The organism is Pedobacter sp. AC163 (assembly GCF_979258665.1).
The window spans coordinates 2595217-2710559 of the sequence record NZ_OZ409872.1 but is presented as its reverse complement, the minus strand read 5'-3'; the positions used below and the strand labels follow the sequence as shown (position 1 = coordinate 2710559).

General features: G+C 38.2%; 93 protein-coding genes, 2 tRNA genes, 3 rRNA genes and 1 riboswitch (2 of these 99 only partly in view). Of the genes, 48 read left to right on the top strand and 50 right to left on the bottom strand.

The genetic code is table 11. The features are described from left to right. Positions 1–2956: the 3' portion of a right-handed parallel beta-helix repeat-containing protein gene (locus ACZZZK_RS11650; protein ID WP_463484274.1), read on the top strand. 1382 nt of this gene lie to the left of the window's left edge; the window shows 2956 of its 4338 coding nt (coding positions 1383–4338); the start codon falls outside the window, past its left edge; its stop codon occupies positions 2954–2956. Between the two features lie 80 nt (positions 2957–3036). Here ACZZZK_RS11650 and ACZZZK_RS11645 read toward each other — a convergent pair whose 3' ends face one another. From ACZZZK_RS11645 to ACZZZK_RS11610, 8 genes are all read right to left on the bottom strand, one after another. Next, the gene (locus ACZZZK_RS11645; RefSeq protein WP_463484273.1) at positions 3037–3921 is read right to left on the bottom strand and encodes an aldo-keto reductase family protein; all 885 of its coding nucleotides are present in this window, start codon (positions 3919–3921) and stop codon (positions 3037–3039) included. Between the two features lie 7 nt (positions 3922–3928). Then, on the bottom strand, positions 3929–4930 hold the full coding sequence (locus ACZZZK_RS11640; RefSeq protein WP_463484272.1) for a Gfo/Idh/MocA family protein: 1002 nt from the start codon (positions 4928–4930) through the stop codon (positions 3929–3931). 1 nt (position 4931) lies between these two features. Continuing rightward, positions 4932–5672: a WecB/TagA/CpsF family glycosyltransferase gene (locus ACZZZK_RS11635; RefSeq protein WP_463484271.1), complete on the bottom strand. Its 741-nt coding sequence runs from the start codon at positions 5670–5672 to the stop codon at positions 4932–4934. 183 nt (positions 5673–5855) lie between these two features. Next, complete coding sequence (locus tag ACZZZK_RS11630) at positions 5856–6845, bottom strand: UDP-glucuronic acid decarboxylase family protein (protein ID WP_463484270.1); 990 nt, start codon at positions 6843–6845, stop codon at positions 5856–5858. Position 6846: 1 nt separating this feature from the next. Beyond that, positions 6847–8157 (bottom strand): UDP-glucose dehydrogenase family protein, encoded by a 1311-nt coding sequence (locus tag ACZZZK_RS11625; RefSeq protein ID WP_463484269.1) that lies wholly within the window; start codon positions 8155–8157, stop codon positions 6847–6849. Between the two features lie 13 nt (positions 8158–8170). Continuing rightward, positions 8171–9100, bottom strand: coding sequence for a GDP-L-fucose synthase (gene fcl, locus ACZZZK_RS11620; RefSeq protein ID WP_463484268.1), 930 nt, complete (start codon positions 9098–9100; stop codon positions 8171–8173). A 16-nt stretch (positions 9101–9116) separates the two neighbouring features. After that, complete coding sequence (gene gmd / locus ACZZZK_RS11615) at positions 9117–10229, bottom strand: GDP-mannose 4,6-dehydratase (RefSeq protein WP_463484267.1); 1113 nt, start codon at positions 10227–10229, stop codon at positions 9117–9119. Between the two features lie 56 nt (positions 10230–10285). Continuing rightward, positions 10286–11368: a mannose-1-phosphate guanylyltransferase gene (locus ACZZZK_RS11610; RefSeq protein WP_463484266.1), complete on the bottom strand. Its 1083-nt coding sequence runs from the start codon at positions 11366–11368 to the stop codon at positions 10286–10288. Between the two features lie 355 nt (positions 11369–11723). On the opposite strand from ACZZZK_RS11610, the gene ACZZZK_RS11605 reads away from it, so the two are divergent. Genes ACZZZK_RS11605 through ACZZZK_RS11590 form a run of 4 tightly spaced genes read left to right on the top strand, consistent with a single transcriptional unit; the run spans position 11724 to position 14988 of the window. Then, on the top strand, positions 11724–13163 hold the full coding sequence (locus ACZZZK_RS11605) for a polysaccharide biosynthesis protein (RefSeq protein WP_463484265.1): 1440 nt from the start codon (positions 11724–11726) through the stop codon (positions 13161–13163). Positions 13164–13167: 4 nt separating this feature from the next. Next, entirely contained in the window at positions 13168–13554 is a 387-nt protein-coding gene (locus ACZZZK_RS11600) for a M67 family metallopeptidase (protein ID WP_463484264.1), read from the top strand. A 1-nt stretch (position 13555) separates the two neighbouring features. Next, positions 13556–13849, top strand: a complete 294-nt coding sequence (locus ACZZZK_RS11595) for a MoaD/ThiS family protein (RefSeq protein WP_463484263.1) — start codon at positions 13556–13558, stop codon at positions 13847–13849. Further along, on the top strand, positions 13846–14988 hold the full coding sequence (locus ACZZZK_RS11590) for a ThiF family adenylyltransferase (RefSeq protein ID WP_463484262.1): 1143 nt from the start codon (positions 13846–13848) through the stop codon (positions 14986–14988). The genes ACZZZK_RS11595 and ACZZZK_RS11590 overlap by 4 nt, the downstream gene beginning before the upstream one ends. An 83-nt stretch (positions 14989–15071) precedes the next feature. On the opposite strand, the gene dxs is transcribed toward ACZZZK_RS11590, so the two are convergent. Further along, positions 15072–17000 (bottom strand): 1-deoxy-D-xylulose-5-phosphate synthase, encoded by a 1929-nt coding sequence (gene dxs / locus ACZZZK_RS11585; RefSeq protein ID WP_463484261.1) that lies wholly within the window; start codon positions 16998–17000, stop codon positions 15072–15074. Between the two features lie 288 nt (positions 17001–17288). On the opposite strand from dxs, the gene ACZZZK_RS11580 reads away from it, so the two are divergent. The 3 genes from ACZZZK_RS11580 (at position 17289) to glyA (ending at position 19859) form a co-directional block, all read left to right on the top strand. After that, positions 17289–17480, top strand: a complete 192-nt coding sequence (locus tag ACZZZK_RS11580; protein ID WP_463484260.1) for a hypothetical protein — start codon at positions 17289–17291, stop codon at positions 17478–17480. Positions 17481–17554: 74 nt separating this feature from the next. Then, positions 17555–18298, top strand: a complete 744-nt coding sequence (locus tag ACZZZK_RS11575) for a segregation and condensation protein A (RefSeq protein WP_463484259.1) — start codon at positions 17555–17557, stop codon at positions 18296–18298. A 289-nt stretch (positions 18299–18587) separates the two neighbouring features. Further along, complete coding sequence (gene glyA / locus ACZZZK_RS11570; protein WP_056851165.1) at positions 18588–19859, top strand: serine hydroxymethyltransferase; 1272 nt, start codon at positions 18588–18590, stop codon at positions 19857–19859. 274 nt (positions 19860–20133) lie between these two features. On the opposite strand, the gene ACZZZK_RS11565 is transcribed toward glyA, so the two are convergent. After that, on the bottom strand, positions 20134–21507 hold the full coding sequence (locus tag ACZZZK_RS11565; RefSeq protein ID WP_463484258.1) for a hypothetical protein: 1374 nt from the start codon (positions 21505–21507) through the stop codon (positions 20134–20136). A 53-nt stretch (positions 21508–21560) separates the two neighbouring features. Then, positions 21561–22259 carry a ComF family protein gene (locus ACZZZK_RS11560; protein WP_463484257.1) on the bottom strand — a complete coding sequence of 233 codons (699 nt, stop codon included), beginning with the start codon at positions 22257–22259 and terminating at the stop codon, positions 21561–21563. 1212 nt (positions 22260–23471) lie between these two features. Between ACZZZK_RS11560 and ACZZZK_RS11555 the strand changes: the two genes are divergently transcribed. The 5 genes from ACZZZK_RS11555 (at position 23472) to rrf (ending at position 28937) form a co-directional block, all read left to right on the top strand. Continuing rightward, positions 23472–24991 (top strand): 16S ribosomal RNA (locus tag ACZZZK_RS11555). A 269-nt stretch (positions 24992–25260) separates the two neighbouring features. Then, positions 25261–25335, top strand: a tRNA-Ile gene (locus ACZZZK_RS11550). A gap of 13 nt (positions 25336–25348) precedes the next feature. After that, positions 25349–25422 (top strand) — tRNA-Ala (locus ACZZZK_RS11545). Between the two features lie 390 nt (positions 25423–25812). Further along, positions 25813–28689 (top strand): 23S ribosomal RNA (locus ACZZZK_RS11540). A gap of 136 nt (positions 28690–28825) precedes the next feature. Beyond that, positions 28826–28937: ribosomal RNA gene (rrf, locus tag ACZZZK_RS11535) — 5S ribosomal RNA — on the top strand. The 16S, 23S and 5S rRNA genes sit together here with 2 tRNA genes alongside, the layout of an rRNA operon. A 1-nt stretch (position 28938) precedes the next feature. Here the strand turns inward: rrf and ACZZZK_RS11530 are convergent. Next, entirely contained in the window at positions 28939–29097 is a 159-nt protein-coding gene (locus tag ACZZZK_RS11530; RefSeq protein ID WP_463484256.1) for a hypothetical protein, read from the bottom strand. Positions 29098–29400: 303 nt separating this feature from the next. Here ACZZZK_RS11530 and ACZZZK_RS11525 point away from each other — a divergent pair, with 303 nt between their 5' ends. After that, the gene (locus ACZZZK_RS11525) at positions 29401–30702 is read left to right on the top strand and encodes a leucine-rich repeat domain-containing protein (protein WP_463484255.1); all 1302 of its coding nucleotides are present in this window, start codon (positions 29401–29403) and stop codon (positions 30700–30702) included. Here the strand turns inward: ACZZZK_RS11525 and rlmN are convergent. The 3 genes from rlmN to ACZZZK_RS11510 all read right to left on the bottom strand — a co-directional run bounded on the left by rlmN (position 30699) and on the right by ACZZZK_RS11510 (position 33463). Continuing rightward, positions 30699–31754 (bottom strand): dual-specificity RNA methyltransferase RlmN, encoded by a 1056-nt coding sequence (gene rlmN / locus ACZZZK_RS11520; RefSeq protein ID WP_463484254.1) that lies wholly within the window; start codon positions 31752–31754, stop codon positions 30699–30701. The two genes, ACZZZK_RS11525 and rlmN, sit on opposite strands and share 4 nt — an antisense overlap. Before the next feature lie 87 nt (positions 31755–31841). Further along, positions 31842–32816, bottom strand: a complete 975-nt coding sequence (gene rluF / locus ACZZZK_RS11515; protein ID WP_463484253.1) for a 23S rRNA pseudouridine(2604) synthase RluF — start codon at positions 32814–32816, stop codon at positions 31842–31844. An 86-nt stretch (positions 32817–32902) separates the two neighbouring features. Next, on the bottom strand, positions 32903–33463 hold the full coding sequence (locus ACZZZK_RS11510) for a DinB family protein (RefSeq protein WP_463484252.1): 561 nt from the start codon (positions 33461–33463) through the stop codon (positions 32903–32905). A gap of 152 nt (positions 33464–33615) precedes the next feature. Here ACZZZK_RS11510 and ACZZZK_RS11505 point away from each other — a divergent pair, with 152 nt between their 5' ends. Beyond that, entirely contained in the window at positions 33616–34356 is a 741-nt protein-coding gene (locus ACZZZK_RS11505; protein WP_463484251.1) for an RDD family protein, read from the top strand. A gap of 191 nt (positions 34357–34547) precedes the next feature. Here the strand turns inward: ACZZZK_RS11505 and ACZZZK_RS11500 are convergent, their stop codons facing one another. The 5 genes from ACZZZK_RS11500 to ACZZZK_RS11480 form a co-directional block, all read right to left on the bottom strand. Further along, the gene (locus tag ACZZZK_RS11500; protein ID WP_463484250.1) at positions 34548–34943 is read right to left on the bottom strand and encodes a DUF2752 domain-containing protein; all 396 of its coding nucleotides are present in this window, start codon (positions 34941–34943) and stop codon (positions 34548–34550) included. Further along, complete coding sequence (locus ACZZZK_RS11495) at positions 34943–35308, bottom strand: CD225/dispanin family protein (protein ID WP_463484249.1); 366 nt, start codon at positions 35306–35308, stop codon at positions 34943–34945. The genes ACZZZK_RS11500 and ACZZZK_RS11495 overlap by 1 nt, the downstream gene beginning before the upstream one ends. A gap of 86 nt (positions 35309–35394) precedes the next feature. After that, positions 35395–36117: an SGNH/GDSL hydrolase family protein gene (locus ACZZZK_RS11490; RefSeq protein ID WP_463484248.1), complete on the bottom strand. Its 723-nt coding sequence runs from the start codon at positions 36115–36117 to the stop codon at positions 35395–35397. Positions 36118–36173: 56 nt separating this feature from the next. Continuing rightward, the gene (lipB, locus tag ACZZZK_RS11485) at positions 36174–36893 is read right to left on the bottom strand and encodes a lipoyl(octanoyl) transferase LipB (RefSeq protein WP_463484247.1); all 720 of its coding nucleotides are present in this window, start codon (positions 36891–36893) and stop codon (positions 36174–36176) included. Positions 36894–36912: 19 nt separating this feature from the next. Beyond that, positions 36913–37560 (bottom strand): 4'-phosphopantetheinyl transferase family protein, encoded by a 648-nt coding sequence (locus ACZZZK_RS11480; protein ID WP_463484246.1) that lies wholly within the window; start codon positions 37558–37560, stop codon positions 36913–36915. A gap of 71 nt (positions 37561–37631) precedes the next feature. Between ACZZZK_RS11480 and dcd the strand changes: the two genes are divergently transcribed. From dcd to purD, 5 genes are all read left to right on the top strand, one after another. Further along, a complete protein-coding gene (gene dcd, locus ACZZZK_RS11475) occupies positions 37632–38168 on the top strand; it encodes a dCTP deaminase (protein ID WP_265800772.1) in 537 nt (178 codons plus the stop codon). An 82-nt stretch (positions 38169–38250) separates the two neighbouring features. Continuing rightward, complete coding sequence (locus ACZZZK_RS11470) at positions 38251–40941, top strand: TonB-dependent receptor plug domain-containing protein (RefSeq protein ID WP_463484245.1); 2691 nt, start codon at positions 38251–38253, stop codon at positions 40939–40941. A gap of 85 nt (positions 40942–41026) precedes the next feature. Next, positions 41027–41788: an enoyl-CoA hydratase/isomerase family protein gene (locus ACZZZK_RS11465; protein ID WP_463484244.1), complete on the top strand. Its 762-nt coding sequence runs from the start codon at positions 41027–41029 to the stop codon at positions 41786–41788. 129 nt (positions 41789–41917) lie between these two features. Beyond that, a complete protein-coding gene (locus ACZZZK_RS11460; protein WP_056851149.1) occupies positions 41918–42799 on the top strand; it encodes an SDR family oxidoreductase in 882 nt (293 codons plus the stop codon). 134 nt (positions 42800–42933) lie between these two features. After that, complete coding sequence (purD, locus tag ACZZZK_RS11455; protein WP_463484243.1) at positions 42934–44205, top strand: phosphoribosylamine--glycine ligase; 1272 nt, start codon at positions 42934–42936, stop codon at positions 44203–44205. Between the two features lie 83 nt (positions 44206–44288). On the opposite strand, the gene ACZZZK_RS11450 is transcribed toward purD, so the two are convergent. Further along, the gene (locus tag ACZZZK_RS11450) at positions 44289–45434 is read right to left on the bottom strand and encodes a redoxin domain-containing protein (RefSeq protein WP_463484242.1); all 1146 of its coding nucleotides are present in this window, start codon (positions 45432–45434) and stop codon (positions 44289–44291) included. A 113-nt stretch (positions 45435–45547) separates the two neighbouring features. Next, entirely contained in the window at positions 45548–46729 is a 1182-nt protein-coding gene (locus tag ACZZZK_RS11445; RefSeq protein WP_463484241.1) for a formimidoylglutamase, read from the bottom strand. Positions 46730–46800: 71 nt separating this feature from the next. On the opposite strand from ACZZZK_RS11445, the gene ACZZZK_RS11440 reads away from it, so the two are divergent. Both ACZZZK_RS11440 and ACZZZK_RS11435 read left to right on the top strand, forming a co-directional pair. After that, entirely contained in the window at positions 46801–47763 is a 963-nt protein-coding gene (locus tag ACZZZK_RS11440) for an NAD-dependent epimerase/dehydratase family protein (RefSeq protein ID WP_463484240.1), read from the top strand. Beyond that, positions 47763–49064, top strand: coding sequence for an HAD-IB family phosphatase (locus ACZZZK_RS11435; RefSeq protein ID WP_463484239.1), 1302 nt, complete (start codon positions 47763–47765; stop codon positions 49062–49064). Before ACZZZK_RS11440 ends, ACZZZK_RS11435 begins: the two co-directional genes overlap by 1 nt. Positions 49065–49141: 77 nt before the next feature. Here ACZZZK_RS11435 and ACZZZK_RS11430 read toward each other — a convergent pair whose 3' ends face one another. Further along, entirely contained in the window at positions 49142–50431 is a 1290-nt protein-coding gene (locus ACZZZK_RS11430) for a voltage-gated chloride channel family protein (RefSeq protein WP_463484238.1), read from the bottom strand. A gap of 17 nt (positions 50432–50448) precedes the next feature. Beyond that, positions 50449–50510: riboswitch (Fluoride riboswitch) on the bottom strand. A 63-nt stretch (positions 50511–50573) separates the two neighbouring features. Between ACZZZK_RS11430 and ACZZZK_RS11425 the strand changes: the two genes are divergently transcribed. Continuing rightward, positions 50574–51539, top strand: a complete 966-nt coding sequence (locus tag ACZZZK_RS11425; RefSeq protein WP_463484237.1) for a tryptophan 2,3-dioxygenase family protein — start codon at positions 50574–50576, stop codon at positions 51537–51539. A 146-nt stretch (positions 51540–51685) separates the two neighbouring features. Beyond that, entirely contained in the window at positions 51686–52750 is a 1065-nt protein-coding gene (locus ACZZZK_RS11420) for a branched-chain amino acid aminotransferase (protein WP_463484236.1), read from the top strand. 94 nt (positions 52751–52844) lie between these two features. On the opposite strand, the gene ACZZZK_RS11415 is transcribed toward ACZZZK_RS11420, so the two are convergent. The 5 genes from ACZZZK_RS11415 to ACZZZK_RS11395 all read right to left on the bottom strand — a co-directional run bounded on the left by ACZZZK_RS11415 (position 52845) and on the right by ACZZZK_RS11395 (position 58166). Continuing rightward, positions 52845–53309: a DUF4920 domain-containing protein gene (locus ACZZZK_RS11415; RefSeq protein ID WP_056851141.1), complete on the bottom strand. Its 465-nt coding sequence runs from the start codon at positions 53307–53309 to the stop codon at positions 52845–52847. 341 nt (positions 53310–53650) lie between these two features. Beyond that, positions 53651–55027 carry a DNA repair protein RadA gene (gene radA / locus ACZZZK_RS11410; protein ID WP_463484235.1) on the bottom strand — a complete coding sequence of 459 codons (1377 nt, stop codon included), beginning with the start codon at positions 55025–55027 and terminating at the stop codon, positions 53651–53653. Between the two features lie 115 nt (positions 55028–55142). Next, the gene (locus ACZZZK_RS11405) at positions 55143–56693 is read right to left on the bottom strand and encodes an Rne/Rng family ribonuclease (RefSeq protein ID WP_056851139.1); all 1551 of its coding nucleotides are present in this window, start codon (positions 56691–56693) and stop codon (positions 55143–55145) included. 281 nt (positions 56694–56974) lie between these two features. After that, positions 56975–57853: a tetratricopeptide repeat protein gene (locus tag ACZZZK_RS11400; protein ID WP_463484234.1), complete on the bottom strand. Its 879-nt coding sequence runs from the start codon at positions 57851–57853 to the stop codon at positions 56975–56977. A 10-nt stretch (positions 57854–57863) separates the two neighbouring features. Further along, positions 57864–58166 (bottom strand): HU family DNA-binding protein, encoded by a 303-nt coding sequence (locus ACZZZK_RS11395; RefSeq protein ID WP_010601128.1) that lies wholly within the window; start codon positions 58164–58166, stop codon positions 57864–57866. Positions 58167–58333: 167 nt separating this feature from the next. Here ACZZZK_RS11395 and mutY point away from each other — a divergent pair, with 167 nt between their 5' ends. Further along, positions 58334–59386: an A/G-specific adenine glycosylase gene (mutY, locus tag ACZZZK_RS11390; RefSeq protein WP_463484233.1), complete on the top strand. Its 1053-nt coding sequence runs from the start codon at positions 58334–58336 to the stop codon at positions 59384–59386. A gap of 62 nt (positions 59387–59448) precedes the next feature. Continuing rightward, on the top strand, positions 59449–59886 hold the full coding sequence (locus ACZZZK_RS11385) for a single-stranded DNA-binding protein (RefSeq protein WP_056851136.1): 438 nt from the start codon (positions 59449–59451) through the stop codon (positions 59884–59886). 609 nt (positions 59887–60495) lie between these two features. On the opposite strand, the gene glmS is transcribed toward ACZZZK_RS11385, so the two are convergent. The 3 genes from glmS to ACZZZK_RS11370 form a co-directional block, all read right to left on the bottom strand. Continuing rightward, positions 60496–62334, bottom strand: coding sequence for a glutamine--fructose-6-phosphate transaminase (isomerizing) (gene glmS, locus ACZZZK_RS11380; RefSeq protein ID WP_463484232.1), 1839 nt, complete (start codon positions 62332–62334; stop codon positions 60496–60498). A 135-nt stretch (positions 62335–62469) separates the two neighbouring features. Continuing rightward, positions 62470–63870 (bottom strand): DUF4270 domain-containing protein, encoded by a 1401-nt coding sequence (locus ACZZZK_RS11375; protein WP_463484231.1) that lies wholly within the window; start codon positions 63868–63870, stop codon positions 62470–62472. A gap of 24 nt (positions 63871–63894) precedes the next feature. Further along, positions 63895–64719 carry a glycogen/starch synthase gene (locus tag ACZZZK_RS11370; RefSeq protein ID WP_463484230.1) on the bottom strand — a complete coding sequence of 275 codons (825 nt, stop codon included), beginning with the start codon at positions 64717–64719 and terminating at the stop codon, positions 63895–63897. A 149-nt stretch (positions 64720–64868) separates the two neighbouring features. On the opposite strand from ACZZZK_RS11370, the gene panC reads away from it, so the two are divergent. The 4 genes from panC to ACZZZK_RS11350 all read left to right on the top strand — a co-directional run bounded on the left by panC (position 64869) and on the right by ACZZZK_RS11350 (position 68518). Beyond that, positions 64869–65714, top strand: coding sequence for a pantoate--beta-alanine ligase (gene panC / locus ACZZZK_RS11365; protein WP_463484229.1), 846 nt, complete (start codon positions 64869–64871; stop codon positions 65712–65714). Between the two features lie 146 nt (positions 65715–65860). Then, positions 65861–66211 (top strand): aspartate 1-decarboxylase, encoded by a 351-nt coding sequence (gene panD, locus ACZZZK_RS11360; RefSeq protein ID WP_463484228.1) that lies wholly within the window; start codon positions 65861–65863, stop codon positions 66209–66211. Positions 66212–66215: 4 nt separating this feature from the next. After that, positions 66216–67199, top strand: a complete 984-nt coding sequence (locus tag ACZZZK_RS11355; RefSeq protein ID WP_463484227.1) for a lysylphosphatidylglycerol synthase transmembrane domain-containing protein — start codon at positions 66216–66218, stop codon at positions 67197–67199. A gap of 179 nt (positions 67200–67378) precedes the next feature. Continuing rightward, on the top strand, positions 67379–68518 hold the full coding sequence (locus ACZZZK_RS11350; RefSeq protein WP_463484226.1) for an acyl-CoA dehydrogenase: 1140 nt from the start codon (positions 67379–67381) through the stop codon (positions 68516–68518). Between the two features lie 66 nt (positions 68519–68584). Here the strand turns inward: ACZZZK_RS11350 and ACZZZK_RS11345 are convergent, their stop codons facing one another. Beyond that, positions 68585–68929 (bottom strand): phage holin family protein, encoded by a 345-nt coding sequence (locus ACZZZK_RS11345; RefSeq protein ID WP_463484225.1) that lies wholly within the window; start codon positions 68927–68929, stop codon positions 68585–68587. A gap of 17 nt (positions 68930–68946) precedes the next feature. Here ACZZZK_RS11345 and ACZZZK_RS11340 point away from each other — a divergent pair, with 17 nt between their 5' ends. The 4 genes from ACZZZK_RS11340 (at position 68947) to infB (ending at position 74359) form a co-directional block, all read left to right on the top strand. Next, complete coding sequence (locus ACZZZK_RS11340; protein ID WP_463484224.1) at positions 68947–69378, top strand: hypothetical protein; 432 nt, start codon at positions 68947–68949, stop codon at positions 69376–69378. A gap of 121 nt (positions 69379–69499) precedes the next feature. Then, positions 69500–69964 carry a ribosome assembly cofactor RimP gene (gene rimP / locus ACZZZK_RS11335; protein ID WP_463484223.1) on the top strand — a complete coding sequence of 155 codons (465 nt, stop codon included), beginning with the start codon at positions 69500–69502 and terminating at the stop codon, positions 69962–69964. Between the two features lie 2 nt (positions 69965–69966). After that, entirely contained in the window at positions 69967–71211 is a 1245-nt protein-coding gene (nusA, locus tag ACZZZK_RS11330) for a transcription termination factor NusA (RefSeq protein ID WP_056851125.1), read from the top strand. Positions 71212–71272: 61 nt separating this feature from the next. Further along, entirely contained in the window at positions 71273–74359 is a 3087-nt protein-coding gene (gene infB / locus ACZZZK_RS11325) for a translation initiation factor IF-2 (protein ID WP_463484222.1), read from the top strand. A 281-nt stretch (positions 74360–74640) separates the two neighbouring features. On the opposite strand, the gene ACZZZK_RS11320 is transcribed toward infB, so the two are convergent. From ACZZZK_RS11320 to ACZZZK_RS11290, 7 genes are read right to left on the bottom strand one after another with little or no spacing between them, the layout of a single operon-like run. After that, complete coding sequence (locus ACZZZK_RS11320; protein ID WP_463484221.1) at positions 74641–75714, bottom strand: acyltransferase family protein; 1074 nt, start codon at positions 75712–75714, stop codon at positions 74641–74643. After that, positions 75714–76727 (bottom strand): hypothetical protein, encoded by a 1014-nt coding sequence (locus tag ACZZZK_RS11315; protein ID WP_463484220.1) that lies wholly within the window; start codon positions 76725–76727, stop codon positions 75714–75716. Before ACZZZK_RS11315 ends, ACZZZK_RS11320 begins: the two co-directional genes overlap by 1 nt. After that, on the bottom strand, positions 76724–77458 hold the full coding sequence (locus ACZZZK_RS11310; RefSeq protein WP_463484219.1) for a glycosyltransferase family 2 protein: 735 nt from the start codon (positions 77456–77458) through the stop codon (positions 76724–76726). Before ACZZZK_RS11310 ends, ACZZZK_RS11315 begins: the two co-directional genes overlap by 4 nt. Before the next feature lie 37 nt (positions 77459–77495). After that, complete coding sequence (locus ACZZZK_RS11305; protein WP_463484218.1) at positions 77496–78419, bottom strand: glycosyltransferase family 2 protein; 924 nt, start codon at positions 78417–78419, stop codon at positions 77496–77498. Beyond that, positions 78416–79240, bottom strand: a complete 825-nt coding sequence (locus ACZZZK_RS11300) for a DUF5672 family protein (protein ID WP_463484217.1) — start codon at positions 79238–79240, stop codon at positions 78416–78418. The genes ACZZZK_RS11305 and ACZZZK_RS11300 overlap by 4 nt, the downstream gene beginning before the upstream one ends. Positions 79241–79245: 5 nt before the next feature. Next, positions 79246–79941, bottom strand: coding sequence for a glycosyltransferase family 2 protein (locus ACZZZK_RS11295; RefSeq protein WP_463484216.1), 696 nt, complete (start codon positions 79939–79941; stop codon positions 79246–79248). A gap of 4 nt (positions 79942–79945) precedes the next feature. Then, positions 79946–81763: an ABC transporter ATP-binding protein gene (locus tag ACZZZK_RS11290; protein WP_463484215.1), complete on the bottom strand. Its 1818-nt coding sequence runs from the start codon at positions 81761–81763 to the stop codon at positions 79946–79948. A 182-nt stretch (positions 81764–81945) separates the two neighbouring features. On the opposite strand from ACZZZK_RS11290, the gene ACZZZK_RS11285 reads away from it, so the two are divergent. Further along, positions 81946–83133 (top strand): glycosyltransferase family 87 protein, encoded by a 1188-nt coding sequence (locus ACZZZK_RS11285; protein ID WP_463484214.1) that lies wholly within the window; start codon positions 81946–81948, stop codon positions 83131–83133. Position 83134: 1 nt separating this feature from the next. Here the strand turns inward: ACZZZK_RS11285 and ACZZZK_RS11280 are convergent, their stop codons facing one another. Further along, positions 83135–84181, bottom strand: coding sequence for a glycosyltransferase family 4 protein (locus ACZZZK_RS11280; protein WP_463484213.1), 1047 nt, complete (start codon positions 84179–84181; stop codon positions 83135–83137). A 7-nt stretch (positions 84182–84188) separates the two neighbouring features. Further along, positions 84189–85097 (bottom strand): glycosyltransferase, encoded by a 909-nt coding sequence (locus ACZZZK_RS11275; RefSeq protein ID WP_463484212.1) that lies wholly within the window; start codon positions 85095–85097, stop codon positions 84189–84191. Positions 85098–85185: 88 nt separating this feature from the next. Here ACZZZK_RS11275 and meaB point away from each other — a divergent pair, with 88 nt between their 5' ends. Further along, positions 85186–86085, top strand: a complete 900-nt coding sequence (meaB, locus tag ACZZZK_RS11270) for a methylmalonyl Co-A mutase-associated GTPase MeaB (RefSeq protein ID WP_463484211.1) — start codon at positions 85186–85188, stop codon at positions 86083–86085. A gap of 52 nt (positions 86086–86137) precedes the next feature. On the opposite strand, the gene ACZZZK_RS11265 is transcribed toward meaB, so the two are convergent. After that, positions 86138–87427, bottom strand: coding sequence for an aminopeptidase P family protein (locus ACZZZK_RS11265; protein WP_463484210.1), 1290 nt, complete (start codon positions 87425–87427; stop codon positions 86138–86140). 171 nt (positions 87428–87598) lie between these two features. On the opposite strand from ACZZZK_RS11265, the gene ACZZZK_RS11260 reads away from it, so the two are divergent. The 6 genes from ACZZZK_RS11260 (at position 87599) to ACZZZK_RS11235 (ending at position 93984) form a co-directional block, all read left to right on the top strand. Then, a complete protein-coding gene (locus ACZZZK_RS11260; RefSeq protein ID WP_463484209.1) occupies positions 87599–88972 on the top strand; it encodes an OmpA family protein in 1374 nt (457 codons plus the stop codon). Between the two features lie 99 nt (positions 88973–89071). Next, positions 89072–89209: a DUF6728 family protein gene (locus ACZZZK_RS11255; RefSeq protein WP_463484208.1), complete on the top strand. Its 138-nt coding sequence runs from the start codon at positions 89072–89074 to the stop codon at positions 89207–89209. A 5-nt stretch (positions 89210–89214) separates the two neighbouring features. Continuing rightward, positions 89215–89595 carry a RidA family protein gene (locus ACZZZK_RS11250; protein WP_463484207.1) on the top strand — a complete coding sequence of 127 codons (381 nt, stop codon included), beginning with the start codon at positions 89215–89217 and terminating at the stop codon, positions 89593–89595. 2 nt (positions 89596–89597) lie between these two features. Then, the gene (locus tag ACZZZK_RS11245) at positions 89598–90500 is read left to right on the top strand and encodes an EamA family transporter (RefSeq protein ID WP_463484206.1); all 903 of its coding nucleotides are present in this window, start codon (positions 89598–89600) and stop codon (positions 90498–90500) included. 4 nt (positions 90501–90504) lie between these two features. After that, complete coding sequence (recG, locus tag ACZZZK_RS11240) at positions 90505–92610, top strand: ATP-dependent DNA helicase RecG (protein WP_463484205.1); 2106 nt, start codon at positions 90505–90507, stop codon at positions 92608–92610. 90 nt (positions 92611–92700) lie between these two features. Continuing rightward, positions 92701–93984: an MFS transporter gene (locus tag ACZZZK_RS11235; protein ID WP_463484204.1), complete on the top strand. Its 1284-nt coding sequence runs from the start codon at positions 92701–92703 to the stop codon at positions 93982–93984. Between the two features lie 404 nt (positions 93985–94388). Here the strand turns inward: ACZZZK_RS11235 and ACZZZK_RS11230 are convergent, their stop codons facing one another. The 6 genes from ACZZZK_RS11230 to ACZZZK_RS11205 all read right to left on the bottom strand — a co-directional run bounded on the left by ACZZZK_RS11230 (position 94389) and on the right by ACZZZK_RS11205 (position 105605). Continuing rightward, entirely contained in the window at positions 94389–95396 is a 1008-nt protein-coding gene (locus ACZZZK_RS11230; RefSeq protein ID WP_463484203.1) for an IS110 family RNA-guided transposase, read from the bottom strand. 347 nt (positions 95397–95743) lie between these two features. Beyond that, positions 95744–95959, bottom strand: a complete 216-nt coding sequence (locus tag ACZZZK_RS11225) for a PLDc N-terminal domain-containing protein (RefSeq protein ID WP_056851107.1) — start codon at positions 95957–95959, stop codon at positions 95744–95746. 14 nt (positions 95960–95973) lie between these two features. Continuing rightward, entirely contained in the window at positions 95974–97725 is a 1752-nt protein-coding gene (locus ACZZZK_RS11220) for an ABC transporter ATP-binding protein (RefSeq protein WP_056851106.1), read from the bottom strand. A gap of 104 nt (positions 97726–97829) precedes the next feature. Then, entirely contained in the window at positions 97830–101030 is a 3201-nt protein-coding gene (locus tag ACZZZK_RS11215) for a TonB-dependent receptor (RefSeq protein ID WP_463484202.1), read from the bottom strand. A 242-nt stretch (positions 101031–101272) separates the two neighbouring features. Beyond that, positions 101273–102583 (bottom strand): amidohydrolase family protein, encoded by a 1311-nt coding sequence (locus ACZZZK_RS11210; RefSeq protein WP_463484201.1) that lies wholly within the window; start codon positions 102581–102583, stop codon positions 101273–101275. Between the two features lies 1 nt (position 102584). Continuing rightward, entirely contained in the window at positions 102585–105605 is a 3021-nt protein-coding gene (locus ACZZZK_RS11205; protein ID WP_463484200.1) for an amidohydrolase family protein, read from the bottom strand. Positions 105606–105718: 113 nt separating this feature from the next. Between ACZZZK_RS11205 and ACZZZK_RS11200 the strand changes: the two genes are divergently transcribed. From ACZZZK_RS11200 to ACZZZK_RS11175, 6 genes are all read left to right on the top strand, one after another. Further along, positions 105719–106162 carry a cytochrome B gene (locus ACZZZK_RS11200; protein WP_463484199.1) on the top strand — a complete coding sequence of 148 codons (444 nt, stop codon included), beginning with the start codon at positions 105719–105721 and terminating at the stop codon, positions 106160–106162. Positions 106163–106544: 382 nt separating this feature from the next. Further along, a complete protein-coding gene (locus ACZZZK_RS11195; RefSeq protein ID WP_463484198.1) occupies positions 106545–107942 on the top strand; it encodes an anthranilate synthase component I family protein in 1398 nt (465 codons plus the stop codon). A gap of 39 nt (positions 107943–107981) precedes the next feature. Further along, positions 107982–108566, top strand: coding sequence for an anthranilate synthase component II (locus ACZZZK_RS11190; protein WP_463484197.1), 585 nt, complete (start codon positions 107982–107984; stop codon positions 108564–108566). Positions 108567–108764: 198 nt separating this feature from the next. Further along, positions 108765–109547: an indole-3-glycerol phosphate synthase TrpC gene (gene trpC, locus ACZZZK_RS11185; protein WP_463484196.1), complete on the top strand. Its 783-nt coding sequence runs from the start codon at positions 108765–108767 to the stop codon at positions 109545–109547. A gap of 220 nt (positions 109548–109767) precedes the next feature. Further along, positions 109768–110847: a mechanosensitive ion channel family protein gene (locus ACZZZK_RS11180; RefSeq protein ID WP_463484195.1), complete on the top strand. Its 1080-nt coding sequence runs from the start codon at positions 109768–109770 to the stop codon at positions 110845–110847. 214 nt (positions 110848–111061) lie between these two features. Next, on the top strand, positions 111062–111535 hold the full coding sequence (locus ACZZZK_RS11175) for a hypothetical protein (protein ID WP_463484194.1): 474 nt from the start codon (positions 111062–111064) through the stop codon (positions 111533–111535). Positions 111536–111632: 97 nt separating this feature from the next. On the opposite strand, the gene ACZZZK_RS11170 is transcribed toward ACZZZK_RS11175, so the two are convergent. Together ACZZZK_RS11170 and ACZZZK_RS11165 are read right to left on the bottom strand one after the other, a co-directional pair. Next, complete coding sequence (locus tag ACZZZK_RS11170) at positions 111633–113978, bottom strand: Tex family protein (RefSeq protein ID WP_463484193.1); 2346 nt, start codon at positions 113976–113978, stop codon at positions 111633–111635. A gap of 810 nt (positions 113979–114788) precedes the next feature. After that, positions 114789–115343, bottom strand: partial view of a hypothetical protein gene (locus ACZZZK_RS11165; RefSeq protein WP_463484192.1) — the 3' portion only. The gene runs 228 nt beyond the window's last position; 555 of the gene's 783 nt are visible here — the last part of the coding sequence; its start codon lies beyond the right edge, outside the window; its stop codon occupies positions 114789–114791.

Genomic DNA, 115343 nt, shown 5'->3' with positions numbered 1-115343 from the left:
TACGGTAGCCGATAACGGGATTTTTATTCACAATGCGAGGAATAACGCTATTACCAAGAATACGGTATACAATTGCGGTGCTGCCTTCTCTACCTCCCACGATGATCTTGGTAACCCAATTACAAATCTCCAGGTTTCAGAAAATATATTTTTTGCTAAGCATCCTACACAATGGGCAGGGAAGCTTACCTCAAAAAAGGATGATATTAGTAACATCGGATCGTTAAATAATAACTATTATTTAAGGCCTTTCGATGATGATAAAGTGATCCATACGCAGCGGTTTATTCATAGTCCATCTTATATTGAAACAAATTTAGATGTAGCTGCTTGGGCAGTTCAGTTCAAGCATGATGCCAGTTCAAAGAAATCTCCAATCACTTTTCCTGCTCATATCTTTAATAAAACTATAGGAGGCAATCGTTTAGCTAATGGTGCATTTACCAGTAACGTTGCAGGGCCGATGTTCTATGGCGATGGAAGTACATCTACTTCTTGGGATAATGGAAATAAATTAGGTGCCGGAGGTTCGATGAAATTAACCAGCAGTGCATTATCTTATTTTATAATCAATGTGGGTGCTGTTGATGCGTCAAAGAGTTATGTGTTACGCTTCAAAGCTTCGGGTAACAAAGATGCAGCTATTAAAACCTTTTTAAGACAATGGAATGCGCCATTTGGAACAATTTCCACTATTAGCACAGTTAAACTTACTGGTACGACCACTAGCTACGAATGTATTTTTTCATTTCCAAAAACTGAGGCAAATACTTGTATCACCATTCAATCAGACAATGGAAACTTTGTTTATTGGTTAGACGATATCGAATTTCTTGAAGCTGATGTAACCAATACCAAGCCAGATGATTATATCAGGTTTGAATATAATGCAAGCGATGCGGTTAAGTTGGTAAGTTTAGATGGAACCTATGTAGATGCCAAAAATGCCTCTTATTCTGGTAGTGTAAATGTAGCGCCCTATTCCTCAATTATCTTAATGCGTACATCTGCCACCATTACACCAAGTGCTCCAGGGGTAAGCGGTAACGATGAAAGCAATACGTTAGTGAGTACCCATGATCAATTTCCAAAAGATATTCTTGTGAGCGAAAACGGTGGAGAATTTAAAGCCTATACCGATACAATAAAAGTTGGAAATGTTACTCGGGATGCAGGTTATTGGAAGTTTAAAATAAAAGCGGCAACTAATAGAAACGAGAGTGCAGAAACACCAAGCCCCGCCTTTACTGCTACCGCAAACACTCCCTCTGCCCCGAAAATAATTGCTGATGATGCAGCCAATACCCTGATGGCTACCCATGATCTATATGCCTCTCATATCGTATTTAGTGAGAATAACGGCGATTATCAAAGCTATACCGGAACAATAAACGTGGGCAATGTAGCCAGGATAGCCGGCTATTGGAAATTCAAAATCAGTTCTGGTACTAACCGAATGGAAAGCTCGGTAGTCAATAGTCCGGCATTTAATGCGCTCACTGCACCAAGTGTACCTATACTTGTTGCAGATGATGTGGCCAATACGCTATCTGCTAATCATGATACCTACGCAGGGGATATTGTGGTAAGTGAAAATGATGGCGCTTTCCAGATTTATACTGGAACAATTAGTGTGGGCAATGTAGCCCGGCCCAGTGGTTATTGGAAATTTAAAATTCGACCGAGTACGAACCGCAGCGAAAGCGCTGTGGTTCCAAGCCCTGCTTTCAGTGCAACAGGATCTGCAACCCCACCTGTACTCACTGCTGATGATACTGCGAATACCCTAAGTGCCTCCCATAACCAATATTCTTCTGAAATTATATTTAGTGAAAACAACGGAAGCTATCAAAGCTATACCGGAACAATAAATGTGGGGAATGTTTCCAGGGTAGCCGGCTATTGGAAGTTTAAAATTAAAGCAGCAGCAGATAGGGCAGAAAGTAGTGTAATAAATAGCCCTGCCTTTTACAGTGCTGAAATTACCTCTCCGCCAAATCTCTTTGCAGATGACGTGGCCAACACGCTAACTGCTAGCCATACCCTATATCCGGCTGCAATTGTTGTGAGTGAAAATAACGGAGATTTTCAGGCTTACACCGGCTCTATCAGCGTAGGTAATGTTTCAAGACCTGCCGGTTATTGGAAATTTAAAATCAGTGCTACAGCCAATAGAAATGAAAGTGCTTTAGTATCAAGCCCGGCTTTTACCATTCCGGATAAACCAGGTGCACCAACCATTACTGCTGATGATTTGAATAACACGTTGAGTGTAAACCACGATTTATATAGTAAAGATATATTAGTAAGCGAAAATGGTGGTAATTTTACAGCTTATGCGGGCACAATTAATGTCGGTGATTTTTACAGAGCTACTGGCTACTGGAAATTTAAAATAAAAGCGACTGTAAATAGGCTGGAAAGTGATGTGATTTCGAGCCCGGCGTTTACAAAATCGAGCGAAACCGCTCCTCCTGTAATCACTACAGATAAAATAGCTAAAACATTAATTGCTTATCATGATGAGTTTCAGGATAAAATTGTTTACAGCGAGAATAGTGGGGTATTTAAAAGCTATCAAATGCCAATTCCTGTTGGTGATGTCGATCGTGAGGCTGGTTATTGGCGCTTTAAAATAATTGCTGGGCCCAATAGGAGAGAAAGTGCCATTGTGGGTAGCCCCACGATTAGCAAGAGTGTATTGGATAGTTCAATTGAGCTATCCCTATATCCAAATCCGGTACAAAGCATCTTGAGTGTAACATATCCAGAAATTAGCAACACAGCATTTATCGAAGTGATCTCAATTAACGGACAAAAAGCTAAAAAAGTTATTTTAGATAAGGGAAGTGTCAGAAAGGAAATTGATGTCTCTAACCTGCCCGTTGGAACATTTCTTTTGTATTTTAACGATGGTGTAAATAAATTGACCAAAAAATTTATCAAAGTAGACTAGGCAACTTTGAAAAAATTTTAAAAAAGGGCTGTTAGGCCCTTTTTTCAATTGACCACAAATTATGTGAACTTAACTCCTAATTAGCTCGCCATAGCAGTAGTTAATTGTTTATCGTCGAAAGCATGTATGTAAGACATTGTGCTTTCGATATTTTTTTTGGATGAGGCTCCAAACAGTATGGATTCAATATTGGGTAAGCTACAGATGTATTCAATTGCTTCCTCTGGAGGGATAGCTCCACCAGCAAGTACCTGCATTGCAATAAACCTACCTTTCTTGGTTCTAAGCACTTCTTCGTATGCTTCAATACTGCCCGACATTCTAAAACCAACCTTGTTAATGGAGCTGCATATTATTGGGTTTTCAATTCCATTTCTTTCCAAAACCGCATGTAACTTAGGCATGTTCATCGTAATAAAGCCTGGCTCGGCGTTGTATTTCTTCTTGATGTGATTACAGAAAGCAACCAGGACCTCATCACAGTTTAATCCTAATAGTAAATCTGTAATTACATTCTGCAGAAAAATAACAGGGGTATTAATGCCCTTAAACATTTTCATTTCTGCATCAATCATTAATTGAATTAATGAGATATAATCTTTAGAAATGATAGCCATACCACCTTTAAATAGTGAGCCAAATACATTACCAGGAACATATTGCTTAATAGTACCCGATATACCAAGTTCTGTTACCGCGTTAGCATATTTATGCGCATACGGCATACAAGGAAAAATTTTGTAATCGGCATACTGTTCCGGATCTTTCCTGATAATATCGCAAATGGCTACAATTCTATCGTGAGTTGTACACATAAATGTATTCAAGCCCACATCTTTTGCGCTATTTAATGTCTTCATAATCGCATCATCAGTTTTAAACTGAATAGATTGTGCCCGAGATTTTTCGTCCGAAATGTGGTTTACAGCGAAAAACTGATTGTCGCCAAATAATACTCTGTCCATGATCATGTTACCTATGTTGTTTAATTAATTCAATAACTTTATCTGTTTGCCAGGCTTGATGAAAAGTATTAACCGTGTTGGGCTTCCTTTTCATAACTGCATCAATAAAATAATCTATTTGTGCTGAATACTCTTCACCTCTAAGATTGAAGTTAACCTGGTCGGTTAGGTCGGTGATATACTTCACGTTCCAGCCTTTGGTGTAGTCTTTTGTTTCGTCTTTAAGGTATAACTTCAATTCATTTGCATCAGAAATTATTTTGCCTTTTGAACCAAGAATAGTAACTGTTGTAGACATTTTACGGTACGTTTCTTCACTCCAGTTAACCGAAAGAATACCGCTTACATTGCTTGTAGTATTCATTACCGAATAAACCGCATCTTCAACAGTGTTTGAATAAATGGATTTTAGCGTAGCACCTTTAACCTGATTAATTGGCGAAATAATGTCGTTAACCAAATCGATTACGTGTGATGCATAATCCATTAAGCAGCCACCACCTTCTTCTGGTTTAGATCTCCATGAGCTTTGCTTTGCTTTGGTAACTACAGGGCCATAAGATTCGGCAACGAAATGATAAACCTCTCCAAGCATACCTGATTGAACGATACGTTTTACCTCCTTGAAAGTTCCAACAAACTTGTTATGATAGCCCACCTGATTAACCAGATTCTTTCTTGCTGCCAGTTCAATAAGTTCCGTGCCTTCTGCAGTATTAAGGCAAAAAGGTTTTTCAGCAAAAACATGGATGTTCTTTTCCATCGCAAGTTTTATAATCTGGTGATGGAATTTTGTTGGTACAGCCACAAAAACAGCATCCGGTTTTGCATTATCGAGCATTTTTGCAAAATCTGCGAAACAATCTAATTTAGAATAACGCTCCAAAAAGTTGGTTACTACTTTTGAGGTATCGCAAACACCAACAACTTCAACGTCAGGGTGAGCTCCTAATATCGACAAGTGAGAAACACCCATCTTGCCGGCACCTACTAATGCAACTTTTATCATTTTATATTTTCTTTAATTTTAAAAAAATCAATATTACATGACCGAAGAAGGTCATCTGGTTTTTAATATTCCTACGAAAGATTTCGGGTCTATAAAAAATTCTAATTAACCATGCCATTCTTATCCGGAACCAAAATGGATGAATGGCTTTCTGAGTGCCAGCAAACCAATCAAATACGTTCCCGATACTAATTACTAATCCTGCATCGATATGATCTCTAAACTGCGTAGCCCACTTTTCTTGCTTAGGGCAAGTCATTCCCACAAATAAAATGTCTGGTTTGAAATCGTTTATCGTATCAAGCATTTTTTGGTTATCCTCTTCGGTAAAGGCTTCCTTAAACGGAGGAGAATAACTTTTGGCTTCGATGTTATTGTACTCTTTTTTTACTCTTTGTTCTATTTTATTTAGCGTTTGTTCACTTGATCCTAAGAAGAAAACTTTTCCACCTTGTTCTGCCATCCTTTCCATAAAATGATAGAAAACATCTGGACCTTGGTTCTTTTTGATGTTTTTCCCTTTCAGCATCAATGATGCAAAAGCGAAGTACACTCCATCCAACACCAGGTAATCTGTCTTTTTTAGGGCCTCTTTAAATACATCATCTTTGAGCGATAAGCCATAAGAATTCGGGCTAATCGTGTTGATGGTTCTGCATTTATCACTTCCAATGGCTATCGTGTTTAAATCATCAGAAAAAACCTTAAAATCCAGTACGTCTACAAATAGGGGTAAGTTCATCAGTTTTAATCTTTCAATGGTCCGGTATACGTGTTACGCTGAATATTTATCGTTTTTTATAACATTACTAAAGTCTTACAATTTAGCTTGCACTACAATAGCCTTATAGGGCTATGACTCTAAAAATTCATCTTCAGGACCGTTTAAGCTTATTGTTGATGCAGATTTTTGCAGCACTCGGTATTACTTGTTATAACCGGTAAAGTCTTTGTGCTCTACTTTTTCCAGTGCTGATGGAGGTAGTGTTTTAAAGTATTCATAAGTAATTTTCAAACCTTCTTCTCGCTGAATTTTTGGCTCCCACCCTAAAATATTTTGTGCTTTGGTGATATCCGGCCTACGTTGTTTTGGATCATCTTGTGGAAGCGGTTGATAAACAATCTTCTGATTAGTTCCTGTGAGCTTAATAATTTCTTCGCAAAACTGTTTGATAGTTATTTCATCGGGGTTACCGATATTAACAGGTTGCGCATAATCGCTCATTAATAAACGACAAATGCCCTCAATCAAATCATCAACATAGCAAAATGAGCGGGTCTGGCTGCCATCACCAAAAATAGTAAGGTCTTCACCTCTTAAAGCCTGGCCTATAAAAGCGGGTAACACTCTTCCATCGTTTAAGCGCATACGTGGGCCATACGTATTAAAAATTCTAACAATTCTCGTTTCTACACCATGAAAAGTGTGGTAGGCCATGGTCATTGCTTCTTGGAAACGTTTTGCCTCATCGTAAACACCACGAGGCCCAACAGGATTAACATTTCCCCAGTATTCTTCTGGTTGTGGGCTAATATTTGGATCTCCATATACCTCGGAAGTAGAAGCAATTAGCATTCTGGCTCCCTTGTTGCGGGCTAAGCCTAAGAGATTGTGTGTGCCTAAAGAGCCAACTTTTAGCGTTTGTATTGGAATTTTTAAATAATCAATCGGGCTTGCTGGCGAGGCAAAGTGTAAAATGTAGTCTAATTTGCCAGGGATGTGTACAAATTTGGAAACATCATGATTGTAAAATTCAAAGTTTTCCAATTTAAACAGGTGTTCAATGTTGGCAATATCTCCGGTTATCAGGTTATCCATGCCAATAACATGATAATCATCTTTAATAAAACGATCACAAAGATGTGAACCCAAAAATCCTGCAGCTCCGGTGATTAATATCTTTTTTCGTTTCATATTAGTCTATTAATTTTCTACCTATACTGTTATAATAGTAGCCGAGATCAATCATCTTTTGCAGATCGTAAAGATTACGGCCATCAAATATTACTTTCGATTTTAGAAGCTTTTCCATTTGGTCAAAATCAGGTGTTCGAAATAAAGACCATTCTGTTGCAATCAGCAAAGCATCGGCGTTATTCAATGCTTCATAAGCACTGTTTGCATAGGTTACTTTATCTCCGATGGCGTTTTTAACATTAGTCATTGCTTCCGGATCGAACACACTTACACCTGCGCCATGTTTTACAAGAGCATCAATAATATAAAGTGATGGCGCTTCACGGATATCATCAGTTTCTGGTTTAAAAGCTAATCCCCAAAGGGCAAAATGCTTTCCTTGAAGGTTATTTTTATAGTATTTTAATACTTTATTAACGATAATCAGTTTTTGATTTTCATTAACATCCATTACCGCGTTAAGGATTTGAAAATTATAATCGGCATTGTTTGCCGCGATCACTAAAGCCTGTACATCCTTTGGAAAGCATGATCCTCCATAGCCTATTCCTGGAAAAAGAAATCGTTTACCAATTCGTTCATCGGTACCAATACCTCTTCTCACGGCATCAACATCTGCCCCTACTAATTCACAGAGGTTTGCAACCTCATTCATAAAAGTGATTTTTGTTGCTAGAAAGGAATTGGCTGCATATTTAGTAAGTTCAGATGATCTCTCGTCCATAAATAAGATGGGATTTCCCTGTCTTACATAAGGAGCATATAATTCCGACATTAATTTTATAGCTTTTTCACTTCTTGTACCTAATACTACACGATCTGGTTTCATAAAATCATCAACGGCAACACCTTCCCTTAAAAATTCGGGGTTTGAAACCACATCAACAGGTACGTCGGTGTTTTTTTCAAAAACAGCTCTTACCTTGTCGGCAGTACCAACGGGTACGGTAGATTTGTTTACTATTACTTTGTACTCCGTGATTAGTTTGGATATATCTTCAGAAGCGCCGAGAATGTAAGAAAGATCTGCTGCACCATCGCCGTTTGGAGGAGTAGGGAGCGCCATGAAGATAATCTTGGCATCTCTGACGGCGGATGCCAAATCAGTAGTGAAATGAAGTCTTCCCTGTTCTATATTTCGATTGAATAATAAGTCTAAACCAGGTTCGTAAATGGGAACTTCTCCGTTTTGCATCTTTGCAACTTTCTCCACATTTATATCAACACAGATTACATTGTTCCCGGTTTCTGCCAAGCAAGTGCCTGTTACCAGGCCAACATAGCCGGTACCAATTACAGCGATTTTCATATTGAGGAGTTTTTTAGTTATTAAATTGTTTATAGTCCTGGTAGGCCAGGTTAAGACCTTCTTCCAGGTTAATTTTGTGTTTCCATCCTAATGAGTGAAGCTTAGAAACATCCATAAGTTTTCGGGGCGTTCCGTCAGGTTTATTGCTATCGAATGCTAACTCTCCGTCGAAACCAATTACTTTCTGGATGGCGATTGCAAGATTTTTTATCGTCAGATCTTCTCCGGTCCCTATATTTACCAGCTCGGCTTCATTATAGGTTTGCATTAAATAATAACAGGCATCGGCCAAATCATCAGCAAATAAAAATTCTCTCATAGGAGAGCCAGACCCCCAAATCACTACCTTATCTGATTTGTTAGTTTTAGCCTCATCAAATTTTCTGATTAACGCAGGTAAAACATGTGAATTTTCGGGGTGGTAATTATCATTATAGCCGTATAGATTTGTCGGCATTACCGAAATAAAATTGCAATTATACTGTGCTCTGTAGGCTTCGCACATTTTTATACCAGCGATTTTAGCTATCGCATAAGGTTCATTAGTTTGTTCCAATAATCCTGTTAGCAAATAATCCTCCTTGAGTGGTTGTGGAGCCAATTTCGGGTAAATGCAACTCGAACCCAAAAACATCAGTTTTTTTACACCATGAATATGAGACTGGTGAATAACATTGTTTTGTATAGCCAAATTCTCGTACAAAAAATCTGCTCTATAGGTATTGTTTGCTACAATTCCCCCAACTTTGGCTGCGGCTAAGAAAACGTAATCGGGTTTTTCTTTTTCAAAGAAATTTTCAACAGCCTGTTGATTTCGTAAATCTAGTTCCGCGGAGGTTTTCGTAATGATATTCGAAAACCCTTCCTTTTCGAGTTTTCGGTAAATGGCGGATCCCACCATGCCACGATGACCGGCGATGTATACTTTTGAGTGCTTTTCCAATTTCAATTATTGCTAATTATTCAAACTGGTTTTTTACTTCGTAACCTGCTTCTTTGAGCATTACTTCCTTCCGGAAATGTTCAACGTCCGAGAACATCATTTCCTTAACTAATGCGGCCAGGTCATACTTTGGGTCCCAGCCTAACTTAGTTTTTGATTTTGTTGGGTCACCAATTAACAGGTCTACCTCCGTCGGACGGAAGTATGCAGCATCAACAGCTACTACTTCTTTACCTATTTCAAGTTGGTAATCTGGATCAGAACATGAAACAACATAAGCTTTCTCATTTACGCCTTCACCTCTAAACGCTAGTTCAATACCTACTTCTAAAAACGACATTTTTACAAAATCCCGAACTGTTGTGGAAACTCCTGTTGCAATTACATAATCTTCTGCCACATCTTGTTGCAAAATTCGCCACATCGCTTCAACATAATCCTTAGCGTGTCCCCAATCTCTGCGGGCATCTAGATTTCCTAAATACAATTTATCCTGCAAGCCCAAAGCAATTTTTGAAACCCCCCGGGTAATTTTACGGGTTACAAAAGTTTCTCCTCTCAGCGGGCTCTCGTGATTAAACAGGATGCCATTACAAGCAAACATTCCGTATGCTTCTCGATAATTTACAGTAATCCAATAGGCGTACATTTTTGCTACGGCATATGGCGATCGCGGATAAAATGGTGTGGTTTCACTTTGAGGAACAGCCTGTACTAATCCATATAGCTCAGATGTTGATGCCTGGTAAATACGTGTTTTTTTCTCCAAACCCAATATCCGTAAGGCTTCTAAAAGCCTTAGCGTACCTATTCCATCGGCATTTGCAGTATATTCTGGCGTATCAAAGCTAACCTTAACGTGGCTCATGGCGCCTAAATTATAAATCTCGTCTGGTTGAACTTCCTGAACTATTCGAATCAAATTGGTAGAATCACTTAAGTCTCCATAATGCAGCTTAAACCTGATATTTGTATCGTGAGGGTCTTGATAAAGATGATCTATACGATCAGTATTGAACATCGAACTTCGGCGTTTGATTCCATGTACTTCGTAGCCTTTTTTCAATAGCAATTCGGCTAGGTATGCTCCATCTTGTCCAGTTATTCCTGTAATAAGCGCTTTCTTCATGTTATAAGATAATTTATGATTTTATTTTATGGCTTGTTTGTTAAGTTCTGGGGGTATTATTGATAATCCATTCCCAATTGGGCGACTACTTCAGTTGAAATTTTCTTAATTTCTTGTTCCATTATCTTCGGATAAATGAGCAGTACATTTCCATCATCTACCACTATGTAATTGCTCAAACCCTTAACAACTGCAATTTTTTGATTCGATAATTGAAGAATACAATTATCTGTGTCTTCCAGTAGAACAGCTTTTCCCGTGAAGGAATTATGGTTTGTATCCTTCTCCATTACTTCATGCAAAGATGCCCAGGTTCCTAAATCAGACCAGCCAAAATCTCCAATAATGGTGTACACGTTATCTGCCTTTTCCATTATAGCATAATCAATAGAGATATCGATAGCTAAAGGGTAGTTCTCGGCAATAAATGATGACTCGTAATCAGTATTATAGACGTTTTTCTGATCGAAAATGCTGAAAAGCTCTTCTGCATGTTTTTCTATAGCAGAAATAATCGACCTTACATTCCAGATAAATATTCCTGCGTTCCAAACATATTCTCCACTATTAACAAATTGAGTAGCCTTATCTAGTGAGGGCTTTTCCAAAAATTTGTCTACTTTGAAAATTTCCTCCTTACCTGGTTCGAATTTGATATAGCCATAACCTGTATCAGGCCGGCTTGGGTTAATCCCAAGCGTTAATAATGAATCGTTGTTGGATGCAAAAGCAATCGCTTTTTCTAAACATGAAATGAATACATCTTCATTCAGAATTAAATGATCTGATGGAGCGATAATAATGTTGGCCTTTGGATTTAAGGCTGCAAGTTTGAAAGTTGCATAAGCTATGCAAGGTGCCGTATTTCGCCTACATGGCTCGGTAATCACATTTTGTTTAGCCTGTTCGCCAAGTTGAGTTTCTATAATTTCAGCATAAATCTCATTGGTGAGAATGTAAATGTTTTCACTCGGACAAATCTTTAAAAAACGTTGATAAGTTAGTTGAAGTAAAGATTTGCCCGTACCAAGAATATCGATAAACTGCTTTGGGAAGCTATTTCTGCTTTTTGGCCAAAATCTGCTACCCACTCCGCCAGCCATAATTAAAATGTAAGTATTCTTGTCTTTTACCTGCATACTATTAAACGTTGTTATTTCCCTAAGCTTTTGAATCACTCAAACTTTATTTCTATACAAAGAACTATCAAATTAAAATTTCCAGCAATGGCCCTTTAAGGCTAAGATTTTAAACAGTTAATAGAAGTGCACTCCACAACGTTAAGGGTATATTAAAAAACGGAGTTAATGTATAATGTAGTTTTATAGAGAGTAGGTAAAAAATTTCCAAGGTTTTGCAATGTATGGACATGAATGATCACATTTTCCTTTAGTTAGTAGTAAAGGGCTATTGGCTAATAATCGCTTTGTAAATACTTTAGTAGAAATAATTTATCATAAAATATGTAATAGATTATTTGTCTACACCTAATGAATGAGTGATATGAATTATTGTGGTAATGATGCAATAGATAGTCTTTACGATCGAATATGGCAATTATCACCAGATTACAAAAACCCTGCATCTTATGAGTTATTAAAGTTACTTACCAGTCAGCTAATTGATACTTATCAAGAAAATAACAGACTAGAAAGCGACCCCTTCTTATCCACTAGAGATAGAAAAGTCGTTATTAATTCAGATAAATTAAATGCGCTTTTAGCTGGCCAAGTGTGTTTGATAACCGGAGGTTCTGGCTGCGTAGGCTCGTCTCTGATAGAAAAATTGCTAACCCTTAATATCAAAACCATAGTGGTTTTTGATAAGAACCCAAAACTTGAAGCTTTATATGACGACGATAGGGTTGTTTTTGTTGAAGGTAACATTTGTAACCAGCCAAGTTTGCAATCCTGCTTCAATAAATATAATCCAAATTTTGTTTTCCATACGGCAGCACAGAGAAGCCCTGGTTATGCTGAAAAAAATATTCTTGAAGCAATTAGGGATAATGTTATCGGTACTTTAAATGTAGTTAAGGCATGCGATTTTACATCATCGGTAAAGCAATGTGTGTTTTCATCAACTGGAAAAGCAAGCCGGTATTATACATCAGAAGTATATGCTGCAACGAAAAAACTTTGCGAATTTATCTTTGATACTCATGCCAAAGATAGTCGGGTACGCTACTCAATGGTTCGTTTTACCCATATTATTGATAACAGCTTAATGAATAATGAGCTGAAGGATGTAACAAGTGTTGATCATCTATCAATTCATAGTCCTGGAAAATATGTAACCGCTCAAAATGTATCTGAAGCAGCATGTTTGATGTTGAACGCACTTCATTATGCACAACAAGATAGATCAGCCTTTTTAATTGTGAAAAATCTGGAATGGCCAGTTGAAAGTCTAGAAGTTGCATTGTTTCATATTTTGAAGCAAGGAAAGAAAATACCGGTGATATTTAAAGGAAACCCGCTAGGGTATCGGGAAGGTTTTTTCAGGGGACAATTAGATTGGACTACACCCGATGAGCTTAACCTATTAATAAATGTGTATGAAAACCAGCATAAAAAAATTAATGCCGCACAAGATATTATCATTGCTAATATCTTACCTGTAAATAAAAAACTTTTGTTGAGTTGCATTTCAGAAATTGAAAATATAAACGATGAGTCAAATGCTAGAAACTGGCTCAATAGCACACTATTTAAATGTGTAAATGATTCATTAAAAAATGTGAAGGCTAGTGATACTCTGAATATTTTGAAATGGGGTCTTGATCTGAATTATCTTGATTCTGAAATTAGTTCGCCAATTAGTTTTAAAGAAACTGTTGAATTGTTACTGGGCAGCCTAATTGGTACCGAAGAATATAAAGAAGCAGAAAGTATAGTTAGCAAATTACATTATGAGCCTAATACATATCAATAGGCACTTGGTCAAGAAAATAGAATCGATTGCAATTCATCAATTCCCAGAAGAATGTTGTGGATTTATCTGGGGCCAGGACAATGAAATAGTTTTTGCTAAAGAGGTTCGTAATGCCTCTTTTAAAGATAGAAATGAGTCATTCGAAATAAGTCACACTGATTACTTATTTGCCGAAGAATTTGCATTAAAAAACAGATTGTCATTACTGGGAGTGTTTCATTCTCACCCAAATGAACCTGCAGAACCATCTGCAGAAGATTTAGAATTTGCGATGCCAAATTTTATAAACATTATTGTCTCCGTGAGCCGCCAAAAAATAACTGAGATGCGAGCATGGCAGCGGATTGAAGATAACGAAGAACTAACAGAGCTTAACCTTATAATAAAATAGTATGGCAACAATTCTTATTCCAACACCTTTAAGAAAATATACTGACAATCAATCTAAAGTATCAATCGATGGCGCAGATGTATCTTGCATCATCGAGAATTTGGTTTCAACCCATCCTGAAATTAAAAAGCATTTGCTAGATGGGGCGGGCGGAGTTCGCTCATTTGTTAATTTGTTTGTAGATCAAGATGATATTAGAAGTCTAAATAATTTACAGACGAGTGTTAGCCCCTTTTCTATAGTTAGCATCGTACCGGCTATCGCTGGGGGTATTTATAAAAAACAAATAGCATGAGTAAAGTAAATTTTTCTTCAGAAGAATATTCCAGATATAATCGTCATATCATTATTCCTGATTTTGGCCTTGCAGCGCAAGAAAAACTTGCAAATGCTAAGGTGCTTATTGTGGGTGCTGGTGGATTAGGTAGTCCTGTGGCACTCTATTTGGCAGCGGCTGGCATAGGAACTATAGGTATTTTAGACTGCGATGTGGTGGAAGATAGCAATTTACAGCGGCAAGTGCTTTTTGGGATAGGTTCATTAGGTAAATCAAAGGCCTCAGAAGCACAACAGCGATTAGAAGCATTAAATCCCTATATAAAAATTAAAGCCTACAACACGCAACTTACTTCGCAAAACGCTTTAGAAATATTTGCCGAATATGATGTGATTGCTGACGGGACAGATAATTTCCCTACGAGATACTTAGTAAATGATGCCTGTGTAATTTTAGATAAGGTGAATGTTTACGCATCTATCTACCAATTCGAAGGCCAGGTTTCGGTATTTAATCACTTGAAAGACGATGGAAGCCGTGGCCCCAATTATCGTGATCTTTTCCCCCTACCTCCAGATCCGAGCCGTGTCCAAAACTGTTCTGAAGCTGGTGTTCTAGGCGTTTTGCCAGGTATAATTGGGAGTATGCAGGCGTTAGAGGTGATTAAAGTAATTGCTCAGATTGGAGATATCCTTAGCGGAAAATTTTATACTTTCAATGCGTTGAGCTTCGAATCTATGACTTATAATATCGCCAAAAATTACGATAATGCTTCAATAATCTCAAATGGACTTGTAGATTATGAATTGTTTTGTGGCATGCCGGCTATTGAAAAGAAAATCAAAGAGGTAGATCCTAGTGAAGTTCTCAATTGGCAACAGCAAGGTTTAGATGTACAATTAATAGATGTTAGGGAATTGTCTGAATATCAGTTTGTTAACATTGGCGGAGAATTAATCCCCTTATCAACTATTGTAGATAACCGAGCGAAAATTTCAGATCAGGCAAAAGTTGTTATTCTATGTAAAATGGGGAGTAGAAGCAGATCAGCTGTAAAGTTGCTTGAAGAAAAATACGGAATGAGTAACTTATATAATCTTAATGGTGGAATTATAGGTTATATTAGAGAACTTGAACTGGATTTACCGACTTATTAGCAAAAAAAATGCTAACCAAAAGGGGATAAAGACATATAACATTCTCTATGTTGACTTCACTTGATAGTATTCAGTGCTGAAGATTACCCCACCATACTATCCGTTAATCTTTTAGAGCCAACCTTCCTTACTGCCTCAACAATCGAATCTTTATCATAACCACATTCTGCCCAAAGTTCTGGTTGTTCTCCATGTTCGATGAACTGATCTGGAATACCTAACCGAATTACATTTGAATTGTAGCCGTTGTCGGCCATAAATTCCAGCACAGCTGAGCCTATTCCTCCTGGAAGCGATCCATCTTCAACGGTAATAACATGTTTGTATTTGGAGAAAACGTCATGCAACATCTCCTGGTCTAACGGCTTTACAAATCTAAGGTCGTAATGTGCTGGATAAATGCCTTCACTATTGAGTTGGGTACGAGCTTCGACGGCAAAATTACCAACATGTCCAATCGTTAATAGAGCAACGTCTTCACCATCACAAATTTTTCGGCCTTTACCGATCTCAAGGGCTTTAAATGGTCTTTTCCAATCAGGCATAACCCCGTTTCCCCGAGGGTAACGGATTACGAATGGGCCCATGTTCTCTTGTTGAGCCGTATACATTAAGTTCCGTAATTCCTCCTCGTTCATTGGAGAAGATATGATCAGATTTGGAATACAACGCATGTAAGCAATATCATAAGCACCATGATGTGTTGCTCCATCAGCTCCGGCTAAACCAGCCCGATCTAAACAGAAAACTACATTAAGTTTCTGTATCGCTACATCATGAATAACCTGATCATAGGCCCTTTGCATGAAGCTTGAATAGATATTGCAGAAAGGTAATAATCCTTGTGCCGCTAAACCTGCAGAAAAAGTAACAGCATGCTGCTCAGCGATACCAACGTCGAAAGCACGCTTTGGCATAGCTTTCATCATGATATTTAATGATGAGCCTGAAGGCATTGCCGGCGTAATTCCCACAATTTTTTCGTTAGCCTCAGCTAGTTCCACCATCGTATGACCAAAAACATCCTGGTATTTAGGAGGTTGAGGCTTATCTGGAACACTTTTTTTAATTTCACCTGTAATTTTATCAAATAGCCCAGGTGCATGCCAAATCGTTTGGTCTTTTTCGGCCAAGGCAAATCCCTTACCCTTCACCGTAATACAGTGTAGTAATTTTGGTCCTGGTATAGCAGATAAATCTTTGATAGTTTGTGCTAAACGTTTAACATCATGTCCATCCACTGGGCCGAAATACCTAAAGTTTAATGCTTCAAATAAATTGCTCTGCTTCAAAAGCGTTCCCTTTATACTTTTCTCAATCTTTTTAACATATTTATGTGCATTTGGGCCAAGCTTTGATAAGCCAACCAATACATTCGATATATCATCTCGGAAGCGATTGTAAGATTTTGAAATGGTAATGCTGGTTAAATATTCTTTCAGTGCACCAACGTTAGGATCGATAGACATACAGTTGTCATTCAGAATCACTAAAACATTGCTGTTTTCGATGCCAGCGTGGTTTAAGCCTTCAAAAGCTAAGCCAGCTGTCATTGCACCATCACCAATTACGGCAACATGCTGGCGATCGGTTTCACCTTTCAATTGTGAAGCAACAGCCATTCCTAATGCTGCGGAAATGGAAGTAGAAGAGTGGCCAACACCAAAAGTGTCGTATTCACTTTCAGATATTTTTGGGAAACCACTAATTCCTTTATAGATTCGATTAGTGTGAAACAAACCCCTGCGGCCTGTAAGAATTTTATGTCCGTAAGCTTGATGTCCTACATCCCAAACCAGCTTGTCGTAAGGTGTATTTAATGCATAATGTAGCGCTACAGTTAACTCTACAACACCTAAACTGGAGCCAAAATGGCCACCATTTACACTCACCACATCAATAATGTATTGACGTAACTCTTGGCTTATTTGTTCTAAGTCAGATTCGCTATATTGCTTTAAATCAGCAGGATAGTTGATTTTAGATAATAGGGGGCCAGCTTTAACTTGCATTCAGATTTGGGTAAAAAACAAGATACAAAGTAAGGTATTTTTGTTTTAATACAAAAGAAAAATCGTCAAGGTTAATACATTAACCATTGTATTACTCCTTATGATATTAAAACGAGGTATACAATTATTGGAAGACTCTTTATAGTTGTAGTATTAATAAGTCCTATACCTTGTTTTTAGTATTTGTTTATCTATCTTTGCAGGCCTTATCTCTACCAAATCATTTTGTTAATCGACTTGATTTTTGGAGGAGATTTGAAACACCCATATTAGTAAAAAAAACATCCCATGATAAATTTAACGCACTCAACACCAGTCAACAAACTCAATAAGGTCAAAATTGGCGACGAAATTATCGATGAGTATAATTCACAAGGTAAAGTAGTTAAAATTAAAAAGTCAGTAGTTGATAACTTGAAAGAATATCTTTTTCATTTAGATTCTCGTCAAACGATTTATATATTAACTAACGCTAATTAATTAGTCGTTGTTTTTGGTCTGCTGATTATTTTAAAATATTGCCGTCTCCCTGTTTTTGTTAAATTTGTTAACAAATGCAAGCAGAAAATTTTGAGATCAAACTTCCGGTTTTCGAAGGACCATTCGATTTATTATTGTTCTTTATCGAACGGGATGAATTAAACATCCAGGATATCGAGATCGCAAAAATCACGAACGATTTTCTAGCGTATATACACCAGCTCTTAGCACTTAATGTAGAGGTAGCCAGCGAATTTATTTTGGTGGCGGCGACCTTAATGCGGATAAAATCTAAAATGCTATTGCCAAGAATAGAAATTGATGAGGCAGGCAATGAAATTAATCCCGAACAAGATTTAATAGCCCGGCTTATTGCATATAAACAATTCAAATCTGCTGCAGAAGAAATGAAAGTTTTGGAAGACAGCAGAATGAAACACGAGCGAAGGGGCAATATAGAATATGATTTATCGCTTGCTGCCGAATCCTCTTCTTATCAGGATGAGCTTTTATCACTCGATTTATACAAGTTGCTTACCGTTTACCACAAAACAATGCAAAAATATGAGTTGCGAAGTGAGGAAGTTAAACATACGGTAATCCAATATCCTTATACCATTGAGCAACAAAAGTATTTTATAGCCAATCTACTTGATATTAACAAACAGATTGATTTCGCGGTGGTGCTAAAAAACTCTGAAAATAAAGTGCACTTTGTTTATAATTTCCTGGCCATACTAGAAATGTTACAACAACAACTGGTAGAAATTACGATTGGTAGTGGTTTCAATAACTTTAAAGTGAAATCATCCGCTTGATTTATGAGTTTGTTATTCTGTTTCCTGCATTGACAGGCACCCACTAAACCCGACTTAGCGAAAATACTTTTTTGGTGGTTTATTATCATATTCATCACAAACAATGACAAAAAAGATTGTAGCGAGGGCGGGAGTGACCTTTAAAAGAATTGCTGCCATTGCTTTCCAAATCCTTTAGATTCTTTAAAAAAAATATATCTGGCAAAACGGCCGGAGTTTCCTCATATCCAGCCTTTACCTTAGAGATTAATTTCTTACTTTTGCAGAAAAAATACAAACCTATATAAGGATGAAACGCGACACCCAAATTTTTGAACTTATTGATAAAGAGCTAGACCGCCAAGAGCACGGATTAGAACTTATCGCATCAGAAAACTTTGTAAGCAAGCAAGTAATGGAAGCTGCTGGTTCTGTGCTCACAAATAAATACGCAGAAGGATTGCCAGGAAAACGTTACTACGGAGGTTGCCAGGTGGTTGATGTTGTAGAGCAAATAGCAATCGACAGAGCAAAAGAATTGTTCGGTGCTGCTTGGGTAAATGTTCAGCCACACTCTGGTGCACAGGCAAATGCTGCGGTAATGTTAGCCGTTCTGCAACCTGGTGATAAAATTTTAGGATTTGATCTTTCTCACGGTGGCCACCTAACACATGGTTCTCCTGTAAATTTCTCGGGTAAACTTTATCAGCCATTATTCTATGGCGTAGAAAAAGAAACTGGATTAATCGACTATAAAAAACTGGAAGAAGTAGCTTTAGCTGAAAAGCCTAAATTAATTATTTGTGGTGCATCGGCCTACTCAAGAGAATGGGATTATGCTTTCATCCGTTCAGTTGCTGATAAAATTGGTGCTTTGGTGCTGGCAGATATTTCGCACCCAGCGGGATTAATTGCCAAAGGTTTGTTGGCCAACCCACTTCCACATTGCCATATCGTAACTACAACTACACACAAAACTTTGCGTGGTCCTCGTGGCGGTATGATTATGATGGGAAAAGATTTTGAAAATCCGTGGGGTTTGAAAACGCCAAAGGGAGAAACCCGTATGATGAGTAACTTATTGGATATGGCTGTTTTTCCAGGTACTCAAGGTGGACCGTTAGAGCACATTATCGCTGCAAAAGCAATTGCATTTGGCGAGGCTTTAACTGAGGAGTATGGAACTTACATTAAACAAGTTGCTGCGAATGCACAAGCGATGGCGAAAGCCTTTGTTGCTAAAGGTTACGGTATCATCTCTGGCGGTACTGATAATCATTTAATGCTTATCGATCTGCGAAATAAAAACATCACGGGTAAAGTAGCCGAAAACGCGTTGGAAAGAGCAGAAATTACCGTGAATAAAAATATGGTTCCTTTTGATGATAAATCACCATTCGTAACTTCAGGTATCCGTGTAGGTACAGCTGCCATTACTTCTCGTGGATTGAAAGAAACAGAAATGGAAAAGATTGTTGATTTGATCGATCAGGTTTTAACTAATCCAGATGATGAAGCTAACATCAATGCCGTAAAAGCAGAAGTGATTAATTTGGTTAGTGCGTTTCCGCTATATAAATAATATTGTTATCGTAGGCTTTTGGAAGCATTAGCCTTTTGAAGCAGTTACATAAAAATGTAGCTGCTTTTTCATTTCAGTCTGCTTTTTGTGTGTTACCCTTGATTTATTGAGTCTAATCCGCATACTTTCAAATTTTAATATCCTTTACAAACTGATGTGAAAAGTAAAGGGCCGATATCCTTTTGAAGAAATATCGACCCTTACCATCTAAATTAACGCTCTCAATTATATAAACGAACTGCGGCAAAAATTGTTTTAACGAGTTAAACAAAAATTACTTTTTTTCATAACAACCAATTGATGAAGGAAAGCTTCTCAATGTATCTTTCAAATCGCGATTGAGATAATTGCTAAAGAACATATCACTACTAAGATTTAGCCCTTTTTTTATCGCAGGACTAGTAGCAAGTAATTCAAAATTTTCTAGTCCAGGAGAAATAAAGCCGGGGTCCAGATTTAATATATTGCCATTGTTAGCGTATGATGTATTCACGGTTTTAATCAAATTATTAAACAGATTGCTTTGTAAAACGGCATTTGTTTTCCTTTCAATTTCGAATTCGTTAATCAGCGATCCCCATATGATGTTATTGGTTAAATTCAAGCTGAGGGCGTTGGTCATCCTGGCCGATTGATAATCGGAAAAACTTACAGATGCCGTTTTTCGAGGGAAATTTAAATTATAGCCAGCGAAGGTATTTTGCTTCAAATTGTAATTGCCGCCTCCAACACCATAAATCAAATAGTTGCCACAGTTGTAAAATAAGTTATTAAAGGCAGTTAGTTCCGAATGATAACCTATATAGCCGGCAACTTGCATATTTTTAATAATGCTGTTGCTTAACAGTAGTTTAGGAGTGCCGTTAAGCGAAAGAGAGTCAGATGTTAATCCAACCGAAGCATTTTTAATAATTGTATAGGAAATTATGCCTGTTCCTGACGCATTCATATGTATACCTTTCCACTGCCCTGGAACATTGGCGAAAGTGCTTTCCAATCTGTCACTACAAAAAAGGATAGGTTTATCAATTGTCCCTACGGCATTCAGCCTACCTTCAATGTTTAAGCTCGCATCCGCGTGAAAGTAAATTTTTGCTGCTGGTAAAATTGTTAACGTTGAATTATTTTTAACCGTTGCAGCGCCGCTGATTATATAAGGTAAATCACTTGTCCATGTTGTATTGGTAATAATGGAAGATGCATTAATAAAAATTGCATTTTGGCCATAAGCAAGCAATTGAATAGTTTGCTTATTTCCATTGGTAGTAAACAATATAGAATCTTGAACAAGGAAAGGTAAAGCCTTGTTGTTCGGGTTAATAGTTGCCTTTATAAATAGATTTATAGAATCTCCTGCGTTGATAATAATATTTTGCTTACCGATACCATATTCTCCATTAATATTTATGCTGAATGAGGAATTATTTCCATTTGCCAGGCTAATTTCTGAAATGTTAATCGCCAAATTATTCTTATTAAGAATTTTTATCCTTTTAACGGTTGATCCAACTGTAGTAAATATGGTACCGAATAAAATGCTATCTGTTGAGAATGCAAGTCTGGCGTTTGGGTCTGTGGTAATGTATTCATCTTTTCTACAATTCGAAAGAAAAATTAAGGTAAAGACTAAAATAAAAATATTACGCATCTTCAAACTTATATATTTTCGGCTGATTGCTTTACAAGTTAATAAAACGTTTGTTACTCTGCAAAAGCTAGTGCTGCAATACTCACTTTCGCAACACCATTTTTTAGAAGTTCATTTGCACAGGCTTCCAAAGTAGCTCCAGTTGTAATTACATCATCAATTAACAAAATATGTTTTCCACTTAATTGCTCAGGCTTTACAACCTTAAAGACATCCTGCATATTTTCATATCTGTTGTATCGGCTTTTCTTTGTTTGACTTTCCGTGGCAGCACTTCTAATAAGTTCTGCTTCGCTAAACGGTACGTCTAAAACCTTCGAAATGCCTTCTGCAATATATAAGCTTTGGTTGTAACCGCGTATTCTTAATTTTTTCAAATGCAAAGGTACGGGTATAATCAAATCAATATCCTGATATAAAGAACTCGACTTTAATCTTTCGCCAAGCTTGTTTCCCAGCAAAATCCCTATCTCCGTCTTGTTGTTGTATTTTAAATTATGAATAAGATTCTGAACTTTGGAACCCTTCCTGAAATACAACATAGCCATGGCTGCATTTAAAGACAATCGTCCCCAAAGTTGCTTGGCTACCCTGTTATCAGCATGAATGTGATAATCGGTAAATGGCAAATCATATAAGCATTTTGTGCAAATAAGATGCTCACCATAATATAGAGGCGTACCGCAAGCGTTGCAAGCATTAGGGAACAGTAATCCCATTAAATCATAACCCCAACGTTTTACTACTAACATTTATCTAATCTATTAAATTTAGTTTTATAATTAGCTAATATTATATGTTAGTACTGCTATATACTATTAAATTGCCGCCCGCCCTCTGCTTTAACTTCTTGTCCCCAGAATTAGGCACTAAACTCATTTGCTACAATCATAAAGCCTATATTTTCCATTTAGATCGGTTCTGGTAGAGACATCCGTTGCAAGAAACAAACCTTATTCTGTCCATGAAACAAAAAAGCTAGATACCGAACCCCTTACCGCTCTGACTTACTAGCTAAGCAACCAATACTTTCCAGTCTATATGTCCTATATAACTATATGGTCCACAAAACAAAAGCGCATGGTGAAGGCCAAAATCACGCCGACTGCTGAAGCCTATAAAACCTCTGCGCTGCAAAACCTATATGTTCTATATTTCTATATGGTTCAAAACCCAAGAAAGCTCACATTTTGCAGTATCAGCTTATCCTATATTTCGAGCAAACCATACCTCAACCAGGGTCCTTTGGATGTGATTCTCCGAAGCATACACCCGATCGCTCTATTTGTTTTGATGTTCGTTAAAAATTTTCCGCTTGAAAAACAGGCTTTTACAATAAAGATCAAAAAAAACGGTGTTTAGTATTTGTGGGGAGCGGAATTTTTTCTACTTTTGCATCCCGCTTCGGAGGAAACGGTTGCAGTGAAAAGATGGACCTGGGGAACGTGAGAGGAGAAAAAGGACAATAATTTATTTTAAAATAAATTTGCGGAAAAGAAAAAGATCGCTACCTTTGCAGCCCGGTTCGGAAGGAACGGGAAGCCGCCTGAAAAAGCGGCATATTGAAAAGCAGAAAGAAAACGGGAACGAAAAAATAAAAATTATTTTATTTGGAAGTCCGAAAAAGTTTTCTACCTTTGCACTCCCAACCGAAAGGAAAGGGAAAAAGTCGAGCGGCGGATGTCGCGGAAGACTGGAAACAAAAAGATTGAAACGAGCGGAAACAGGGAAGAGACGATCAAGACTCATGCCCAACTGAAGCGAGCAGATATATAAAGACAGGCCGTGAGGCGATTGTCGATAAGTTCTTAAAAGAGATGTCAATGATGCGTAGTGGGGTAATGAAGTACGAATTCAAGTACAGAGTTCCTTATTACATTTTAAAGTCAATGTCCAACGGACAAAACAAAAGAAGACTATTTTTAACGATAGTTAAAACTGGTCAGAATCTTACAACACATTTTACAATGGAGAGTTTGATCCTGGCTCAGGATGAACGCTAGCGGCAGGCCTAATACATGCAAGTCGAGGGGTAGAAGAGGCTTGCTTCTTTGAGACCGGCGCACGGGTGCGTAACGCGTATGCAACCTACCTTCATCTGGGGGATAGCCCGGAGAAATCCGGATTAATACCGCATAAAATCACAGGATGGCATTATCCAATGATCAAACATTTATGGGATGGAGATGGGCATGCGTGTCATTAGCTAGTTGGCGGGGTAACGGCCCACCAAGGCGACGATGACTAGGGGATCTGAGAGGATGGCCCCCCACACTGGTACTGAGACACGGACCAGACTCCTACGGGAGGCAGCAGTAAGGAATATTGGTCAATGGAGGCAACTCTGAACCAGCCATGCCGCGTGCAGGAAGACTGCCCTATGGGTTGTAAACTGCTTTTATTCGGGAATAAACCTATTTACGTGTAAATAGCTGAATGTACCGAAGGAATAAGGATCGGCTAACTCCGTGCCAGCAGCCGCGGTAATACGGAGGATCCAAGCGTTATCCGGATTTATTGGGTTTAAAGGGTGCGTAGGCGGCCTGTTAAGTCAGGGGTGAAAGACGGTAGCTCAACTATCGCAGTGCCCTTGATACTGATGGGCTTGAATGGACTAGAGGTAGGCGGAATGAGACAAGTAGCGGTGAAATGCATAGATATGTCTCAGAACACCGATTGCGAAGGCAGCTTACTATGGTCTTATTGACGCTGAGGCACGAAAGCGTGGGGATCAAACAGGATTAGATACCCTGGTAGTCCACGCCCTAAACGATGAACACTCGCTGTTGGCGATACACAGTCAGCGGCTAAGCGAAAGCGTTAAGTGTTCCACCTGGGGAGTACGCTCGCAAGAGTGAAACTCAAAGGAATTGACGGGGGCCCGCACAAGCGGAGGAGCATGTGGTTTAATTCGATGATACGCGAGGAACCTTACCCGGGCTTGAAAGTTAGTGAATGATCCAGAGATGGATCAGTGAGCAATCACACGAAACTAGGTGCTGCATGGCTGTCGTCAGCTCGTGCCGTGAGGTGTTGGGTTAAGTCCCGCAACGAGCGCAACCCCTATGTTTAGTTGCCAGCACGTTATGGTGGGGACTCTAAACAGACTGCCTGTGCAAACAGAGAGGAAGGAGGGGACGACGTCAAGTCATCATGGCCCTTACGTCCGGGGCTACACACGTGCTACAATGGATGGTACAGAGGGCAGCTACATAGCAATATGATGCGAATCTCACAAAGCCATTCACAGTTCGGATTGGGGTCTGCAACTCGACCCCATGAAGTTGGATTCGCTAGTAATCGCGTATCAGCAATGACGCGGTGAATACGTTCCCGGGCCTTGTACACACCGCCCGTCAAGCCATGGAAGTTGGGGGTACCTAAAGTATGTAACCGAAAGGAGCGTCCTAGGGTAAAACCGATAACTGGGGCTAAGTCGTAACAAGGTAGCCGTACCGGAAGGTGCGGCTGGAATACCTCCTTTCTGGAGTGGAGTTGACTACTCACTGCGCAACATGATATTTCTATAAAGTAGAAAGTACAGGGTAAAAAGTAGAAAGTAAAAAGTTCAATCTTTTCATATAACTACGATATACCGGTTACTTTATACTCAACAAAAACACTAAAAGAAAAAACACCCAGAAGAAATGACGGTTGTCCAATAACCAAAAAGACATCGGCGATGAAGCTAGGTAGCAAATGGAACGGTAGCGGTAAGATACTATATACCGAAACACTGCCACCGAAAAGCACAGTCCCGTAGCTCAGCCTGGTTAGAGCACTACACTGATAATGTAGGGGTCTCCAGTTCAAATCTGGACGGGACTACTTTAATAATCCTGGGGGATTAGCTCAGCTGGCTAGAGCGCCTGCCTTGCACGCAGGAGGTCAACGGTTCGACTCCGTTATTCTCCACAGTAAGAAAACACATCACCGGGATCGGTGGTCATCATTGACAGATTGAAAGAAAGAAAAGAAACGCCATGGGGCACTTGTGATAATCTAAGTACTATATACTGAGTACTAAGGACTACAAGAAACGGTTCGAGACCGCAGTTTTTGACTAACGAAGCTGAAACGGAGCTTAGGTATAGGACGATGAAATCCTAAACCTTTATACCTTCGATCTTCAGCCTTGGTAAAGTTCTTTGACATATTGGAAGAAGTTAAAAAAGAAGAGCAAACAACAATAGGCGACTGTTGTGTTTGTGCTCGCTTAAAGGAATCGCAAGAGACCGCTAAGCATGAGACATCATAACAAGAGCAAAAAAAGCATACCATATGGCGCAAAAGGCATATGAGTAGAAGAAAGTAATAAAGAGTACACGGGGGATGCCTTGGCTCTCAGAGGCGATGAAGGACGTGATAAGCTGCGATAAGCTTCGGGTATTTGCAAATAGGAATTGATCCGAAGATTTCCGAATGGGGCAACCCGGCTGGTTGAAGACCAGTCACATATAATGAGCAAACCTGCCGAACTGAAACATCTAAGTAAGCAGAGGAAGAGAAAATAATAATGATTTCCTAAGTAGTGGCGAGCGAAAGGGAAAGAGCCCAAACCATCCATGTTACGGCATAGGTGGGGTTGTAGGACTGCGACATGGCATTAGCAAACAGAAGTGGAATGGGATGGGAAGCCCAGCGATACACGGTGATAGCCCGGTACACGTATAGAATGCTAGTCTAGCAGTATCCTGAGTACCGCGAGGTCGGAGACGCCTTGTGGGAATCTGCCGGCACCATCCGGTAAGGCTAAATACTCCTGAGAGACCGATAGTGAACCAGTACCGTGAGGGAAAGGTGAAAAGAACCCCGAACAGGGGAGTGAAATAGAACCTGAAACCGTGTACTTACAAGCGGTCGGAGCATCCAAGTGGTGTGACGGCGTGCCTTTTGCATAATGAGCCTACGAGTTACTCCTCTCTGGCAAGGTTAAGTGCTTCAGGCACGGATCCGAAGCGAAAGCGAGTCTGAATAGGGCGTATAGTCAGAGGGGGTAGACGCGAAACCTTGTGATCTACCCATGGACAGGTTGAAGGTGCGGTAACACGTACTGGAGGACCGAACCGATAAACGTTGAAAAGTTTCCGGATGATCTGTGGGTAGGGGTGAAAGGCTAATCAAACTGGGAAATAGCTCGTACTCCCCGAAATGTTTTTAGGAACAGCGTGGATATTAAGTTTCATAGAGGTAGAGCTACTGATTGGGTGCGGGGGAGTCAAATCCTACCAAATCCAGACAAACTCCGAATGCTATGAAATATGATCTGCAGTGAGGCGCGGGGTGCTAAGGTCACGCGCCGAGAGGGAAAGAACCCAGACCATCAGCTAAGGTCCCCAAGTTACAGTTAAGTTGAACTAACGAGGTCCGATTGCACAGACAGCTAGGATGTTGGCTTGGAAGCAGCCATTCATTTAAAGAGTGCGTAACAGCTCACTAGTCGAGCGATCGGGCATGGATAATAAACGGGCATTAAATTGTACACCGAAGCTATGGGATTGAAATATATCGGTAGGGGAGCATTCTAGCGGCAGCGAAGGTATCTGGTAATGGGTGCTGGAGCTTCTAGAAAAGCAAATGTAGGCATAAGTAACGATAAGGCGGGAGAGAAACCCGCCCACCGAAAGGATAAGGTTTCCTGATCAACGCTAATCGGATCAGGGTCAGTCGGGACCTAAGGAGAACCCGAAGGGGAAATTCGATGGACAACTGGTTAATATTCCAGTACTTTTTATAACTGCGATGTGGGGACGGAGTAGTGACACTGCCGCGATCTGACGGAATAGATCGTTAAAGACAGTAGGTAATGGAACGGTAGGCAAATCCGCCGATCTAGCTGAAAGTCGATAGTACCGCAAGCCTTCGGGTGAGTGGATAGCGCAGGTAATCAGACTTCCAAGAAAAACCGCTAAGCTTCAGGTTATAAAAACCCGTACCGCAAACCGACACAGGTATCCGGGAAGAGGATTCTAAGGTGCTCGAGTGAATCATGGCTAAGGAACTCGGCAAAATGGCCCTGTAACTTCGGGAGAAGGGGCGCTGGCAGCAATGTCAGCCGCAGTGAAAAGGCCCAGGCGACTGTTTAACAAAAACACATGGCTTTGCAAAATCGAAAGATGAGGTATAAGGCCTGACACCTGCCCGGTGCTGGAAGGTTAAGAGGGGATGTCATCCGCAAGGAGAAGCATTGAATCGAAGCCCCAGTAAACGGCGGCCGTAACTATAACGGTCCTAAGGTAGCGAAATTCCTTGTCGGGTAAGTTCCGACCTGCACGAATGGTGTAACGATCTGGGCGCTGTCTCAGCCATGAGCTCGGTGAAATTGTGGTCCCGGTGAAGACGCCGGGTACCCGCAACGGGACGGAAAGACCCCATGCACCTTCACTACAATTTAACATTGACATTGGATACAGGATGTGTAGGATAGGTGGGAGGCTTTGAAGCGGCGTCGCTAGGCGTCGTGGAGCCAACGTTGAAATACCACCCTTTCTGTATTCGGTGTCTAATCCCGCCTAGCGGGAGACATTGTTTGATGGGTAGTTTGACTGGGGTGGTCGCCTCCAAAAAGGTAACGGAGGCTTTCAAAGGTAAGCTCAGTACGCTTGGTAACCGTACGCGGAGTGCAATAGCATAAGCTTGCTTGACTGTGAGACATACAGGTCGATCAGGGTCGAAAGACGGATATAGTGATCCGGTGGTTCTGCATGGAAGGGCCATCGCTCAAAGGATAAAAGGTACGCTGGGGATAACAGGCTGATCTCCCCCAAGAGCTCATATCGACGGGGAGGTTTGGCACCTCGATGTCGGCTCGTCACATCCTGGGGCTGGAGAAGGTCCCAAGGGTTCGGCTGTTCGCCGATTAAAGTGGCACGCGAGCTGGGTTCAGAACGTCGCGAGACAGTTCGGTCCCTATCTGTTGTGGGCGTAGGAATTTTGAGTGGGGCTGACCTTAGTACGAGAGGACCGGGTTGGACTAGCCTCTAGTGAATCTGTTGTTCCGCCAGGGGCATTGCAGAGTAGCTACGCTGGGAATAGATAAGCGCTGAAAGCATCTAAGTGCGAAACTAGCCACGAGATGAGAATTCCATATAGGACCGTAGAAGACTACTACGTTGATAGGCTACAGATGTAAAGCTGGCGACAGCACAGTCGAGTAGTACTAATCATCCGAAGCTTTCAAAGCAAACAGACTGTTGTTTGTTCTTCTAACATAACTTCTTTCAATAATATGTCATTTAGTAGTTGGTACTGAGTACTTGGTAGATAGATTAGATATCTAAATACCAACGGCTAAATACCACATACTATTTAAAAACATTTAGGTGCCTATATCGGTGGTGTCCACCTCTTCCCATTCCGAACAGAGAAGTTAAGCCCACCAGAGCCGATGGTACTGCGGTAACACGTGGGAGAGTAGGTCGGTGCCAAATCTTAAAGCCCCAAAAGGGCATTAGCGAGAACCCCGTCAGTAACAGCTGATGGGGTTTCTTCGTTTATAACAGGTTTGTAACTGTGGGATTCGATTGATTCCATAGAGAAAACCGGTTTACCTGTTGCAGTGGCCAGCATGATTGAATGTTCACAGAACATACTAGATCTTATTGAACCATATAGGAATATAGGTCATATAGCTGGGTGGACCCGGTTTTGCATACCTGCGGGAAAGCAGGCCCGAACGATAAAACACCCACCCTGGGTCTGATAAACCTGATGGTACGAAAATCCTTTTTGTACCGCTACCGCTCAAAGCGAATATACCTTAAACAAAAAGATTGAAGGGACAGCGGGGCTGAAGAACAAATTGCTTCAAACCAATGTTTCCAATAAAGCACCTACTAAATATCCATCATATAAAATGTTTCCTTTATCTTCGCTGTTCATTTCCATTATAAATTGCAAACTTTAACACAACTTATTAACGGCGAACTTTTGGGCGCCACTACTGTAAAGATATCTGAAGGGCTTGAGTCGTTTCCTGAGCAGCTTTTTGAGCTTACTGATACCTTAGAATACCTTGATTTATCATCCAATCAGTTAACAGCATTACCGGATGATTTCAACAGCTTTAAAAAGCTGAAGGTTTTTTTTGCATCCGAAAATAGATTTGCCATTTTTCCAGACGTTTTAGGTAAGTGCGATAACCTCCAAATTATTGGGTTTAAGAGTAATTTAATAACGCATATCCCAAATGATGCATTTCATGCTAATTTGCGGTGGTTAATCCTTACTAATAATCAAATTTCCAGTTTACCAGCATCTATTGGTAAGTGTTCGAAGTTGGAAAAGCTGATGCTAGCTGGAAATAGATTGGCAGCGTTGCCTAAGGAGCTTGCAAATTGCAGTAGTCTTGCATTGTTGCGGATTGCTGCAAATAACTTAAATATGTTGCCCGAGTGGTTAGTTGAAATGAGAAGTTTGGCCTGGTTGGCTTTTTCGGGTAACAATATGATAAACCAGAAAGTCGAGTCAGTTGCGGCAGTAAATATTGATCAATTTCAGCTTGGGCAGTTACTGGGAGAAGGAGCTTCCGGTACGATATTTAAAGCGACCAGTATAGATGTTAATAATCAGGATGAAGTAGCCATCAAAATATTTAAAGGGAATGTTACCAGTGACGGCTTTCCGGAGGATGAGCTGCAAGCTTATTTGGCCGCGGGGCATCACCCTTCGATCGTGAAATTGAAGTCTGTAATTGATTTAGATGATCAGGGTAAAAAGGGTTTGGTGATGGAACTGATTCCTGCTCACTTTTATAATCTTGGCAAACCGCCAACTTTAAACACTTGTACAAGGGATGTGTTTGACGAAGACTTTAAACTCAGTGAGCAGCAATTGTTTGAAATTGCCATTAGTATGGCTTCTGTAGGTGCACATTTGCATGAACGAGGAATTATGCATGGTGATTTATATGCACATAATGTTCTGGTTGATGATACCGGTAAAACATTATTCGGCGATTTTGGAGCGGCTTCACAGTACGATAAACGAAATCTTGCTTTAGCTTTCAATCTGGAGCGAATTGAAGTAAAGGCCTTCGGATTTCTGCTCGATGATTTGCTTTCCCTTTGCCGTGCGAATATTTCTGCTTATGATGCGCTTTGCAAACTTCGCGATTTGTGTTTATCTGAAGATCAACAGCTACGGCCTGGTTTCAATGAGATATTAACTGAATTAACTTTGCTTAGAAGCAGTTAGTTGGCAGCTTCTTCTTTTACAGCCAATTGACCACAGGCGGCATCAATATCTTTACCACGACTTCGGCGAATATTTGTATTGATTCCCTGGCTTTTCAAATAGTTTGAAAAAGCATCTATTTTATCGCCTTCGGCATTAGTAAAATCAGCAAATGAAATTGGATTGTATTCAATTAGATTAACTTTGCAAGGAATATGTTTACAGAATTTAGCTAAATCCATCGCATCACTAATCTCATCATTAAAATGGTTGAAAACGATGTACTCGTATGTTACCGGATTTTTAGTTTTGGCGAAATAATATTTCAAGGCATCGGCCAATGCTTTTAATGAATTTGCTTCGTTAATGGGCATAATCTCATTACGTTTCTTATCATCTGCGGCATGAAGAGAAAGAGCAAGATTAAATTTTGCGCCATCATCACCTAACTTTTTGATCATTTTTGCAATGCCTGCCGTAGAAACCGTAATCCGCTTGTAGCTCATATTTAACCCATCTGGAGCGGTAATTCGCTCTATTGATTTAAGTACATTAGCGTAATTTAAAAGCGGTTCGCCCATACCCATGTACACAATATTGGTTAGGGGATTATTATAGTTTTGCTTGGCTTGTTTGTCGATCAAAACTACCTGATCATAAATTTCATCTGCATTTAGGTTGCGTTTACGATCCATGTAACCCGTGGCACAAAACTTACAGGTTAGACTGCAACCCACCTGCGAACTTACGCAAGCGGTCATCCTATCCTCCAATGGGATTAAAACTCCCTCAACGATATTTCCATCAGCTAAACGAAAAGTGTTCTTAATCGTGTGATCGTTACTGAACTGCGAGTTGTTTACCTGAACAGCATTAATTGAAAATCCTTCTTCCAGCGTCTTGCGTAAATCTTTTGAAAGATTGCTCATTTCATCAAACGTAGTGGCTGATTTCTCCCATAACCACTGATAGATTTGTTTCGCCCTAAATGCAGGCTGTTGCAATGCAGTTAAGTGCTGCTGCAATTGAGGCAAATCCAATGAGCGGATATCGATTTTTTTTGCTGTTACCATTTGTTGCAAAGGTACTTAAAAAGCTTTTAAGCTGAAAGATCAAAGCAGAAAGCAAACAGTTTAGTTTCAAATTTTACAATTTGCAGGTTATCTGCCTCTTTGTCTGGTATTTGATTTTCCTGAGGGTTTACCTTTTGCAGGTTTAGAATTTCTATTGCTAGCGCCACCTTTTCCAGCAGATTTTGAGGAAGAATGAGGTGTGTTCTTTTTTGCTCCACCCGATTTAGAAACCGGTTTATTAGACTTAAATGGTTTTTTAGGTTGATCCTGCTTCAACTCGGGAATCTCTTCCCAGGAATTAGTTTTCTTTTTGGTGTTCTTCGGTTTTGCTACAGCCTCAGATGAAGATTTTTCGACACTCTTCATGATGCCGTTCATTTCTTCTTCACTCAACTCTCTAAATTCACCTGTAGGAATGCCTTTGAGATTAATATTCATAATCCTTGTACGTTCTAACTTGGTTACTTCGTAGCCAAAATGCTCACACATTCTGCGGATTTGCCTGTTTAAACCTTGTATTAAAATGATATTGAATACAAACGTACTGATTTGACGAACCTTGCACTTGCGGGTGTTTACGCCCAAAATCGGTACACCATTGCTCATCTCAAACACAAAATCTTCGGTTATAGGCTTATTTACCGTAACCACATATTCTTTTTCGTGTTTATTTCCTGCTCTTAAGATCTTGTTAACAATATCACCATTGTTGGTTAAGAAAATCAATCCTGATGAATCTTTATCTAACCGGCCAATAGGAAATATACGTTCGCTATGGTTGATGTAATCAACTATATTATCTTTAACATTAGATTCTGTTGTGCTGGTAACGCCCACAGGTTTGTTAAAAGCCAATAAAATAAAATTTGATTCTTCTTTCGGTTCAATATTGTGACCATTGACCATCACCTTATCACCAGCAAAAACCTGATCTCCGATTTTGGCTCTTTTGCCGTTGATGAAAACATTGCCCTTTTCGATAAACCGATCTGCTTCACGGCGGGAACATAAACCGCTCTCACTTATAAATTTATTTAACCGGGTTGCAGCATTGTTGTTCATGATGCAATTTTACGGAAATAAATTATGTTATGAACCAATAGTAACCAAAGAACACCAACAAATTGTTGGTGTTCTCAATTCAGTTGCTAAAAACTTTGGTCGTCTGCACTTGGCCCATAACTGCCTGGAATAGGGATATCCAATAATCTTAAATAAACACCTAATTGCGCTCTGTGGTGAATAATCTGGCTAAAGGCTATGCGGATCATTTCATATTTAGTCAAGTCGCCGAGAATTTGATCTCCATTTCGCAAAATCCATTGATTGTTTAACCGTTGAGGGTCGGCATTTTCTAATTCTTTCTTTCCACTTTGATAACTTTCTTCCAGGAGATGAAGCAGATCGCCGTTGGTGCTTACCTTTTTTTCTTCATAGGGAGCAGTGGCGAAATCCAAACCATCTGCAGTAATGGCTAAACTTACCCATCCTGGAAGTTCTGCAATATGGCTCGCCAATGATTTCATTTTCATGCTTTTTTCGTGGGGTGCCCAAGTAAATTTATCTGTAGGGACCAAAGCCAAAAATTTGCTAGTGGTGGTGAATTCTGCTTCGAATTCTTTCAATAATAATTTAATAATATCCATACTTTGTTGTTTTGTTTTTCCTATTGTGTTTAATTCCATCAATAATAAATCTGCTATACTCATGGTTTTTTTGATTTGCTTAAACAAAGAAAGGATGCCTTAGTGACAACCCTATGGCAGTGCAGAATTTTTATTCAAAAAAATAGCTTTTATTTCATATTTAAATTTAAGGGTAAAATTGTCTGATTATCCTTAAAAAAAATTATGTTTGAAAAATGGATAGTATCAGAATTAACACTGCTCAAAATATCGATATTGAATATGAAATTGCAGGTTTGGGTGAGCGAATAGCGGCTAGATGTATAGATTTAGCTGGCTTTGCGATACTATTTGTTGTCGCCTGGATTTTATTTATTATCGGATCTATAAGCGTCTCCGGAACATTAGGTGTGGTGATTTTGATCGTCTACCTTATTATATATGCATTTTATGATTTAGTTTGCGAGCTCACCATGAACGGACAATCGTTTGGCAAGCGAGTGATGAAAATTAAAGTAATTAATTTGGATGGAACACAACCAACTTTTGGCCAATACTTAATTAGGTGGTTATTCAGAATGATTGATTTTGGTTTTCCATTGGGTTGGGGGGTAATTGCATTGGCATCTGTAGCGGTAACCGAAAATCATCAACGATTGGGAGACCTACTTGCCAAAACAACACTGATAAAAATGATACCACGTACCCAACTCAATCAGGTAGCTTTTAATTTTAGTTTGCCAGAGGAATATCAACCTCAATTTAAAGAGGTAATGCATTTGACTGATAGAGACGTAGAACTGATCCACGAAGTGCTTACCGGTTATTATCAAACGGGAAACGCAAGCCTAATTTATGCGATGGCTGCAAAAACTAAAGAACATATTTTTGTAAGTGTGCCTGCAGGGATGAACGAGTTGCAGTTTTTAGAAACGGTGTTGAAGGATTATAATTATGTTACTTCGAGTATCAGCTAAACAGTTTGAAGTGACTATTCGATTATCCAGCCTCCTGTATCAGCCGGGACATTTTAAGAATACGATGGCAGCGAATAGAGTATAGGTTGAAAGGTAATGGGATTTCAAATCATCAAAACCGCCTATGCTTAAAAATTATCCTAATACTTCAAATGGATATTCACTAATAGCCTATTTTTGTCAAGTGGAAGCTAAGCTGCGAAGTATTTGAAAGGATGATATGGAAGGTTTCTAACGATCCAGAATATGACTACTACAGCAAAAATAACCTTCGGAGTAATAGGGCGTCGCCATAAATTTAAATCGTAATTTCTTTTTGTTAGGTAAGAAATTATTTTTGCACAAAAATGGATTATCAAAAAAGGTAAACTGATTACTAAAAGCAAGTTATAATCTGCTGCTTTTAAAATATTTCCATGTAATAAGGAGTGTAGTGCTCTTTGTGATCCGCAACCTGGGCAATCAAGATGTAAAAATTTGTGGAATGGGCATTCTGGAAAGAAATTGTACACCTCGGGATTAAAGTTATAGTACACTATTAGCAGTGTACTAAGGACAATAGTACCTAAGGTGTACTTAAAATTCATTATCTGTAATCACTCATCATTGCCCCGCCAAAGCCTAAAACAACGAAAAACAAAATATAGAGTACATAAACGCCAATTCCTATGAAAAATCCAATTTTTGTCCACTTTCCAGCGGCTTGTGAAGCAGCTTGAGCTCCAGCAAAATCGCCCATTGCATATTTACTATTAACATTGGCAGCATTAACAATTCCGACAATTCCTAATGGCAGGCAACAAAACAATGTAACTAAAATTGATTCTACCAACCAATTTTTTGGTGCAGGCCCGAGATTTCCGCCGAATTGCTGTTGCCCGAAAGGCTGTTGCTGCCCGAATGGTTGTTGTTGCCCAAGAGGTTTTTGATCTTGAGGTGTTTGATCATCCATAATAAATGTTTTTTTAAGGGTTTTAATTCAAATAGTTAAACTAAAGTAAAATTTTAAATTTAAAAACAGAATAGATTGGCCTCAAATTATTTCAGAACGGCACTTACTTTTGGACTTAGAGCATCAGCCCATTCGGAATACATTTTGGCACTTGGATGAAGTCCATCATTTGCAATAAGGGATAAATCGCTACTTGCTTTTCTTGATGCAGGTGTGATATTGGTATAGCTAATGCCTGCTGAAATAGTAATCTGCTCATTAACAGCATTGAAGCTATCAATTTCTGCGGCGATAACTTGAGGACTTTTACCAGCGTTTTTACCGAAAGGAGTTACGCCCCAATCGGGTATAGAGACCACAAAGACCTTTGTTTTATCGCCATTGGCAAATGAAATGGCAGTTTGTAACAATTCTGCAAACTCCTTTTTATATGTCTCGATGGAATTGCCTCGATATTGATTATTCACTCCAATTAACAGCGTAACAAAATCAAATTTCTGTGTGAGTTTAGCCTGCACAATTGCACTTTGCAGTTCGCTGGTTGTCCAGCCGGTGGTGGCTATAATTTTAGGACTTGCTACATTGATACCGTTATTCTTTAACAAACTTTGCAACTGGAAGGGGAATGATTCACTCTGTTTAACCGATTCGCCGATGGTATAAGAATCTCCAAGAGCAAGGTAGGTTCGGCTTTGGCCAGAAGTAGGTATTATGCTTGGGTTAGGCTGATCGATTTCGGGCATATTTGGTTGCTTACTACAAGCCGAAGTTAAGAAAGAAAATAAAACGACACTTAATAAAACTTTCATAACCCAATTTACGCAAATGGCAGATCATCGGTTTCAAGTTCGCTATCCTTTTAAAATCAGATCAGATTCATTTTAAAGAGGTCGGCGATATGATTTTTTAGTCTCTCTTTTACTTCTTCCATATCGAGTTGGTATCCAAGTTCCTGAGCTAAAGAGGTAACGGCTTTATCATCAATTCCGCAAGGAACAATGTTTTTAAAATAATCGAGATCTACATTTACATTAAAGGCAAAGCCATGCATGGTAACCCAGCGGCTGCAGCGAACACCCATTGCACAAATTTTTCTGGCTTTTTCATTATCAGCATCTAACCACACGCCTGTATATCCTGTATAACGACCAGCTTCGATGCCATAATCTTTTAAAGTTAAAATAACAGCTTCTTCAAGTGTTCGAAGATATAAGTGAATGTCTGTAAAAAAGTTATCCAGATCCAAAATGGGGTAACCCACTATTTGGCCCGGACCGTGGTAAGTAATATCTCCACCACGATTAATTTTATAATAAGTGGCGCTCTTATCTTTTAAGCCTTGTTCATCCAATAATAAATTTTCAGGATGACCGCTTTTTCCCAAAGTGTAAACATGAGGATGTTCATTAAAAATAAGATAATTTGGTGTGGGCAAATGAGTGCCGTTTACTCTATTCTCGGTTTTTAATGCTACCGTTTTATTAAGCAGTTCTTCCTGCCTATCCCAGGCTTGCTGGTAATCTGTTAAGCCCCAATCAATAAATTGCGTAGGAACTAAAGGAGCGTTTGTAGGTTGATCATTCATTTATAATTCTTAATAACATTTAGGCTGAATGCACCACGTAGCCCAACATATAGCCGTCTTTTGTCCTAAAATAATTTACCGTTAGTTCTTTTGATCCTGAGGGAAGAGCCACGATGGCATTTAATTTTCCTTCATTTTTGAGCTTAAAAGGCTTTATATGGATGTCGCGTTTGAATTCCAAACCCTTCTTTCCATGCCACTTGTAAATGGCTTCTTTGGCGCACCATGCCACATAAAGGCCATCTATATTATCACCGATTTGTTTTTGGGCAAGTTCAACATCACTCAAAAATTTATGGCGTATACTTTTTATTTTATGTTTAATCAATTCTATATCCACCCCAACAGCATCTTTTTTGCTGATCATAACAGCCGCATAATCATAAGAATGACTTAAAGAAATTTGATAATCAAAATTGGTTAAATAAGGTTTTCCATCTTCATCAAATTGGCAATCGATATATTCTTTGGTATTCAACATGGTACGAAGAAGAAGTCTTGTACTTAACCAGTGCAATAGCCTTTTGCCATTGTTCAGCGTTGATATAACATCAAGCTCATGTTGCTTAAGCTGAAGGCCAGCCAACATTTCAGCTTCAGTTTCCTCAATTTTCCAGATTGCAAGAACTGAATGCTCATCAACATTTTTATTATAAATTATTGGCATTTATAAAATTGAGATTAGCATGCAAAACTATCTTAATTAATTGATAATTTAGGCCAAAAATACGCATAAAAATGATATTATCTGATAAAAGGATATTAGAAGAAATTGATAAGGGAACAATCATAATCGAGCCCTTTAAAAGAGAAAGTTTAGGTACAAATTCTTACGATGTACATTTAGGTAAATACCTGGCTACCTATAAAAGTCGCGTATTGGATGCCAAGCAGCATAATGAAATTGAGCATTTTGAAATTCCGAAGGATGGTTTTGTATTGCACCCAGGCACGCTATACCTTGGCGTAACGCTTGAGTATACCGAAACACATGGGCATGTGCCTTTTTTAGAGGGAAAAAGTAGCACCGGACGCCTGGGGATTGATATACACGCTACCGCAGGTAAGGGTGATGTGGGTTTCTGCAATACCTGGACCTTAGAAATCTCTGTTGCCCAGCCTGTGAAAATTTATGCAGGGATGCCGATAGGACAGTTGATTTATTTCGTGGTAGAAGGAAATATCGAAACCATGTACAATACCAAAGGGAATGCAAAATATAATAATAAGACTACCAAGCCAGTAGAAAGCATGATGTGGAAGAACAAATTTTAGAGCTAAAATTCACGTTACCTTCATAAAAATATGCCTCCGGTTTTGTACCTTGAGGCATATTTTTTTTACACCCTAGCCACAAATGAAAATCAAAATTACCCTCGCAATCAGTTTTCTCGCACTGCTTATTGGTTTTACTGCTTTTAAAATTGATGATGATCCTTTTACCTTGCTTTTAAAAAAGCTCGAGGATTACACCAATAAATATCAACAGGAAAAAGTATACCTGCATTTAGATAAACCATATTACGCCATAGGCGATGATATTTGGTTTAAAGGATATGTAATCAATGCAAAAACCACTGCACCTTCTCAACTGAGCAAAATTTTATATGTAGAGTTAATTAATGAAAAAGATTCGGTGAAGAAAATGGTGAAATTGCCATTAATTAGCGGCATCACCTGGGGCGATTTTAAGTTGACAGATTCGTTAGGAGAAGGAAATTACCGAATTAGGGCATACACCAATTATATGCGAAACTTTGGAACTGAATTTTTCTTTGATAAAACCATTAAAATAGGGAACAGCTGGGCAAACAAGGTATTTACCAAAACCGATTACGCCTTTACAAAGGAAAACAATGTGGATAAGGTGCAGGCAACCATCCACTTCGAAGATAAAAATGGTATTGCTTATAAGGAGAACGATGTAAGCTACGATGTACAGCTTGATTATCGATCTGTTGCCAAAGGCAAAGTCAAAACAAATCTTTCTGGTGATGCCATAATAAATTTCACCAGCAGCCAGGCGCTTGCCAATAAATCGGGGAAAATTGTGGCCACGCTTACTTTAGAAAATAAGCAGAAAGTGGTAAAAACAATTCCAATTACTTCCACTTCTAACGATGTTGATGTACAATTTTTACCGGAAGGCGGTTCGATGATTGAGAATCTTCCTCAAAAGATCGCCATTAAAACTTTGAATGCCAGTGGACATGGAGAAGATGTAAAAGGCTCGATTGTAGACGAAACAGGAGCTGAAATTACCTCATTTGAAACCGCTTATTTAGGTATGGGGAATTTTATTTTTAATGCCCAGTCAGGAAAAACCTATACCGCGAAAGTTAAGTTTAAAGATGGATCCAGCAAAGATTTCAAACTTCCAGTAGCTCAAAAAGCAGGATATGCCATCGCCATTACCAATACTGATACAGCAAAGGTTACGCTTAAGATTATGGCTAGCGAAAGCTTAATTAATGGTAGCGAATTAAAAGTTGTGGCACAACAGGGTGGGAATGTTTTTTACGTTTCTAAAGCCAAAATGGACAAACAGGTTTTGATTGCCAATATCCCGAAGAAAAATTTACCAATTGGCGTAGTACAGTTCACTTTATTTTCTACTAACAACCAACCAATAGCCGAACGTTTAATTTTTGTAAACCATAAGGTTGATTTAATTGATCTAAACTTGAATACATCGGCTGTGTCAACCGCCAGGAAGGGAAAATCCTCTTTTAGTTTTGATGCCACCAACCAAAATAAGCCTGTATTGAGTGTTTACTCCGTCGCCGTTACCAACGCTACCAAAGTGGCGCCTGACGAAGATAACGAATCGAATATCCTTACATCGCTTTTATTAACTTCAGATTTAACCGGATACATTGAAAAGCCAAATCATTACTTCCTTAATGATGATGTTAAAACAATGAAAGAGCTGGATAATTTGATGTTAACGCATGGCTGGAGTAGATTTTTATGGCGCAATGTAGCTGCCGGAACAGGCCCAGCAATCACATACAAGCCTGAAAATTCGCTTAGCATCAGTGGAACGGTTACTAAAGGTGGCAAGCCGGTTCCAGGGGGTAAGGTAATGATCATGGCATCTAAAGGAACATTTTTCATTTTAGATACGGTTACCAATGCAGATGGAAGGTTTGTGTTTGATAATTTAAATTTTCCTGACAGCACCAAATTTGTGGTTCAGGCAAGAACTAAATCAGAACGTAAGTTTGTAGATATTAATTTAGATGTGGTACCAAATCAGATCGTAACCAAAAACAAAAATACAGGAGATGTTGAAGTAAATGTGAACAACTCTTTGATGAAATATATTAAGGAAAGCGACAATTATTTTAATGAAATGACACGGTTAGGTTTGCTGGAGCGAACCATAAAGTTAGAGGAAGTGACCATTACTGAAAAAAGAAATCCGGCAAAAAATTCTGCTAATTTAAATGGCGCAGGAAGAGCAGATTATATTATGACTGCTGATGATCTTTCTACCTGCATAACTTTGTCTCAATGCTTACAAGGGCGTTTGCCGGGGGTGATTTTTCAGGGCGGAATTCCTTATCTGATGCGCAGCCAAAATACGCCAATGTCGATTGTTTTAGATGGGATGCGGGTTGAAGCCGATTTTCTTGATAATATCGTTCCTTCAGATGTAGAATCAATTGAACTTTTAAAAAGCATTGGTAATACAGCTATTTATGGTTCTCAAGGAGGCGGTGGCGTTATCGTCATTACAACTAAACGTGGCGGAGGAACAGCAAACTACAATAGGTATGCACCAGGAGTGGTAACGCTTAGTCCGAGAGGGTTCTCTGTTTCGAGGGAGTTTTATTCTCCAAAATACGATGCAGGTACAAATAGTAACCGGGCAGATTTAAGGACAACCATTTATTGGAATCCACAAGTTGTTGCTGAGAATGATGGCAAAGGAAAATTCGAATTTTATAATGCCGATGAGCCAGGGCAATACCGGGTGGTAATGGAAGGCATTGATGCTTTTGGCCATTTAGCCAGAAAAGTTTACACTTATGAGGTGAAATAAAGAAAAATAGATAGATTTGAATATTATGCAAGCATAGCTTATAGGTTTGCCTGATAAGATCAATATTTACATTTTGAAATTTAACATGGAAACAATTAAAGTAAGCGTTAGCGATAGGTTAGCAACAATTACGTTGAGCAGGGGAAAGTCTAACGCATTAAATGGACAACTGATCACCGAGCTAGATGACTTGCTTAAAAATATCTCTGCTGATGACAATATAGGTGGAGTAATTTTAACTGGAACGGCTCCATTCTTTTCAGCAGGTTTAGATTTAGTAGAACTTTACAACTATAATGAGGAAGAAGCAAAAGATTTTTGGAAACTGTTTTTAAATTTCACTGCTAATCTTGTCGCCTTTAAGAAGCCGATTGTTGCAGCAATAAGTGGGCATAGTCCTGCCGGAGGATGCGTTTTGGCACTTGCTTGTGACTATCGTGTTATGGCAGAAGGGCAATATATTATCGGTTTAAACGAAGTTCCGGTTGGAATCATTGTTCCTAACAGCATTTTTCAGATGTATGCCTTTTGGTTGGGTAAAGCTGAAGCCACCCGTAGCTTATTGACAGGTAAACTTTACAACCCGGAAGAAGCGCTTAAGGTTGGTTTGGTGGATGAGCTGGTGAAGAACGAAAGCCTGCTTACGGCGGCAGAACGAAAGATTAAAAAGTTCATGGAATTGGAAAGTAATACCTGGTCGCAGAGTAAACTAAATATCCGCGAAGAATTAATCGCAGCGGTGTCTGCAGATCAATCTGCATCTCTCGAAAAAATGCTTGCACAATGGTGGGCGCCCGCCACACGTCATATTTTGAAAACGATTATTGAAAGCCTGCAGAGAAAATAAAGCAATTTTTAGTTGGCGGTTTTGTTCTGACGGTTGAACTATGCTTCAACTGTCGCAATTCAATAGTATTTCAACTGAATAATATAGCAATTAACTAATCACGATATTAAACCCACTAACCAAAATATTATGCTCAACTACAATTCTCCTATGCTTCGAGAAGATGCGCTGAAAGGCAAAACCATTGTAATTACAGGTGGTGGTACTGGCTTAGGAAAAGCAATGGGAATCTATTTTCTTAAGTTGGGAGCAAATCTTGTTATTACAAGTCGCAAGCAGGAGGTTTTGCAAAAAACAGCCGACGAGATGGAAGAAAAAACTGGTGGTAAAGTTTTGGCCGTTGCCTGTGATGTAAGAGATCCCGAACAGGTGGACAATGTATTAGCAAAAACTTTAGAGCGATTTGGTTCGGTAGATGTGCTCTTAAACAACGCTGCTGGTAACTTCATTTCTCCTACAGAAAGATTGTCGGCAAATGCATTTTCATCTATTATCGACATTGTTTTAAAAGGAACAGTGAATTGCACCCTGGCTTTTGGGAAACATTGGATCAAAGAAAAGCAAACAGCAACAGTTTTAAATATTATTACTACTTATGCGTTCACTGGTTCGGCTTATGTGGTGCCATCGGCCTGCGCAAAGGGTGGTGTATTGGCTTTAACCCGATCATTGGCGGTAGAGTGGGGCAAATATGGCATCCGCACCAATGCGATTGCACCGGGTCCTTTCCCAACAAAAGGAGCGTGGGAGCGCTTATTGCCTGGTGATTTAGCTAAAAAATTCGATTTCAAAAACCGTGTTCCTTTGAAAAGAGTTGGAGAACACCAGGAGCTGGCAAATCTTGCTGCTTTTTTAGTGAGCGATTTTTCGGGCTACATTAATGGCGAAGTGATTACAATAGATGGTGGCGAGTGGCTGCAAGGCGCCGGCCAAATGAATGGATTGGAAGCCATTCCTAATGAGATGTGGGATATGTTGGAACAAATGACCAGAAGTGCCAAAGGGAGTTAAGAAGATTAAAGTTTAAAGTTAAAAGTGCTTGTGGGTTAGATTTTCTGGAAGTCACTAAGTTCCCTAATATCAACAGATCAACTTTACAACATTTCAATATTCAATTTTCCAACACTAATCCTATCTTTGCCGATATGAATATCTTACTTTTAGGTTCAGGCGGCAGAGAAAGTGCATTTGCCTGGAAAATGAGCCAGTCCTCGCACTGCGATAAATTGATTATTGCACCAGGAAACGGTGGTACAGGGGTTTATGGTACCAATATCAACATCAACGTAAATGATTTTGATTCGATAAAAAAGGTAGTTATTGCAGAAAATATCGAACTTGTTGTGGTTGGTCCAGAAGAACCTTTAGTAAATGGTATTCACGATTTTTTCTTAGCTGACGCGTCGCTTGCACATATTCCGGTAATCGGTCCTAAAAAAGAAGGTGCTATTCTGGAAGGAAGTAAAGATTTTTCCAAGCAGTTTATGGAGCGTCATGGCATCCCAACCGCAGCCTCAAAATCTTTTACACCCGAAACATTAGAGCAAGGTTTGGCATACTTGGAAAAGCATGCTTTGCCTGTAGTTTTAAAAGCTGATGGTTTGGCAGCAGGTAAGGGCGTTCTAATTTGTACCGAAACCGTTGAAGCACAAGAAGAATTAAAATTGATGCTTGGTGGTAAATTCGGTGCCGCTGGCGCAACGGTTGTTATAGAGGAATTTTTGAGCGGCATTGAGCTTTCCGTTTTTATTTTAAGCGATGGCGAAAACTATGTAACCCTTCCTTCAGCCAAAGATTATAAAAGGATCGGGCAAAACGATACAGGTTTGAACACTGGAGGTATGGGTTCGGTTTCTCCGGTTCCGTTTGCTACCCCAGAATTTTTGCAAAAAGTTGAAGAGCGAATCATTAAACCTACAGTAGAAGGTTTGAAGAAAGATAATATCGATTACACGGGTTTCATTTTCTTTGGATTAATCAAAGTAGGTGATGATCCTTTCGTAATCGAATACAATGCCCGTATGGGCGATCCGGAAACGGAAAGTGTTATTCCACGCATCGAAAATGATTTGGTAGAACTATTTATGGCCACAGCGAATAAACAGTTGAACCAGGTTAAGCTTGTAATCTCTGAGCAAACTGCGGCCACAGTAATGATCGTAGCTGGTGGTTATCCAGGAGAATATTTGAAAGGCAAGGCGATTTCGGGGATTGAAAACTTGCGTCATTCAAATGCTTTTCACGCTGGTACCTTGCTTGATAATGATGTGGTAAAAACCAACGCTGGAAGAGTGATTGCGATCACAAGCCTACAGAAAGATCTTTTTACTGCGCTGCAATCTGCTACTGCCGATGCAGGTAGAATTTACTTCGATGGCAAATACTTTAGAGAAGATATTGGTTTTGATTTGATATAGTTCATCGTAAAAAAAAGCCGCAGATTTGCAGATTATCTATTTAATAAAATCTGCAAATCTGCGGCTTCGGTATGAAGTGGAATCTATTTCGATTTGCTTCCCAAAAGTTCCTGAAGCTTGTCTTGCAATGCCTGCTCTCTTAAACCTTTAGCAATAATTTTTCCGGTTGGATCTATTAAAAAGTTAGCTGGAATTGAACGAATGCCATAAAGCTGGGCAACTTCATTGTTCCAGAATTTTAAGTCAGAAACATGAGTCCAGGTTAACTTATCATCTGCAATGGCTTTTAACCAGGCAGCTTTTTTACCAGGTTGATCTAACGAAACACCTAAAACGGTAAAACCTTTATCTTTAAATTTATTATAGGCTAACACTACATTTGGATTTTCCTGGCGACATGGCCCGCACCAAGAAGCCCAAAAATCAACCAAAACATATTTTCCTTTAAAATCAGACAACTTAACAGGTTTGCCTGCGGTATCTGCTTGGGTAAAATCCATAGCCATTACACCCACAGCGGTTTTTCTCCCCGCATCGAACATTTGGGTAAGTTGTTTTCCGTTTGGAGTTGCCTTCAATTCTGGAGATAGCGCTGTAAATGCCTTTTCAGCCGCAACAGCTTGTTCCGGATCACTCGCTAATTGACCAATCGCACTCAAACTGATATATGATTTCGGGTTATTCTGTGCGAAGTTTAATAAAAGCGGCGGAAGCGCTTCTGATTCTTTCTCAAATTTCTCTCTTAACTTAGTCATTAAGGCTTCATCCTTTTTCTGCTCTGGAGTAAATGCTCTGTATTCAGCATCGATAGCCATTAACTTATCATTAACTGGTTTGGTTAAAGCTTTTAATTTCCTGGCATCATCATTCACTGGAGAACCAACAATAGCAGCGTTTTTCAACGAATCTGTAGCTGTCAAATTAATACTTCCTGGTTCTACGTAGATAGATAAGCCATCTAATTTCTCCCCTTCAGCAGGACGGGTAACGTACGGATTTTTGTTTAAATAAAGACTTCCCTGTGCAGGATTTTCAACTGTACCTTTAAAAGAAAATGCTCCATTTACAACCGTTGTAGAATCGGTAATGTTTTTTCCATCGCCCTGATAAATCAGATAAACTTTACTACCAGCTTTTAATCCTTTTATATTTCCGTTTAGTGTAAACGGTTTTTGCGCCAACGCTGCTAAAGGCAATAAGGCCAGCGCAGATAATAATATTTTTTTCATTAATGAGATTTGTTTTTTCAAAAGTAGTGATATATATAGCTAGAACGCAATTGCTTGTGTAAAATTATGGTAGCGTTGAAGTGTGTTTGAACTTCCACAAATTATCCATTGGATTATGATAACTTCTGAAAAGTACGCCACCATAAATCGGGCATTTCGCCGCTTACTGCAGTCTGGTAATCATCATAACGGCAAGGTACGAGGTGGTAACGTTCGTTTTTCGATTGGCCCGAAGGATATGGAACCTGCATCCACCAGCGATCTGATTTTTTGCTTTTCACGAAAACCATTTCACCAGAACCATCTTTCAAACTGGTTCTGTAAATCATAAATTGTGATTTTGGTGTAAGTGGGAAATCCTTTTTACGGGCATAAAAACCATCTACAAAATACCAGGTCATCTGCGCCAGCAAAAACGCGGTTTGGCCATTATTATCGTAGGCCGGGTTAAATTCGTAAAAACCAATTGAAGTCAATTTATCGTTCATGCCCGCATAACGGGCAATTCGGCAGGCTTCTTCACCGTCGAAACCATTTGGTGTAGTGTTCGCATTTGCTGCAGCATCAGCCGATCGGATGGCACCCAGATCAAAACTGATCATGTTCGCATTGCGGATAATGGGCTCTGTCAACGTGATGTCCTGAGCAAATTCTCCAAGGCGGTGAACATCAAAATAAAGCTTGTCCATCACACTCAGGCTTTCTTGATTTACAAAATAAGTTTGATAACCAATGTTGCTGTAATTGAAAAGATAGTTGGGTTGATGAAGAAAAATCTTATTCAGATAACAGTCTGATCTTGTTTGGATTCCAGGGGTATCATCGTCGCCAATATCAAATTGATTGTCGATAATTACCAGATCCACCTTTTGCTCTAAATCTTCATAGCCTAAATATTGGGCATAGGTTAAATCCTGGCCGCCGCCGATAATAATGGGAATGATGTCTTTTTTGATCAAATCAGACACCACCATTTTGATGGCAATGTAAGTATCGGCAACCGTTGCGCCATGCTTGATATTTCCTAAATCGACAATTCTACTGCTGAAAGACCCTTCATTAAGTTTGTAAAATTTCTCCCTGAAATAATCGGGTGCCAACGCACAGCCTTCATTATTTACTGCCCCCCTTCCATCTAACACACCAATAATGGCCAAATCGTAAGTATTCTCTTCAAAATCAGGAAACGATTCGGTAAAAATGTGTGCTTTTAAACCTAGCTGGCTTGTTAAAAATCCTTGCTTTGGTGTAAAACTATCAGGGTTTATTGGGGAAAAGAAATCCGTTAATGACATATATTTAAAACTCTCGGCTCAAATATCTATTTTTGAATGCGTATTTCCACATATAGCTCGAAAAAAATAAAATGATACTGGTAACCGGAGGAACGGGATTTTTAGGGTCTGAACTATTAAAACAGTTAACCGATAAGGGTTTAACCGTACGAGCGCTGAAACGTGAAAATTCAAAAATTCCGGTTATAATTAAAGACAATCCATTAATTGAATGGGTTCTGGGTGATATAAATGAACCCGCTGACCTGGAAGAAGCCTTTGAAAAAGTAACTCATGTTTATCACTGTGCGGCTTTTGTATCTTTAAGTGCTAAACATAAAAAACAATTGTTCCATGTCAATATCGATGGAACTTCAAACATTGTAAATCTCTGTGCCGAAAATAATTGCAGGCTTTTACATGTGAGCTCAGTTGCTGCTTTAGGAATAGCAAAAAGAGGGAATAAAATTTCTGAAAAGGACTTTTGGGAATATGATTCGAAGGCACATGCTTACGGGCTATCGAAGTATGAAAGCGAGATGGAAGTGTGGCGTGGAATTAACGAAGGCCTCGATGCCATAATCGTAAACCCATCAGTAATTATTGGGAAAAATGCAGGTTTCGAAGGGAGCGGAGCCATCTTTAAATTAGTAAAAGACGGATTTCCTTTTTATACAAACGGCGCCTCTGGTTTTGTTGATGTAGAAGATGTAGTGAAAGCGATGATTTTGTTGATGGATGCTGAAGTTTCAGGAGAGCGCTATATTTTATCATCTGAAGATATTCATTACAAAGATTTATTTACACAGATAGCAATAGGTTTTGGAGTAAAGCCGCCTACAAAGGAAGCAAAAGCATGGATGCTTGGTGTAGCCTGGAGAGCATTGAAATTCACATCCTTATTCACCAGAAATGAACCATCAATAACTAAAGACACTGCCAAAAGTAGTATCACTTTAAGTTATTACAATAATAATAAAGTGATTGAGCAAACCGGAATCGTTTTTAAACCGCTTGCTCAAAGTATAACAGAAATTACCCAACACTTAAAATAATGCCCAAACAAAAAGCATATTACATTATCGATTTCGACAGTACTTTTACCCAGGTAGAAGCACTTGATGAACTCGCTAGAATCTCTTTAAGGAACCACCCAGACAAAGAGGCAATTTTCCAGAAGATTGAAGACTACACCAATTTAGCCATGGAAGGCAAGCTTTCATTTTCAGAAAGTTTAGCGCAACGGGTGAAATTGCTGGAGGCAAATGAAGATCATTTGAAACAACTGATTAAACACTTAAAAAAGAAAGTTTCTACCTCATTTTCGCGTAACGCAGAATTTTTCAAGAAACATGCTGATGATGTTTTAATCGTTTCTGGCGGATTTAAAGAATTTATTACTCCTGTGGTGAGCCAGTATCACATTAAAAAAGAAAATATTTATGCCAATACTTTTGTAACCACTGGCGATGGAAAAATTATAGATTACGATCACGCAAACCCTTTAAGTGAAGAAGGCGGGAAAGTAAAGTTATTGCAACATTTAAAGTTAGAAGGGGAACTTTTCGGTATTGGCGATGGTTATTCAGATTTTCAGCTGCGGGAAAGTGGGCTGATCAATAAGTTTTTCGCTTTTACAGAAAATATTGCCCGTGAAAGCATTGTTGCCAAAGCCGATCACGTAACGCCAAGTTTTGACGAATTCCTCTATGTGAATGATTTGCCAAGAGCAATTTCATACCCCAAAAATAGGATTCTTTGTTTGGTTATTGGCGATGTTGATCCACTAACACTTTCTATACTCAAGAATGACGGCTTGTCCATCAGGCATAAAACTTCTTTCGAAGAAAAATATGTTAAAGATGTCGGCATTATTGTTCTGGCAGATGGCGAAAAGATTGATAAGGAGCAACTAAAAAACGCTGCTAAACTTAAAACAATTGGTTATTTAGGAAGCGCAAAGAATAAAATCGACTTTGATGTTTGCACTAAACAAGGAATTGTAGTTTTCGATGATCCGAAAAACAATCCCCGTAATATCGATTTTATTCCAAAACGAGTAGCTGATTTTATGAATACCGGCGCTACCTATTTGAGTGCCAATTTCCCGAATTTGCAGTTGCCGAAAATCGATAAATCGCACCGGTTAATTCATATCCATAAAAACGTTCCAGGCATTATGGCCAAAATTAATACCGTGTTCGCCAAACATGATATCAACATTGTAAGCCAGTTTTTAATGACAAACCCAGAAATTGGATATGCAATTACCGATATCAATGCTGAATACGATAAACAATTATTTAAATCACTCAAAAAGATTGAGCACACTATAAAATTTAGGGTATTATATTAATTCAACGATTTGACCTTTATCAATGGATTTAAGTTTTGACAACTTTGCTAGTACTTAAGAAAGAAAGTTGTCAAAGCTTACCTTAAAAACTGATGTCTCTTTAACAACAAATGTTTTGGGCTACCAATAGCTTGCGAACGATAGATGCCAGTATGCCCGGAAAATAGATAGGCCACAACGCAAGCAAGAGCAATGTATATTCCAGATGCTACACCAAACAATTCTACGCCCATAAAAATACAAGCCAATGGTGTATTTGCTGCGCCAGAGAAGACGGCGACGAAACCTATTCCAGCTAATAATCCGATAGGTAATGGAATAAAAACACTCAAGAAACTACCCAATGTTGCGCCAATGAAAAATAATGGGGTTACTTCTCCACCTTTAAAGCCACAACCTAAGGTTAATGCCGTTAAAAAAAGTTTGATGGCAAACGTATAATAAGGCTCCTGTTGCGTAAATGATTCAGAAATTACAGGAATTCCTAATCCTATATATCTTGTTGTACCCAAGAAATAGATAATGACAATTAAAGTCAACCCACCAAATACTGGCCTTAAAGGCGGATACTTTATTTTACTGAACAAGTTAGAAAAGCCATGGTTTAAGGCGGAGAAAGATCTGGCCACTAAGCCAAAAACAATTCCAACACCCAACGATAGTAACAGATTAATGGCATCCATTTGTGGCACAACACCAATGGAATAATGAGTGTGGCCAACGCCCCAAACTTTGCATGCATAATCGGCAATTATAGCGGCTAAAAACGAAGGCAAAATTGCAGTGTACATTAAACTACCTACCACGAAAACCTCTAAGCCGAAAATTGCACCTGCTAATGGCGTCCCGAATACCGACGCAAAGCCAGCACTAATTCCGCAGATGAGAATAATTTTTCTGTCGCGTGGCTTTAACTTAAATAGCTTGGTAAACTGATCGGCAAAAGCACCTCCAATTTGTACAGCAGTTCCTTCTCTTCCTGCCGATCCTCCAAATAAATGAGTAATAATCGTTCCGGCAAAAATTAATGGCGCCATAATTAATGGAATTACCTTTTTGGGTGACTGTAATTCTTCAATTAAAAGATTGTTTCCTTTAACAACATCCTTGCCCCAATAATGATATACTAAGCCAATTAAAAAACCTGCAACTGGTAAAAATGAAATGATCCAAAGGTGGCTTTCTCTGTAATTTGTTGCCCAATTTAAGGTTACTAAAAATAAGGCAGATGCAGAGCCAACTATTGCACCAATTAGCGCTGCTATTAAAAGCCATTTTAAAGTGCTCAATAATACTACTCCGAAATCCTTTTTAATAAAAGAATTGATAGACAGAAGGAATCCTTCTGTTGGTTTTTTAACAGGCATTAGAATTCAATTTAAATAAAATTGTAGGAGTCATCAGCCTGTTTGGCGGTTTTGGCGGTACCCCATCGCCATTGTTCAAATGTATAAATTTTAGCAATTTCTTCCAAAATCTTTAACACCTTTGTAAAGCTAACTTAGAATAATGGATTTTACACCCGAAATAAAAGATAAACTTCATCAGCTACAAGAAAAATATACAGCCATGGGGCAGGATATGGCTTCTTATCTAGATGGGTTGCTCTATGCCGATTTTCTAACCTACTGGGATTACATCCATTTGGATACGCTGCTAAGTTTACAAAGTCCAAAAACGCCGTTTCCTGATGAAGAGATTTTCATCATGTACCACCAAATTACTGAGTTATATTTTAAGCTGACCTTGCATGAATGCAGGCAAATTGCTGAACATGAAAATTTAACTGTCGAATTTTTTACTGCTCGTGTTAAAAGAATTAATGCTTATTTTAATGCATTGACTACTTCTTTCGAGGTGATGGTGGATGGCATGGAGAAAGAACAATTTTTGAAGTTCAGAATGTCATTATTACCTGCTAGCGGTTTTCAATCCGGGCAATATCGGATGATTGAGATTTGTGCAACTGATTTTATTCGTTTGGTTGATAAAAGTAAACGCGAAGAATTAAGCACCGCTACTATCGAAGAACAGTTCGAACATGTTTATTGGAAGTTTGGTGCTACAGAGTTGTCATCGGGTAAGCAAACTTTAACATTAAAGCAATTTATTAAAAAATATGCCGCTCAGTTTTTACAGCTGGCTAAAGATAGATCACTTACAAATTTCTCGGCTTTGTATCATCAGCTGGCAGCAAATGGTGCTGATGTTTCTGCGCTTGCAGAAGAATTGCGTAAGCTCGATTTATATGTCAATGTAGAGTGGCCATTGTCGCACTATAAATCAGCAGTGCGTTATTTAGAAAAAGATCCGATTGATGTAGCCGCAACCGGCGGTACCAACTGGCAGAAATATTTGCCTCCGCGTTTTCAAAAACGAATTTTTTATCCTTTTTTATGGAGTGATGAACAAATGGGAGAATGGGGCAAAGGCTGGGTGCTTAGTGTACTCAAAACACTCAAAAACAAAGATTAATATCAGAAAATACTATTAAAAAAGCTCGTTTTTTGCTAATTTGCGTCAATTAGAAAATGATAGATGGAGTGAGTGATAGAATGAGTGAATTTGCGATCCGCAAATCATTCAATCATTCAAAATTCTCTCATCCCAAAATTTAAATTATGACCGAGACATTAGATATAAAAATCACCAAAGCTGATCAAACTCGTTTGACAGTTACAGATTTTTCTCAATTACCATTCGGTAAAGTTTTTACCGACCACATGTTTACCGCCGATTACGAAGATGGCGAATGGAAAAATTTACAAATTATTCCTTACGGACCTATTCCAATGAGTCCTGCAATTTCTGCCCTTCATTATGGCCAGGCGATTTTTGAGGGTTTGAAAGCTTATCGCCAACCCGATGGAAAAATTAGTGTATTCCGTGCCGACAAAAACTTTGAGCGTTTTAATAAATCTGCAGCGAGAATGTCTATGGCTACTATTCCTGAAGAAATTTTTATGCAGGGATTAGCAGCCTTAATTAATGTTGATGAGAAATGGGTTCCAAATCAGGAAGATTATGCGCTTTATATTCGTCCGGTTATGTTTGCTACCGATCCTTATTTAGGCGTGAGAGCATCAGATACTTACAAGTTTGCCTTATTAACAACGCCTACGGGCCCTTATTATAGTTCTGCTTTAAAAGTTAAAATTGAGACGGAATTTACCCGTGCGGATGAAGGTGGAGTTGGATTTGCAAAAACTGCTGGAAATTATGCCCGCTCACTTTATCCTTTTGAGCAAGCCAAAAAAGAAGGGTTTGATCAATTAATCTGGACAGATTCGGTAACTCACGAATATATTGAAGAAGCAGGCACTGCAAATTTGATTTTTGTAATCAATGGAAAGTTAGTTACACCTTCCATTCGTAGTACCGTATTGGATGGCGTTACACGCGATACAATTATTAAATTGGCTAAAGATGCAGGCATTGAAGTTGAAGAGCGTAGAGTATCAGTTGCAGAAGTGATTGAAGGCATTAAAAATGGTACCTTAACTGAAGCTTTTGCTGCAGGTACCGCCGCTACTGTTACTCATGTTGGTGTAATTGGTTATAAAGACGAAACTTACCAATTATCAGATCCATCAACAAGGCATATTTCTAATGGAATAGCTAAGAAGTTAAATGATATTCGGTATGGCTTAGCGCCAGATGAATTTGGTTGGAACTGGGTATTATAAATCTAATTAAGCATAAAAAAAGCCTCGAAAATTTAAATTTTCGAGGCTTTTTTGTTAAGCTTGATCTTTAATCTTTGCTCCTTAATCTTTATTCTTATTTATCTAAGATTACAACACCTTTAGCCTCAAAAGCTAATTCCTTTTTAGGGTCAGTAATTTTAGCAACTTCTTCCGGCGATTTTTTAGCATCTTCAGCATAGTGACGTAGCGTTTCTACCGAAATGGTTTGCTTTTTTGCTATACCATCCAGAACAACATTTTTGCCAACAATATCCATCGGCATGAAGAATGCATAATCTTTAAAGGTTACCCTCATCGGATCGCCGTTTGGCATTTGCAAAGTCATCCAACATCCTTTTTTCTTACAAACATCAACAACTTTACCTTCAATCTTCATGTCGGCAGTTTTTTTGTCTCCCATGGCAGCTTCCATTTTAGCCGCTGGTTTCACATCGCCAGGCTTAACTTCTTCGCCAAATTTCTGACCTGTATATGCAGTTTGTGCAAAGCCGATTGCTGCAAATAAGCAGAAGCCAAGACTTAAAATGATCTTTTTCATTATTTTAATTTTTAAGATTTGTTGCAGTTTCCTATCTGAACCAAAGTTATTTAAAATTTTTCTCAATAGCGAAAGCAAAAAAAATCCTCGTTAGCTCTCACTAACGAGGAAAATCATCCCTATTGTTATAGATCACATCCCATGATGTACAACATACTACCTTAGGCAAATGTTAATCCAAAGTGCCGATGTATAAATAGGTATTCCTTATCATGTTGATAATCAAATATTTAATGACTTTTGAGGCGCTGTGCCAGAAAAATGTCAACTGTGGAAATGGGTAAACAACTCAACTATCTAAATAATTTTGTAGAAAATATTCCCCAACAATTCCAGTTCATTTAGCCGAATATCATTCCAAAAACTTCCTCAATTTTGCTTACTGCCTTAATTTCCAGGTTATATTTAGCAATGTCAATACCTTTTAAATTGTATTTAGAAATATAAATTGTTTCAAAGCCCAATTTATCTGCTTCTGCTATTCGTTGTTCTATTCTATTTACCGCTCTTATTTCACCAGATAAACCAACCTCAGCGGCAAAACAGTTTTTAGATGATATTGGAATATCCTGTTGTGATGAAATGATGGCGATTAAAACTGCCAAATCGATTGCAGGATCTTCAACCCTAATTCCGCCAGCGATATTTAAGAATACATCTTGCGTACTCAGCCTAAAACCACAACGTTTTTCAAGTACAGCTAAGAGCATGTTCATCCTCTTGGTGTCAAAGCCAGTTGCAGATCTTTGCGGGGTTCCGTACGCGGCAGCACTCACCAGCGCTTGGGTTTCTATCAACATTGGTCTGGCACCTTCTAACATTGCAGATACGGCAATTCCACTAAGCTCTTCATCTCGTTGCGATAGAAGAATTTCTGATGGATTGGAAACCTCTCTCAAACCACTTCCTTGCATTTCGTAAATCCCGAGTTCAGCTGCGGCTCCAAAACGATTTTTGATCGAACGTAAGATGCGGTAAACATGATGCCTGTCGCCCTCAAATTGCAATACGGTATCAACCATGTGTTCGAGTATTTTTGGTCCGGCAATGGCACCATCTTTCGTAATATGGCCGATTAAAAATACGGGAACGCCAGTTTCCTTCGCGAAGCGTAAAAGCTCTGCAGTACATTCTCTCACTTGCGATACACTTCCTGGAGTAGAATCAATGTGAGAAGAATGCAGGGTTTGGATGGAGTCTACCACTAAAATTTCTGGCTCCAAAATTTCTATTTGTTTAAAAATATTTTGGGTAGATGTTTCTGTTAGGATATAGCAATCAGCAGACGGACTTTCTTGAATTCTTTCTGCCCGCATTTTTATTTGTTGTTCACTTTCCTCTCCAGAAATATAGAGTATTTTTTTGCCTTTCAGGTTCAGTGCCAATTGCAGCATCAGAGTAGATTTCCCTATTCCAGGTTCTCCCCCGATAAGCACCAATGAACCTTCTACCAAACCACCGCCTAAAACGCGGTCAAGTTCCTTATCACCAGTTGCAATTCTTCTTTCAATGGATGATTCAATCTCATCAACTTTGCTGGGTTTACTCAATTTTCTTGAGCTGGTTTCGGTTTTCCAGGTGGGTACTGATGTTGTATTTTTTTCGATAACTTCTTCTACAAAGGTATTCCATTGGTTGCATGAAGGGCATTTACCCAACCATTTCGCCGATTCGTAGCCGCAGCTCTGACAGAAGTATGCTGTTTTAGTTTTTGCCAAGTGATTTTTGATTTTAGATTTACGAATTTAAGTGTTAAAGCCCGCAAAAGCTAAATCACTTTTAAACAAAAAAGCCTGAACTTTTAAAGTTCAGGCTTTGATTAAATGTTTTGAGTTATAATTTTATCTCTTCATCTTTTGATGAGATAAAGTGGAATTCGTTTAGATAATACGATGATTGAGCTTTTACTTTGATCCACTGGCCATATTTAAAGAACCAACGTCGCTGTAAATTAAAAATCCCTTTCGTTATATATGCTTCTATGTAAGGATGAACGCAAAGGGTTACGCCTTTTTCATTCTGTTCACGTAAAATATAATTTAGGTTATTTTCAATATCATCCATTAAAACGATACTCGCCTTAATTTCTCCAGTACCTCCACAGGCTGGACATTTTTCTACCGTAACAATATTCATCTCCGGACGAACACGTTGTCTGGTGATTTGAACCAAACCAAATTTACTTGGAGGTAAAATGGTGTGTTTCGCTCTATCCAATAACATCAGCTCACGCAAATAATCGAATAGCATTTTACGGTTTGTAGGCTTGTGCATATCGATAAAATCGATTACCACAATGCCGCCCATATCACGCAAGCGCAATTGACGGGCAATTTCTTTAGCCGCCTCTTTGTTTACCTGTAAAGCATTTTCCTCTTGATTTTCTTTACTGGCAGTACGGTTTCCACTGTTCACATCTATTACGTGAAGTGCTTCGGTATGTTCTACAACTAAGTAGGCTCCACCCGGTAGGTTTACTGTTTTTCCGAAAGCATTTTTAATTTGCTTTTCTATCCCAAAGTGATCGAACATAGGTTCTTTCTGCTTATAAAGCTTCACGATTTTTTCCATTTCTGGAGAAATATCATGTACATAAGAACGAATATCGTCGAAAAGCTCTGGTGTGCTTACGTAAACGTTTGTAAAATCAGGATTCAGAATATCACGAATTAACGTAGAAGATCTGTCCATTTCGCCCCAAACTCGCTTTGAGGGCTCTGTTGAAGGTACCTTTTTTATAAAGTTTTCCCATTTAGCAATCAAATCCAAAAGATCTTTTTGCATTTCGGCAACTCCACGGCCTTCAGAAACGGTTCTGATAATTACCCCAAAATTTTGAGGCTTAATACTCTCGATAATCTTTTTTAAACGATTACGTTCGGTATTACTTTTAATTTTTTTTGATACAGATATGGTATTGGAGAATGGCACCAGTACCACATACCTGCCGGCAATCGAAATGTCGGAACTCAAACGCGGTCCTTTAGTAGAAATTGGCTCTTTTGCAATTTGTACCGGAAGGAGCATGTTTTTAGAAAGCACATCAGAAATTTTGCCTGCCTTGTTTATATCGGCTTCTAGCTTTAAATTATCTAATAATGTGCCTGTAACCGAGCCATTACGCTTGATCTTAGTTAGCTTAATTAAAGATTGCACCTGAGGGCCCAAATCAAAATAATGCAAGAAAGCATCTTTTTCATAACCCACATCTACGAAAGCAGCATTCAGGCCGGGCATAATTTTTTTAATGCGGCCCAAATAAATATCGCCTACGGCGTAGTTATTATTGATTTGTTCTTTGTGAAGCTCAACAAGTTGTTTGTCTTCAATCAACGCTATGGTAACTCCGGCAGGAGTCGAATTGATAATTAATTCTTTTACCAACAGCTACAGATTTAAGGCTTTCGCCTATTAACAAATGGATAGTAAACGTGAAAGAAACTTTGATTTAGCCTTGATCATGAGAAAAAAATCACATAAATACTTTAAACCTCACAGTTTACACTATGAGGTTTAAAGGGCTTGATCAAAATAAGAAACTATTTTTTCTTATGTCTGTTTTTTCTTAAACGTTTTTTACGTTTGTGGGTAGCCATTTTATGTCTTTTTCTTTTTTTACCGCTTGGCATAGTTTTAAGTTTTAAATGTTTTTATTAATCCGTTAATTAATTTTTATTCTTTAGTTCAGCCACTTTCTTATCAATGAATGATGATAGAGTTGGGTTAGCTGCTAATTTTTTGCTGTCTAAGTAAGCATCAACTGCTTCTTTGTTTCTGCCTAAATTTTCTAAGGCTGTACCTAAGTAAAAGTAAGCTTCAGGTGTTGGTGATGTTGCAATAACCGTTTTAAAACGTGGTATCGCTTTATCAAACTGACCTGATTTAATAGAAAAGATTCCTAAGTTCATATTGGCCTTAACATTTTTAGGCTCTTTAGCAACCACTTCAAGCAGCATTGCAATACCTTGCATTGGTGCGCCCAAACCGTTTACTATTGTAACACCTAAACCTGTTTTTGCTTCTATATTCGTAGAATCTGTTTCTAATGCTTTTTTGTAAGATATATTGGCCTTTTGCAGTAATGCTGGTTGTGCCAAGCTATCTTGTGTACTTTCAAAAGCCTTTATAAATTGATTTCCTGCTGCTAACCACGTTTTAGTTGATGGTTCGCCTTGTGCAACAACTTCTAAATAAAGTGCTGATGGTGTGATTTGCTCAACATCATCCCATTTCTGAGCCAATTGTTTTGCGAAATCAAGTTTCTCTGTTCCTTTAGCGCCTTTGTAACTGTTTTCTAATGCGGTAATATCAGTAGCTAAATTTTTGTTTAGTACATTCTTTGCAGCTGTAGAAGAAGTTTCGATGCTAAGTGCAGATGAAGTAGAAGAACTTTCTGCTCCAGCCATCTGGCCGCTTGCAGGCATTTTTCCGTTCTCTTCAGTTGGTTTAACTAAACCTTTAATGTCTCTGGTAAATAAAAAAGCAACAAGCAATAAAACTGCTCCAATAATGATGATTTGTTTTGATCTTATGCTGCTATTCATAAATTAAGACTTAGGCTTCTACACTAATTTTTTTCGAGTTGCTTTTCACTTTATCAACAAAAACTTTTGCTGGTTTAAAGCTAGGTACAAAGTGTTCTGGGATAATTATTGCAGTGTTTTTAGAGATGTTTCTAGCAGTTTTTTGCGCTCTCTTTTTAACAACAAAGCTTCCGAAGCCTCTTACATAAACATTTTCACCGCCAATCATACTCGTTTTGATAACCTTGAAAAATGCCTCAACTGTTTCCTGTACATCAACCTTCTCAATTCCGGTTTTTGTTGATATTTCTGAAATAATATCTGCCTTAGTCATATTTACTTATTTATATATATTGTGTTTTATATTACTACTGTTTTGGGGTTGCAAAAGTATTGCTTTTTAATGAGATAGGGAAATAAAAGATGATTTTTTTATCAGTTAAGTTATCACTCGATTGCAAGTTTTTTTTTTAACCGATAATTACACCGTAATTTGCAGTAATGACATTCCAAAATGAATTGATAAATTGGTATCAATCAAACAAAAGAGATTTGCCTTGGCGGCATACAAAAGATGCCTATACCATCTGGTTATCAGAGATTATACTACAGCAAACCCGTGTTGAACAAGGCTTACCATATTTCAATAAATTCTTAGAAAACTTCCCAACTGTCCAAGACTTTGCAGCTGCTACAGAAACAAAAGTTTTGAAGCTTTGGCAAGGATTAGGTTACTACTCCAGAGGGAGAAACATGCATGCAAGTGCGCAAATTGTAGTCAATAATTTCAATGGAATCTTCCCAAGCCTGCATGATGACCTATTAAAGTTAAAAGGGATTGGTGAGTACACGGCAGCAGCAATCTCCTCATTTTCATCTGGAGAAGCAAGGGCAGTTGTTGATGGAAATGTATTTAGGGTACTTGCCCGGTATTTTGGCATCAGTACAGCGATTAATTCTCCGGCAGGGAAGAAGACATTTTTTGCTTTGGCCAATGAGTTATTGTATCAGGAAGATCCTGCTTTGTACAACCAGGCCATTATGGAATTTGGGGCAATACAATGCAAGCCGAAATCTCCAAATTGTAATGTTTGCCCATTAAATCAAAGTTGCTATGCGCTAAAAAATAACCTGGTTAATGCTTTACCTGTTAAAATTAAAAAGGCGACCCAAAAACATCGTTTTTTAGAGTATTTTATTTGCCAATCAAATGATAAGATTTTGGTCAGAGAACGTCAGGCTGGTGATATATGGCAGCATTTGTATGATTTTCCCAGCATCGACATGGAGGAGCAGATCCCTTGGACAGACATTTCTTTCGAAGAAAAACTAAAATCTACATTTGGATCAGGAGCTGAGGTATCATTTATCGCTACGAAAAAACATATATTAACACACCAAATTATCCATTTACGTTTTTTTGCTTTAAAAAATTATATATTTAACTTTAGTAAACAAAAGGAACTTAATTGGGTTTCCTTAAGTGAATTGGATGATCTGCCACAACCGAAAGTTATTCATGATTTTATAAAAGAATATCTTCTGGAGAAATGAATGGAGTAACTAACCATTGAGGCGATTTTATTATTTATAAAAAAAAACTAACCAAAATATTTATGTCTGGCATCAACAAAGTTATTTTAGTAGGCCACTTAGGCAAAGACCCGGAAGTACGTCATTTAGATGGCGGTGTAACTGTAGCCAGTTTTCCTTTGGCTACATCAGAAACCTATAACAAGGATGGGAAAAGAGTTGAACAAACCGAATGGCATAATATTGTATTGTGGCGTGGCCTTGCAGAGGTGGCATCAAAATATCTTCAAAAAGGAAAATTGGTTTATATTGAAGGGAAACTCAGAACACGTTCTTTTGAAGACAAAGAGAAGGTAAAGAAATATGTTACCGAGATTGTTGCGGAAAATTTTACAATGTTAGGCCGAAAAAGTGACTTTGAGCAAAGTCCTACTGCCGCCGTGCCGCAAAGTACAGAGTCTAAGATTCAGGATGAGTTTACCATTGGTCCCTCAGATGAAAATGGAGACTTACCCTTTTAAAGCTTTTTATGGATAATAAAAGTAAATTGGTACATCCGCTTTTTGTATCAATTTCACTTTTAATTATTACGATTATTATCTCAAATATACTTTTAACAATACCTTTATGGGAAAGCTATCAGATTTTGTTGGTCTGTTTGCTTTCCCATTTTTTTGGAGTGTTGTTTTTCCAGCTAAGGCAAAACGAATTCATATTGCCACGGCAGTGCTGTTTGTTTTTTAGAAGGCAGAATGTGCACAGCCTGTAATTGATCAAAAAGCACTGAGTTTTCTTCATCCTGAAGTGTTACTACAAAGAAAACCCTTCTGAAAATTTGAAGCCTTTCAAAATATATGGCAGGTGGAAAACAGTATCCTCTTCCAGAAATCAGCATACATTTGAAATTAGGGAAAAATATTATTATGATGTAGATCCAGATAGTGAACTAGCGAAATATGAAATTCGGGATAGCATGATTATTATTGCTCACCCCAAATTAAAAAGGCAAGGTAGGATTGTACAGCTAGACAATAGAAGTTTGACGATTAAATGGGATAATAAAGAGGTCTTGAAATATGAGAAACTTTATGATTAGACCTGCTCAGTTTTCATGAACAGGTCTAATGATTTTATTCTACTGTAACTGATTTTGCCAGATTTCTTGGCTGATCTACGTTACAGCCTCTCATTACCGCGATATGATAGGATAATAGTTGTAAAGGTATAGTGGCCAATAAAGGTAAGAAAGCTTCATTCGCATCAGGAATTTCGATACAATAATCTGCCATTTTCTTTACTTCAGTATCACCTTCGGTTACTATTGCAATTACTTTTCCTTTCCTGGCTTTAACCTCCTGAATATTGCTGATTACCTTCTCGTATGATGAATTTTGTGTTGCAATAAATACTACGGGCATCTCCTCATCTATTAAAGCGATTGGGCCGTGCTTCATTTCGGCAGCAGGATAACCTTCTGCATGGATGTAAGAAATTTCTTTAAGCTTTAACGCACCTTCTAATGCAACGGGGAAACCACTTCCTCTGCCTAAAAATAGACAATTAGTAGAGTCTTTTATTTTTTCCGCCACTTGTTTGATAATATCGTTAGATTCAAGGGCTTTTTGGATTTTCTCTGGAATATTATCAAGCTCGGTAAGTAGCTCGATCATTTTCGAAGTGGTAATTGTGCCTTTCTGTTGCGCCATGTAAAAAGCCATCAGCGTAAGTACAGTAACCTGGGCCGTAAAAGCTTTAGTTGATGCTACACCAATCTCTGGTCCGGCGTGAGTATAAACACCAGCATGTGATAGTCTTGGAATTGAGGCTCCGGCAACATTGCAAATACCGAAAATAGTAGCTCCACGTTCTTTAGCCATTTCAATGGCTGCCATGGTATCTGCTGTTTCGCCAGATTGCGAAATGGCAATTACTACATCTTTCTCCGAAATGATTGGGTTGCGATACCTAAATTCGGAAGCATATTCAACTTCAACAGGGATCCGGGCGTATTCTTCAATCAAATATTCCCCAACCAAACCAGCATGCCAAGAAGTACCACATGCTACGATGATGATTCGGTCTATATTTTTTAATTTCTCCGCAAATTCTTTTATCCCGCCTAATTGAACCTTTCCTTCTTCCGGATAAATACGCCCACGCATACAATCTTTAATAGATCTAGGTTGCTCGTATATTTCTTTTAGCATGAAATGGTCAAAGCCGCCTTTTTCAAGCATTTCTAACTTAAGCTCTAACTCTTGAATAAGAGGCGTTTGTACTACATTGTCCAATTGCTTAACTAAAAGATCATTTTTAGTGATCAAAGCAATTTCGTTATCCTTCAGGTAGATAACATTTTTTGTATATTCTATGATTGGAGTAGCATCAGAAGCAATAAAATATTCACCTTTACCTACACCGATTACCATCGGGCTTCCTTTTCTAGCTGCGATTAAGCGGTCTGGATTCTCTTTATCCATGATTACAATAGCGTAAGCGCCACTTACTTCATGCAAAGCCAAACGTACAGCTTCCAACAAATCAATCTGCTCAATTTTTTGAATTTCTTCAATCAGGTGAATCAGTACTTCTGTATCAGTATCACTATTAAACTCATGTCCACGGGCAACTAGTTCTTCTTTCAAAGTAGCATAGTTCTCAATAATGCCATTGTGGATAATAGATAATTTCTGGTTGTTTGACGTATGTGGATGAGAATTACGATCAGAGGGAACGCCGTGGGTTGCCCATCTGGTATGGCCCATACCAATGGATCCAGAACGATCCTGACTTTCAGCAAACTCTTCAAGTACGGCTACTTTTCCTGCTTTTTTATAAATATGCTGACCACCTTCATTCATCAGGGCAATACCTGCGCTATCGTAACCGCGATATTCTAGTCTTTTTAATCCTTTAAGTACTATTGGCCAAGCTTCCCTATAGCCTATGTATCCTACTATTCCACACATAAAAATTTGAGATATAATTAATCGGACGAATATACAAAACAAACGTTTGTTTTGTATTGTAAACAAAAATTTACATCGCAAAAAAAAAGCCTTGACCATGATAATGGTCAAGGCTTCAAGAATAATTTGAATTTCTTAATTTATTTTGGTATAATAAATATTGAGTTTGATTTTATTAGTGGCGTTTCCTGCAGATCCAATTACCGCTCTGCCTGCTGATGTAACATCGGGCAAAACATAGGCATTTGTTGGTGATGTAGGTGTTACCAATGATGTTGGCGCCAAGAATGTACCGTAATCAGTTAATTTTTTATCGATAAGATCTTGCACATATGATGTTACAATAAACACATATCTATTTTTTAATGAATCAAAATATCCATCAAAGTAAGGCCCGGTAATAGATGAGCGGGGATCATTAGGATTATTATCTGGTAAAAATGTAGGTTGCTCTGCAATATCCCAACGGTAAAGTGAAAGCCGTTGCGCAGGTGCAAATGGATTGGCAAAAGTACCAGCGCTTAAATCAATAACCAACTCTGCTTTATTTACCAGCGCTTTGCCATAAGTATTGGTAAAGTTAGCAAGTGTTGGGAAAGAAATCTTCGTTTTTAAGCCCGCTAAACCTTGTAGGTAAGTCACGTTGTACTGCGTATTTGCATTTGCCGGAAGCAATTGTGTAGCTACATCAGTACCGGTATAATCATGTTTGATATTAGCTGCGGCGTTAGTTGCCGCTAAAGGGAAATTCACGGATACTGTATCTTTGCCATTTGAGGTATTTGTTTTTTTATAAACCAATTGCAGATACGAACTTGTGCTTGCAAAGTTTAAAAAAGCTACGCCACCAGAACCTGTAGTGTTTTGTTTGTTTACCTCAGCATATAAACCTTTGAAATAGTCTACAAACTTAGCTTCAGTTGATGTTGCAGCAGAAGCCAGGTTCAAGATCGTAGATTGTATAAAATCTTTATCCAGTTTAATCCTGATTTGTGCGGGTACAGTTTTTAAAGTATCTGCCTTTCCTGCAATAATATCAAATACTTTGATTTTTGTTTTTGGAAAAATTTTACTGTTAAAATTACCTAACAATTGAGCATTATGTGCCTGCACATCCGAACTCTTGTATTTAGTGATTTTATTAGTTAACTGATAAACATCAATACTATATTTAGTAGTTGCTGTATCTCCGTAAAACTGGCTTCCAAGGTTTAACACCAAGATTGCAGAATCTAATACTGGTGTTGTTCCAAAATCTTTACTCAAAACATCAGGAACAACAGTCATTGCAACACTAGATTCCGTCTTGCCAAAAATAGGATCAACCATGTATCCTAAGGGATAGCCCGTTAAGCCTGATGTATTCACATCGCCTTCTTTAATAGTTTGCGATTTGATCGGCTCATTATTGACCAATGTTCCTGTAATAGCAGTGCTAGGATCCACATCTAAACCCACACCATCAGGGTTTTTACACGATGCAAAAAGAAAAAGACCTATCAACAGGGTTAATAAGTCTTGTTTTGTAAATTTCATATTTAAATAATAATAATACCTTAATTAAGCAAGAGAAACCAATTCGTCATTTGAAATTTCTTCATAAAAATTATAGAAGTTTTCAAAATTCTCGGTTAAGTTAAAAGCTAATGTTGGCTTATTAGAATCTTTAACAAATTTTAACACAGCTGCATCTAAGTTTTCATCTGCTAATACTACTGCATCAGAGTGAGTTATAGCCCCGATGTGCATGCTATTACAATCAGAAGGTAAGAAAGCTTTTGTATCCTCGTCAGTCATGTTAGCCATTACTGCTTTCTTAGCAAAATTAGCGTTCAATTTTTCTTCAAATGAATCCTCATAAACCGAGTAAACAACTTTAGAATTTTTAAACGTTGGGTCGTTTTTGTAAGTAGTTTTAATGTAAGCAGGAACTAAAGAACTCATCCAGCCGTGGCAATGAACGATATCAGGAGCCCAACCTAATTTTTTAACGGTTTCTAAAGCGCCTTTGCAAAAGAAAATTGTACGTTCATCATTGTCGTCAAAGAATTTTCCACTTGCATCTCTAAATACTTGTTTGCGTTGGAAATACTCTTCGTTGTCTAAGAAATAAACCTGCATGCGTGCAGCTGGGATGGATGCTACTTTAATAATTAAGGGGTTATCGTTGTCATCAATAATGATGTTCATTCCCGATAAGCGGATTACTTCGTGTAAACGATTTCTTCTTTCGTTGATGTTACCGAACTTTGGCATCAAGATGCGGATTTCGAATCCTTTTTCTTGCATCGCCTGTGGTAATTGACGTGTGATTTCAGAAATTTTAGTAAGCTCGAGGAAAGGCGACATCTCGTGTGTAACAATCAGCAGCTTCGTTTTTGCCATCTCCATATTCTAAGAAAATATTAAGTTAAATAAAAGATAATGAGCTGCAAAGGTAAGCATAATAATACTATTTATCAATATAGGCAAGCATTTGTTTGGTTTCGTTTAGATTATTTTACACCTTTACTGCTTTAACTTAGATTGTCCAATTGGAAATATTTAAAACCAAATCAGCGCTTAAGGCTTTCTTAAATCCTTTAAAAGCATCGGGTAAAAAAATAGCACTTGTGCCTACAATGGGTGCTTTGCACAATGGCCATATTTCTTTAATTGATTTAGCCAAAGAAAATGCCGACATCATTATCTGTAGCATTTTTGTAAACCCTACCCAATTTACTGATCCAAAGGATTTAGAGAAATATCCTCGCCCCATAGAACATGATTTAGCTATGTTGAACCAGGCGGGTTGCCATGGTGTTTTTATGCCCAACGTAGAAGAAATGTATCCGCAAGGTGCTGATGAAAACTGGCATATTGATTTAGGGAATGCAGAGTTTTTATTAGAGGGTGCTTTTAGAAAAGGTCACTATCAAGGCGTAACTCAAATTGTGAAGAAACTTTTTGATGCTGTTGAACCCGATGTAGCCATGTTCGGGCAAAAAGATTTTCAACAAGTGCTCATGATCAAAAATATGGTGGCTCATTTCAATTTACCCATTACTCTCATCACTTGCCCGATCATTCGCGAAGAGGACGGGCTTGCCATGAGTAGCCGCAATATCCACTTAACGGCTATCGATCGTGAAAATTCTTTAGTGTTGAGTAAATCGTTGCAATTTGTGATCGATAATTTTGAAAAGCTTTCGTTAATGGAACTCGAAAATAGGGCGAAATTATTTTATCAAAACCTTAATGGGGTCGAATTAGATTATTTTACCATTGCGAATGGCGATACGTTAGAACCGGCAAAATTGAAAAACGAAACGAACCTTGTTGCATTGGTGGCCGCCAAAGTAGGTACAACAAGGCTAATCGATAATATGATAATCAAATAAGGGAAGGTGTATAAGTAAGAGTAACTGAGTCTATAACATTGGATGATGTTCTTTGACTTTCTAATTTTAAATTCATTTTTGGATTCAAGGATTTGAAACTCCAGACTTGTACCTAAAAACTCCAAACTGATTACTAACTTTGCCAAATGATTATCACAATATTAAAATCGAAAATACACCGTGTTAAAGTAACGCAGGCCGAATTAAATTACGTTGGTAGTATTACGATTGATGAAGATTTAATGGATGCAGCTAACATTATTGCCAATGAAAAGGTGCAGATTGTAAATAATAATAACGGAGCTCGATTTGAAACTTACGTAATAAAAGGCGAACGCGGTACCGGAACCATTTGTTTAAACGGTGCAACAGCTCGTTTGGCCCAATTAGGTGATGTACTAATCATAATGTCTTATGGCGCTCTCCCAATTGAAGAGGCTAAAAAATATAATCCGATACTTGTATTTCCTGATGATAACAACCATTTGCTAAAATAACTTTGTGACATTTGACCTAAAAACAGCGCTTAAGTATATCATCCTGTTTTTAATAGGAATGGGTGTTTTGTACTTAGCATTTCGCGGTCAGGATTTAGCGAGAATATGGTTGGAGATTAAAACAGCAAACTATTTTTGGGTTGCTACCTCTGCTATTTCTGTTTTAATAGCACATGTTTTAAGAGCCTTAAGGTGGCAAATGCTCTATAAATCCATCCAGTTCAATGTTACATTTTGGAACACCTATCACGCTGTAATTATTGGTTATTTGGCTAATTTAGCCTTGCCTCGTTTCGGTGAAATCGGGCGTTGTTCGGTGATGCAAAAAGTAGAAAGTGTGCCCATGTTTGCTTCAGTAGGCACAGTAATAACCGAGCGGCTTTTCGATGTACTTGTGCTTCTGCTCACAGCTGCAGTTATGGTCATATTTCAATATGATCTGGTTTCCGGATTTTTATACCATACCATTTACCTCAATCTTCTTAATAAAATTTCAAGTATAAGTTTTCTTTGGCTTATAGGCATAGCCATTTTATTGGTTGGTGTTGTTTTTATTTCCATCTATTTTCTTCGGCAAAAGTTTAGCAAAAAGCTGCTGCGGATTTTTGTAAATCTTCGCCAAGGCTTCGGTTCGTACAAAAAATTGAAGCAAAAAGATTTGTTCCTGGTTTACACGCTTGGTATTTGGACGTTTTACTTATTGTCTATGTATTTTGCATTCTCGGCTATTCCATCTACATCCGGGTTGTATTTTGACGCCGCCTTTACAGCAGTTGTATTTTCGGGGTTTGCCATGGCCGCACCGGTGCAGGGTGGAATCGGCGTTTTTCATTGGGTTGTTGCCCAAGCATTAGTATTATACGGCATATCATTTAAAGATGGCTTAGCTTATGCAACCATTATTCACTCTTCGCAGGTTCTACTTATTCTTTTTCTTGGAAGCATTAGTTTATTTATTGTTTTAAGTAAGAAAGCCAAAATCAAATAAATTATTTGGGCGTTTTTACACGCTGTCCGCTGTATCCCCGATGAAAAATCGGGGGATGCCGCTTCCATCCTTAACGCAAAACCCGGCAGATGTAAATTGTTAAAAATATTACTATGCAGCCATAGTAATTCTAATTTGAAATGTTACATTTGTTTACTAACCTTTTATACATAAATGTTATGCATTTCGAATTAAGTGAAGAACAGTTAATGATCCAGCAGGCAGCCCGCGATTTTGCGCAGCAAGAATTGAAGCCTGGTGTAATCGAAAGAGATGAACATCAAAAATTTCCTGCCGAACAAGTTAAAAAACTAGGAGAACTTGGTTTTTTAGGGATGATGGTGAGTGAAAAATATAACGGAAGCGGACTTGATGCCATCTCTTATGTGTTGGTGATGGAAGAGCTTTCGAAGATTGATGCTTCTGCATCTGTAGTGGTTTCTGTAAACAATTCGTTGGTTTGTTACGGTTTGGAGGCATATGCAAATGAAGAACAAAAGGAAAAATATTTGAAGCCTTTGGCTGCAGGAGAAAAAATCGGCGCTTTCTGTTTATCAGAGCCCGAGGCCGGATCTGATGCTACCTCTCAAAGAACAACTGCCGAAGATAAAGGCGATTATTACTTGTTAAACGGAACCAAAAACTGGATTACTAACGGTGGTACTGCATCAACATATCTAGTTATTGCGCAAACCCATCCCGAATTACGGCATAAAGGAATCAATGCTTTTATCGTAGAAAAAGGAATGGAGGGATTTACAATTGGTCCAAAGGAAAATAAACTGGGGATTCGTGGATCGGATACTCATTCTTTAATGTTCAACGATGTTAAAGTACCCAAAGATAACAGGATAGGGGAAGATGGATTTGGTTTCAAGTTCGCGATGAAAACCTTGGAAGGCGGAAGAATTGGTATTGCGGCGCAAGCTTTAGGTATTGCGCAAGGTGCTTTTGAATTGGCTACTCAATATTCAAAAGAACGTAAATCTTTCGGTAAACCAATTTCAGAACATCAAGCTATTGCTTTTAAATTAGCAGATATGGCTACTCAGATTGAAGCCGCAAGATTGCTGGTTTATAAAGCGGCGTGGCTTAAAGATCAAGGTTTGCCTTACACGCAGGCAGGTTCTATGGCGAAATTATTTGCTTCTAAAGTTGCTATGGATGTAACCATTGAAGCGGTACAGGTTCATGGTGGATACGGTTTTGTAAAAGAATATCACGTAGAACGTTTAATGCGTGATGCTAAAATTACCCAGATTTACGAAGGGACTTCAGAAATTCAGAAAATGGTGATTTCAAGGGAAGTAATTAGATAGTCCTAAGTCCGAAGTCTATAGTCTTTAGTCTAAATCGACTGAAGACTACAGACTCAAAACTAGGTATTAATCTTTATCTCCTGCTACTGCGCCGAAAATAGCTTTAATTAATGCAACAATGATAGCTAAGAAAGCAGCTGCTAGGAAACCTGAAGTGTTGAAAGACGTCATCATACTATCTACCAAAAGAATCATCAATACGGTAATGATAAAAGAGACTAAGCCCAAGGTTAAAAAGTTGATCGGGAAGGTTAGTAATCTCAAGATAAAACCAATGGTAGCGTTTGCCAGAGCTATTAAAATTGCGGCAATAAGCGCACTTGTGTAGCCAGATACCTCAACCCCAGGCACCAGTTTTGCCCCGATAAAAAAGGCCAATCCCATCAAAAGGATTTCGATAATTAATCTCATAATGTTTAATTTTGTGAATGTTTAAAAGCTTATTTAAATTTTTGGCTACTGTTGTAACAACATTATTTATTGTTTCATGTTCTGGTACAAACAACAAACCATCAATTAAGTTTTCTAGGGATAGTACGTCAATTATAATTAAAAATTTTGATGAGACAAGCCTCCTGCAGGTCAGAAATGCATATTTAAATGATGCCGATTCGAATAAGTTGGTATCTGTGTTCAAACAAGCTGAAGAATTGGATAGTTTACAAGATGATATTCTGGTCTCGGGGAAATTTAAATTCGCAGGAGACTCCCTTGTTTTTATACCCGGGGAGCCTTTTACCAAAGGTAGCGCCTACATTGTAGAGAGTTATATTGATGTAAAATTTGGCAATGCTGGAAAATTAATTACTGGCAAGGCCAATTATAATCTACAACCACAAAAAGAACTACTTAAGCGGTAAGAATCAGCAGAATAATTAAACGCAGTGTTTGATTTTACATATAATTTTCTTACATTTGCATCGTAATCGAAGAAAAGAGAAGGGGACCGTGTCCCCTTTTTCTATGAAATCAGGTTAAAATATGCAGGTAGAAAAGAGAGTTGCAGCCCTTGTAGAGGAAAAAATTGCAGATCGGCCAGAGCTTTTTTTGGTTGAGGTGAAAATGTTGCCAAACAATAAATTAATTATTCATGTTGATGGTGACGAAGGTATTAGCATACAGGATTGTGTAGCCATAAGCAGGCATGTTGGTTTTCATTTAGAAGAAGAAAACGTAATCGAGCAAGCTTATAATTTAGAAGTTTCTTCGCCAGGTGTTGGCGAGCCTTTGAAGTTAAATCGCCAATATGTTAAAAATATTGGACGCACTTTAAGTATTAAATTAAACGGTGGACTTAAAAAAGAAGGAAAGCTTTTATCGGTTACAGAAAATAACCTAATCATTGAAGAATCGGTTAAAGAAAAAGGGAAAAAAGCGGCTACCGTAGAAACAGAAGTGCCGTTTAATGATATATTAGAAACAAGTGTGTTAATTTCATTTAAATAAAAATGAGTACTACAACAATTAATTTGATCGACTCTTTTCAGGAGTTTAAGGATTTTAAAAATATAGATCGCCCTACGGTGATTAGTGTGTTGGAAGAAGTTTTCCGTAGTATGTTGCGTAAAAAATACGGAACAGACGAAAACTGTGACGTAATTGTGAATCCGGACAACGGGGATTTGGAAATCTGGAGAACGAGAAAGGTAATGGAGGATGGGTTTTCTGAAGATGACGATCTGGAGATTGAACTTGCAGAGGTTTCTAAATTAGACAGTACTTTAGAGGTTGGTGATGATTATATCGAGCAAATTACTTTAGAGAGTTTTGGTCGCAGAGCGATTTTAGCTGCCCGTCAAACTTTGGTTTCTAAAGTATTGGAGTTAGAGAAAGACGAAATCTTCAAAAAATATAAAGATCGTGTAGGTGAAATTATCACCGGCGAGGTTTATCAGGTTTGGAAAAAAGAAACTTTGGTTTTAGATGATGAAGGTAATGAACTTTTAATGCCTAAAACAGAGCAGATTCCTGCAGATTATTTCAAAAAAGGTGATTCTGTAAGAGCGGTAATCTCAAAAGTGGAAATGATCAACGCAAATCCAAAAATTATCATTTCGAGAACAGCACCAGAATTTTTGCAACGTTTGTTCGAACTGGAAGTTCCAGAGATTTTCGACGGTTTAATTACGGTTAAAAAAATTGTTCGTGAACCAGGAGAACGTGCTAAAGTTGCTGTAGAATCTTACGATGATCGTATTGATCCGGTAGGTGCTTGCGTAGGTATGAAAGGATCCCGTATCCATGGTATCGTACGCGAATTGAAAAACGAAAATATTGATGTGATTAACTTCACAAATAACATTTCATTATACATTACCCGTGCTTTAAGCCCGGCAAAAATCACTTCCATTAAATTGGATGATGAAACTAAACATGCATCGGTTTACTTAAAACCAGATCAGGTTTCATTGGCAATCGGACGTGGCGGACATAACATTAAACTGGCTGGTAAATTAACCGGTTACGAAATTGATGTGTATCGCGAAGCTGGTGAAGAAACTGACGAGGATGTGGATCTAGAAGAATTCTCAGATGAGATTGACAGCTGGATCATTGATGAATTAAAGGCTATCGGTTGCGATACTGCTAAAAGTGTGTTAGCACTAACAGTAGAAGATTTGGTAAAACGCACCGACTTAGAAGAAGAAACCATTAAAGAAGTGGTTCAGATTTTACAGTCAGAATTTGAATAAGTGGTGTAATTGCCAAATAAACACTACTTTTGTATTATTAAGAAAAAATAACAGGAGCTAAATGTCAGACGACAAACCAATCATTTTAATTAAAGCTATTAAAGAACTTAATATAGGCATGGGTACGGCCGTTGAGTTTTTAAACAAAAAGGGATTCTCTGCCGAGAAAAGCCCTATGTTTAAACTTACGGGAGACATGTATAATGCCTTATTAAAAGAGTATCAGGGAGATAAGATCGTAAGAGAAGAAGCCAAACAAATAGTGATTGGTAAAATACGTCGTGACGAGCCTGAGACTGAAAAGCCAGTAGAAGCGCCGAAGAAAAATACCGACTTTGAAAAAAGCGATGAGATTCTGATTAAGAATGCTCAGTCATTTAATCCTCCGGCAGAGAAACCTAAGGTTGCTGAAACACCAGCACCTCAGGCAGAAACTCCTGCTCCTGCGGCAGCAGAACCAGTAAAAGAAACTAAGGCTGAAGATAAAGCAGAAGAAACCGGTTTACCAGGTGTGAAAATTGTAGGAAAGATCGATTTAAATGATCTTAACTCGAAAACGCGTCCTTCTAAAAAGGAAGAGGCACCTGTTGCTCCACCTGCACCAGCAGCTAAAGTAGAGGAGCCAGCTAAGCCAGTTGAGCAACCAAAAGCAGAAGAAAAACCTGTAGAGGTTAAAAAGGACCTGCCTGCTGGAGAAGCTCCGGTAGCTCAGCCTGCTCCATCAGCTCCAGTTACTCCAGAAGTTAAAACACCAGAGCCAGCTAAACCAGTTGAACAACCTAAAGCGGAAGAAAAACCTGCTGAGGTTAAACCGGTAAGTAATGAGCCTGAAGTTATAAAAGCACGTACTGTTAAATTAACTGGTCCTAATATTATTGGTAAAATTGTTTTACCAACTACTCCAGATAGAAGAAATGGTCCTGTAGCATCATCTAGCGATAGTGAAGCTGCAAAACGTAAACGTAAACGTAAAAAAACTCCTGGAGCTCCAGGTCAGCCAGGTCAACATGGTGGTCAAGGTCAACAAGGGCAGAACCCTGCAGGCCAGGGTCAGGGTGGTGCACCAGGGCAACCACGTCAACCTTATCAAGGTAACAGGCCAGGGGGTGGTACACCTTATCAAGGTAACCGACCAGCCGGACAAGGCGGAACTCCTTATCAAGGAAATAGAAATAACAACAGACCAGGTTTCCAAAATAGAAATGCTACACCAAGCGGACCTAAAGAAGAACCTACTGAGAAAGAAATTCAAGATCAAATTAAAGCAACACTTGCTCGTTTAAGTGGAGCTGGTAAGTCTGGTAAATTTGCTCAACGTGCTAAATTACGTCGTCAGAAACGTGATGATGTAGCTTACAATGCAGAAGAGGCAGCAAATGAGCTTGAATCTCAATCGAAGATATTAAAGGTAACAGAGTTTGTTACGGCGAATGAGTTGGCGAGCATGATGGATGTTCAGGTAACCAAAATTATTGGTACTTGTATGAGTCTTGGTATGTTCGTATCAATCAATCAACGTTTAGATGCTGAAACTTTAACCATCGTTGCTGATGAGTTTGGTTACGAAATCCAATTCGTTAAACCAGATGAAGACGAGGAAAACGTAATTGAAGAAGTTGATAACGAAGCAGACTTAATCGAAAGAGCCCCGGTTGTTACAATTATGGGTCACGTCGATCACGGTAAAACTTCATTGCTGGATTATATCCGTAAAGCAAATGTGGTTGCTGGTGAGGCAGGTGGTATCACGCAGCACATTGGTGCTTACATGGTAACTACGCCTTCAGGTAAAAAAGTAACTTTCTTAGATACGCCTGGTCACGAGGCCTTTACAGCGATGCGTGCCCGTGGTGCTAAAGTTGCAGATATCGCTATTATCGTTATTGCTGCGGATGATGCAGTGATGCCTCAAACAAAAGAGGCAATTAACCACGCACAAGCGGCAGGCGTTCCATTGGTATTTGCTTTCACAAAAGTGGATAAACCAGGTGCAAATGCAGATAAAGTTCGTGAGCAGTTATCAGTAATGAACATTTTGGTTGAGGATTGGGGTGGTAAATATCAATCACAAGAAATCTCAAGCAAAAGCGGTTTAAATGTTGATTTACTTTTAGATAAAGTATTATTAGAAGCTGAATTATTAGAACTTAAAGCTAATCCGAATAAGAGAGCAACAGGGTCGGTAATTGAATCAGCATTAGATAAAGGTCGTGGTATTGTAACTACGGTATTGGTTCAGGCTGGTACGTTAAGAGTTGGAGATCCAATTTTAGCAGGTAGTTACAGCGGACGTGTAAAAGCGTTAACCAACGAACGTGGTATGAAGGTAGAATCTGCAGGCCCATCGCAACCAGTACAGGTTCTGGGTATGCAAGGCGCACCTACAGCGGGTGATCGTTTCAACGCTTTAGAAAGTGAAACTGAAGCACGTGATATTGCAAACAAACGGATGCAGTTGCAACGTGAGCAAGGTTTACGTACACAGAAACACATTACCCTGGATGAGATCGGTCGTCGTTTAGCGATTGGTAACTTTAAAGAGCTTAACATCATTGTTAAAGGTGATGTGGATGGTTCGATCGAGGCATTAGCCGATTCATTGTTGAAACTATCGACTGAGCAAATCCAAATCAACATCATTAGTAAAGGTGTTGGTCAGATTTCAGAATCTGATGTATTGTTAGCTTCTGCTTCTGATGCGATCATTATCGGTTTCCAGGTTCGTCCATCTACAGGCGCACGTAAGTTAGCTGAAGCTGAACAAATCGATATCCGCTTATATTCGATCATTTACGATGCGATCAACGAGATCAAATCGGCAATGGAAGGGATGTTGGATCCAGAATTTGAAGAGAAAATTGTGGCTAACGTTGAAATTCGCGAAACTTTCAAAATCACTAAAGTGGGTACCATCGCAGGTTGTATGGTATTGGATGGTAAGATCACCCGTAACAGCAAAATCCGTATCGTTAGAGATGGAGTTGTGGTTTACACAGGCGAGTTAGCATCATTGAAACGCTTTAAAGATGATGTGAAAGAAGTGAATAAAGGTTACGAGTGTGGTTTAAACATTCAAAACTTTAACAACATCGAAGTTGGCGATATCGTAGAAGCTTACGAACAAGTAGAAGTAGCTAGGAAATTGTAATATTTCCCATACATAAATGTTAAAGAGTCCTGAATTTATTCGGGACTCTTTTTTTTGTATCAGATTTCATCGTCTAAAATGATCCGATGATAGTGTCTTTTTAAATTTCCAATTATGGACAGATCATCTATTAGGTTTAAAACTCTGGAAAGACGTTTAAATAAGCTAATGCTTACTGGGATGGTAGATAAATAGGCAAAATACACTGTTTATGTTGCGACCAGACCATTAGTCAACATTATGAGTTGCTATAATCGGCTAGTAGTTTTTGTTATACTTGATCACTGGCCAATAATCCATGATATTTTCTTGGATGCCAAAGCAATTAAACGGGCTAAAAAATAAGCAGTTGGATAAACAATCAAAAACCTTACAACTTGTAAGACAACCAGCACATAGACAGATTTTTGATTATCGTGAATTTGTAAAGGCTGAAATATTAATGGTAATAAATAGAATACCAATAACTGATGAATTAAGTAAATTCCAAACGTTGTTTCTCTTGGTTTAAATTTCTTAATAAAACTAAAGTTAGCATATCTAAATAGAAAAACGAACATTACCAACGAATAGAGAATATTAGAAATACGTAGCGTATTAAATGGATCGTTAGGTAAGATGTGCATTAAGTTTACTGATTCTATGCATGAAAGCACAAATGTAAATGCAATAGCTACTGCGAAATGCCAGAATTTAATGTTTTCTACCCATTTACAAAACGTGTCGAAGTTTTGATTTAATTTGAAACCTAGCCATAAGTAAAATATAAAGCCAAACATTGCTATAGTATGCTCCGTTGGAAATATTTGAATATATAGGTTTGCGGAATAGCAAAATGAAAATATGGCTAAGATGCCTCCGAAGATATTTGAAAATAAATATTTCCTAAATACCAGCAAGGTAGCAATGCACACCATAAAGTTTAAGATAAACCAATAGCTTGTATCAGTGGTAATGTGTATAATATTTTCGAAAAATTTACTTACTGGGTTAATAAGTAATTCCATATTATCGGATTTTATATACTTCACATACCAACTTACATAGGTTAGAATAAGCATGGCTGAGCACCAAAACAACCATGGCTTAATGGTATTACTAAAACGCCTTTTAATATATTCTCCTGAGCTGTAACTCGTAAATTTATCGCCGATGAGAAAACCTGAAAGAATAAAAAAAAGTATGGTTCCAAACTTAAAAATCTGAATACTTACTGTTTGAACGATCTGTTCGTTAAGTGTTTCAAAATTTCTACCCCAAAATAATGTGCTGTGTTCCATTACTATTCCGAACATAGAAATGAAGCGCAAATTATCGATAAAACTATAGTCTTTGTTTTTTTTCAGCTCTTGCATTAATTTTTATAGTGGAATACTTTTCTAATATCTTTTTCAAACACATGTTCTTCTTCACCAAGTTCAGCTTTATAACTCACGAAATTTTGGATGTGATCATCATAGTTTTTGAAACAATCCTCTATTAAAGTTATTATTTCATCTATTTTGTTAGGGTCTTTTTCGAACCGGTACACATCAGGAATTGGCATGTCTTCTGAATATTGGGCAGACCCATCTCTGCCAATAATCATAATACATTTCATTATGCAAGCCTCTCTAGGCATGCGTTCCTTACCTGGATGAAAGCCAAAATCAACGTAAACTTTACTGCGATTCATTAAATCTGCAACTCCATCTGCAGTTAGATTTTTAACTGCTACCCAATTGAGGTGACTGCTTTTTGATATGACAGATTCAAGAAAAGCACCATTTTTTTTAGGGTTATATAATATGATATCTTCCTTGATTTGATTTTTCAAAACACGATCAAAGAACGCTGCGTTCATATAATCAGATATTTTTCCACTTATTGAAATGTTATTACTTTTTAAAAATACCTCAGAAAAATAGGAATGTCTGATGTGGTATAAAGGTAGTTTCCGCAACCTAGCAGGAGTTGGAAGCGGAGGATTTATATGCGGATTGATGATTGACTTTAAGGCATAAAATTTCTTTTTCTTAATCTTTTCCTTCCACGGTTCGAGGCACTCCCAATAATAAGATACGCTTAGCCACCAAATTGCTTTCTTCATTCGAGAATAAGCCTTTTGATAGATAGGATATAAGTTAGATTCAGGGATAATCAACAAATGATTTGAACTATTTTCCACTTCAAAAGTGAAGGGTACATTGTAGCTTTTGTATTGTGGATGAACTGGATCTGAATGATTGGATGCAACATAATACATTAAGGCATTGAAGCCAATTTTATTAAGATAGTGACCTAATTGATGCAATGCCTCAGGCCCGCCGGTAGCTAAACCCGCAGGACATTGAATAAATATTTTTGCACCTTGGTTCAATTCTATCATCCCTGGTAGTTTTTGTATTCTTCTACAATAGAATTTAAACCGGCCATACTGTATTTTTCAAGTTCTCTATCCATATGGCCATATTCACGGGCATAATGTGGGCCACACGCATGCAAACAATAGTGATCTCTAATTAAACCGGATTTTAATTTTAGTTTTCTGCTAAACAGGTTTACCAATAGCCCATCTTCAGATTTTGACATATCCAAATTTGTAAGTAGAAACCTAAGTTTGATTTTATTGTAATTTGTTTTCTTAAAGCAAGCACACCATCCGCCAGTTGGGCCTTTTTCAATTACTTTACCACCACTTACTTCTTCAACATAATTTTCTATTGGAGGTTTAGCGCCTAATGTAAATTCGTTTTGTATTACATTTAAAGCAATAAAACCATAGTCAGGAAATGCCTTTAAATAATCAATAAAAAGGTCATCTAATCCCGCAGGAAAGCTAAGTACATCATCATCAACAATGACTACATATTCTCCTTTGGCCATACCAAATAATTTTTTGTAGGCGTTTAGGCCATAATTCTTTTTTCTTCTTATGATTTTTACAAGCGGATTTGACGCATATTGGTCTAAAACAGCTTCTGTCTCATCTGTCGAGCCATTATCCATCACAATTACTTCTGCCTCATTTTTAGCATTGATTGCAGGTAATAATGCTGCTAAACATTTGTCTAAAAACTTATATCGGTTCCAGGTAAGAATAACAAAGCTAATTTTCATTTTTTATATTGATTATGTAACGTTATATGGGTATATCTTAACCAAAGCTAATCTTTCTAATTAAATTTAATCGGCTTATAAAAGATTTGTTTTTGATATGGAAATAAAATAATAGGTGATAATAGCGCAACAAAAAGATAAATAATTTCATACCCCTACTTCCTTCTTTGTAGGTTTTTAGTTGCTTGTAGATTATCTCAATTTCTTCTTTGTTTTTTATATTCGGTAAGGTTAAGCAATGCTCAATCCAATTTAAGTTGAAGTTTAGATATCCTTTATTTCCATCCATTGTGCTGGTAGCTTTTAAAGAAAGTGAGTCAGTAATACTTAAATCGTGCTGCCTGTATCTTACCAAAACATCTGGAATTGATTTGATTTTTCCGAAAGTTGCTGCTACAAAAATAATCCACCAATCATGATAATAGCCATCTTTGAATGGCAAAAATTTTTGCGTTAATGTCTTTTTAAACATCATGGCGTGTCCCGCTGCACAATTTGATGTCAGAAACGGAAGATTTGAACTTCCATCATAGGTGTTGTAGTGATCACTCATTTTTTTGCCTAGAATGGGATTATCATTTTCATCTATAAAATTTGAATCATGATAAATTAAGTCGGAGTCTCCTAACTCATTATATAAAATTGATAACTTATCAGTATCCCAAATGTCATCCTGATCGCTGAGGGCTATAAAGTCTCCATTGCAAAATGAAATGGCCTGCTCAAAATTTTTAGTAAAGCCTAGGTTTGTTCTACTTTTAAATAATTTGATGAACGGATAAACTGCAGCATATTTTTCTAGTATATTCCATGTTCCATCAGTTGAGGAATCATCTGATATGACGATTTCAATAGGTGTGTATGATTGAGAAACTAAACTATTCAATTGTTTTTCAATGTACTTTTCGCCATTATAAGTACATAATGCTATTGAAATAAGAGGTTTGTTTTCACAGATCATTTAGCAGTATTTTGATTAATGTCATAACCGTAATCTTCCAATATGCTAGACCAAAATATTAAGTTTTTATCCCAACCATGGCATCCAAATGGAAGTTTGCCTTTATTTAGTTCTAGGGCAATTTGGGGTTCAGTTTCTATTGCAAATTTTATAGCTTCTTTGTAACTCGGTTTTTTGATTTGTGTAGATCGTCTATTAATTTCTATAGACCAAAATATATCCTCATTAAATTCAAGTTCTGGCCTATTCAAATAATAACTGACTTGATCTCTGTATCTATTCAGTAATTGCTGAAATTTCTTTACCTTACGCAGCGAAAATCCGCCATTACCAACTTGATTATGTAGCTGCTTTGCATTAGGCAAGCCATCACGATGGACATTATAACGGCGATAAAAATAGCTTTTCAAGTGTACACTTATGTTGCTCATATTAATGCCCGAACTTGTTGGATAGAGCCACGGTGCACCGATATAATCATAACTTTGATTGCACCAAAACTGTAATTGATCTGAAAAGACGAAGACATCAAGTTGATGGATTAGTAAGTATTCATATCGTAAGAAAGATCCATAGAACTCATCAGAAAGCATAAGGGCATTATAGCCCGCTATATTTTTAAAATACTTATCATCAAAACTTACTACTTCATCGAATTGAAAATTACCGATCGTGTTAGAAATATCAAGTTTACTTGGTTTAATAGCCACAATCTTATGATGCCCTAAAACATTGAAACATTGATTTAAGGAAAATTGACTGTTGTAATCGATTTTATCTTGGTAAAAAGGAATTATAATGACCACTTGCTCCTTCATCATTCTGCTCAATTTTTTTTAAATAGTTTAGCTTTTGTTAGCCTTATTAAGCTTCTTACCCATATTTTAATGCCAAAATTATTTAAGATTAAAGATTGTTTGTCAGCTTCAAAATCAAGGTCTTTATTTATCGCAGAGACACCAGTATCGTTATATTTTGCAATAACGTAATCCAGATGTTTAAATCTATATTCTGAATCTTTATACAATTGCATATTTAACGCATAATCTGCGGCAATTTTATACCTGGTATTGTATTTATATTTTTGAAAAACGGAAGTAGGGTAAATAATTGATTGATGAAACAAGCCTAATTTCGCCTGGCGATATGCGGAAACTTCCCCAGAATGTTTTTTGCCTTTGTAAATTACGTTAGCATAATAGATAAAGCGTAAATCTTTTAATTGATTTGCAAAGTCTGAAAAATCAGGGAGCAATTCATCATCCGCACCTAGAAAATATACCCATTCTGTGTTAACGAATTTCAGGGCTTTGTTCATGGCATCATATATACCAGAATCTTTTTCTGATTTCCAAAATGAAAGTTTAGAATTATTTCGTTTCAACAGTTCTATCGTGCCATCAGTACTGCTACCATCGATTACTACGATTTTTATTTCTTTTAATCTTTGTAAGTAGATGCTATCTAAACATTGTTGAAGCGTTGATGCTGCGTTATAGGTTACAATAACAATCGACAACATACGTTTAATCGTTGAAAGCCTGCATATCAATTAAACGCTTGTAAAGTCCGCCTTGAGCCATTAATTCATTATGGTTTCCAGTTTCTATTATGCTTCCTTTATCGATTACAATAATTTGATCAGCGTGTTGAATAGTACTTAAACGGTGAGCAATTACAATGGAAGTCCGGTTTTTCATTAAGTTATTTAAAGCTTCCTGAACCAGTTTTTCTGACTCTGTATCGAGTGCTGATGTTGCTTCATCTAAAAGCATGATTGGTGGATTAGCCAAAACTGCCCGGGCAATACAAACACGCTGTTTTTGTCCGCCTGAGAGCTTATTGCCTCGATCACCTACGAAAGAATAATAACCGTTTTCGGTATTTTCAATAAAATCATGAGCGTTTGCAATTTTTGCAGCAGCTACAACTTCTTCCATTGTAGCTTCCGGTTTAGCGAAAGCGATGTTATTAAATATTGTATCATTGAAAAGAAACGATTCCTGGTTTACGGTGCCCATTTGAGCTCGGATACTCTCCACTGTTAAATCCTGGTAATTATGGCCATCAACTTTGATACTTCCTGATTTTGGGTCGTGAAAGCGAGGAATCAAATCCATTAACGTACTTTTTCCACCGCCAGATGGCCCCACTAAAGCAACTGTTTTTCCCTTTTGTATATTAAAACTGATTGCATTTAAAATTTCCTTTTCACCATAGTTAAATGAAACGTTTTCAAATTTAATTTCATGATGAAAACCATCCAAAACTTTTGCGTTAGGGGCATTCAATAAAAGAGGTTTAGTATCAATTAAATCTAGCACCCTTTCACCAGCAGCAATTCCAGAATGGATTCCGCTAAATGAATCGGTTAATGCTTTAACGGGTTGCATCACCTGAGAAAAAGTTGCGATATACACTAAAAACTTTGATGGCGTTAAGTCGCCTTGTCCTGTCAAAATCATTGTACCACCGTACAGTACAATGAACACCACTACAAACACTCCCAATGTTTGAGAAACTGGTGAAGCAAGTTGTTGTCTTCTTGCCATTTTTCTATTAAGAAAAGAATAAAACTTATTCTCATCGTCAAATTTTCCTTTAATCCTAGGAGTGGCATTAAATGCTTTAATGATTTTTATACCACTCAAAGCCTCATCTAGAAATCCTATCATTTTCGCAAAAGATTCATGTGATTCTTTTGCTTGAGATTTTAATCTTTTAACAATTTTACTGATGATAAAGCCTGATATTGGAATGACCAAAAGTGAAAATAAAGTTAATTTTAATGAAATAGAAACTAGTACAGCAATGTAAAATAATAACTGAATTGGCTCTTTGAAAATAACTTGAAGGGTGTTTGTAACCGTAAATTGTACAACTTGTACATCAGACGCAACTTTTGAAATAATATCACCTTTTCGCTCATTGTTGAAATATCCAATATGCAAGTTCATCACGTTATCAAAAACGGTTTTGCGTAAATTAAGTAATGTATGAACTCTCAAATCTTCCATAAAACGCTGGGAAAGATAGCGAAATAGGTTTGCAAGGATAACGGTAACTACAATGACTATGCAAACAATTTTAAGCGTTTCAATTTTACCATAAACATCAATTGCATGTTTAATATATTCACTAAATCTGCCCATGAAATCTATCGATGAACTTACTTTGGTTAAAGTTGTTGGTGCATCTTTAATAAATAAGGTTTCTAATAATGGGCCTAATAAAGTAAATAAAAAAGTATTGAAAATAATAGCGAAAAGTGTTGCTATAATATAAGGAATAGCAAATTTCTCTATTGGCTTAGCAAAAGATAATAATCGGAAATAAATTTTCATTCAAATAAAATATGATGCAAAGCTAAGCATTTTGGGGTGTTTATCATTATTCCTCCAATTTGTGAAAGCAGTATGATATTAAGTTAGAAAGACCAGCTATTCTGTTCTCATAGTTGATGGGTTTGGGATTCTCTTTTTTCACTTTAAATTTCGTTCTTTGCAGCAAACAACAATTAAAAGCCTTGAGAAATTTAAATTGGAACTTCTTTTTAAATAGGAAGTTGGTGTATGGTGCCTATATATTGCTTGCTTTAGTTGCAGCACTTAAACAATATCTGCATCATACATTTAATAATTATCTGATTTTTAAATATACATTTTGGCATCTAATTGAACAACAGCCTCTATATATCAATTCTCCGGCAAATCCGTATATAGATTGCAATCATTATGGACCTGTATTTGGTGTCTTTATGATGCCGTTTGCGATTTTACCTGACTGGATTGGTGTTTGTTTGTGGAATGTTGCAAACGTAATTGTTCTTCTTTGGGGGATTTACAGCCTTCCTATATCAGAGAATAAAAAAACTATTATTGCATGGATTTGCGCTCATGAGGCACTAACATCTTTATTCAGCTATCAGTTTAATATTGCTCTAACTGGCACAATGTTATTAAGTTTCAGTTATATGCTGAAAAATAAAAATGCTCAATCTGCATTTTTTATTGCTTTTGGTATGCTTGTTAAGCTTTATGGAGTAGTTAGTTTAGCTTATTTTTTCTTTACAAAGGAAAAGATCAGGTTGATTCTATATGGGGTTTTAAGTTTAGCGGTTCTTTTTGTACTGCCTATGCTGTTTTCTTCGCCTGGATATATTCTGCGTTCTTATCAGGATTGGTATGAGGCGCTGGTGCATAAAAATTCGAGTAACATCAATCTTGATTCATTTCAGGATATTTCATTAATGGGCATAGTTAGGCGGGTTTTTGGAGATAAAGAAATTCCAAACTGGCCTATGCTTTTGGGTGGTTTGTTGCTTTTTCTGTTACCTTACCTTCGTATTAGTCAATATAAAAACGTTGGGTTTAGGTTGTTGTTATTGGCCTCAACTTTAATTTTTACGGTAATTTTTAGTACGGGTTCAGAATCACCTACTTATATCATAGCCTTTGTTGGTATTGCGGTATGGTTTGTTTGTCAAAGCCGAAAAACACCTTGGATAATTGGTTTGTTGGTATTTGCATTTATAGTAACGAGCCTTTCGCCTACCGATATTATTCCCCCGTTTGCAAGAACCTTTATCAGGCTTTATGCGTTAAAAGCTTTGCCTTGTGTAGTTATTTGGTTTTTTATTCTCTATCAGATGCTAACTGTTGATTTTAACAAGAAGGATCAAATTAATAATGATGAAAAATTGGTTTTGAGTTAAACTAGCGCATTAACGAGTGATATAGTTTCCAATGAGCCTCGGCACATTGTTCCCAATTAAATTTTTGGGCATGTGCAATTATAGCATCCGCAGGTTGATTCTTTTCATAGTCAGCTAAGCCCTCTTTGAAAACTTTCTTCATGTGGCCGTTTTCAAAATTATCGAAGTAATAAGCCAATTCACCACCTATTTCGGGTAACGAAGTTAATTTAGAGAGAAAGACTGGTTTGCCAAAATTCATAGCTTCAATGGCAGGAATTCCAAAACCTTCTGCTAATGAAGGGAAAAGAAATGCACTGCAGTTATTGTAATACCAATATTTCTCCTCACTGCTAACCGGGCCTACAAGGTGTACCCGATTTTGCACTCCATGTTTGATAGCTTCTTCCCTAATTTTATCAGCGTAACCGCCATCTTCCTTTCCTGCAATAATGAGTTCGAAATCGTTATCTTCTAGCAGGCAAGGTAGGGTGTGGAAGTTTTTTTTGGGAATAACTGTGCCTAAGGAAAAGAGAAATTTTTGTTTTGGTCGATATTTTGGCTGATTAAATTCGGGAAATTTCTCAACTTTTGCACCATTGTAAATTACTGTTATTGGCTTATTTACTTTTAAATGTTTAAGGATATCTTCTTTGGTAAATTCTGATATTGCAATGATATGATCAACTTTATCTATAACCTTTTGGTGCTTTTTAACCTGATTTTTGCGCTTAGCATCTGACTTTTCTTCATGTAAAAAGTTTAAATCATGCACCGTTAATACTTTTATTAACTTTTTATTTGGAGGCAGGTAAGAAGAAATCTGATGAGTGGTGTGCCACAAATCAATATTTTTATTTATCGATGGGAAAATAAATTTATGCAGACTATTTTGAGTGATGAAAGAAGTGCCCTCATCGAAATTGTGCTGGTCTTTTTGGCGTACATAAAGCGAAACTTCATCACCATTTTTTTTTGTCTTAATCAAAGACAAGCCCAGTTGATGGCAATATTCAAATAATCCCGTATACGGATATTTCATCCGTTCACAATCAAAAACAATTTTCATGGATGAATTATTTACTTGGTAGGATCTTATAGTTTTTATATTCGCCAATTCTCCATCCTGTAATCATCTCAATCCTATGCAAAAACATTCGCCTTGGAGATAAATCAATCTTATTGGGATTATGTTTAAATACCCAATCTTGCGCAGCAATTACCGTTTTCATCGTTTCTGGATGAGGCTCTTCAAAAGGAGCTAGAATGTCGGCCACACTTTCAAAATCAAAAGTTTCATAATTTTTATATTGCTCAACTGTTTTTTCCTCAGACTGATAGTACCCAGTGAATCTTTTTACTTTTCCAAGTAGTAAATAAGGGTTACGGCAATAAGAATAATGAAAGATTTTGGCATCTATCCATTTTACATTTAGCTTGCGACTATTGATATTCTTTTGATAATCTTCCAAACTCGGATAGCTTCTGAAACCTTGAGAATCTTTATAAGAATAAAAGTTAGGATTGTTTCTGACAATCCTGATTTCTCTCCGGTGCCATTTTCTGGTTGTACCAATGTGCTTATAATCTCCAATGAAATGAAGGAAATCGAATAAAAATCCTTCTACCTTATTATCATGAAGGTTATCCTCCATGGCTTTTTTTATTTTAGGTAAATCTTTTTCATGAAATACCTCGTCAGATTGTATGTGAAAAACCCAATCTCCCGTGGCGGCCTTTAATCCAATATTAGCTTGTTGTGCAAAAACCTTTCCTCCCTCAATAAGTGAATCATCCCATACGGTATCTATAATTTTAATCTTGTCTGATCCGATAGCTTCAATGGCTTCTCTTGTTCCATCATCTGATTTTCCAACTACTGCAATAAATTCATCACATAAAGGTAATATAGATTTGATAGACTCGATTACTGGATAGCCATACTTAAAACTGTTTCTCATATAGCTAAAGCCACTTACTTTCATGCACGCAATGTTTTTAGATTGTTTCTTGCCAAGTCGATACAATCGTTGAAAAATAAATCTGTTTCTTTGTACAAAGATAGTTTTATTGATGAATACCCATCTATCCATTTTAAGCGAAGTAAAAGCCGGTAATTACAAGACATTAGCGAGAGCATTAACGCTCGTTGAAAATGACATTGCGCCTGCTGATTTAATCCTGAAAAATCTGGATAGCCAGTCGGCTAAAGTGGTGGTTGGTATTACCGGCCCGCCAGGTGCTGGTAAAAGCACCCTGGTTAACGCAATTACAAATCATTTCACTGCTGAAAGCAAACGTGTAGCGATCCTGGCGATCGATCCTACCTCGCCGTTTAATTTTGGTTCCTTGCTTGGCGATCGAATTAGAATGGTCTCACAATTTAACAATCCAAATGTTTTTATTCGTTCGCTTGCAACTAGAGGCGCTTTGGGAGGTATTTCGGCCAAAACTATTGAAATGGTTGATGTGTTAAAAGCTTCGAATTTTGATCTGATTATTGTTGAAACAGTTGGAGTAGGTCAATCGGAAGTCGAAATTGCAGGACTTGCAGATAAAACAATTGTGGTGTTGGTCCCCGAATCGGGCGATGAGGTGCAAAATATTAAATCAGGTTTAATGGAAATTGCCGATTGCTTTGTGATTAATAAAGCCGATAGGGAAGGAGCCGATACGTTTGCCAATAATTTAAAAAAGATCGTTCATCAAGGTGTAAAATCGATACCAATATTAAAAACGGTTGCGGATAAAAACATTGGCGTTGAAGAATTATGTAAATGGATTGCAGAACCCATTAAGGTTTCCAACCAACGAAAAGAATTTCTTTTCGCGGAGAAAGCCTGGCGACTGATTCAAAATCAGAAAATGATGCCTGTAGACAAAAAAAGGCTGCGAGAAGAGATTCAGGCAGCCTTATTAAAAGATGATTTTAATGTTTATCGCTTCGCAGCAGAATTCGCAAAGAAAAGTTAGCCATTTTTATTTCTTGCTGGTTGGACTTTGCGCTGCCGACTTAAGACTTCTTTTAACTATTCATAATACTTTCAATTTCATCAGCCTCTACAGGAATATCAGCCATTAAGTCGATATTGCCATTGGCAGTGATTAAAATATTGTTTTCTAACCGAATGCCCAGGCCTTCTTCAGGGATATAAATACCAGGTTCTACGGTTAATATATTTCCTTCGGCAAATGGCGTATATCGCCCAGCAAAATCATGTACATCTATTCCCAAATGATGAGATGTGCCATGCATAAAGTATTTTTTGTAGGCTGGATAATTTGGATTTTGATTTTTAACATCAGTTGTAGATATTAAACCTAGGTTAACCAGTTGCTCAGACATGATCTCTCCAACCTGTTCATGATAAGTATTCCAAACAGTGTTGGCCACAATGAGCTTAGTAGCTTCCTTCATTACATGCAAAACCGCGTTGTAGACTTCTTTTTGTCTTGGGGTAAATTTTCCGTTTACCGGAATTGACCGGCTCATATCTGCATTGTAATTTGCGTATTCAGCCCCGAAATCAAAGAGAATCACATCGCCGTCTTTACACTCCTGATTGTTATCGTTATAATGAAGAATGTTTGCGTTATGGCCCGAAGCAATAATTGGTGTATAAGCATGTCCTGTTCCGCCCTGCTTTATAAATTCATGAATAATTTCGGCTTCAATTTCATATTCCTTTACGCCAGGTTTAGTAAATTTTAACACCCTTACAAAAGCATCACGTGTAATGGCACAAGCTTTTTTAGTAAGTCCAATTTCAAGCTCTGACTTGACAGCCCTCAAACCACGCATAATTGGAGCGGAGCGCTCGTAATGGTGCAAAGGATATTTGGAGCGCATTTGTTCTATAAAACGAACATCGCGATAGGGAACTGAATGTGCATACCTATCATTTTCATTTGTATTAAGATAAATATTATCCGCATAGTGAACAATGCTGTGCAGAATGTTATCGAAATCTTCTAACCAATAGATGTTTTCTATGCCCGAAGCAGCTCTCGCCTGCTCTTTAGTATATTTATATCCTTCCCAAACCTTAATATAATCGTTGGTCTGTCTTAAAAACAGGACTTCCCTGTACAAAGGATTAGGACAATCAGGATATAGGAGTAATATTGTTTGCTCCTGATCAATTCCAGATAAATAAAATAAATCTGGATTTTGCTTGAAGATAAAATTTTGATCACCACTTCTAGGAAACTCGTCAGCAGCATTGAATATAGCTAATGAATTGTTTTTAAGTTGTTTAGCATAGTTTATTCTGTTTAATATAAAAAGTGACTGATCAATTTGGGGATATTTCATAATAATTACAGTTTTAACAAGGTAATGCTCAAATGTAAGAAAATGATTAATTAGAGAGAAGTTTGGAACGGAGTTTGTATAAAAGTTTGAAAATTTAAATTTTTGTTTAATTTTGCGATTACTAAAAAATTAATCAATTAGATTGTTTACCCTTAAAAAGAAAAAAAGATTATGAATTATTCTACTTTAAAGAAAAGTGTTGCGCTTTCTTTAGTGGCATTAACAGGAGTTGCTACTCTTGCTGTCGCTCAAGATGCACCTGCAACAACTTCTGGCACCAAGGTATTTGGTGGTAGAGGACAGTACAGAACTTGGTCAATCGGTTTGAACGGTGGTGTTCTTATGCCAATTGCTCCAATTAGCAGTAACAATGATTACAACAAATGGGATGTTAACTTAGGTTACGGTTTAAATATCCGTAAACAATTAGGTCACTCTTTCGCTTTAGAATTAAACGGTACTCGTGGTAAAATCTCTGGATCAAATGACGCTACTATTTACGGAGCAGGTTCTACAAACAGAGAATTCGAAACTGAATTACAATATGCTGTTGATTTACGTGGTGTTGTAAACTTAGGTTCTATCGATTTCTTACGTCGTGAGAACTCAGTAGGTTTCTTCTTAACTGCTGGTTACGGTTACATGGCTTATGCACCTAAAGTTACTTTAGCAAACGGTACAGTTATCGATTGGAAAGGTAATGCTGGTGGTAATGCTGATAACGCTAACAACGTAACTAAATCTGGCGACAGAGCTGACTACGTAAAAGGTTTCTATATTCCAGTTGGTGCTGGTGTTAAATTCAAAGTATCTGAGCGTGTTAACTTTAACTTAGGTTACACTATGAACTTTGTTGATGCTGATAACTTAGACGGAACTTACGCAAAAGGTAACTCACAAGATAAATTCTCTTACGGATATGCTGGATTAGAATTCTCTTTAGGTTCTTCTGCAAAACCAAGTTTAGAGTGGTCTAACCCATTAGCTACTATGTACGATGAGTTAAAAGATCCTACTTTACGTCAAGAAGTTGAAGCTTTGAAAAACCGTGTGTCTAACGTTGAAAAATCTGTTGAAGATTTGAAAAAAGATACTGATGGTGATGGTGTTGCTGATCAATTCGACAAATGCCCAGGAACTCCTGCAGGTACTGCTGTTGATGGTTCAGGATGTCCACTTCCTAAAATGGCTCCAGATTCAACTCAGAACTCTAATGTAACTGGTTTCGAAAAAATCGGTTTCGATTTCAACTCATCAGTTTTAAAAACTGAAGCTTATCCAACTTTAGATAAATTATCTTCAGTGTTACGTGAAAACGGTGGTAAAGTAACTGTAAACGGTTACGCTTCAAGCGAAGGTACTGCTGCATATAACATGAAATTATCTAAAGACAGAGCTAATTCTGTTAAAACTTACTTAGTAAATTCTGGTGTAAACGCTAGTCAAGTTGCTACTAAAGGAATGGGTGAAGCTAATCCAATTGCTTCTAACGATACTGAAGAAGGTCGTATCCAAAACCGTCGTGTTGAAACTTCTAGAAACTAGTATTTCAATATAAAGTTTAATAGAAAGTCCCGATGCAAATCGGGACTTTTTTTATGCCTTTTAATTTTCTGTATAAAGCTTTTTATCTAAGTTTGTATCATGTATTTCTTCAGGAAAAAAGATCCTAACAGGCCAAATAACATCAACATCAAAATTATGCATCTCATCAATGCATTGGCGATCATTATCTTTCTTGCAGGTATAATCTATAAAGTCGTTCAATGGCTTTCTAAATAAAATTTATGAAAAAAATCATCACTACTACAAATGCTCCAGCTCCGATTGGGCCATATAGCCAGGCGGTACAAGCTGGCAATTTTTTATTTGTTTCAGGTCAGGTAGCCATTAATCCAGAAAATGGAGAACTAAATTTGGTTAACATCGAAGAAGAAACCCATCAGGTAATGCGCAATTTGAAAGCAGTGCTTTTAGAGGCCGGATTATCTTTTGATAACGTTGTAAAATCAACTATTTTTCTGTCGGATATGGGTACCTTTGCTCAGGTTAATGAGATTTACGGACAATATTTTACAGCTGATTTCCCGGCTCGTGAAACTGTTCAAGTATCTGTATTGCCTAAAAATGTGAATGTAGAGATTTCTGTAATTGCGATCGTTCAATAATTTTGGCGACCGCTAAAACGAAATACTTTATAGCTGGCATTATACCCTACATTATCTGGGGTACAATGTCTATCCCATTACGGAACATTAAGGGTTTCCCACCTCAAGAGATTCTTTATTACAGGATATTTGTTTCTATTGTAACAGTATGGACAATTATTTTACTTTTCAGGAGAGATGCCTTAAAAAATGATGTTAATTTTTTTAAGAATTTAACATCATCCAGTAAAACCAGATTCTTGTTATTAACTGTTCTTTCTGCCTTCTTAATAACGGGCAATTGGTTTACATACATCTATGCAGTGAACAGTGTAAGCTTAAAGGCTGCCGCTTTTGCTTATATGGTTTGTCCTCTTATCACCGCCTTGTGTGGGTTTGCTATCCTTAAAGAACAACTTGCCAGGACTAAAGTAATAGCACTGATTATCGCATTTATAAGTATTGTGTTGTTGGCCACAGGTTCTTTAACTGAAGTGCTTTGGGCAATACTTATCGCATCATTTTATGCAGTTTATGTTATTGTGCTAAAAGTAATTAAGGATATTGATAAGTTCAATTTTTTAGGGGTTCAGTTAATTTTATCAGGCCTGTTGATGTTGCCCATGTATCTGTTTACGGAAAATAAGTTTCCTGCAGATGCTTTTTTCTGGTCGCATATATTTTTAATTGCTGCGGTATTTACCATTATCCCACTCTTTTTAAACGCTTATGCTTTACTGGGAATGCCATCATCGGCGTTAGGTATTTTAATCTATCTAAATCCTATCGTTGCTTTCGCAGTTGCCTTCTTCTATTTTAAGGAACCAATAGATGTGCATCAGCTTTTCGCCTATTTGCTATTGCTGTTGTCGATTGTTATTTTTAATGCACAATTGCTAAAAAGCATTGTTTACAAAAAAGCTTAGAAATTTGTTTCAGTCGATTTTAGATACACCAATTGAATTTATAAAAGGCGTGGGACCAAGTCGTGCCGATGTTTTGAAAAAGGATTTAGGTCTTTTCACTTTTCAAGATATGCTCTCGCATTATCCTTTTCGCTATATCGACCGTACCCAGTATTTTAAAATCAATCAAATAAATCCAGATTCACAATACATTCAGATCATTGGTCGTGTAATCAGTAAAAAGGTTATTGGCGATAAAAGAACGAAGCGGATTATAGCTGTTTTCAAAGATGAAACAGGTATCATGGAACTCGTTTGGTTTCAAAGTTTGAAATGGGTAGATGATCACATTACCGTTGGAACGGCTTATGTGGCTTTCGGCAAACCGACTTTATTTAACGGAACCTTCAGTATTTCCCATCCAGAAATGGAGCTTTATCAAAACAAACCTGTAGGTAGGGGAAACTTAACGTTGCAGCCCGTTTACAATTCTACCGAGAAACTAAAAAAGTTTACCTTAGATTCTAAAGGTATTCAGCGTTTAATTGCTGGCTTGCTTGATCAGGTTATTAAAGATGTTCCAGAGAACTTACCTCAGTATATCATTGATAAATATCAGTTGCCCGATAAAAGAAAGGCTTTGCTGAGTATTCATTTTCCAAAAAATCAGCAGGATTTAAACGCTGCGGAAAGAAGATTGAAGTTCGAGGAGCTTTTTTTTATTCAGCTTCAATTGCTGCATAATAAGCAATTAAGGCAACTAAAATTCAAAGGGGTAACTTTTGATAAGGTGGGCGAAAAGGTGAATCGGTTTTATAAAGAATTTTTGCCATTTGAGTTAACTAATGCTCAGAAGCGTGTTGTTAAAGAAATTAGAATCGATACCCAACGTGGGGTTCAAATGAATCGCTTAGTTCAGGGCGATGTAGGTAGTGGCAAAACAGCGGTAGCCCTGATGAGTATGCTTTTAGCAAACGATAACGGTTATCAAGCTTGTATGATGGCCCCAACCGAAATTCTGGCCCGACAACATTTTGCATCCATTACAGAATTGGTAACTGATGATTTGGTGAAAGTGGCCATCCTCACTGGAAGCACTAAAAAAAAGGAGCGGACAATCCTGCATGAGCAACTGGAGAATGGAGAAATAGATATTTTGATCGGAACTCATGCCTTAATTGAGGATAAAGTGCAGTTCAAAAATCTCGGTTTAGTAGTTATTGACGAACAGCATCGCTTCGGGGTAGAGCAGCGTGCAAAGCTGTGGCGCAAGAACGTCATCCCGCCACATATTTTAGTGATGACCGCAACGCCGATTCCGCGTACGCTGGCAATGACACTGTATGGCGATCTCGATGTTTCAATCATCGATGAATTGCCTGCTGGAAGAAAACCTATTGAAACCAGGCATTTGTTTGAAGGCCAGCGATTGAGAATGTTCGGTTTTATGAAACAGGAGATTGCTAAAGGCCGACAAGTTTATATCGTTTACCCGTTGATCAAAGAAAGCGAAAAATTGGATCTTTTACACCTGGAAGCGGGAGTGGAGCAATTAAGCTATCAGTTTCCTCGTCCGGATTATCAAATAAGTATTGTACACGGACAGATGCCAAATGCGGATAAACAATTTGAAATGCAGCAGTTTATTGATGGAAAAAGCCAGATTATGGTGGCCACTACGGTGATTGAAGTAGGCGTGAATGTTCCCAATGCATCTGTTATGGTGATTGAGAATTCTGAGCGTTTCGGGCTTTCGCAATTACACCAATTACGCGGTCGAGTTGGGAGGGGAGCAGAGCAATCCTTTTGCATTTTGATGAGCGGAAATAAACTCAGTAAAGAAGGTAAAGTACGTTTAGAAACCATGGTACGAACCAATAATGGTTTCGAAATTTCAGAAATTGACTTACAACTTCGTGGTCCTGGCGATATTTCAGGAACCCAACAAAGTGGTGTACTCGATTTGAAGCTCGCAGATTTAGCCAAGGATCAAATTATCCTATCTGAAGCTAGAAATACAGTTATCGAACTTTTTTCAGATGATCCACAATTGGAAAAACCAGAAAATAAAGTTTTGAAACTGCATCTACAAAAACTAGAGAGAGGCATTTCTTTTGACAAGATCTCTTAGTATCATTTCCTGGTAACGTTTCTAATCTGAATTTAATTCATTTGCGATTTTTAATTTTTCAAACATTAGTTTTGTAGGAAATATTTTCTCGTGGCAGATTCAAATTCCAACCCCATTATAGTTAAACAAGACCCTTTCGCAGCATTACGTTTTAAAGAATTTCGTTCTTTTTTAGGAATGCGTTTTTTCTTTACGCTGGCGTACCAGATGCAGGCGGTAGTTATTGGCTATCATATTTACGATTTAACCCATGATGCATTAAAGCTTGGTTTGGTAGGTTTATGCGAAGCCGTCCCTGCGATCGGCATTGCACTTTATGGAGGTTATATTGCAGATAAAAGTGAAAAACGGGGCTTGCTAATTAAAATATTTTCTGGCGTATGGCTTGCTTCGGTGCTCATGCTTATCATCACCAGTAAGTATTTGAATCTGAAAGAAGATGTGATTGTCCTGATCATGTACGGTTTAGTTTTCTGTATCGGTTTGGCTCGTGGCTTTTTCGGACCAGCGACCTTTTCATTGATGGCCAATATCATCCCAAAAGAACTTTACCCGAATTCGAGCACCTGGAGCAGCAGCAGCTGGCAGTTGGCCACCATTATTGGTCCTTTACTTGGTGGACTCATAAATTGGCTTTGGGGAATTACTGCTGCCTATAGCGTTATCGTTTTTCTGGTGTCAGTTTCACTGGTCTGTATCTTCACTTTTAAAAAGCATCCGGCCACCTTTGCGCCAACACAAAATATCTTTCACAGTTTAAAGGAAGGAATTCAGTTTGTCTTTAAAACTAAAATGATGGTTTGGGCAATGAGTTTAGATCTTTTTTCTGTGTTTTTTGGTGGCGCAGTGGCACTGCTTCCTATTTTTGCGAAAGATGTTTTTCATTTAGGTTCATTTGGTTTGGGCATGATGCGTGGAGCTGCCTCATCTGGGGCAGTGATTACGATGCTTTTGATGACAAGATTTTCGCCTATGGGCAAGCCATGGAGAAATTTGCTCATTGCTGTAACAGGCTTTGGTTTGAGTATTATTTGTTACGGCCTATCTAGAAACTTCTACCTCACGCTTTTCTTCTTGTTTTTAGAAGGATCTTTTGACAGTGTCAGTGTAATTATCCGTCAAACCATCATGCAGCTACTTACGCCCGATCATATGCGTGGTCGCGTTTCAGCGGTAAATAGCATGTTCATTGGCTCTTCAAACGAGATCGGCGAGTTTGAATCGGGTTTAACTGCGAAATATATGAAACTAGTTCCTGCAGTGGTTTTTGGCGGGAGTATGACTATCGGAATCGCTTTTATTACCTGGTTAAAAACTAAATCTCTTACCAAATTGAGTCTGCAGGATATCAATGAGCAAACCGCTAAAGGTTAATTTATAAATATTTTGAAAACTTTCGTCACTGCTGCTATTGAGCTGTGGTCCTTCCTTTCCTGCAATCCTTTTGTGTTGGTTAGTGCTGATTGGGTTAATGTCAACAACAAAAAGGATTTTCGTACAGTCAGGTTTAGCTAGGCGGGCATTTTGCAATTAAAAGATAGGAATACGTAAAGCTATTTATGCGCTCGTTAGAAACGAGCGCAGGCTTTAACTTGTGAAAAACCAGCGCTGGGGTAAGTTCGGGATAACTGTATGGCTGTAAATGATAGGAATCGTTTAACTATTTTGCAATCGTTAGAAACTCGCGCAGGCGCAAGCGTTAAAGGCTTTCTACAAAACGAAATGCATTGCAAATTAAACCCGTATTCTATGGTTTTTGCAAATAAATTTTAAAATATTTAGGCAGCATTATAAAGATCTTTCTTATAGGGTCTGTCTATCAATACTGCTGCAAAAGCTCTGCTGACCAGTTTGTTTCTCAATACGTTTAGAACAGCTGAATGATGCTTTCCTTCTTGTATCTTTCTGTCATAATACCTTTTGAACTCATTATCCTTTTTGATTGTGTTGAGCGCACACATGGTAAGTAGTGTTTTTATTCTTTTATTTGCCAGGTGGCTAACCTTTGGTTTCCCCTTTAGTGTTGTTCCAGAGGTATTTCCGAAAGGGGCAATACCACAATAACAGGCAAACTTCCTGGGATCCTCGAACAGACTGAATCCTTGCGTAAGGACCACGATAAACATCGCTGTCTGAGGCCCTATACAGTATACGGAGTTGACCAGACGATATTGCTTTTCAAGTAGTTTGTCCGCTTTTACACATCTTATAAGTTCCGCTTCAATCATGTCAATTTTCTTGTCATATTCTTTGATCAGTGACTTCCTGATCTCCAATGTAAAATCCGCTGAATCTCCATCGAAAGCTTCCAGCTCTCCACTTGCGTTTTTTAATGCCGTCTGTTGCTTCACAAGCTGCTTTCTACAGCTCAATAAATGCTTTAGCTTGCTTATGGTTTTGCTCGGAAGTTTAAAAAGAACAGCTTTGCGCCTATGTAAAAAACCATAGTTGGCTATTTCGGCAGCATCTGCCTTATCAGATTTGCCACGTTTTAGACCAAGGGAGCGCTTAAGCCTCAGGGCGTTCTCAACCCAGAGATTTCCGCCCTGTCCGTCAAAATAGGTGCAGATAGGAAGTGTGTAGAGTCCGGTATCCTCTGCGCAAAAAAGCATCTCAGCAATCGAAAGGCCGGTAAGCTCCTGCATCCAGGCCACCATTTCCTTACAGCCTTCCTCATTGTTGCTAAAGGTGCCATGAAACTGCTCATCAGGATTTTCAGTAAGAAAAAACACTACATCTGTTTTCATTTTTGAAACATCGATGCCCGCAAATAATCTGTAATTCATAACTTTGGGTTGTTAAGTGGAAAAAACAAACCTTAATGTTGAATAAAACTAAATCCCTTAACGGTCCAGCGAAGACTAAAATTCTATATGGTTCTTGTTCAACAAACGGCAGTGCTCTGATACGGGTTTTAGGTCTTTAACCTAGATCGAGCCAAAGTGCAGCACTGCCGTTAAGGTTTTATTCAAATCTCAAATATTTCTAAGAATATTCAAACCTAAGGGATGGTACGGAAAGCCGCTATTTTTCATAGCGCTTGGAGGTACAGCGGGACAGAAACCAACCGAAGTATTCCTGCTATTGCTTTCCAAATCTTTAATCTATTCAAACCTGGAAAAAAGCAAAAAAGCTAAAACTTTCTATTCTTCCCCCAGATTAAATAAATAATTGAACCTAAAAATGGAGCTAGCAATATGATTACAAACCATAGTGCTTTTACGGGGAAGAGCATTCCTTTGTTCCGGGAGATATGATAAAGTGCAGTTAAAATTAGCGCCAACCATAAAATGGCGCCAATTATAATGATTATGCCAATTTCGTTGCTTTCAATTTGTGCTACTAACATAGGATGAAGTTTTATTATACTTCAACAATTCTTTCGCCAATTTGTTGTCGCCACATGGCTTGATACAATCCGTTTTGAGCGATCAAGGCTTCGTGGGAACCTTGCTCGATGATATGTCCTTTCTCCAAAACGTAAATGACATCTGCATGTTTGATGGTTGATAAACGGTGGGCAATCAATATCGTAATGTGATCGGTTAAGTCGGATACAGAACGGATGGTTTTGGTAATTTCTTCTTCTGTGATAGAATCCAACGACGATGTAGCTTCGTCAAAAACTAAAATATCTGGTCGGCGAAGTAAAGCCCGGGCAATAGATAACCGCTGTTTCTCGCCTCCGGAAACTTTAACACCTCCTTCACCAATTAGAGAGTCCAAACCTTTGTCGGCTCTGGCCAGCAAAGTTTGACAAGCTGCTTGGTTTAAAACCTTAAAACACTCCTCATCGGTTGCAGTTGGGTTTACAAAAAGTAAATTCTCTCTGATGGTGCCCGAGAATAGCTGCGTATCTTGTGTTACAAAACCAATTTTTTCTCTCAGCGCATCTAAATCAATATCATTACTAGGTGTGCCGTTATATAAAATTTCACCTTCTTTAGCTGGATAAAGGCCAACTAACAACTTTACCAAAGTTGACTTTCCTGCTCCTGATGGACCAACAAAGGCAATGGTTTGCCCACTCTGCGTTTTGAATGAAATGTTTTCTAAAGCGTTTCTGTTCGCCGTTTGGTGTTTGAAACCGACATTGCTAAAAGTTAAATCCTTAATTTTATTGATGGAAATAGGGTTCTCTGGTTTTTTATCAATTGGCGTACTTAATATTTTTTTGAAATTACCCAGTGAAACCTCTGCTTCACGCCAGGCCAGAATTACGTTTCCAAGCTCCTGCAGTGGGCCGAAAAGGAAAAATGAATAGAACAAGAAAGTTAAATATTGGCCAGCAGTAATGGCATTATCGAAAATAAGCAACAATAAAACCAAGATCATCGTACTGCGAACCAGGTTTACAGTGGTCCCTTGAACAAAGCTCATACTGCGAACATATTTTACCTTTTTCAACTCCAGGCCTAAAATTTTGTAGGTGGTTTTATTCAAACGTTCAATTTCCTGATCGGCCAAACCTAAACTTTTTACCAGTTCAATGTTTCTCAATGATTCAGTAGTAGAACCCGCCAAAGCGGTTGTTTCGCCAACAATGGAGCGTTGGATGGTTTTTATTTTGCGGCTTAAAAACCAGCTTACAAAACTGATAATTGGAATAGCCGTAAAGTAAACCAGTGTTACTTTGTAGCTGATGGAAACAGAATACACGATAACGAAAATCATCCCGATTAAACTCACAAACAAAATACTGATGAAAGAGGTAATGAATTTCTCAGAGTCTAAACGTACTTTTTGTAAAATGCCCAAGGTTTCGCCACTGCGCTGATCTTCGAAAACCTGGTAAGGTAATTTTAAAGAATGCTGTAAACCGTCAGCATACATTTTTGCGCCAACTTTTTGAACGATAACGCTAGTGAAGTAATCCTGAAAGTTTTTAGCGATACGCGAAACCATTGCTGCGCCAATGGCCAGGCCAATTAATCCGAGCGAGCCCCATAGGTATTGGCTATAAGTTAATTTATCTTTTTGATTGATGAATTTGTCTAAAATTCTTCCGGTGATATATGGATCTAAAAGTGAAAAGCCAATATTTAAACCTGCAAGCAATAGCGCTAAAGCGACAATCCACTTGTGGTTTTTCAGGTAGTCTAATAATAATCCCATTAAAGTTTTGTTGTTTGTAGTGCAAACATAAAAAAAGGGAACGGATAAAAATCCATTCCCTTTTTTTATGACTTTTTGGAAAGATACAGTCTATCTTTCAATGACTAAAATCCGTATCTCAAACCAATTTGAAACTGGTAAGGATTGCCACTAGGGTTAACAATACCGGCATTATTTACACGGTAATTAAAGGTTCTGCTATCTGAAAAGTAAGCAGGTATTGCAGGAACGGCAGGTGTAGTACCCGTTGCAGGTACAGCAGCACGTCCGTTTAAAGCGTAAAGCGCTTGCGTTCCCAAGGTTTCATTCACGCCCCATTTCTTATTCAACAAGTTGGCGAAGTTGAAGATATCACCAGAAATTTCAAGTGTGTGAGTTTTATAAAGCTTGAATTTTTTACTGATTCTTAAATCTACAATACCATAAAAGCCATTTTCTCCACCATTCCTTTCGGCAATTTGGCCTGAATATTTATTAATGTATTCCTTTAAACTCTGGCTGGCCAATGGATTATCCATAATGGCTTGTAAGCCTGTGCGAACCGTTTGTGAAACTGCAGGGTTATTTCTATCGAAAATAAAAGCTAAATCGTTAGTGGCTACGAAATCACCATTGGTGTTTGTGCCAGATAATAAGCTATAGCGAGTACCGCCAATGCCTGAATAACGAACGCCAATAGTTACACCGTAAAAAGTTGGTAGCGTACCGTAAACTACTACTTTGTTGCGGAAGTGATTATCTGAATAAGACATTCTGCTTAAATCTCTCGGATCATCTTTTACCGGAAGTGATAATGTTGCTGTATTCGCTACGTTACCATTGTAAGAAGTATTGTCTTTCGCATCATTCCAGGTATAGCTTGCTGTAATTTCACCATCTCTAAAGTAATTCCAGGTTGCATCTAAAACCACTGCAAACTGATTCACTTTTCCTTTACTGTTCATTTCCAATACACGTCCAAACTTATTTGATAAGCGGCCCGCTTTCCAGTCTACAACACCGTTTGAGGCATTGATAGTAGGAACATAAACACCTCTATTATCTTCATTTGAAATGGTAAAGAAAGGATTAGCCACCATATTTCTATCTACATACATGTAGTTATTACGGCCTAAACTTGCGTAACCTGTAATCCCAACTTTAAATTTATCGGTAATTAATTTACTGTATGATAAATTCGCTTTGTAGATTACGGGTACTTTCGCATCTTCAGCATAAGTATTAATAGTTGGCACTTGTAAAGCTGCTAAAGTTGGTGCAGCTACGCCATTTCTGTAACCGATAAAATCTGGTCTTGGTACATCAGCTCCTTGAACATCTACAGTAGCAAAATGCTTTCCGTCGAATGTTAGGTTATTAATAGTCATGTAGTTATTAATGTCTGAACCAAAGATACCTGCACCGAAACGAACAAAATCTGTTCTGTTTTCATTGATATCCCAGTTAAACTGAATTCTTGGCTGAATAAGAAACTGTTTCAGCTCATGGTCAGTTCTAACACCAATGGCATCAAATAATTGTTGGTTTAACGGCGATTTTGGATACGAGCTGTAGTCCATACGCAAACCTCCAATAAAGTCTAAACCTTTAGCTAGCTTAGTTTGCATTTGACCATATAAAGCCATGTTCCAGATTCCGGCCTTAACTGTTGGGTCTTCCACCAAAGGCGCTTCGCGATAGTAAAGATATGGAGCCAGATTGTTGAAGTTTTGGATAGCCGTGGCACCTCCGTTTGTATATTCAAAACGTCCGTTTACTTCACTTCCATAAAGCGACTTAGCATGAGTATACATTACATCAACACCGAAAGTGTATTTCACCTTATCGGTATTGTAGTAAAAGTTATCTACCAATTGAAGCACATTATTGGTGAAACCTTCCTGGCCAAAACGATGACCACCAATTTGAATTGCTGTATTTCCTGTTGTTCCATCAGCTAGTGTTGAAGTTACGTTACGAACAATTGCTCTTGGTATTGCATATTCCAACTGATCATTTTGTGTACTAGCCTGAAAGGTGTATAGGTGTTGAACTTTCAACTCGTTAGTTACTTTACTGTTTACGGTTGAGCGTAAAGTAGCCAATAAACTGTTATCAACATTTTTGTCATTACCATAACTTTCGAAGAAATTGATGGCGGTATTGTCTGCAAGTCCTAGTGGATTTCTATCGTTGGTGTAATTATCGCGAATGGTTAACAGGTTTTTCTCATTGATTTGCCAATCTAAACGGGCGAAAGCTGCATCTGTTCCACGCTTTTTATCAAATGACCCATACTGATCGCTACTAGCTACGCCGTATTTAGCACGGGCAACTCCAGCAAATTCCTCTAAGGTGCTATTGGTTATTCTAAATCTTGCCTCATCAGCAGGACCATTAATGTCTGCAATAATAAGCGGACGGGCATCTCTTTGGTGATCCCATCCCACAAAATAATGTAATTTGTCTTTAATAATCGGTCCACCCAAGGTGAAGCCATATTGATAAGTCGAGAAATCGTTATCACGTTTTACACCTCTAATATCATAAGGAGAAGCTAACCAATCTGCTCTTCCGTACATAAAAGCACTACCGCTAACTGTATTGGTTCCTGATTTGGTTACCGCTGTTACCGTACCGCCGCCGGCTCTTCCTAAAGTAACATCATATTGGTTGGTTACTACCTTGAACTCGCGAACTGCCTCAATAGAAATAGAATATGGTGCACCACTACGACTGGTTGTGCTTCCTGCAGAGGTTGGGTTCTTTGCATTCATACCATCAATGGTGTAGTTGGTAGATGAGCCTAATTGACCAGCAATACCACCACCACGACTCAATGGAGATAAATCCATCAAGTTGGAGAAGTTACGGCCGTTAACAGGCAACTGGTTCATCGTTTTGGCAGAAATCTCTGTCGAGGCGCCAAAATTCTGCACTTTATTTCTTAAGCCTGAAGCTACTACCTGAACGGCCTCCAGATTTTGTGCGGCTTCTTGCATGGTGATGCCGACTCTGGCCACATCGCCGAAGTTTAACATATAGCCTGTTCTAGTTTGTTCGCCGAAACCCACGTAAACAGCTTTTACAGTGTAAGGACCGCCTAAAGGAAGCTCTTTAAATGTATATTCTCCCTGGGCGTTGGTTGAAGTTCTGGTAGTAAAACCAGTAGAGTTATTTTTAATTTCAATGGAAACACCTGGGATGGGTTTCTTTTGTTCATCGGTTACAATACCGGATATGGATGCTTGTGTTGTTTGTGCCATTGCAGATCGGGTTGCAAAAGACAGTAGTAGCATTAATGCGACTAGTAGATTTTTCATCATCGTTGGATTTTTAATAGGTTCTGAAGCCTTTATCAAGCCGCCTGAATTTAGGCTGCTGTTCAAAAGCATTTCAGCATGATTAGTTTTGATTTTTTATGATGCAAAATTCTACGAGTTGTGTTAAGATGGTTTCTATTTTATATTATGAAATCGTTTACAAATGATGTTATTTATGGGCTAGTGTTAAAATAAAAAACGGCCAATAAGTTATTATTGGCCGTTTCTGTTAAATTGGTGTTAGCTTACTTCTTTTCAGCAGTATATTTATCGCTAAACTTCTTGTCCAGTTGTTTGTGCAAATTATCCAGATTGATATCTCTTCCTTGGATAAATGCCTGTTCCACTTTGTTGGTTCTCATATCCAAAGCATCGCCTGCAGAGATGAAGAAAGTGGCATCTTTTCCTGGCTCAATACTTCCGGTAGTTTTATCAACGCCCATTACTTTTGCAGCATTTAGCGTAATAGTAGATAAAGCTTTCTCTTTATCCAAACCCCATGCGGTAACCGTTCCGGCCATAAAAGGCAGGTTGCGTTGCTGCCAATAACCATCTATACTTAACACCACATTTAAACCAGCGTTGGCTAAAACAGCTGCGTTTTTATAGGGCATATTTACATCGTCATCATTATTATTTGGCAAAGCATGAGGTTGTTTTACTACTAAACTGATATCGTTTTCTTTTAAGAAATCGATCACCAAATAAGCTTCATCAGCGTCAGTAATTACTGGCGTAATACCGAATTTTTTGGCAAAGTTTACCGCGGCAACGATGTCTTTTTGGCTATCCGCAGAAATGAACAATTTCTCCTGGCCAGAAAAAACTTTTTTCATGGCCTCAAAACGGGTGTTAATTACCTCCGGTTTGCCCATTTCCGAATAAGCCTTAGCTTCTGCAAAAAATGATGTCAATTGTGCAATGGCAGCTTGTGTTCTTTCTGCTAAAGCCTCTGCCGACATTTGTGGCCTGCCGAAACCGCCAAATCCACCTCTAAAACGTGGCGTTACCGGCCAGCTCATGTGCATGGCATCATCCGTCTTAATTGCTGCATCTTCCCAGTTCCAGGCATCCAATTGTACTACAGAAGAACTTCCGGATACTGTTCCACCTTGTGGAGTAGGTTGTGCCATTAATACACCATTACTTCGCAATGTTGCCGGCACTTTCGAATCGGTATTGTAAGCTACAATAGAACGGATATGGGAGTTAAAATCGCCAATTTCCTGGAAATCCAGCGTAGCTTTGATCGACTCAGTTTCTGCTAAACCTAAGTTTGTTGTCGCTGCAATAAAGCCAGGGTAAATATGTTTTCCTGTAGCTACAATTCTCGTTACATCATCTTGTGGCACCTGACCATTGGCCGTAACAGAAATAATTTTTCCGTTGCTGAAAAGAATAGTTCCGTTTTCAACTACTGTTCCATTGCCCACATGTACCGTAGCTCCGCTAATGGCAATGGTTTTAGTTTGTTTTTTTGCTGGCGATATGTTTGCTTGTGCAAAACACATCAGGCTTGTTGCCGAAAAAGCCAGACTCATTAAATAGGTTTTCATGTTAGTGTGCATGTTCTTTTTCGGTTAATTCTGCTGAATAGTTTTCTAGAGTTTCGCAATTGTACAGGCGTGGCGCATCACCCATTGGGCGTTGCATTTTGCCACCTTTACTTTTGCTTTCTAACATTTTTTGAATCAAACGGGCTTTTTCAGCTTGCTGTGCTTTAATTACCTGAGCGTCTTTTTCAATGTCCCAATAAGCTACGCCATCAACAAATGTTTTTTCTGCTTTTGCGTAGATGGAAAGCGGGTTGGCGGTCCAGATCACCACATCAGCATCTTTTCCAGGTTTTAAACTGCCCACTTTATCATCGATGTGAAGCATGCGTGCCGGGTTCAAAGTCACAAATTTTAATGCATCTTCTTCCGGAACGTTACCATAAAGCACCGACTTTCCTGCTTCCTGGTTCAGGTGACGAGCCATTTCTGCATCATCAGAGTTAAAGGCCGTGGTTACACCTACGTTGTGCATAATTTTGCCGTTGTATGGAATCGCTTCTGCAACCTCATTTTTGTAAGCCCACCAATCAGAAAAAGTAGAACCGGCAATGCCATGTGCCTTCATTTTGTCTGCTACTTTATATCCTTCCAAAATGTGGGTAAAAGTGTTGATTTTGAATCCAAGGCTGTCGGCAACATGAATTAACATATTGATTTCGCTTTGCACATACGAGTGACAAGTGATGAAACGTTTGTTGTTTAAAATCTCAACAATGGCATCTAGTTCTAAATCCTTTCGAACGCTATTGCCTTTCACTTTCATCGCTTTCTCATACTCTTTGGCACGGGTAAACTCATCAACAAAAGTTTGTTCTACACCCATACGTGTAACCGGAAAGCGGGCACCGGTGCCGAAGTTACTTTGCTTTACGTTTTCGCCCAGTGCAAATTTGATGAAACCATCAGCGCCAGCAAACTTCAATTCTTCCGGCGATTTACCCCAGCGCAGTTTAATTAATTGCGATTGACCACCAACCGGGTTTGCTGAACCATGTAAAATATGAGAAGTCGTTACGCCTCCCGCCAACTGGCGATAAATGTTCACATCTTCGGAGTTGATAATGTCCGCGATACGAACTTCGGCAGAAACCGACTGAGCACCCTCATTAATACCGCCGCTACCAGCGATGTGCGAGTGTTCATCAATAATGCCAGCGGTAATGTGTTTGCCCGTAGCATCGATTACCTTGGCGCCACCAGCTGAAAGATTTTTTCCAACAGCCTTAATTTTGCCGTTTTCCAGAAGTACATCAGCATTTTGAAGGATACCGTCTTTTTCATTTGTCCAAACGGTGCCGTTTTTAATTAAAACGGTCTCCACCTTTGGCAATTCCGCGGCACCGAAAGCGGTGAAAGGATATATCAGTGAACCCACTGCAAGCGTAGGTTTAGGATCTTCTTTTTTAGGCGTTTCTTTAGCAGCTTCTTTGTAGGTAGCTGTAAATTTTCCCGTAGATCCATCTGCCAATGCAGACTCGCCTTTTATCGTGATTGGATTTGCAGAAGTGATGTATCCGCTTAAGCGAACATCACCCTTAGGATTTTTCTTTAAGTTAAAGTTGATGCTTACCCAATCGCCATTTCTGGAAAAAGTTGCAGTCGTTTTAACGCTATCAGTTCCCGCTCTTTCGATGGCTGCAGTTGAGCCGCCACCTGTACCCGTAATTTTTAAAGTTAAAGCGCCAACGCCATCCACATTTAAATTATAAGTACCACGCACATCACTCACATCCATTTTATTTACGATGAAACGTTTTCCCTGAACCCAGTTTTCAAAAATGATGTTGCCGTTTTTAAATAAATTATCTGATGAAATTAAAAAGTTCGCAATTTTTCCTTTTTCAAGTGAGCCGACTTTATCGTTAATGCCCAGAAGTTCGGCAGGAATTGAGGTTACTGATTGAAGTGCCTGCTTTTCGGTTAAACCGTTTTCAATTGCAGTGCGGATATTCGCCCAGAAATCACGGCTGTTTTCTAATCCGAAAGCAGTTAGAGCGAAATTAATACCTGCTTTTTCTAAAGCAGCTGGGTTAGTTGGTGCTAACTCCCAACCTTTCATTTGCGATAGCGTTACATTTCTGGCTTCTGCCGGATCTTCTACATCATAAGCTTTAGGGAAAGAAAGCGGAATAATCAAACTTGCACCTGTTGCTTTCACCTCGTTAATACGTTGATATTCATCGCCGCCAGATTTGATAATAAATTTTTTACCAAATTCTTTGCCGATTTTATCAGCACGTAAAACGTTCTGCCATCCATCAACTTCGAAAATTTGGGGCATCGTTTGTTGCTTTCCAAATTCATCTAACGAGATATTGTATTCGTCTTTCTGTTTGCCATACCACTGCGCATCGTAATAGGTTTGGCGCAACAAAGCAATGGAGCCCATTAAAGAAGTAGGGTAATCGTTTGATGAGGTTCCTTTGTTGAAGGAATAATTAGCTGCGGTTTGATCTTTCAAAATAACAGCATTATCAGCACCTTCGTTTAGGCTTACGGCTGCAGAAACACCACGGGCAATGCCATCGCGGCTGATTACATTCACGCTTCCAAAGCCCGCCTTGCGTAATTCGTCTGCTTTTTTGGTATCAACAGAGAAAATGTTTTTTACATACGTTTCAGGTCTGATGGCTTCGTTCCAGCCATAAGCGCCTTTTTTTGTAGAGACAAAAATCGACTGACGCTGGCCGCCAAATCCTCTTGCTTGTGCAGGTGCTTCCGTAATTCCATAGCTTGAAAAAGCATCTACCATTGATGGATAAATGAATTTGCCCTTCAAATCCACCACGACATATCCTTTCGGTACAGCAACTCCGGCTCCTACAGCCTGAATAGTTTGTCCTTTAATTAGAAGCGTTGCGTTTGATAAAGTTTGGTTGGCATTTACCACAATTGTTGCGTTTGTAAAAGCAAACATGCCTGGCCTGGTATCAAAAGATCCGTTTACCGGGAAAGTTGTTTGCTGTGCAAACAAAATTGTAGTAGAAAATACCATCGCGATAGCGAGTAAAATTTTCTTCATAATAAGTTTAGGGGTTTATTTTGTTTAAAACTAATATAAATTAACGTTGGTTGCACTGAATATCCTATTTTTTACAATTATTCCCTATTTTTGAAGAAACATATTAGATCAAAATGTACAATATTTTAAAATCTGCGCACTCTGGATGGCGCTACATCGTATTAATTTTATTAGTTGTTGCCGTTGTTAACGCTTTATCGGGGTGGTTTGGCAATAAAACTTACACAGAAGGCAACCGGAAGTTAAATGTATTCACTTTAATTAGTGCTCATATTCAATTTCTTATCGGATTGGTATTGTTCTTTTTTAGCCCTTTAACAAAACTGCCAATGAGCGATGCAATAGGAAGATACTTCAAGGTAGAACATACGTCTATGATGCTTATTGCAATCATTTTGATTACAGTAGGTAATGCAAGATCTAAAAAGGTTGCAGATGCGGTAGCCAAACACCGCACCATCGCAATTTTCTTTGGCCTGGCTTTGATACTAATTATTGTTTCGATTTTGATAATGACGAAAAACGTTCCTGGAAGATCATTTTTTGGGATCTCTTAAAAACTATTGCTTTATTGATAGCAGATTATCGTTTCAGTAAAGATTGAGTAAATAAATTTTCAATTCAATAAGGGAAATTCAATTCAAGAATTAGTTTTCCTTATTTATTAGGTTAATGTTTATAGGAAATTTCACAAATATTTCCATTATTCAAAATTCTTTATATTTTTGTCGCACATGATTAACAATATACATACCGGGCTTTGGCAAAGTAATTCAAAACAGAATTGCGCCGGCTGCGTATGAGGAAAATATTTTTATCAACCTAAACCTAATTGAACCATTAAAGCCCGGCGTAGAACCACACGCCGGGCTTTTGTTTTTAAAAAAAATTACAGAGAGGAGATTGCTTCGTTGTTCCTCCTCGCAATGACGATAGAAAATGTTTAAAATTAATACCACTTACAAAAAAATGCTTGCCGATACGACCACGCCTGTGAGCATTTATTTACGCTTACGCGATGTGTATCCGAATAGCATATTGCTTGAAAGTTCTGATTATCATAGTCGTGAAAACTCGATGAGTTTTGTTTGTGCCGAACCTGTTGCCGGGATTGTTTTGAAGGGTAGTCGTTTAGAAACTTATTTCCCAGACGGAACGGTAGCAATAAAAGAAAGCAAAAATTTAATTGATGAAATAGCCGATTTCAAAGATCAGTTTAAAGAAACAGAATTGCCTGAAATCAAATTTATTTCAAGCGGTTTATTCGGGTATTTTACCTGGAATGCCGTTCAGCATTTCGAAGATATTAAATTCATTTCTGAAACTCCGGAGGGAGAGGAGATCCCAGAAATGCAGTATCATTTGTATCGCTACATCATTGCAATTGATCATTTCAAAAATGAAATCACCCTTTTCAAAAATACTTTTGAGGGAGAAGAAGAAGGTGGATTGGAAAAGATGGAGTATCTCATCCAGAACAAAAATTATCCGGAATACAAATTTCAGCTGCGGGGAGAGGAAAGCTCAAACCTAACTGATCAGGGTTTTATGGACTTGGTAGAAAAATTACAGAAGCATATTTACAGAGGGGATGTTTTTCAAATTGTTCCTTCCAGGGCGTTCAAGCAAGCATTTTCTGGTGATGAATTTAACGTTTATCGTTGTTTGCGTTCCATTAACCCATCGCCATATTTGTTTTATTTTGATTATGGCAACTTCAAGCTTTTTGGTTCATCTCCGGAGGCGCAAATCACAATTAAAAATAATACCGCCAATATTTTTCCAATTGCCGGAACCTTTAAACGCAGTGGTAATGATATTGAAGATGCAGAGCAAGCGAAAAAGTTAGAGCAAGACCCGAAAGAAAGTGCAGAACATGTGATGTTGGTTGATTTAGCCAGAAATGATTTAAGTCGTCACTGTAATCGGGTAGAAGTAAAATCATTTAAAGAAGTACAATATTATTCGCATTTGATTCACCTGGTAAGTAAAGTAAGCGGACATTTGCAGGAGGATGTAAGTGCGTTTAAAGTGGTGGCAGATACTTACCCGGCAGGAACTTTAAGTGGTGCCCCAAAATATAAAGCCATGCAGCTGATCGATGAAAATGAAAAGCTCGGGCGGAATTTTTATGCTGGCGCAATTGGGTTTATGGGCTTTAACGAAGATTTTAATCATGCCATTATGATCAGGACTTTTATGAGCAAGAATAACGAATTGCACTACCGGGCGGGCGCAGGAATAGTGGCAGATTCTGTTCCGGAAATGGAGATGCAGGAAGTGAATAATAAGATTGCGGCCTTGCGTAAAGCATTGCAAATGGCCGAAGGCATTTAAGGATGAAAAAGGATAGTGTTTATAAAAGAAGGATGATCAATGGAAAATAAAGACAAAAAGACTGTTTTAGTGATCGATAACTATGATAGTTTTACCTATAATCTCGTTCATTTAATTAACGAAGTAGGCTACGAAGCGGTAGTTTGGAGAAATGATAAATTCGAATTGGCTGATGTGGCACAATACGATAAAATTTTGCTTTCTCCTGGTCCTGGTATTCCGGAAGAGGCTGGATTATTATTGGATGTAATTAAAACGTATGCGCCAACAAAGAGTATTTTTGGAGTGTGTTTGGGTCAGCAGGCGATAGCTGAAGCTTTTGGCGGTACGCTACTAAACCTCGGCAGACCGATGCATGGAATTGCCACGCCGGTTACCGTGGTAGATGGCGATGAACCTTTGTTTTGGGAGTGCCCGCAAACGATAAACGTGGGCAGATACCACAGTTGGGTAGTGAGTAAAGAAAATTTTCCATCCTGTTTAAAAATCACCGCCAGAGACCACAAGAGCGAAATTATGGCTTTGCGACACGAAAGTTTGGATGTTCGCGGGGTACAGTTTCATCCTGAAAGTGTATTGACAGAGCATGGAAAACAAATGATGGAAAACTGGTTAACGAGTTAATTTAGTCCTCGCCGGACGGGCTATTTTCTTTTTGATGTCAAAAAGAAACAAAAAACACCGGCTGAAAATTTTTGTATTAAAGTGAGTGTTTTGGCTTGGATAGAAAATCCCCAAAAATTTGTTAGGCCGGTTTTAAATCGAACGTAGGTGCGCTGCTTTGGCTTGACAAGTTTCTCATTGCATGTTTTAGAATCACACATGAATATTTTAGATAAAATCGTATTACGTAAAAAAGAAGAAGTTGCTGATGCAAAGCGACTCATTTCAATACAGGATTTGGAAAAAGCTGATCACTTTAAGCGTACACCTTATTCTTTTAAAGAGTTTTTATTGGCTAAGGAAAGAACCGGAATCATTGCCGAGTTCAAGCGCCGTTCGCCATCAAAAGGATTAATAAATGGCATAGCCGATGCTGCTGAAGTTACGCTTGCGTACAATAATGCTGGTGCATCTGCAATTTCTGTGCTAACGGATGTTGATTTTTTTGGCGGGAAAACCGATGATTTATTGGCCGCAAGAGCAGCTAACAATATTCCCATTCTTCGCAAGGACTTCATGATTGATGAATATCAGATTTTGGAAGCCAAAGCCTGGGGCGCAGATATCATTTTGTTAATCGCGGCAATTCTAACTCCAAAGCAAATCAGCGATTATGGGAAATTTGCGAAAGATTTGGGCCTGAACGTATTGTTAGAGGTGCACAACCTCGAAGAACTGGAAAGAAGCATTTGCCCAAACCTGGATGCCATTGGTGTAAACAACAGAAATCTGGCTGATTTTACCGTTGATATCCAAACTTCATTCGATTTGGTGAACAAAATTCCAGATGAATTTCTGAAAATTTCGGAAAGTGCCATTAGTAATCCGCAAACCATAAAAGAGCTTAAAGCAGCAGGCTTCAACGGGTTTTTAATCGGAGAAAATTTTATGAAGACCGTTGATCCTGGCGCTTCGATTAGAGAATTTGTAGCGGAAATTTAAAAACGATCTTCTTAAATTTTGTCAGTCTGAGCCTGTCGAAAACATTTATCCTGCGTTTCGGCTAGCTCAATGTGACCATTCTTACATGGAGTAGTTCAACCATTTGCTTCGCCACGTTTTTACTGGTATTCTACCTCATAAAATTCTTTCGCAAACAAACCATAAACGCTGTTGTTAAACATAAGAGTAATCTCTATTATTTAACCAACAAATTTCGTTTATGCAGTACCTTGACCACTTTTTTGGTTATCCCGTTCCTATTTTCGTTAAAAACCTAAGTATCGGTATCATAGCCATTTTGGTTGGCTTGCTTATTAAATACCTTGTCCATAAAACTTTCCTTTTGCTTTCGCGTTGGTGGGATTTCATTATTATCAAATCTACGATTAAACACCTTCGGCAACCTATCGCGGTATTCATTCCCTTATTGTTATTAAACTCTTCTTTGGATTTGATGGTAATGTCTTCTACTGCCCGACAGCATATTGATAAAGCGATAGAGATTGCATTGACCGCAGTATTTGCACTCATCCTTATCCGGTTAATAAATGTATTAGAAGATTTCTTTTATCTTAAATATGATCTTAATAAAGAGAATAATCTCAAAGAGAGAAAAATACGTACCCAGCTTCAGTTTGTTAGAAAATTTATCGTTTCATTAATCATTATCATTACAGCAGCTATTATTTTGCTCAGTTTTGAAAGCATGAGAAAAATTGGTGCAGGTTTACTTACTGGTGTTGGAATCGGTGGAATTATCATCGGTTTCGCCGCACAAAAATCATTGGGGAATTTATTAGCAGGTTTCCAAATTGCTTTTACACAACCGATAAGAATCGACGATGTTTTAATTGTGGAGGGTGAATGGGGAAGGGTAGAAGAAATCACTTTAACCTATGTGGTGGTGAGCATTTGGGATCAACGGCGACTGATTTTGCCAATTACCTACTTCATCGAAAAGCCTTTTCAAAACTGGACCCGTGTATCTGCTGATTTGCTGGGAACGGTTTTCCTGTATATGGATTATACCATTCCAATTGAACCTTTACGCCAGGAGCTCACGCGGCTTTTAACTGATAATCCCCTTTGGGATAAAAGAGTAAATGTGGTTCAGGTTACCGATACAAATAAAGATGGCTCTATTGAAATTCGATTTTTAATGAGTGCCTCCAACTCTTCAAGAGCTTTTGATTTAAGGTGTTACGTTCGCGAATCGATGATTACTTTTATTCAAAATAACTATCCTGAAAGTTTACCAAAAACAAGAATTGAACATAAAGATAAGTTTCAAAATTTATAAATAGAACTGTATAAGGATTTAAACACTCTTACAACCATGTTTATCCGTTAGGTAAAATGTAATTTTAAAGTTACATTTTTATTCCTTAAAGTTTTGCTCTGATAATCTGAAAGTTAACTTTTGGGAACATTTGCGGAGTTATAAAATGAATTAAGTTCGCGTCCGTTGGTATAGTTGTTGTTTTTTCTAGGGAAAATTATTTAACACATTTTCTATGAAAAATTTAAAAAAAGTACTTTTCACAATCTTGCCGTTGCTCACGTTAACCGTATTATCTTCTTGCAAAAAAGACAGCAATAACACTCCTGGAGATTCTGAAAATAAAAACTTCAAGTTTACCATAACTGTAGATGGGGTAGAAGAACAAGATTATGTTTCCTTCGTTTTTGTAGGTGCTACACTTGATAACGCTAAAACTATTTGGAAGGTTAATGGGGTTACCAAAAACAATGAAACAGGAATTTCTTTAGGGAAAAACGATTTTCTGGGTGCTACAAAAACCTATGTAATTGAAAGTACTACGCCTTTAAGGTTAGTAACTACCAGCCAACAATGCTTAAACCCAGGTGCGAACAATCCGCCGTTTAAAATTAGTTTTAAAGCAGAGGTTAATGGCGATGTGGTTACAAACGACCAAAATATCACTGTTACTTCAACCGCCGATTACACGCATAAATACGACTATTAATTTACTAATTCGGTCGATTGAATAAGTGGAGAATTCTTGATAAAACACTTCCATGTGTCAAGATTTCTCCGCTTTTTGTTTAAGTTTTGGGAAGCTTTTATTTGAACAACCCTTTTAGTTTTGCCAATTTCTCTTGCAAATCACCATCAGCATCTTTTTTTACTGGCTGAGTTTTCTGCGCAAAACTTTTTGCTTCTTGCTCTTTGTTCCTTCCTCCTTGCTCTTTGTTCCTTCCTCCTTGCTCCTTGTTCTTCGATCCTTGCTCCTTATTCTTTGTTCCTTGGTCTTTGCTCTTAACCCCATTAGGCTTAGCACTAACCTCACTTTTCATTGATAAAGAAATTCGTTTCCGAGCCGCATCTACTTCCATCACAGTAACTTCTACTTTTTGGTGTACCTTAACAATATCGTTCGGGTTAGCCACAAAACGGTTAGCCAGCTGACTGGTGTGAACCAAGCCATCCTGATGAACGCCAATATCTACGAAGGCACCAAAATTGGTGATGTTGGTTACAATTCCCGGCAGTTTCATGCCAATTCTTAAATCGCTTATTTCGTTCACGCCATCCGTAAAGCTAAAAGCTTCAAACTGTTCACGTGGATCGCGGCCTGGCTTAGCCAGCTCCTTTAAAATATCGTTTAGCGTAGGTAAACCAATCTCATCAGTTACATATTGCTGCGGTTTAATTTGCTTTTGTAGCTGGCTATCCTTCATCAAAGTAGAAATTGTTGTACCTAAATCTTTGGCCATTTTGTCAACTACAGCATATCTTTCAGGGTGAACGCCACTGGTATCTAAAACATTTTCCGCATTACGAATGCGCAAGAAACCTGCCGCTTGTTCGTAGGCCTTATCGCCTAAACGGGGTACTTTTTTAAGGCTTTCACGGTTTTTAAACGCACCATGAGTATTTCTGTAATCAACTATGTTTTGGGCTAATGTTGGGCCTAAGCCAGAAACGTAAGCAAGAATTTGTTTCGATGCCGTGTTCAATTCTACCCCAACGGCATTCACCGCACTCACTACGGTATCATCTAAACTGGCTTGCAGTTTATTTTGGTCAACATCGTGTTGGTATTGCCCAACACCGATTGATTTTGGATCGATTTTTACCAGCTCCGCCAAAGGATCCATAAGCCGGCGACCGATTGAAACAGCACCACGAACGGTAATATCTTGTGTGGGGAATTCTTCACGGGCAGCCTCTGATGCAGAGTAGATGGATGCACCGCTTTCGTTAACCATTACAATGGTAATATCAGGTAAGTTCAACCCACGAATAAAGGCTTCTGTTTCTCTTCCTGCCGTTCCATTGCCAATCGCAATTGCTTCAACGTTGTGCTTTTCACAGAGTTGTTTGATGGTTATTTCAGCATTTTTAACATTTCCTTGCCCGGTATGAGGAAAAATGGCGGTGTTCTCTAATAGTTGGCCTTGGCTATCCAGACAAACCACTTTGCAACCAGTACGAAAACCAGGATCAATAGCTAGTACGTTTTTTTGTCCCATTGGTGCTGCCAACAACAACTGGCGTGCATTTTCGGCAAAAACCCGAATAGCTTCTTCATCTGCCTTTTGTTTGGTTAGCACCCGCAGTTCAGTTTCCATTGCCGGTTCCAGTAAACGCTTGTAGCCATCTTCCAAAGCCTGTTGTACCTGTTTCGAAGCCTCATTATGACCCAATACGAACTGATTTTGAAGCAGTTCAATGGCGCCTTCTGCAGGTGGTAAAGCATCAAGTCTCAAAATCAATTCTTTTTCGCCCCGGCGCATCGCCAAAACACGGTGTGATGCCGCCGTTTTAACAGGCTCATTCCACTCGAAATAATCTTTATACTTAATTCCTTCTTCTTCTTTTCCCTTGATTACTTCTGATTTGAAAACAGCCTTTTCTTGAAAATAACTGCGCATTTTGGTCCGGGCCTCTGCATTTTCCGAAATCATTTCCGCAATGATATCGCGTGCTCCAGCCAGGGCTTCCTCCAAAGAATTAACGCCCTTTTCTGCATCTAAATATTGATCAGCAGCTGCATCTAAATCGAAGTTTTTCTGATCGAAAATTTGTAACGCCAAAGGCTCTAAACCTTTTTCTTTTGCCGCAGAAGCCCTTGTTTTACGCTTAGGTTTGTAAGGCAGGTAAATGTCTTCAAGTAAGGAGATGGTTTCAGCTTCGTTAATTTTTTGTTCCAACTCAGGCGTTAATTTGCCAAGATCGTTCATCGATTTTAGAATCGCTTCACGGCGTTTGTCCAAATCTCTTAACTGCGTAACGCGGTCGCGAATTGCCGCTACCTCAACTTCATCTAAACTTCCTGTTAATTCTTTACGGTAACGTGAAATGAAGGGCACAGTTGCACCTTCATCCAATAAACTTACAGTGGCGGTTACTTGTTTTTCTGCAACTTTTAATTCTGCAGCAATTATTTTATGATGAGCTAGCATATAATGTATTCAATATTAAAGGCAGCAAAGCTAATTAGGATTTGCCGTATTTTACGATTTTTAAAATCAAGTTTTCCACCAGAAAATGTGAAGAAATTAATTGTTTATTTCCAAATTGATGGACGTTTTAATTGTTGATTAACGAATGGTGAGGATTGGAAAGCAAAGACAGTTGTTGATTTTAATGTTCGTCTGGCTTTCCGCTAAATGCCCGATGAAAAATCGGGCGATACCGCTGCAATCCAGTTTAGGTGGCTAGGTTACTACAGCTATTTACTTTGCAAAGGTTAGCAGTTGTTATAAAGCTAAAAAATTTCTAGTGCTGCGTTGTATTGGCATTTGGGTTGGGCGGAAATTAACAGAAGTGATCTGTGGGGACACAGACCACGGTAGCAGAAATTAATGGTTTATTTACAGATTGATGGACGTTTTAATTGTTGATTAGCGAATGATGAGGATTGGAAAGCAAAGACAGTTGTTGATTTTAATGTTCGTCTGGCTTTCCGCTAAATGCCCGATGAAAAATCGGGCGATATCGCTGCAATCCAGTTTAGGTGGTTAGTTGAGTATTGCTATTTGCTTTGCAAAGGTTAGCAGTTGTTATAAAGCTAAAAAATTTCTAGTGCTGCGTTGTATTGGGATTTCGGTTGGGCGGAAATTAACAGAAGTGATCTGTGGGGACACAGACCACGGTAGTAGAGGTTAAGGAATGGCTACTGCTTGCGTTTTTTTCATCTGGCCGAAAGGGAAATTAAGCGGTTTGTTCAATTCATATTAATCGAAGCTAGCCGAGTTTGTAGTATTGGTATGCTACCTTTTTTCAATATATTCGAAATAGTCCATTACCTTCTGCTCTGCAGTTTGATTGATGTCAACTGCATTGTTATAAAGCGATGTTCTAAGTTGCCTATACAATTCAATGCCATTTTTCAAACTAATCATTATTGAATCTTTCTCGTAGTTCGGAACCGTACTAATTAAACCTTTGAAATCTTTTGGCATTAAGTCCATTTCAGCTTTTCTTACGCCTCGGGGCAACTTTTCGTTTTTGATATGCAGCAGCGGGCCAAATACAAGCATTCTTAAAAAACCTAAAAAATCATAAGCTTCCAGATATTCACCTCGTCCAAGTTTCAACAATGCGTAATGTATCCAGGTCCAAAACCGATCTTCAATCCACTGGTAATCTGGAAAAGGGAAGCTTACTTCTGAATTATCTAATACCCTTTGAAGTTGGCCATCTCTATCGAAAAGTATATGAGGTGTTTCCACCCGGACATGAAATTCTTCCCGCGTAACAAATTTTAAATCTACATGGAGCAACGGATTATCATAAAGGCATATTAAAACTGTGGGTTCGCCAAC

Coding starts and splice junctions, on each gene's coding strand:
- ACZZZK_RS11635 (WP_463484271.1), bottom strand. CDS start 5,672: ATGAACTTACCCCTATTTGTAGACGTACTGGATTTTAAGGTTTTTTCT.
- ACZZZK_RS11220 (WP_056851106.1), bottom strand. CDS start 97,725: ATGGGATTATTATTAGACTACCTGAAAAACCACAAGTGGATTGTCGCT.
- purD (WP_463484243.1), top strand. CDS start 42,934: ATGAATATCTTACTTTTAGGTTCAGGCGGCAGAGAAAGTGCATTTGCC.
- ACZZZK_RS11210 (WP_463484201.1), bottom strand. CDS start 102,583: ATGAAAACCTATTTAATGAGTCTGGCTTTTTCGGCAACAAGCCTGATG.
- ACZZZK_RS11305 (WP_463484218.1), bottom strand. CDS start 78,419: ATGATCTGTGAAAACAAACCTCTTATTTCAATAGCATTATGTACTTAT.
- ACZZZK_RS11310 (WP_463484219.1), bottom strand. CDS start 77,458: ATGAAAATTAGCTTTGTTATTCTTACCTGGAACCGATATAAGTTTTTA.
- ACZZZK_RS11230 (WP_463484203.1), bottom strand. CDS start 95,396: ATGAATTACAGATTATTTGCGGGCATCGATGTTTCAAAAATGAAAACA.
- infB (WP_463484222.1), top strand. CDS start 71,273: ATGTCAGACGACAAACCAATCATTTTAATTAAAGCTATTAAAGAACTT.
- nusA (WP_056851125.1), top strand. CDS start 69,967: ATGAGTACTACAACAATTAATTTGATCGACTCTTTTCAGGAGTTTAAG.
- ACZZZK_RS11370 (WP_463484230.1), bottom strand. CDS start 64,719: ATGGCAAAAACGAAGCTGCTGATTGTTACACACGAGATGTCGCCTTTC.
- ACZZZK_RS11250 (WP_463484207.1), top strand. CDS start 89,215: ATGAAAAAAATCATCACTACTACAAATGCTCCAGCTCCGATTGGGCCA.
- ACZZZK_RS11225 (WP_056851107.1), bottom strand. CDS start 95,959: ATGTTAGTAGCACAAATTGAAAGCAACGAAATTGGCATAATCATTATA.
- ACZZZK_RS11560 (WP_463484257.1), bottom strand. CDS start 22,259: ATGTTAGTAGTAAAACGTTGGGGTTATGATTTAATGGGATTACTGTTC.
- ACZZZK_RS11430 (WP_463484238.1), bottom strand. CDS start 50,431: ATGCCTGTTAAAAAACCAACAGAAGGATTCCTTCTGTCTATCAATTCT.
- ACZZZK_RS11465 (WP_463484244.1), top strand. CDS start 41,027: ATGGAAACAATTAAAGTAAGCGTTAGCGATAGGTTAGCAACAATTACG.
- ACZZZK_RS11640 (WP_463484272.1), bottom strand. CDS start 4,930: ATGATAAAAGTTGCATTAGTAGGTGCCGGCAAGATGGGTGTTTCTCAC.
- ACZZZK_RS11505 (WP_463484251.1), top strand. CDS start 33,616: ATGGATAGTATCAGAATTAACACTGCTCAAAATATCGATATTGAATAT.
- ACZZZK_RS11500 (WP_463484250.1), bottom strand. CDS start 34,943: ATGAATTTTAAGTACACCTTAGGTACTATTGTCCTTAGTACACTGCTA.
- ACZZZK_RS11385 (WP_056851136.1), top strand. CDS start 59,449: ATGTCTGGCATCAACAAAGTTATTTTAGTAGGCCACTTAGGCAAAGAC.
- ACZZZK_RS11375 (WP_463484231.1), bottom strand. CDS start 63,870: ATGAAATTTACAAAACAAGACTTATTAACCCTGTTGATAGGTCTTTTT.
- ACZZZK_RS11450 (WP_463484242.1), bottom strand. CDS start 45,434: ATGAAAAAAATATTATTATCTGCGCTGGCCTTATTGCCTTTAGCAGCG.
- dxs (WP_463484261.1), bottom strand. CDS start 17,000: ATGCAAGTTAAAGCTGGCCCCCTATTATCTAAAATCAACTATCCTGCT.
- ACZZZK_RS11215 (WP_463484202.1), bottom strand. CDS start 101,030: ATGATGAAAAATCTACTAGTCGCATTAATGCTACTACTGTCTTTTGCA.
- ACZZZK_RS11445 (WP_463484241.1), bottom strand. CDS start 46,729: ATGTCATTAACGGATTTCTTTTCCCCAATAAACCCTGATAGTTTTACA.
- ACZZZK_RS11470 (WP_463484245.1), top strand. CDS start 38,251: ATGAAAATCAAAATTACCCTCGCAATCAGTTTTCTCGCACTGCTTATT.
- ACZZZK_RS11255 (WP_463484208.1), top strand. CDS start 89,072: ATGTATTTCTTCAGGAAAAAAGATCCTAACAGGCCAAATAACATCAAC.
- ACZZZK_RS11415 (WP_056851141.1), bottom strand. CDS start 53,309: ATGAAAAAGATCATTTTAAGTCTTGGCTTCTGCTTATTTGCAGCAATC.
- ACZZZK_RS11175 (WP_463484194.1), top strand. CDS start 111,062: ATGAAAAATTTAAAAAAAGTACTTTTCACAATCTTGCCGTTGCTCACG.
- ACZZZK_RS11625 (WP_463484269.1), bottom strand. CDS start 8,157: ATGAAAATCGCTGTAATTGGTACCGGCTATGTTGGCCTGGTAACAGGC.
- ACZZZK_RS11425 (WP_463484237.1), top strand. CDS start 50,574: ATGGATTTTACACCCGAAATAAAAGATAAACTTCATCAGCTACAAGAA.
- ACZZZK_RS11490 (WP_463484248.1), bottom strand. CDS start 36,117: ATGAAAGTTTTATTAAGTGTCGTTTTATTTTCTTTCTTAACTTCGGCT.
- ACZZZK_RS11400 (WP_463484234.1), bottom strand. CDS start 57,853: ATGAATAGCAGCATAAGATCAAAACAAATCATCATTATTGGAGCAGTT.
- ACZZZK_RS11200 (WP_463484199.1), top strand. CDS start 105,719: ATGTACAATATTTTAAAATCTGCGCACTCTGGATGGCGCTACATCGTA.
- ACZZZK_RS11320 (WP_463484221.1), bottom strand. CDS start 75,714: ATGCAAGAGCTGAAAAAAAACAAAGACTATAGTTTTATCGATAATTTG.
- ACZZZK_RS11280 (WP_463484213.1), bottom strand. CDS start 84,181: ATGAAAATTGTTTTTGATTGTGAACGGATGAAATATCCGTATACGGGA.
- ACZZZK_RS11275 (WP_463484212.1), bottom strand. CDS start 85,097: ATGAAAGTAAGTGGCTTTAGCTATATGAGAAACAGTTTTAAGTATGGC.
- rluF (WP_463484253.1), bottom strand. CDS start 32,816: ATGAACAACAATGCTGCAACCCGGTTAAATAAATTTATAAGTGAGAGC.
- dcd (WP_265800772.1), top strand. CDS start 37,632: ATGATATTATCTGATAAAAGGATATTAGAAGAAATTGATAAGGGAACA.
- ACZZZK_RS11530 (WP_463484256.1), bottom strand. CDS start 29,097: ATGTTCTGTGAACATTCAATCATGCTGGCCACTGCAACAGGTAAACCG.
- ACZZZK_RS11590 (WP_463484262.1), top strand. CDS start 13,846: ATGAGTAAAGTAAATTTTTCTTCAGAAGAATATTCCAGATATAATCGT.
- meaB (WP_463484211.1), top strand. CDS start 85,186: ATGAATACCCATCTATCCATTTTAAGCGAAGTAAAAGCCGGTAATTAC.
- ACZZZK_RS11510 (WP_463484252.1), bottom strand. CDS start 33,463: ATGAGTATAGCAGATTTATTATTGATGGAATTAAACACAATAGGAAAA.
- ACZZZK_RS11170 (WP_463484193.1), bottom strand. CDS start 113,978: ATGCTAGCTCATCATAAAATAATTGCTGCAGAATTAAAAGTTGCAGAA.
- ACZZZK_RS11565 (WP_463484258.1), bottom strand. CDS start 21,507: ATGCGTAATATTTTTATTTTAGTCTTTACCTTAATTTTTCTTTCGAAT.
- ACZZZK_RS11195 (WP_463484198.1), top strand. CDS start 106,545: ATGTTTAAAATTAATACCACTTACAAAAAAATGCTTGCCGATACGACC.
- ACZZZK_RS11345 (WP_463484225.1), bottom strand. CDS start 68,929: ATGAGATTAATTATCGAAATCCTTTTGATGGGATTGGCCTTTTTTATC.
- ACZZZK_RS11180 (WP_463484195.1), top strand. CDS start 109,768: ATGCAGTACCTTGACCACTTTTTTGGTTATCCCGTTCCTATTTTCGTT.
- ACZZZK_RS11290 (WP_463484215.1), bottom strand. CDS start 81,763: ATGAAAATTTATTTCCGATTATTATCTTTTGCTAAGCCAATAGAGAAA.
- ACZZZK_RS11645 (WP_463484273.1), bottom strand. CDS start 3,921: ATGGACAGAGTATTATTTGGCGACAATCAGTTTTTCGCTGTAAACCAC.
- ACZZZK_RS11460 (WP_056851149.1), top strand. CDS start 41,918: ATGCTCAACTACAATTCTCCTATGCTTCGAGAAGATGCGCTGAAAGGC.
- ACZZZK_RS11205 (WP_463484200.1), bottom strand. CDS start 105,605: ATGAAGAAAATTTTACTCGCTATCGCGATGGTATTTTCTACTACAATT.
- rimP (WP_463484223.1), top strand. CDS start 69,500: ATGCAGGTAGAAAAGAGAGTTGCAGCCCTTGTAGAGGAAAAAATTGCA.
- panD (WP_463484228.1), top strand. CDS start 65,861: ATGATTATCACAATATTAAAATCGAAAATACACCGTGTTAAAGTAACG.
- ACZZZK_RS11480 (WP_463484246.1), bottom strand. CDS start 37,560: ATGCCAATAATTTATAATAAAAATGTTGATGAGCATTCAGTTCTTGCA.
- rlmN (WP_463484254.1), bottom strand. CDS start 31,754: ATGGTAACAGCAAAAAAAATCGATATCCGCTCATTGGATTTGCCTCAA.
- ACZZZK_RS11395 (WP_010601128.1), bottom strand. CDS start 58,166: ATGACTAAGGCAGATATTATTTCAGAAATATCAACAAAAACCGGAATT.
- ACZZZK_RS11190 (WP_463484197.1), top strand. CDS start 107,982: ATGGAAAATAAAGACAAAAAGACTGTTTTAGTGATCGATAACTATGAT.
- lipB (WP_463484247.1), bottom strand. CDS start 36,893: ATGAATGATCAACCTACAAACGCTCCTTTAGTTCCTACGCAATTTATT.
- ACZZZK_RS11295 (WP_463484216.1), bottom strand. CDS start 79,941: ATGTTGTCGATTGTTATTGTAACCTATAACGCAGCATCAACGCTTCAA.
- ACZZZK_RS11605 (WP_463484265.1), top strand. CDS start 11,724: ATGAGTGATATGAATTATTGTGGTAATGATGCAATAGATAGTCTTTAC.
- gmd (WP_463484267.1), bottom strand. CDS start 10,229: ATGAAGAAAGCGCTTATTACAGGAATAACTGGACAAGATGGAGCATAC.
- ACZZZK_RS11595 (WP_463484263.1), top strand. CDS start 13,556: ATGGCAACAATTCTTATTCCAACACCTTTAAGAAAATATACTGACAAT.
- ACZZZK_RS11580 (WP_463484260.1), top strand. CDS start 17,289: ATGATAAATTTAACGCACTCAACACCAGTCAACAAACTCAATAAGGTC.
- ACZZZK_RS11610 (WP_463484266.1), bottom strand. CDS start 11,368: ATGCAGGTAAAAGACAAGAATACTTACATTTTAATTATGGCTGGCGGA.
- mutY (WP_463484233.1), top strand. CDS start 58,334: ATGACATTCCAAAATGAATTGATAAATTGGTATCAATCAAACAAAAGA.
- ACZZZK_RS11630 (WP_463484270.1), bottom strand. CDS start 6,845: ATGAAACGAAAAAAGATATTAATCACCGGAGCTGCAGGATTTTTGGGT.
- ACZZZK_RS11440 (WP_463484240.1), top strand. CDS start 46,801: ATGATACTGGTAACCGGAGGAACGGGATTTTTAGGGTCTGAACTATTA.
- ACZZZK_RS11350 (WP_463484226.1), top strand. CDS start 67,379: ATGCATTTCGAATTAAGTGAAGAACAGTTAATGATCCAGCAGGCAGCC.
- trpC (WP_463484196.1), top strand. CDS start 108,765: ATGAATATTTTAGATAAAATCGTATTACGTAAAAAAGAAGAAGTTGCT.
- ACZZZK_RS11435 (WP_463484239.1), top strand. CDS start 47,763: ATGCCCAAACAAAAAGCATATTACATTATCGATTTCGACAGTACTTTT.
- ACZZZK_RS11300 (WP_463484217.1), bottom strand. CDS start 79,240: ATGATGAAGGAGCAAGTGGTCATTATAATTCCTTTTTACCAAGATAAA.
- ACZZZK_RS11315 (WP_463484220.1), bottom strand. CDS start 76,727: ATGATAGAATTGAACCAAGGTGCAAAAATATTTATTCAATGTCCTGCG.
- ACZZZK_RS11495 (WP_463484249.1), bottom strand. CDS start 35,308: ATGGATGATCAAACACCTCAAGATCAAAAACCTCTTGGGCAACAACAA.
- ACZZZK_RS11420 (WP_463484236.1), top strand. CDS start 51,686: ATGACCGAGACATTAGATATAAAAATCACCAAAGCTGATCAAACTCGT.
- ACZZZK_RS11575 (WP_463484259.1), top strand. CDS start 17,555: ATGCAAGCAGAAAATTTTGAGATCAAACTTCCGGTTTTCGAAGGACCA.
- glmS (WP_463484232.1), bottom strand. CDS start 62,334: ATGTGTGGAATAGTAGGATACATAGGCTATAGGGAAGCTTGGCCAATA.
- glyA (WP_056851165.1), top strand. CDS start 18,588: ATGAAACGCGACACCCAAATTTTTGAACTTATTGATAAAGAGCTAGAC.
- ACZZZK_RS11340 (WP_463484224.1), top strand. CDS start 68,947: ATGTTTAAAAGCTTATTTAAATTTTTGGCTACTGTTGTAACAACATTA.
- ACZZZK_RS11265 (WP_463484210.1), bottom strand. CDS start 87,427: ATGAAATATCCCCAAATTGATCAGTCACTTTTTATATTAAACAGAATA.
- ACZZZK_RS11260 (WP_463484209.1), top strand. CDS start 87,599: ATGAATTATTCTACTTTAAAGAAAAGTGTTGCGCTTTCTTTAGTGGCA.